Consider the following 114,192-nt stretch of genomic DNA (forward strand, 5'->3'; position numbering starts at 1 on the left):
GGCGTCGAGCAGTTCGGACATCTTGTCGTAGTACTTGGGGTTCATTGCGCGCTCATCGATAATCACCTTGCGCATGTTGTTGGTGATCGTCTCCGCTACCGCTTCAGGGTCCTTCTTGATTCCTGCGGGAAGCCTGTCGAGCGCACCGGCACCCATCTGCACAATCAGCTGAATAAGCCCGGCGTCCTGGAAGTCGGACACCACCTCGGAGGGTATTGCGTTGATGTAGGTGTCAAGCAGGTGGCGCATGCCAGCCTCGTACTGCTTGAAGTCGACGTTCTCGCCGGCGCCCAGCTTGACCTCGTCGCGCACGTTGGCATAGTGGGTGATCTCGTCCTTGATCGCTGCGGCTTCGGCATCGCTGTAGCCAGCGGCGTTCATCTCGTTGGCGAGGTTGCCGTACGCGCGAGTCACGGCGGCCACAGCCTTATATAGCGCCACACGCTTGGGCTCGTTGGCCTTAAGCTGCTCGGCGTTGCCCTGCTCGCGGGCACAGAAGTACTGCTGATACTGCAAGGTGTTCTTCGGCGGCTCGACCAGCTCACACAGCGCCCGGATCTTCTCCAGAGCTTCGTCGAGGTCTTCGCGGGCCTTCTCGATCCGGTCGGACAGCAGGCCCTCGATGTCCGTCTTCTCGTAACCTTCCAGAGCGCTACCCGTGTAGTCGGTAATCGCGGACTCAAGCGAGTTGAACAGGTCCCGATAATCGACGATGTAGCCGTAGTCCTTGTCATCGCCGTCGAGGCGGTTGACTCGGCAGATGGCTTGGAACAGCCCGTGGTCCTGCATCTTTTTGTCGATGTACAGGTAGGTGGTGCTCGGGGCGTCGAAGCCGGTCAGGAGCTTGTCTACGACAATGAGCAACCGCATCTGACCGGGATGATTGATAAAGCGGTCCTTGACGTCCTTCTCGAACTGCTCGACCTTGGCCATCGCCTTGTCGGCAGGCTCGTTGAAGTGGTCGGCGAGCATCTGCCGGTAGATCTCGTACTGGCGCAGTCGCTCGGTAGCGCCATGTCCGGAGTCTTCCTTGGCGATGTCCCCCGCCTGCGGCGCGTACGACGTGACGATGGCGCACTTGCCCCTGAACCCGGCCTGCGTGAACAGCTCGTAAAACTTGCACGCCTGATAGATGCTGGAACTGACCAGGATCGCGTTACCACGGCCATCCGACAGGCGCGGCTTGATCTCCATATCGAGCAGGATGTCGTTGACGATCTGCCGGGCACGCGGCTCCGAGCTGACAACCTTCTGTATGGTGCCCCAGCGCTTCTTGAGCTCAGCCCGGGATAGGTCCGTCATGCCCTTTGTCTTGGCTTCGAACCACTTGTCAACCTTCTCGGGTGAGGTCAACTCTTGGTCGATGTTGCGCGCCTCGTAGCGCAGGTCGAGCACAACACCGTCGGCCACACCCTCATCGAACTTGTAGGTGTGGATGAAGCTGCCGAACTTTTCGATCGTGGTGGCCTTGTCGGCCTTGAGCAGCGGCGTGCCGGTGAAGCCGATGAACATGGCACCCGGCATGAGCGCCTTCATGGCGTCGTGCATCTTGCCCGACTGGCTGCGGTGAGCCTCGTCGACGAAGACGAAGAGGTTGCCCTTGGCGCGGAAGTCCTTGGGGACGGTCGCATTCAGCTCGCGGATGAACCCGCTCTCGGCCTGGTCGCGGGCCGACTCGTCCTCCGAGCCGCGGAACTTGTGGACCAGCGAGCAGACGAGCCACTCCTCGCTCGTGTTAAGGGTGGTCAGCAGGTCGGCGCCGCTCTTGGTTCGATAGATCGACTCGTTGACACCACGGAAGACCTTCTCGATCTGCTCGTCCAGCTCGGTGCGGTCGGTGATGAGTAGCACGCGGCCATCCGGCTGGTTCTCGCGAATCCATTTGGCCAGCCACACCATGGTCAGCGACTTGCCGGACCCCTGCGTGTGCCAGATGATGCCACCCTCGCGCTTGGCGATGCGCTCCTGCGCCGCCTTGACGCCGAAATACTGGTTGTGCCGGCAGGTCTTCTTCTGGCCCGCGTCGAACACCACGAAGTCGTGGACCAGCTCAAGCAGACGCTCTTTCGAGCAGAGCTGGGTCAGGGAGCGATCGAGCGGGTCGSCGATGTCAGACGGCTCACGCCACGCCAGCCAGTACTTCTCCGGCGTGTCGATGACGCTGTAGCGCAGCCCTTCCACGTCGTTGCCAGCCATCACGAGCTGCACCGTCGTGAAGAACGACCGGATGAACTCGGGTCGCTGGTTCCCGTAGCTTTGCCGGATGCCCTCGGAAACCGCGACCTTCGAGCGCTTCAGCTCAAGCGTCCCGAAGGCGATGCCGTTGACATACAGCACGATGTCAGGGCGCTTGGTGTGCTGCCCGAACACCGTCACTTCCTCGGCCAGGGCGAAGTGGTTGGCCTCCGGGCGTGCCCAGTCGATGAGCCACACCGTCTCCGTCTGCTCGCCCACACCGGGCTTGACCTTCACCCCATAGCGCAGCAGGCCATAGACGTCACGGTTCGCTTCGTACAGGTCACGGCCACCACCGAGCGAGGCGTCGCTCTTCAGTTTGTCGACCGCCTTGTTGATGAGGTTGTCGCTGTAGCCGCGAGCACGGAGGTATTGCGCAAGCAGTTCGACCTCGACGTTCGAGTTCCCGTCGCGGTACTCCCAGTTGCCGAGGTACTCGTAAGCCAACGAATCCCGAAACAACTCAATGACGCGGTCTTGAGCCTTGCGTTCAGGCTGCCCGACGTTACTCATGACGCAGCCTCCACTGGCAAACGAGTAGAGCCAGTCAGGAGCTCCTGCATCATTCCAGCCTTTATCGCACGAGCCTTAGCGATGCGAACCTCCAGTGCGTTGACCTCTGCGCCTGCGTCATCGATGACCGACGCAATCGCACGCTGCTCGGCGTCGTCGGGAACTTCGACCTCGATCTTGCTGTACTCCGCGATCCATCGTCGCTTGTGGTCGACTACTGGGTAGTCGATCAACTGCATCCGTTCATACATGTAGTGAAGATTCACACCCGAGCGAGCGCTCAAGATCTTCATTGCCGAAGACTTCGCCTTGAACGGAAAGGTGACGAACTTTGATGCCGTAGTAAAGTCATCGAAGATGATTACCGGCACCGAGTAGTAGATGCCGTGCCTCTCCGTTGTGCGGCCAAGGACGAAGGTCTTACCGGCAGTCAGAACTGGCGTACCGACATCACCGTACTCGGTGCTCGACACCAAATAACGGCCAGGCTGCTCGTACGCCAGTAGATCACCAAGTCGCCTCAGCTCCCAACGTTCCGTGAAACCAGGGAGGCGGGTCGTGCCGGTCAGGAGCTGCTGCATCACGCCATGCTTGATTGCCTGCTTCTTGGCAATCATCCGCTCCAGCGCGGCAATCAAGTCGTCTACGTCATCTAGCGCGCGACCGATCGCCCTCTGCTCACGCGAGGGTGGGACGGTCAGCCGGTACTCGGACAGCTCTGCACGGTTAATCTTCGGGATCCCGCTCCTCGCAGACACACTCGTTGCGAAGTTCGTGAAGTCGCTACCAAGAATCGTGTGCAGAACAAAGGAGGCGTCGACGCCTGGCCGCGGGGTGAACGGATACATGTCTGCGCTGCAGAGTGCGTCGAAGTCGCACTTGTATGCCTTCTGCAGGTATGGGCGAATCTTGCTGTAGATGACGTCTCCGGGCTTCACAAGGTACTTGCCGCTGATGGCACCTTGCGCCGCCGCCGACTCCTTCTTCAGCAAGCGTCCCGTCTGAGAAGCCAAGTGGTCCGGTGCGATAAGCGGAAGGTTCCGATACGCAGGTGCCCGGGGATCGACTTGGCCGCTCTTGATCGTCACCAAGTCGAGCAACGCCATCTCGTTCCACGTTGACAAGATGGTCGACGAGGTCATGACTCGACCCCCATGTCTGCCAGGTGAGTGGCGACCTTCGCTTCGAGCCTCTCTAGTTTGGCATCGAGCGTACTAACGGTCAGGGCGTACCGTTCACCAAGTACCTGGATCCGCGCAACCAGGGCAAGCGTCAGCGAGCTGCCCACGCGGGCAATACGATCCGCGACCGTGGCGTGCCACTTGTCGTCGAGCACAAGCTGCTTGATCTCGGGCAGCGTGAGGTCGCCGTACTTCTTGAGGGTCGCCAGATCGAGCGCGGCCTGGGCCTCCTTGGTAGCCTTTTTGGCGATGGCTTCATCGTTGTACAGCTTGATTAGGTGTTGGAGAGCCTTGATCTCTTCTGAGTCAGCTCCTTCGTGCCGGGCTACCTTGAGCCGCGTCGAAGCGAGCACCTTTGAGATCTTGCCGTCGTCCATCGCCTCGGCGAGCAAGCCGTCTTCGACAGCGTGCTCCTCGACGTACTCCTCGACGGCGCGGCCGGCTTCCTCGGCCGCCGCGTTCAGCGTGTCGACCTCGGCCTGCTCGTTTGCAAAGTAGCAGGCGACGACGAGCGCAGGCGGGATGAGGTCCATCTTGTACTTCGTGGCACTACGCCCTGAGCCAACGACTAGGTCCGGGGTTTCGGAAAGCTTGCGCTCCTTGTCCTCGATGGTCTTGCGAGGTTTTGCCGCGTCGAGCCACCCATCGTTCATGATGAGGAAGACATCGTCGTGCATGACGCCGTGCCAGTACGTCATAAGCTGCTCGTAGACGTCGTACTCGTCGAGCAGTGGGGTGTCCTTGAACCGGGCCAGTAGATCGTCGCTGATGTGGGCGATCAGGTCCTTCGGAACGGTGTTGGCGTCGATCGCTTGCAGGATGGGCCGGTGGGCTGCGAACCAGTCGTCAACCTGGCCACGCACATCGGTAGCGAACTTCTGGAACTCGTCGGAGTCCAGGATGGTCTGCTGCACCTCGGTTACGCCGACCGCAAGGTCGCTGTAGCCGGGGCGGTTTGGCTCGAAGAGCATGGCGCGAAGGCTCGGGAACGCCTCCCAGTACCCGCTCAGCGCGTCCAGGTCGCGGTCCGGGATGCCGCCGTGCAGGTGGGCGTGGAGGTCCTGGATGTCCTCCGGTTCGGAGGAATCGATGTAGCGCGGGATGTTGAGGTTGTAGTCGTTCTTCGGATCGGCGATCTCGTGGAGCGGAATCATGCGCGAGTAGCGCTCGATCTCAATCTGCCGATTGAAGACATCGACGATCTTGTGTATATCTTGGCTTCGGAGGCGGTTCTTGTTGCCGTCCTTGATGAATCCCTTGGATGCATCGATCATGAAGACGCCGGTCCGCGCCTGGGCATCCTCCTTGTCGAGGACGACTATGCAAGCCGGGATGCCGGTGCCGTAGAAGAGGTTGGCGGGCAGGCCGATGACGGCCTTAATGTAGCCACGGCGCAACAGTTCCTTACGAATGCCGGCCTCAGCGTTACTACGGAAGAGCACACCGTGCGGCAGGATGACTGCGGCCTTGCCGTTGCTCTTGAGGGACTTGAGGATGTGGAGCAGGAAGGCGTAGTCGCCGTTCTTCTCCGGCGGCCGGCCGAGCTCGAAGCGGCCGTACTCATTCTCTAGGCCGTTGCTCCACGACTTGATCGAGAACGGCGGATTGGCGACGGCGAAGTCGAATGTCCGCAGCTGTACGCCCGTGATCAACTGCGGGTTGGTGATCGTGTCGCCCTTGCGGATGTCGGCGTCTTCGTTGCCATGGAGGATCATGTTCATCTTGGCTAGCGCCCAGGTCGCGTTGTCCTTCTCCTGGCCGTAGATCGTGATGCCCCGTGGCGCCTCGTCAGCCACCTTGAGGAGCAACGAGCCCGACCCGCACGTGGGGTCGTAGACCGTGTGGTCCTGCCGGGTGTCCGGTCCGATGCCGACGACCTTGGCGAGGACGCGCGAGACCTCGGCCGGGGTGTAGAACTGCCCCTTCGACTTGCCCGACTCCGTGGCGAAGTGCCGCATCAGGTACTCGTAGGCGTCGCCGAGCAGGTCATCGCCCTCGGCGCGGCTCCCTCGGAAGTCCAGGTCAGCGAAGATCGTTACCAGCTTGGAGAGCCGGTCCTGCATCTCCTTGCCCTTGCCGAGCTTCTCCTCGTCGTTGAAGTCGGCCAGGTCGATGACCTTCTCGAGCCCGTTGGCCTCGGCGAGCCTGCCGATAATCTTGTTGATCTTGTCGCCGATCTCCTTGTCGCCCTTGAGGGCGACCATGTCATCGAACGACCCTCCTGCGGGGACCTCGATCAGCGAACTTCGGTCAGACTTGGCCTTGTCCGTTACGTACTTCACGAACAGCAGCGTGAGGATGTAGTCCTTGTACTGGCTGGCGTCCATGCCGCCGCGGAGCTCGTCGCAGCTTCGCCAGAGTGAGCTATACAGGTCCGACTTTTTGAGAGCCAACGTCACGTCACCCCCTTGTCCACGTCGAGAGCAGAGCCTGCCCGGGAGCCGCGATGGGGCAAAAGTGCGACTTGTCCATGCCGAGGCGTCCATCCTTCACATGCCGCTGAGCGACAGATTCATCACAGTGAGCAACGCCCAAACTGCGTTCCCCAACGATAGCGTCGGGCACTGACGAGGGCTCACCCCGATGCCGGCCAGTCTGGCCCTGTTCCTTTGGCTTGGAGTGCGGCCAGCGGGCGGCACTGCCGGCTGACGCAACATTACTGGCGATGTGTGAGCAGCCCCTCGGACTACGCCGGCTTGGTCGTGCCACGACGCCGAGGGACGACGGCGACGGTGGATTCGGCGTCGGCGTGGGATAGCTCGGGAGGACATCGCCAGCCGCAGATGCCCCGGACGTAGTTCCGTCTGGGAGCAACTGGCGAACTGCAGGGATTCCGTAGGACGTGCGGATTATAGGGCTACGAGGAACGGCCGCTGACCGGCGGGGCTCGGTCGTGTCGACGCGCGTCTACCTGGGCGCGCTCGGCTGCGCCTCTTGGGCCTCGTTGATCTCGCGATATACCAGCTTGTCGAGGGCGCTCCGGAAGCCGGGGAAGTCAGGGATCGGTTCGGTGGGCTCGTCGTCAAGGGTGAAGTCTCGGCGTACGCCGCGGATCTGGCTTTTCAGATCCTCGGCGTCGACGGAGCTGTCGAGCCCGGTCTCGATATCGTCGAGCAGCAGGAGGGCGGCCTCGCGGCTGGCCCAGGTGGGGTGATCAAGCAGGAAGGAGCGCTTGACCCGCTTGATCTTCGCGCTGGTCTTCTCTGTGGCGGCCTCCCGCGGTGCGCGCCGCTGGAGCTGTCGAAGTTCTCGGAAGAGGACACGAAAGTTGGCGTCCATACTCTCTGCCGCCTGGGTGAGGTCGCTCTCGTAGCGGACGACGTCGAGCATGCTTCGGGCGAAGCCGACCTTGTCGAGGTGGAAACCGTCGACCAGCCTTGCTGCCGCGCCTTCGAGCGCGTCTTGGGTGCCTGCGCAGTCACCGAGCCCTTTTCATGCTGCGTAGGGTTGGCTTCGACGTGGTGCAGAACGAGGATGGCCTGGACGATCGGGGTCGCTCGTCGTGGGCAGCAGCGCAGCTTGTTCAGGATCTTCCAGGTTTTGAGGGTGGCGATCGCGCGTTCGCCGCGGGCGCGGATTTTCGCGTGGGCGCGGTTCACGGCCTTCTGCCGGCGTGACAGCTTCGGGCGGAAGCGGCGCCGTTTGAACGGTGTGTGCACGCTGCCACGGGCTCCTTGGTAGCCCTAATGGGTGCAGAGCGGGTCGGGCTCTTGCCGCGACTCCTTTCGTATCCCCGGCGTTCGACGCCTCACGATAAGGCGGGAGCTGCTGCGTGGCTCGGCCGCTCTTATCGGCGAAGGTCATCACGTCTGCCCTGCTCAGCGCGTCGATGATGCCGTGGGCTCGGGCTGCGGTCAGGTCGTGGACGCAACCGGGCAGCGCTGGTGAAGCCCAGACGAGCCGGCCAGCGGCATCGGCGATGACCTGCACGTTTACGCCGTGGTGCTTGTGTTTCCCGGAGAGTAGTACGGTCGCTGGTCGGCGACCCGGTCGATCGGAATCAGGGTGCCGTCCAGGATTGCGTACGCCAGTCGGCGGATCCGTTCCATGGCGGTGTCCAGGTCATCGGCGGCCGCCGCGAGCAGGGCTATCGCTTCCTGTACATACCGCCAGGAGGTGGCCACGCCGATGGCGAAGCCGGCCGCGAGCCGGGCGTAGGTGTCGCCGTTACGCAGGTGGGCCAGAGCCAGCAGCGCCTGCCGGCCGGGTTCGAGGCGCCGCCACCGGGACCGGCGCTGTTGACGGTGGCCGCGGATGCGTTCGGCCAGGTGGTTCAGGGTGCGGCTGGACAACGGAATCGTGGCGGGTAGGACAGCATGGCGAGGCTCCCGGTCGGGGCTTCGAGTCTTGGTCGACAGCTGTCCCACCTGAAGCCTCGCACCCATCGATCACCGGGCCTACCGCACCCCTCCTGAGCTGCAAAATCAGCTTGGAAAAGGCTCACCGAAGGTGATGTCCTTCGGCTTGAGCGCCTGGAGCTTCTGTGCCTGCTGCGGGTCGAGGAACTCGGCGGCGTAGCGCTTGACTGCGGCGATGCCGATAGGGACGGGAACAAGGTCTTCGATGGCGGTGACGCCGGTCGGGTTCGAACTGGTGACGGTGTCGGCAGGGAAGTCGCCCAGTTGCAGGATGAACTCCAGGTCGATGACAGGCTTGCCGGTCGGGCTCTTCTTGAGGGACTTGACCGCTTGGTTTCCGGCGGTGTCACTGTCGAGCAGGACGATGACTGCCGGGCGGTCGACATCGCGGCCTCGGGCCAGGTACGGATGTGTTGGGCTGACCCGGCGGGCACCAGGGCAAGTGTGTTGAGGTCGAGGTTGTCCATGTCGCCGGTCTTCTGCCGCCGAAGCCGGGCGGACATACCGGCGAGCAGGACCTGGTCGGAGGTTCCTTCCAGCATCAGGTTGCAGTTGCTGATGAACGTGGTCTCGGCGACGAAGCTCCCGAACGCCGAGCGCAGCGGCTCGTAGTGGTTGCGGGCGGCGTTCCGGTGGCCGTTCCGCAGGGCGGTCAGCGCGCTGCGGTAGCGGCTGCTGTGCAGGATGCCCTCCAGCACCACGTGATAGCCGTGGTCCAGCGCGAACCGAACGGTCTGCGCGATCAACGCCGGTGCGGCACCGCCGGGCAGATCCCGCTCGCGCAGCAGGATGCGGCGTAGTAGTCCTAGCGCAGCCCCGGCCGTGCCGGCGCCCCAGCTCCCGAGCGATGCTGCTCTTGCCCGAGCCGGAGTTGCCCCGGATGCAGACGAGGATCGTGTCCGGGCTGCCGGTCGATTCAGCGACCACGACGTCTCCTCGGATTCAGTCGTTGCGCACGGTGAGGTCGAGGGCGGCGACGGTCAGGTAGGTGAGGTCAGGAATTTGGTCTTCGCCAAGGGTGACGCCGCGCAGGTTGTCCAGCGGCGTTTTGAGCCCGTGGAGGCGACTGCCCCGCAGGTCGGCACCGTCGAGGTGACAAGAGTCCAATTCCAGGCCGGCGAGGTCACATGACCGCAGCGCGATGCGCGGTAGTCGGCAGGACGACCACGCGCCGTTCGTGAGAGTGCAGTCGGTGAAGGCGACCGAGCCGGCGGCGGCGACGCGCTGGAGGGTGGCGTAGTCGAAGCGGCAGCCGTCGAACAGGACGTCCTTGAGGCGTACGTCGGTGAGTCTGGTGCCGGTGAACCGGGAGCCGGTGATCGCGCAGCGTTCGATGGTGATGCCGGTCAGGGTCGCTCCGGAGAAGTCGGTGCGGGTGATCTCGCAGCCGTAGAGGCTGCCGGCTTCCCAGGTGCTCTCGCTCAGGTCCGCACCGGTGATCATGCTGCTGCGGATGCTGGCGTCCTCAAGGTGCGAGCCGCGCCACGCCGAGCCCTCGACGAGGGCCTCGGTGAGGCCGTTCACCAGGTCCGTCGTGGTGTCGAGGTCGTCCGGTTCGAGGTCCGGCAGCAGGACCTTCACGTCGCCGATCGTGGTGGTGCGCATGTGTCCTCAACCTCTGCGGGCGCGGGGTGGGCACGTCACCCCGCGCGCCCCATGGCGGGGGCTACTTCTTCTTGTTCCAGTTATCCCAGCCGGGTCGACTGTCGAACCTACCCTTGTTGGCCCAGGTGGGGCGGTTGTCGAACTTCGCCGCGTCGATCGACGCTACCGACCGCTGCGGGTCGACGCCGAGGCGGGCGAGTTGCTCGGGTGCGGCGTGAACGAGGACCGCGAGAGCGTTGATCATGGTGCTCCTCCTTGAGGGGTGAGGTAGTCCGCGGCGGCGCGGACGAGGGCCTGTCGGGTGGTTCAGCAATAGGTGGTCTCGCGGGCGGTGAACGTGGCGTGCTCGAAGTAGCGGTTGCCGGCCTGGGCGCCCCGGCAGAAGTCGTAGAAGGCGCAGTGGTCGGCGCAGTCGTTGAGGGCCGTGACGAACTCGGCGACGTAGTCCAGTTCGCCGGCGCCGGCAAGCATGGCGGTGATCGGCTGTTGGAGGACGTTGCCGGCAATGAAATCGCCGTATCGCGGCTCGGTGATGCCGAGCAGCTCCGGTGACAGCAGCACCACTTGCCCATCCCAGGAGACGGTCGGGATCGGCTCGTACGGGGCGTGGTCGACGTGGCCGGAACGGGTGGCGGCGAGATAGTCGGCCAGCCGGTCCACGTCGCGGATCCGCAGCGGGCTGCCGCCGACGCGACGTGCGATGAGGCGCTGCCAGAACCGGTACGCGTCATCCTCCGGGACCGGTGCGCGGTCAGCGCCCTCCTGCTCTTCGATGTTGAAGCCCACCGACTCGCAACCAGGCAGGCCGGTGAAGAAGTCGACGAGGGCTCCCGCGTGGTCGATGGTTTCCGGGGTGACCACACAGATCACCGAGTACCTCAGCCCCATGTCGGCCAGCATGTGCATGCCGCGCAGGGTGCGAGCGTCCGTCGGGTTGCCGGCCCGATCGAGGCGGTTACGGTTCAACGCGCCCGGTCCGTCGATGCTGACCCCGACCTCGAACCCGTAAGCGGTGAACAGCTCGCACCACTGGCGGTTGATCAGCGTCGCATTCGTCTGGATCTCGTGACGCACCATCCCCGCACGCCGCAGCTCCTCGAACGGGGCCAACAGGTCCCGGAACAGCCCGGTGGGTGTGGCGGTGGGTTCACCCCCGTGCCACACGACGCTCACCGGATGACTGCTGTTCTGCTGGGCTATCGACTCGGCGCAGGCCTGCGCGACCACGCCGCTCATCAGGCGCAGGGATCTCCGGTCGGGCAGGTAGCAGTAGGTGCAGTCGAGGTTGCAGAAGCTCGTCGGCTGCACGACCAGGGTGTGGAAGCTGCCGGAGACCGCCGGTTGGCCGGTGGCGTTGATGAGGCCGAGGCCGTTCACGAGGTGGCCTCCTCGTCGATGCTGGCCGTGGTGGTGCTGACCCGATAGGCGGGAGCGTGGCGGGCCGGCCAGCCGAGGAACCGGTCGAACATGTCGGCGGCGCTGCCCGTGACGCTCGGGTTGAGCCGGTGCAGGTCGTCGATCGCGTCGTGCAGGCAGCCGGCCAGGTAGAGGAACAGGCTCACCGGCACTTCTCGGTACTCGGCCAGGAGCGCGAGCTTCGCTGCGCCGCAGGGCCACGGCTGCCCGCATCGGCGGCACAGCCACAGCGGGCGCATCGGCAGATGTTCCACCTCGGCGGGTACGAGCCGGTTCACCGCGGGACGACGCTGCGGCCCGGTCACGGGCGACCGCCCTCGCGGGCCTGCTGCTCGAACAGCCGACGCCACACGAAGGTGAGCAGCGGCGGATCAGCGGGCCACACCTGCCCCGGCGAGGCCGTCCACCTGGGCTCGGGGCGCCGCGCCTGGCTGGCCATGGCGTTACGCGAGACGTAGACCGTCATGTCGCCACCCCCGTCAGGGACGATGAGCGGCGGGCTCGCCGGGGGAAGGGCGAGCCCGCCGCCGCATCACGGCGGCTGGAAGCAGACCGCCGATCACCCACCCACGCAGCCCTCATGGCGGTACGCAGGCGGGGAAAGCGCCGAGACAGTTCGCTCCCGGACGGGCCGAGCCAGCGGCCCAAGCCGTGGTGTGGTGCGCCGCTCATCGATCCCTCCATCTGCAGCTCCCTGTCAGTCATCCCTGACATCGGCATCGACACGCGCCGGTGATCTGGGGTGAACTGAACGTAGGGGCGGTCCGTCCGGAGGACCGGGAAAATCCGTACCGGGTCCGGCGGCCTTCAGCAGGCAGGGTGACGGTGTGCGAGGAATGACGGACGACATGACGATCGGCCAGCGCGTCGCCTTCTACCGGCGTCGACGCGGGCTCTCCCAGGAGGTGCTGGCCGGTCTGGTCGGCAAGACGCAGGAGTGGTTACGCAAGGTCGAGACCAACCGGGCCGACCTCGACCGGCTGTCGGTCATCCGCGCGATCGCCAAGGCCCTCGACGTGTCCCTCGGCGACCTGATCGGTGCGCCGAGCCTGTTCGAGTGGTCGGATGACTCCGGGCGCGAGACGATCCCGGCCTTGCGGGCCGCGCTCCACGACTACCGTCACCTCGCGCCGGCGCTTGCCAGCACGGTGGACGTCGAGGCACCCGCCCTGCGCGAGATCGAGAACGACGTCGCCGAGATCTGGACCGCCTACCAGCACTCGCGGTACGGCACCCTCGCCCGCCGACTGCCCTACCTCATCCACGACTGCCTCACCGCCACCGAGGCGTACGACGGCGACGACGGCCAGCGCGCGCATGCGATGACCGCCTACGCGCACCAGCTCGCCGCGTTGTTCCTTACCAAGCTCGGCGAGGGCGACCTCGCGTGGACCGCTGCCAGCCGAGGGCTGGCCGCCGCCAACGTTAGCCAGGATCACGTCGTCATCGGCTCACTCAGCCGCTCCGCCGCACACTCGCTGGCATCCATCGGGGAGTACGCCCAAGCCCTGGGCCTCGCCGCCACGGCGGCGCGGTTCCTGGAACCCCGGCTCGCCAAGCCGACTCCGCAGCTGCTGTCGGTCTACGGCAGCCTGCACCTCGTCTGCGCGCTGGCCGCCGCCCGAGACGACGATCGCGCCTCGGCCGACACCCACATCACCGAGGCCGACGCCGCCGCAAGACGGCTCGGCGCCGACGGCAACCACGTGTGGACCGCGTTCGGCCCGACCAACGTGTCGATCCACAAAACGACCGTGGCGATGGAACTCGGCGACGTGCAACGCGCCATCGCCATCGGCGCCCCACTCGACACCAGCACCGTGCCCGTCGAGCGACAGGTTCGGCACGCCATCGAAACCGCCCGAGCCCTTGCCCGGTGGAACCGCATCGACGACGCGCTCGCCGCGCTCCTGGACGCCGAGGTCATCGGCCCCGACCAGGTGCGCTACCACTCGCTCTCCCGCGACCTTGTCCGGGACATCCTCACCCGCCCCCGGCCACCTCGACTGGCCGTCGAACTCAGCGACCGGATGGGCGTCCGGTCGGGAGGACCGCGCTGGTAGCTGGGCTCAGATCAGCCGGCTCGTGTAGCCAGCCGCTACCAGGCGCCCGAAGGCCTCCCGTACCTCGTCCGGCATCTCCTGGGGGATCGCGAACCCGCGCTCGGCGTACACCTCGATCCGCTGCGTGTCGCCGACCAGCATGTCCACCACCCGCCGCGGGTCGCCGATGCTGCGCACGTAGTCGTCCAGGTCAAGCGGGTTCGACGCGCACACCACATCGACCTCGGGCCACATCAGCCTGCAGGTGGCGTAGGCCCGACGCTGCTGGTACGGCCGAGACATGATCAGCACCGACTTCACCGGAATCTGGCGTTCGGCCAGAAGCGCGCGGGAGAACTGGAGATTCTCGGCGGTGTTCGTGGCACTCGGCTCCACAAGAATCGCTTCCGGGGGCACACCCTGATCGACGGCGTACTCGCGGTAGTGCACCGCCTCTCCCCGCGGGAACCGCTCGACAGTAGTTGGGGCGTTCGCACCGGTGAAAACGATCCATGGGAACAGGCCCGCCTGAAACAGCCGCGTTGCGACCACGGCAACGCCGAGATCATGGCTGCCCAACCCAATGCCGACGTCGCATGGGCGCAGCTCGTGATGCATGTCGTGGTAGCGCCACAACGTCCGCACGTCAGCCCGGACCTCGTCTGGGAGCACGTGAGTCGGCGCCGCCGCCTGCCGGTCCATCAGCGCCCACCAGGTAGGGCAAGCACCGGAGTTTGATTCACGCCCCATTCCCTCATGGCGTCAGCGTAGGCCGGGCCGGATCAGATCAGCTACGGCTCCTCTGTCCACCGGGTCACATTCAGGCCGGGCCGGCACCATCGGCGCGCCATCGGCAGCCACTCGCTCCGTCGCCGCCAGCCCGCCTACCTGAATCCACGACACGATTTCGCCGGCCTCGCGGAAGGCTGTACTGAGCACGGAGTGAGCCGCGCGATCTGCGGCAGGTCTTGACCTGTCGCTCGGTGTGCCATAACGCCTCAGCCTTCGAGGAACTCCCGGGATGTCACTTGTTCCACAAACCAGTACATGGTGCCGGCGTCATCTGGACCGATGCAAAGCATGGGGATGGGGGTTTCGCCGAGCCGGGGCGACGGAACGGTCAGCTCCAGCGGGGTCGGTTCCTCCACTCCGCTCCGGTGGTACGACACTACGGTCAGGTACATTCCGGCGTCGCTGCGGAGCGGGCCCAGCCGGGCGTTGTCCTCAAGCGACTTTTCGCCCTCCAGCCAGTGCTCCTTATCGTAGGAGATCACCACGTCTAGGTCGGCCGCCTCGCCGACGTCGAGAGATCTCTGCAATACCCGACCGGCCCGGGTGTCGGTAAGTTTCGGCAACGCCCCGCGGTAAGCGGCATATTCTGTAAATGGCTCGTCCTGCAGCTCCCGCTGCCAGCGGATTCGCGCAACGCGGAACACTCCCGGGGCCAGTTCTTCACCGGTCACCGGATGCCCCGCATCCGGCACGCTGTGCACCAGGAAGTCGCCCGACCGCTCGCGTCTGGTCACGGCTGCTTGGTCCACCTTGAGGTGGAAGCGGTGGCCGCTGGGATGCTGCTGGTTTGGCCCGTGGGCAGACAGGTGGAACAGGGAGTTCCGCCGCCCGACGGCCTTCAGGTAGAAGTCGGTCCCTTGGGCGGTGAACCGCCAGATGTTCCCAACCGGGTGCCGTCCGTGTGGCGCGAAGGCGACTACGATCTCTTCCTTAGCCATCCGACCACGATAGGCGTTGGGTGAGACGTTTCCGTCAGCCGCGCAGGACGGGCGAGAAGAATCGGAAGCGGCAGATTATTCCGTTGCGGCCCACAGACACGACGAATTGCCCGTCGGTCGGCTCAGTCGGGAGTTCTCTCGCAAAAGAGGGCCGCCCCACGAGCCAACGGGCCGGCCACATCGTGCTCGTTGGGCATCTCGGGCCAGCTGACCTTGAAGTTCGCCGCGCGGAGAGTTCTGACGATGCAGTTCGCCAGTGCATGACGGTGGACTTCGCCTGCGTTTCCGTCTGAGTTCAGCGAAAGCCGCAGCCTGTTGTCGCTGCCTACAATCAGCCTTGGAAACCATGGTCCTTCCTCCGTCGAGATCCCTCCAGCGGTCAGGGCATTCTTGACGTCGGCGCCCAAATCGACCGCGGCCGCCCGACCATCCCGCGCCGCAGCCACCGACCGGCGTCCCGGAGCACCCCGCCGTGTCCCACCGACGCCAGCCCGGTCCAACGGCTCCCGAGCACCCGCCGGGCAACCGCCCGGCAACCACGTACGCGAAAACGGCCCCGACCCGGTGCGTGACACCAGGTTGGGGCTTTGATCGTTGGTGCGCCGCCAGGGACTCGAACCCCGAACCCGCGGATTAAGAGTCCGCTGCTCTGCCAGTTGAGCTAGCGGCGCTCGCTGACAACGGGACGAGACGTTAGCACGCCCGCCCAGCACCCCCGAAATCCAGGGTCGGCCTCACCGCACCGCCAGCGTGACCTGCCCGGTCGCGGCCCCCGACGGGTCCACCACCAGGGTGTACGCCCCGGAGGCCGGCAACACGGTCGGCCCGAGTTCACCGGCCCCGTTGATCACGCAGCCGCTGCCGACGGTGCTGCCGTCGGGCGCGCGCAGCGCCAGCACGCCGCACTGGTCCGGCAGGTCGGAGGCGGTCGCGCTCACCGTCACCGACGTGCCGGCTGAGGCGGTGAACCGGTAGCCGATGACCGCGCCGGGCCGTTCCACGACGGCGACGACAGGTGGCCCGCCGGGCGTGATCGCCGCCTCGCGGTCCCGGCTGGTGACCAGCCGCAGCGTGGTCGTGCCGGTGCCGCGTTCGGTCGGGTCGACCACCACCGTGTACGTCCCGTCGGCGGGCAGCACCGTGCCGTCGACCTCGCCGGTCCCGTTGATCACGCAGCCGCTGCGCAGCAGCCGCCCCTCGGCGTCCCGCAGCTCCAGCGGCGAGCACTGGTCGGTGAGCGTGCTCGTCGGCACCTCCACGTAGACGCGCTCGCCGGCGCGCCCGGTGAACCGGTAGCGTGCCCGCGCGCCGGGTTGCTCGACGGTCGCGGTGACCACCGGGCCGTTCGGTTGCAGCGTGCCGTCGCTGTCCCGCGCCGCGTACACCCGCACGGCGGCTCGGCCGGTGTCGCCGGGCGCCGCGACGACCCGCAGCGCGTACGTGCCGGTGGCGGTGAGGTCGACGCGGTCGACGTACCCGTTGCCCTTGATGTTGCAGCCACTGGCGATCTCCCGGCCGCCCGGCTCGGTGAGCACGTACGGCGAGCAGCGGTCGCCGATGCCGGGCGCGGTGGCGTCGACGAAGACGGCGTCCCCGGCGCGGGCGGTGAACGTCAGCGGCGCGCCGCCGGGGGCGAGCGTGGCGGTGGCGACGGGTACGGCGGTGATCGGGGTGGCCGCCGGTGGGGCGACCCGCTCCGTGCTCGCGCCGGCGACGGCGAACTCGGGGCGCCCGCTGACCGCGACGTCGAAGACGCACTCGGCGAGCTGGGCGGGCGCGGTGACGCCGGCCCAGCGGCAGACCTGCTCGGCGGCGGCGCGCCGGGCCGGGTCGAGGTCGGCGACGGTGACCTCCCGTTCCGGGAACGCGCGGTCGGTGAACGTGCCGGTGTCCTGCCCGTCGTCGTAGTGCAGCAGCGAGCGGTCCGCGGCGATCCGCCAGCTGTCCGCGTACGCGGGATAGAGCTTGCCGAAAGGCACCGGCTGGGCCAACGGCGCCCCGGAGGCGGGCGCGATGTCGTCGGCCGGGTCGCCGTCGAAGTCGCCGAGCAGTCCGCGTACCTTTCCGGCCCGGGTCTCGGCCAGCCGCACCAGGATCCGGTAGCCGTACCGGCCGATCTGGTCCACCGCCGCCGCGGAGCCGTCCGGCCACGTCACGTCGTACCCGTCGGTGGGGCCGGTGTCCGACGGGCGGCGGGTGAGCGTGCCGCCGCCGGCCAGGTCGGTGCGGTCCGGTGGTACGGCGAGCGGCGCGCCGTCGACGTGTACCCGCGTGCCGCCGTCGGTGAGGGTCAGCGCGACGCGGTGCGCGCCGACCCGGAACGCGACAGCCGAGTTGACCGAGGCGGTCCGCGTGCCCGCCATCGGGGCCTGCCGCACCTGCACCTCCAGCGGGTCGCCACCGGTGGAGGCGACCAGCGTGAACTCGCCGACTGCCTGGAAGTCGTAGGCGACCCGGTCGAACGTGACCAGGTGCGGGTCGCCGTTGCTGCCGCCGCAGTCGGCGCCGTCCTCGCAGAGCTTCACCGGCCCCTTCGGCGGCGGCGTCTTCTTGGCCGGCTTCTTGCACTCGTCGAGGCTCTTCGGCAGCGTCTTCCCCTTGTACTCGGTGCGCGGCGGCAGCCCCTTCGCCGCCCGGTAGCGGTTCTCCGCGAGCGTCGCCTTCACCTCGGCGGTAGGGATGCCGGTGCCGCCGCACGCGCCCTGCGGGACCGCGTTCCGAGAGATGTCGTCAGCGTGGTTCAGCTCGTGGTAGAGCGCGGCGCAGGGGTCACGGGCCACCCCGTCGTCGTACGGGTCGGTGGAGGTCGGGTTCCACGTGACGGTCGAGGAGCCCTTGCCGTCGGCGCTGTCCGGCGTCTCGAACGCGCCGGAGCCACCAGTGGTCGGGATGATCCGCACCCGGGGGCTCTTCTTGTCGCGCAGCCTCGGCAGCAGGCCGGACGGGTCGCCGCCGGGTAGCGCGAACCCGGCCAGGCAGCCGTCGACAGCCGCCTGGAAGTCGACGCCGCTGACCGGCACCCCGGCGGTCGGGTCGACGCCGTAGTCGGCGCGCGCCGGCCGGGCACCACCACCGACGTACGCGCCGACGGCGACCAGCAGCAGCGCCACGACGGCGGCGGTCGGCCGGCGGCGTACCAGCAGCAGCACGACCAGCGCGACGACGAGCAGCGCGAGGACTCCCCCACCGACGAGCCAGAGCCAGCGTCGGCCGGGACCGCCGTCGTCGGACACGGTGAACGTGCTGGTCCGCAGCACCGTCGCGCCCGCGCACAGGTCCGCCGCGCCGGTCACCGGCAGCGTCACGTAGCCCGCTGTCACCTCGTACCGGCCGGGTGCGCCGACCGGCCAGAGCGTGTCCAGCCCGCCGCCGTCCGGCGTGGCGGCCACCGAGCGGAGGACCACCTCGCCGTCACGCAGCCGTACCCCGGTCGAGGTCACTGTGGCGGTCGCGCCCGGCTCGACGGTGGTCAGTCCGGCGGTGGCGGCGGCGCCGATCCCGTCGTCGTGGAAGCTGCGGGCGAGCGTCGGCGTGACGTCGCGCCCGTCCCGGCGTACCCCGGTGATCTGCACGGTGCCGACGGCGCTGGTGGCGAGCGCGCAGGCCGCGCCGGTGGCGTTCGTGACGGTGAGGTCGAGGCGGACCTGGTCCCCGGCGCGGTAGTCGGCCTGACCGGGCCGCAGCGCCAGGCCGAGGCCGCCGTCGGCGGGCGCCGCGGCGGCGCTCGCCGCCCCGGTCGGCAGAGCGGTCACGAGTACGCCGAGCGCCGCAGCCAGCCGCAGGGTCCACCTCATGGTGCGGACTGTAGAAGCGGGTGGGCCGGTTTCCGCGCGGTCTGTCGGGGACCGGTCGGAGCCGTATCCTGCTGGTGATGAAGCTCTTCGGTACGGTCGCCGACCTGTACGAGCGCGCGCGGCCCGGTTATCCGCCGGAGATCGCCGAGTCGATCCTCGCCTACCACGGCGGTACCCCGGCCTCAGTGGTCGAGGTCGGCGCGGGCACCGGGAAGGGCACCGACGTGCTGGCCCGCCTCGGCGCGCCGCTGACCTGCTTGGAGCCGGACGCGCGGATGGCGGCCCGGCTGGCCGAGCGGTTCCCGGACGCCCGCGTCGAGGCAACGACGTTCGAGCGGTGGTCGCCGCCGGCCGGCGGGGTGGACGTGCTCGCCTGCGCGATGGCCTGGCACTGGCTGGACGCCGCCACCCGCAACGCCCTGGCCCGGCGCGCCCTGGCACCCGGCGGCACGCTCGCCGTCTTCGGGCACCGCTACGACTACGCCGACGCCGGCCAGCAGGCCGCCGTCCGGGCCGCACTGCGATCCGTCGACCCCACCGTCCGGAAGCGGCCCGTCGACTGGTTCCACCGGGACATCCTCGACAGCGGGCAGTTCGACGACGTACGCCGCGAGGTGTTCCGGCGGGAACTGCCGCTGGACAAGGAGCGGTACCTGGCGCTGATGCGCACGTTCGGGCCGTACCTGTCCCGCACCCCCGAGCAGCAGCAGCGCGGAATCGCCGCCCTGGACCGGCTGGTGGACGACTTCGGCGGCACCGTCGTGCTCGACCTGCGGACCACGCTCGTGCTGGGCCGCGCCGATGCTCAGTGACCTGGTGATGACCCGCCGATAGTTGCTGAACCTCAAGCGGCTCGCCGAGTCCGCAGCTCATTCGGTCACGCCGGGCGTCGCTCGACCGGCGCGCTGCTGAGCACGCCTTCGGGGCGGACCTCCTGACGCAGCCGCGCCAGGTTGACGAACCGGTCGCCGTCGGGCGGTACGGCGTCGAGCAGGCGCAGGACCACAGTGCAGTACTTGGCCATGGTGTTGCGGCCCGGCATGAAGATGGACAACTCGTCGTGGGCCTCGGGCGTCTGCACCATCAGGCCGGCGGGCAGGGACGGCAGCGTCTCCGGGGTGCCCGCCACCGCGACCTTGACCGTCCAGAACGGCCCGGCGCCGTCGAGTACGCGCCGGTCCTGTTCCGGCGTCTCCAGCGCCAGCGTCCGCCACGGCTCACCCAGGCAGGTGAGGCCCGCCCGCCGCACGGCGGTGACCAGTTCGGCCGCCGCCGCTTGGATGATCTCCTCGGCCCGGTCCCACTCCTGCGCGTCCCGGCCCAGCGGTGTGCCCGGCACGAGCCGCGCCACCACAGTCGTCGCCGGCACGTGCCGCAACCGCGGTGCGGGCTGCGCCTCGAAGACGGCGCGGGCGGCAGCGATCGCGTCCGCCTGAGCCTGACGTTCCCGGCGGACCTCGTCGCTGTGCCGGTCGAGCAGGGCGAGCGCCTGGTCCGGTTCGTCGAGGGCACGCCGGACGAGCTTCACGCTCATTCCGGTGTCCCGCAGCAGCGTGATCAGCATTGCGCGTTCCACCTGCTCGAAGGCGTACGAGCGGTGGCCGGTCCGGTCGTCGACCTCGGCGGGCACGAGCAGCCCTTCGGCGTGGTAGAAGCGCAGCGCCTGCGGCGACAGGTGACACATCTGGCTGAACTCGCTGATCGACAACATGATCCCAGCCTGCCCCCTTCAGTAACCGCAAGGGCAAGCGCCGCCGCCTAACGCTGGGGCAGCCCGGCGGCGGCCGCGATCGTCTCGACCGCCTGCTCCAAGCCGGTGCTCTCCGGGAGGACGAGTTCGCCGGGCCAGCCCAGGATGTCGTGCGCGGCGTACCAGCCGCTCATCTGCTCGGCGGTGAACTCACCGGCCTGCGGGCGGGTCAGATGCCGGCGCAGCGTCTCGGCCAGCGACACGTCGAGGTAGCAGAACAGCGACCGCCCCCGGTGGCCGTCCCGCAGCGAGGTCAGCATGTCGCGGTAGCGGCCGGTGTACAGGATGCCCTCCAGGACCACGTGGTAGCCGTGGTCGAGCGCGAACCGGACGGTCTGCTCGATCAGGGCGGGCGCGACGCCGCCGGGCTTGTCCCGTTCGCGCAGGACGATGCGGCGCAGGTAGTCCTGTTCGACGAGGGCGCATCCCCGGCCGTGCCGGTGTCGTAGCTCACGGGCGATGCTGCTCTTGCCCGAGCCGGAGTTGCCCCTGATGCAGACGAGGACCGTGTCCGGGCTCCCGGTGGTCTCAGCGGGCACGGCGCCTCCCTGGCTTCGGCTGCCGCGGTCGGATGCCGACGGCGGCGGTCGCCCGCCGGCGCTGCCCCTGGCAGTCCGACGGGCGACCCGGCCCGGGCGCTCCGGGCTACTAGGCCCGGGTGATCACCAGGAACGCGTACCCGATCACCTTCGTGCCGTCCCAGTTGTACATGGGGCGGCACGCCTGCGGCTTCGTCCACGACGACTGGTACTTGGGCCGGGCTTCGTTGCAGGCCTTCAGGGTCGGGTAGGTCGGGCTCGAGTAGTCCGCGTACGCGGGCACGCCCAGACCGAGCACCAGGGCGCCCGCGACCGAGGTGGCGGCGACGAGGCTGCGGATCCGCGGCCGTCGGAAGGCTTTCACGTCTTCTCCCATTCTCATCATCGTCGCCCGACCGTCCATCGTGGTCGCACGACCATGATCAGCTTAGGGCGGCGGCACAAGGCGCCCCCACGGGCCGGTTCCACCCCGCCACCAGGCTGGCCGCGCTCGGTGGAACGTCATGGGTGCCTCCCGGCCCGTTTGACACCGATGGTGTTTCACCTGCGGACGATCGCCCCGCGGCCCCGGCGGGCGGCGTACGCGAAAAAGGCCCCGACCGGCGTGGAACGCCTGCTCAGGGCCTTGCTCGTTGGTGCGCCGCCAGGGACTCGAACCCCGAACCCGCGGATTAAGAGTCCGCTGCTCTGCCAGTTGAGCTAGCGGCGCTCGCTGACAACGGGAAGAAGATTAGCACGCCCGCGGAGCCGGGTTCCAATCCGATACCGGGGTCCCCCCTTCGGACGAGCTTAACCGGCGAAAGCGACCAAAACGGTCAAAGACTTGGGCGCGGGGGCGGGTCAGATGGCGTCGATACGGCACGATGTCCGCCAGGCATGTGAGGACAGGGGTGGGCATGGGCAGGTTCTCGCGGGCCGGGGCGACGGTGGGCGCCCTGGTCCTCACGGCGTCGCTGGCACTGACCGGGTGCGGCGGCGGCGACGAGGGGAAGAAGCCGGCCTTCGAGCCCGGCCAGCAGCAGGTCGGCGGCGTCTCGGCCTCGGCGCCCGCCGACCCGAGCGCCGCCCCGACCGGCGGCGCCCCCGCGGCGGCGCTGACTGTCAGCCCGGCCGACGGCGCGGCGAGCCGGCCGGTCAGCACCGAGATCAGCGCCCGCATCCCGGGCGGCGGCACCGTGTCGAAGGTGGTGCTCGCCACCGCCGACGGCACCGCCGTCGCCGGACGGATGCGACGGGACGGGTCCAGCTGGGTGCCGTCGGCCGCGCTGAAGTACGGCACGAAGTACACCGTCACCGTCACCGGCGCCGGCAAGGACGGCCAGACGTACGAGGGCACCAGCACGTTCACCACGATGGCCAAGCCGAAGTCGATGATCGGCTCCGGGCTCTACCTGTTCAGCGACAAGACGTACGGCGTGGCCATGCCGGTGGTCGCCGAGTTCTCCCCGGGCATCCCGAAGAAGGACCGGGCCGCGGTGCAGAAGCGGATGTTCGTGCAGACGGACCCGCCGCAGCCCGGCGCCTGGCACTGGGTCGACAACGGCACCCAGGCGTACTACCGCGCCCCGGAGTACTGGAAGACCGGCACCACGATCACCGTACGGCTGGCGCTGGCCGGGATCCCGCTGAGCAACGGCCGCTACGGCAACATCGACCGGAGCGCCACCGCGAAGATCGGCCGCGCGTTCGAGATGACCGTCGACAACGCGACGAAGCGGATGACGGTCTCCGAGAACGGCACGGTGATCCGTACGCTGCCGGTGAGCCTGGGCAAGAAGAGCACCCCCTCCTCCAGCGGCACGATGGTGGTGATGGAGAAGAAGGAGTCCACCGTCTTCGACACCCGCAGCGAGCCGGACCCGGCCAACCGGTACGTCACCGAGATCGACTTCGCCCAGCGGATCACCTGGGGCGGCGAATACATCCACGCCGCGCCCTGGTCCGAGGGCGTGCAGGGGCGCCGGAACGTCTCGCACGGCTGCGTCAACGTGTCGATGGCCGACGGGCGGTGGCTGTTCGGCAAGACGCTCGTCGGTGATCCGATCACGGTGAAGGGCACCGAGCGGCGCCTCGCCCCGGGCAACGGCTGGACTGCCTGGAGCTTGAGCTGGTCGGAGTTCGTCGCCGGCAGCGCGCTGCCGGTGCCGGAGGGCGGGCAGCCCGCCCCGTTCTGACCGGCGTACCGTGGTCGGACACGCCACCTCCGACGAAGCGCCGGGCGGCCGTGGAATCGTTACATCCCGGCGGGGTGTTCCGGTTCACGCCCGGCAACGCGTAAGCGCTCCGGCGCGTCTGACCTGAGACGACGCCGAACGGCATCACTTGTGAGGGAATCATGCGAGCTGGCCAGGACGAACCGATCAGGGGCGGGAGCGCCCCGCGCGTCGGCCGCCGCCGCGCGCTGGCGGCCGGGGTGCTCGCCGCCGCGTTGGCCCTGACCTCCGCCTGCACCGGCGGCGGTGGCGGCAAGCCGTCGAGCTGGCAGGGCGGCGGCGACGGTGGCGAGAAGGCCCCGAAGGCCGCCGCCACGATCAGCGAGCCCGCCGCCGACGCCAAGGACGTGCCCGCCTCCACCGCCATCGTCTTCACCACGACCGAGGCGCAGGAGACAACGGTCGAGGTGAAGGACTCCACCGGCAAGGCCGTCGACGGCGCGGTCGCCGCGGACGGCAAGAGCTGGCTGCCGGCCGGCGCCCTGGAGTACGGGCAGACGTACACCGCGACCGTGACGGCGACCGGCGACGACGGCAAGCCCGCGACCGCCACCAGCACGTTCACCACCATGGCGAAGCCGGCCAAGCAGGTCCGGGTCACCAGCTTCCTCGGCGACAACCAGGTCGTCGGCGTGGCCATGCCGCTGATCGTGAAGTTCGGCCGGGCCATCCCGGAGGACTACCGCGACGACGTGCAGCGCCGGATGATCGTCACCGCCAAGCCGGCCCAGGAGGGCATCTGGCACTGGGTGAGCCCGACCGAGGTGCGCTACCGGCCCAAGACGTTCTGGAAGCCGAACAGCACCGTCAGCTACAAGGTGCAGGCGGGCGGGCTGCCGCTCGGCGGCGGCTGGTACGGCCGGTCCGACCTCACCGTCGACGTCAAGATCGGTCCGTCGTTCGTGATGACGGTCGACAACCGCACCAAGCGGATGACAGTCACCCGCGACGGCAAGGTGGTCAAGACCATCCCGGTGAGCCTCGGCAAGAAGAGCACCCCCTCGTCCAGCGGCACGATGGTGGTGATGGAGAAGCTCCGGCACACGGTCTTCGACACCATGGAGGAGCTGGGCCCGGAGGAGGGCTACCGCACCGAGATCGACTACGCCCAGCGGCTCACCTGGGGCGGCGAGTTCATCCACGCCGCGCCCTGGTCCGAGGGCGTGCAGGGCCGGTCGAACGTGTCGCACGGCTGCGTCAACGTCTCGATGAAGGAAGGCAACTGGCTGTTCGCCAACACCCGCATCGGTGACCCGATCACGGTGAAGGGCACCGAGCGCAAGCTCCAGAACGGCAACGGCTGGACCGACTGGAACATGAGCTGGGAGGAGTACGTCAAGGGCAGCGCCCTGCCGTACGAGCCGCCGGCCGCCGACACCCCGGACCCCGACACCACGCCGGACGCCGGTACGCCGAGCGTCGAGCCGACCCCCTGAACCCCGCTCACGACGAAGCCCCCTCCGGAAGGAGGGGGCTTCGTCGTGAGGAGACACACAGGCCATGTCTTGTCGGGACCGCGCTCGTTCCCCTCATGGCCGGGCGCGCCATGGACCTTCCGTCAGCCGGTCGTTGAGGTGGTCAGATGAGCAGCGCGGCCTGGCTCGACGAGTCGATGCGTCAGCGGCCCGACCGCAGCGGCATCTACGTGCTCGCAGCGGCGGTGATACAGACCGGCGAGGTCGAGATGGTCAGGTTCGACGCTGCCAGGCTGGCTCCGACGCCCCGGGCCCGCGTTCACTACCGGGACGCGACCGACGGCGAACGGCGCAAGATGGTCCAGGCCGTGGCGTCCATGACTGCAGCGGTCCAGCTGCTCGCTCCGCTGACGCCCACACTGAGGATGTCCGAGATCGAGCTGCACTGACTGTGAACATGCGCGGGGCCGAGGTCCCGGTCTGCCCCGGGAGTCCTCGGCCCGACTTCCGACCACATCCGCGGACTGATCGGCTCTATGTACCACCCCAGTGTAGGCGTGCTTCTCCGGGCAGGAAGCACATCGCGTCGATTTCCAGCCGGAGTTCGAACGCCTTCCGCAGGGGAGACGCGCACTGGCGGGGCCACGACTCCCCTGCGGTGCCCCTGAAACGACTCACGCCCCCTCGGAGGAGGGGGCGTGATCAGGCAGTGGAGCAGATCCACTATCGGGGTGACTGATGGGAATTGAACCCACGACAACCGGGACCACAACCCGGTGCTCTGCCAACTGAGCTACAGCCACCATGCTCGCCGCTTGCGGTTGCCCGGGCGGTGCGCGGACTAATAATAGCCACACTCCGGCCGACCCCGTCCACCGGGTTCGGCGCGGGCGTCAGAGCTGGGCGGCGATCGCCTTCGCGGCCTCGACGTCCGGGCCCGGCAGCGGCACGAACACGGTCCGCCGGTAGTACTCCAGCTCGCGGATGCTCTCCCGGATGTCGGCGAGCGCCCGGTGGGCCAGACCCTTCTGCGGCTGCCCGAAGTACACCCGCGGGTACCAGCGCCGGCACAGCTCCTTGATCGACGAAACGTCGATCATCCGGTAGTGCAGGTGGGCGTCGAGCCGGGTCATGTCGCGGGCCAGGAAGCCCCGGTCGGTGGCGATCGAGTTGCCGCACAGCGGCGCGGTACGCGGGTCCTTCACGTAGCTGGTCACGTAGTCGAGCACCATGTCCTCGGCCTCGGCCAGGGTGACCGTGGAGCGGCGTACCTCCTCGGTGAGCCCGGACTTGGCGTGCATGCTGCGCACGATCTCCGGCATGCCGTCGAGCACCTCGTCGTCGGCGTGGATCACCACGTCGACGCCGTCACCGAGCACGTTGAGATCGGGATCGGTGACCAGCGCCGCGACCTCGATCAGCGCGTCCCGCCGCAGGTCCAGCCCGGTCATCTCACAGTCGATCCAGACGAGAAGATCAGCCACCGGAACAGACTACGCGCCGCCGACCCGCCCGCGCCTCGGCACGGTGGCCGACGTGGACCGCTAGGGTTTCCTGCGTGCCAGCCGAACCCGCCGCCCCACCCGCCGTCGCCCGCGGCGACGTGGGCGCGCGTACGGTCCGGCGGGTCGTAGCGGTGCTGGCGCTGGTCGCGATCCTGCCGGCGCTCTACCTGCCCAACCTGCGCCACGACTACTACGACCAGAAGATCTACATGTCGGCGATGGACTGGTGGGCGGCCGGGCATCCGCTCTACGACTACGTCCAGCCGGACCGGGTGCAGGGCGCGCTCTACTTCACCTATCCGCCGTTCGCGGCGCTGCTGCTGCTGCCGTTCGGCTATCTGCGGCTCGGCGTCGCGGTCGCCACGTTCGTGGTGCTGACCGTGGCCGCCGTGGTGGTGACGACCCGCTGGCTGGTGCTGCCGGTGCTGCGGCGGCACGACCTGCCGCGCGGGTTCGGGCTGACGGTCGCCGTGCTGCTGGTGCTGGCGGTGGAGAGCACCCGGGAGACGCTCACGCTCGGGCAGATCAACATGCTGCTGGTGGTGCTGATCCTGGCCGACCTGCTGTTCGCCGTACCCCAGGGGCGACGCTGGGCCGGCGTGGGCGTGGGACTGGCCGCGGCGCTCAAGCTCTTCCCCGGCATCTTCGTCCTCTACCTGCTCGTCGCCCGCAAGTGGCGGGCGGCGGCGGTGGCGGCGGCGACCGCGGCGGCGGCCACGTTGCTGGCGGCGGCGGTCGCGCCCGGCGACTCGTGGCGGTTCTGGACCCACGAGCTGTGGGCCACCGACCGGGTGGGCCGCACCGACTACACCGGCAACCAGTCGCTGTTCGGGCTGCTCAGCCGCCTGTCCACGTCGGCCGAGGCGGACCGGCTGCTGTGGCTGCTGCTCGCGCTGGCGGTGGCCGCGTTCGGCCTGTGGCGCGCGGCGCGGGCGGCGCGCGCCGGGGACGCGCTGGTGGGGCTCACAGTGACCGGCCTGGTGGGCGGCCTGGTCAGCCCGATCACCTGGATCCACCACCTCTACTGGTTCATCCCCGCCGTGGTGGTGCTCGTCGACGCGGCGCTGGACGCCGATCCGGCGACGCCCGCCGGGGCGCGCCGCCGCGGCGGGCTGTTCGCGCTGGCCGCCGTGGTAGGCCTGCCGATCGTGTACGGCCTGGTGACGTTCCAGGACTGGGGCACCGCCATCGTGCACACGGACGATCCGGTCGACTTCGTCGTGCGCAACGTGTACGTGCTGCTCAGCCTGCTGTTGCTGGTGGTGCTCCCGATCCGCCACCACCGGGACGAACCTCGGATAACACGGACTGAACGGACACACCTCGCAACAAATGGCGATAAGCGCTAATCTGGTCTCAACTACCTCAGATTTCTCCCAGGTAGCACCGATCCCCCGGTGAGGACGGCCCTCCGCGTCGGCAGCGCGGAGGGCCGTTCGGTTCTGCTGGTCAGTCCTGGTCGTCCGGGCACCGGCCGGGCGGCGGGGCGATCGCCGCGCGGGTCCGCCCGTGGGCGCCCGAGCCCACCGCCACCAGATGCCGTTCGGGCCGCGACGCCGGACCCGGCTGCCGGCCCAGCCCGCTCAGCGAGGTGACGCCGAGGCGCCCGGCCAGCACCGGCACCTGGTCCGGCTCGACCACGAAGACCACCTCACGCGGCCGCAGCGGCCGCAGCAGCACCACCACGGCAAGGACCACCAGCAGCGTTCCGCCGGTCAGCAGCGCCCACGCCAGCCCGGGGAACCAGCCGGCCCGCAGCTCGCCCCGCATCCGCAGGTCGAGCCCGTCGGCGCCGTCCACGCGCATCACGACCAGGCTCAACGACCGGCCACCCAGCTCGGGCGGGCTCCACTCCAGCGAGCCGATGCCCTCGCGTACCCAGAAGGGCTGGGCCAGCGGCACGGCGACGCCGTCGCCGGCGGTGGCCGGGTCGAGATCGACCGGAAGCGGGCCCCGGGTGACGGCGACGCGGCGCACGGTGCTGTGCGGGACGTCGGCCAGCCACCGCCGCACCTCGTCGGCCGGGGCGAGGCCGAGGAAGACCGGGCCGTGGTCGTCCCGCGCGGTGAGGTGCAGCCGGGCCTGCCCGGTGCGCGCCACCGGCAGGTCGGTGCGCAGCAGCGCGTCCACGTCGGTCACCAGCACCGCGCGGGCGGGCGTGCGGACCGGCTCGAACCGGGCGCCGAAACCGCCGTCCGGGTCGGCATGCCCGGCCGCGAGCCAGAGGCCGGCGCCGGCCAGCAGGGCCGGAACCCCCAGCGCCAGCAGCACCATGCCGGCGATCGTGCGTGCGAAACGCATTCGCGTCGTCCCTCTCGGTAGCCAACTACCCGCCAGACCTTACCGACGCGGGTCGGCCGATCGCCGGATATCGGCGGCACCCGGCCGGGACGGCGACCGGCCCGGCGGATCGTTCCGCCGGGCCGGTGCGTCGCTCGCGTTCAGGACTTCGCCGCGGGCTCCCGCCGGGTACGCGCGAACGCCAGACCGCCGAGGACCAGGCCGGCCAGGCCGGCGACCAGACCGGCCACCCCGAGGGCGGTCGCCGCGCCGGAGCCGGCGTCGTCGTCATCGTCGTCGGCCGCCGCGGCGGCCGGCGCGCTCGCGCCCGGCGAGGCGGGCGCGTTCTCGGCGGCGGCCAGCTTGAGCACCGGCGCCGGGTTCTCCGGCTCCTCCGCGCCCGGCGTCGGCTCCTCGATCCACCGGGAGACGTTGCCGTCGGAGTACGTCTGGAGAACCTTGAACACCATCGTGTCGACCTGCGGCAGCGGGCCCATCGACACCGGGAACTCCTGGAACTCGCCCGGCTTCACGCCGCCGTTCGGCGCCGCGGTGAAGGTGAGCTTCGACACCGCCTCGGTGAGCTGGCTGCCGTGCACCTCGATCGGCGGGTCGACCTTGCGCTTCTCCACCGCCACCGTCCAGCCCGGCACCGGCATCGTGGACACCGAACCGACGGGTGCGTTCTCCGGCAGGTTCACCTCGACCTTGACCGTCGACGCCGTGTCGCTCTCGTTCGGCACCCGGAAGGCGAACCGGCCGTAGCCGCCCTGCTTGCCCTCGGCCGGGTTGATCGTGACGTGCGCCGAGGCCGGCCCGGCCAGGCCGAGCACGGTCGTGGCGACGGCGGTCAGGGTCAGCGCGGCGACGGTCGCGGAGCGCCGGAGACGGATCATCAGTGGGACCTTCCCGTTACTTGATCGGCACGGTGGCGGTCACCGTGGCCTGGTCGATGTCGGACGTGCGGACGGTGATGCGCAACTGCCAGTCACCACGGGCCGGCAGGTTGACCTCCCCGGTGGCGTGGTTGTCGCTCAACGGCAGCAGCGGGACCGTGATCGGCTCGATCCCGGCCGACGGCAGGGCGGCGGTGACCTTCCACTCCTGCACCGGCTGCGGCCGGTTGTCCGGGGTGTAGGCGTACAGGTGCATCGAGTTGTTGCCGGTCTCGGCCGGGTCCAGCTCGACCTGCAGCGAGTAGATCGGGCTGCTCAGCGTGGTGGAGAAGTAGCCGGGCGAGGCGCCCGGCGCGTCCGCGACGGCGGTCCGCGCCGGTGTGGTCTGCACGAGCGTCGCCGACACGCCCAGCACCACCGCCGTGATCACCAGCTCGGCCACCACCGCCCGCCGCATCGAGCCCGGCCGTCCGGCGGCGACGCGCCGCCGCACCAGCGCCCGGGAGTACGCGGCCACGCCGATCACCAGCGCGAACAGCGCGATCTTGGCGAGCAGCAGCTGCCCGTACGTGGTGTCGATCAGGGCCTGGAGGCTGGCCACCTCGATCAGCCCCTGCACGGTGCCGGCCAGCAGCAGCGCGGCCACCGCGAGCGCCGCCCAGCGGGACCAGATCGGCAGGATCGCGTCCAGCTCGCGCTCGTCGGCCCGGCGCAGCAGGAACACCGCGAGCATCACCAGGCCGCCGAGCCAGACCGCCATGGCGCCCAGGTGCACCGCGTCCACCACCACCGACACGGCCGGGGCCGGCGAGGCCGCCGCGTGCCCGGCGAGCGGCCAGGTGAACAGCGCGGCGCCGCCGAGAACGGCGAGGATGATCCCGTCGGTGCGGCCGACCGGGCCGGCGAACAGCGGCCGGAGCAGGAACGCCGCCGCGGCGATCAGGCCCAGCCGGACCAGGTGGGTCGTGCCGTACGCGCTGCCGAGCACGTCGCCGAGCCCGGAGCCGGTCACGTCGAACAGGCCGCCGCCGTTGACGTAGGGCACCTGGAGCCAGATCTCGGCCAGCGTCGCCACCGCCAGCACGCCCAGCCCGGTCCAGGCCAGCCGGGCCGGGCCGCGGCGGGACAGCCGGCGCGGCCAGAGCGCGGCCAGCACCAGCGCCGGGCCGACGAGCAGCAGCAACCCGGCGTAGCCGGCGTACTTCGCCACCTTCACCGCGGTCTCGGTCACCGGGTTCGCCCGGTTGTCGGTGCCGCTGTCCGTCGGCGGCTCGGACGGCGCGCCGACGGAGTAGGTGAAGGCGCCGGAGACCGGGTGACTGTCCGCCGAGATGACCCGGTAACTCACCAGATAGGTGCCGCGCCCCGCGCCGGGGTCCACCGGGATGGTGACCTCGGCGCCCTGGAACGTCGGCTCGCCCCGGTCGGCCCGCGAGCCGTCGGGGGCGATCACGCGGACCTTCCCGGGCACCTTGCGGACGCTCTCGCTGAAGGTGATCACCACCTGCGCGGGCGCGTCGGGCACCACGGCGGAGGCGGCCGGGCTGCTGCTCACCAGCACCGCGTGGGCGCTGGCCGGGGTGGCCGGGACGAGCAGCAGGGCGACCAGCAGGAGCAGCAGCCCGGCGACGGCCCCGGATCGGGCGGCGACGGCCCGGGACGGGCGGCGTACGGCAGCAGTCATGACCGCCATGGTTCCCGAACCGGAGCCGATCCGGCGAGCCGGTCCCGGGCGGGCGTGACCGAGCGCCCACCCGGCGCGGCGGCGCGCGCCACGCCGGGCCTGCTCGGAGGTCATGGGAGGGTAGTCGGACGGCGGCGGGAAAAAGTTCCCGGCGTGTGCGGGACCACGGAATGGGCCGAAGGACCCTGTCCCCTCCAGGTACGCCGCGTAACCTCGGGTGACGTGATCCCCGGCTCGCGTGACACCGCCGACGACCGCCCCGAGGCGGCCGCCGAGGCTGTCCGGGACACGGCCACCGGCTGGGCGCTCGCCGCCCGCGACGGGGACCGCGACGCGCAGGCCGCCCTCGTCCGGGCCACCCAGGCCGAGGTGTGGCGCTTCGCCGCCGCGCTCGTCGACCCGGACAGCGCGGACGACCTGACCCAGGAGACGTACCTGCGGGCGTTCCGGGCGCTGCCCGGCTTCGAGGGGCGCTCCAGCGTGCGTACCTGGTTGCTCGGCATCGCCCGCCGGGCCTGCGCCGACCACCTGCGCACGGTGGTACGCCGCCGGCGGCTCGACGCGCGACTCGCCGCCCAGGCCGCCACCGACCGCCCCTACCCGGACCCGGCCGGTCAGCTCGGCGCCACCGACCTGGTCCGCCGGCTACCGGCCGAGCGGCGCTCCGCGTTCGTGCTCACCCAGTTGCTCGGCCTGTCCTACGCCGAGGCCGCCGACGTGGAGAGGGTGCCGGTGGGCACCATCCGCTCCCGGGTGGCCCGCGCCCGGGACGAACTGGTCGGCGCCGTCGGCGACACGATGACCGGATAGCGGGAACCTTTCGTGACGCTCGGACGACGAATGACTGTGACCCCCTCCCCCTCCCCGGCCGGCCGCTGGCAGACCCTGCGCCCCTGGCTCGGCGTCGCCGCCCGCCTCGGACTGGCCGCCGTCTGGCTGATCGCCGGCGGCACCAAGGTCGGCGATCTCGCCGCCTCCGGCCGGGCCGTCAACGCCTACCAGGTGATGCCGTACGAGCTGGCCACCGTGATCGGCGCGGCGCTGCCCTTCGTCGAGCTGGCCCTGGGTCTGCTGCTTCTCGCCGGGCTGGCCACCCGGGTCAGCGCCGGGATCTCGGCGGTGCTGCTCGTGGTCTTCATCGCCGGCATCGCCTCGGCCTGGGCGCGCGGCCTGGCCATCGACTGCGGGTGCTTCGGCAGCGGCGGCCAGCTCGCCGCCGGCGAGACACCCAGTTACCTCCCGGAGATCCTCCGGGACCTGGGGTTCCTGGCGCTCGCCGGGTTCCTGCTGATCTGGCCCCGCACGCCGTTCTCGGTGGACGGCTGGCTGGCCGGCGACGACACCGTGGAGGACACCGATGAGTAGCCGCAAGGGCCGCAGGGACGCGGCGCGGGTGGTACGCGAGCAGATCGCCCGGGAGAAGCGCCGCAAGCGCACGCTCTGGACCACGATCGCCGCCGTGCTGGTGCTGGTCATCGCCGGTGGCATCGGCTGGGCCGTCTACTCCAGCCAGAAGTCGGACGACTTCACCGCGCCGCCCGGCGCGAACGACGCCGGCACCGGCATCGTCCAGGGCACCGGGCCGGTCACCATCGACCTGTACGAGGACTACCTCTGCCCGGCCTGCAAGCAGTTCCAGCAGATCAACGGCGAGACGCTCAACCAGCTCGTCACCGAGGGCAAGGCCAAGCTGGTGTTCCACCCGGTCGCCTTCCTCAACCGCTTCTCCACCACCGAGTACTCCACCCGCTCCTCGGCCGCCTCCGGCTGCGCGGCGCAGGGCGGCAAGTTCCGCGAGTTCACCGACCAGCTCTTCGCCAAGCAGCCGCCGGAGGGCGGCGCCGGGCTCAGCAACGACGAGCTGGTCGACATCGGCGCGGGCGTCGGGCTGAACCGGGACGAGTTCGCGTCCTGCGTCTCCGACGGCACGTACCGGTCGTGGACCGAGCACGTCACCGACGAGGCGAGCAAGGCCGGCGTGACCGGGACCCCGACCATCAAGATCAACGGAAGTGAGCTGCGGGACCGCAGCCCCGAGGGGATCAGGGCAGCGGTGGAGGCGGCCGGGAAGTGATCCCCGCACCCCTGCGCCGGGCCGCGCTGGTGTTCACCGGCGCGGCCGTCGCCCTGCTCACGTTCGCCGCGCCGGCCGCCGCGCACGGCGCGGACGCGCCCGACGGCACCGACTACCGCGCCACGATCACCGGCGTCGAGCCCGACCGCCCCGGGCTCAGCGCCCGCATGGTGGAGGCCGGCGCACGGCTGGAGCTGACGAACGACACCGGCGCCGACGTCACGGTGATGGGCTACTCCGGCGAGCCGTACCTGCGCGTCGGCCCGGGCGGCGTGTACGAGAACGTCCACTCCCCCGCCACGTACCTGAACCGGACGCTGGCCGGCGAGACCCGGCTGCCGGCCGAGGCGAACCCGGCCGCCGCGCCGGACTGGCGGCGGATCGACGACGGGCCCACCGCCCGCTGGCACGACCAGCGCACGCTGTGGCGGGAGGACGCGCCGCCGGCCGCCGTCGCCGCCGACCCGGACCGGGAACACCGGGTACGCGACTGGGCGGTGCCGCTGCGCGCCGGTGACACCACCGGAGCCGTACGCGGCACACTGGACTGGGTGCCGCCGCCCGACCCGTACCCCTGGTGGGTGGCCGCCACGCTCGGCTTCCTGGTGATCGGCGCGGCCGGGCTCGCGCCGGGCGGCACGACCGCCGGGGTACGCGCGCTGCGCGGCGTGGGCGCACTGCTCGCCCTGGGCGGCGCGGCGACAGTGGCGCTCACCGTCGCCCGGGCGTTCGACACCGGCACCCCGGGCCTCGGCGGAATGCTCGCCGAACTGTTCACCGGGCAGGTGTGGACGCTGCTCACCGGCCTCGGCGCGCTCGCCGCGGGCGGGTACGCGCTGGCCCGCCGCCCGGCCGCCGACTTCGTGCTGGCGCTGGCCGGCGCGTGCCTGACGGTGTTCGCCGGGGTGACGAACCTCGCCGCGCTGTCCCGCGCGATCCCCCCGGCCGCCGGCCCGCCGGTCCTGGTGCGGGTGCTGGTGGTGGTCGGCCTGGCGACGGGAGCCGGCGCGGTCGCGGCGGGCCTGTTGCGCCTGCGCACCGCAGCAAGAGCAGCCCGCCCCACCCCCCACCCAACCCCCACGCCCTGACCATCTGCGAGCGCCGGGCAGCCCGAGTGGAACACCACGGGTGTCAAACCCCCCTCGACACACCCATCACGCTCCACTCCCGCCGCACTCACCCCCCCGGGCGGCGCGATCTTGCAGTTGCCGCCCCGGGCGTGCGGCTTTTGCCCGGAATGCCCGGGCGGAAAGTGCAAGATCGCGGCGGAGGGGGAGTGGGAGGGAGGGAGGGAGGGAGGGGCCAGGGCGGGGTCAGGACGGGCGGGGGGCGAAGCCGTAGGGGAGTTCCAGGCGGTGGGCCGTCAGCAGCGCCTCGTCGGACAGGAGGTCCGCGGTCGGGGCGTCGGCGACGATCCGGCCGCCGTCCAGGATCACCGAGCGGGGACACAGCTCGGCCGCGTACGGCAGGTCGTGCGTGACCATGAGCAGCGTCACCGGCAGGGCGCGCAGGATCTCCGCCAGCTCCCGGCGGGCGGCCGGGTCGAGGTTCGACGACGGCTCGTCCAGCACCAGGATCTCCGGGCGCATGGCCAGCACAGTGGCCACCGCCACCCGGCGCCGCTGCCCGAACGACAGGTGGTGCGGGGCCCGGTCCCGGTGCTCGCTCATCCCGACCGCCGCGAGCGCCTCGTCGACCCGGGCGGCCAGCTCGGCGCCGCGCAGGCCCAGGTTGGCCGGGCCGAACGCCACGTCCTCGGCGACCGTGGGCAGGAACAGCTGGTCGTCCGGGTCCTGGAAGACGATGCCGACGCGGCGGCGTACCTCGGCCAGCGTGTCCCGGTCCCCGGTGACGGTGAGGCCGCCGACGCTCACCGTGCCCTCGGTCGGGGTGAGGATGCCGTTGAGGTGCAGCACGAGCGTGGTCTTGCCGGCGCCGTTGGGCCCGAGCAGCGCCACCCGATCGCCGCGCGGCACGGTCAGGTCCACGCCGTGCAGGGCGACGTGACCGTCCGGGTACGCGTACCGGACGCCGTCGACGTCGAGGGAGGGCGGCTGCTGCACGTACCCGATCATTGCAGGACGAGCGCGACGGCGGCGATGGTGGCCGCGATCGCCGGCACCGTCGCGGCGACCGCCCACTGGCCGGCGGTGGCCGCGCCGGCCCCCTGCCACACCGCCGGCATCCGGCCGGTGTAGCCGCGGGAGAGCATCGCCAGGTAGACCCGCTCGCCGCGCTCGAACGCGCGCAGGAACAGCGCGCCGACCCCGGCCGCGAAGCCGCGCAACTGCCACAGGAACCGCGGGTCGTCGCCGCGCGACACCCGCGCCACGCGCATCCGGCGGGCCTCGCCGACCAGCACCTCCAGGTAGCGCAGCATGAACGTGGCGATCTGGGTGAGGATCTGCGGGCACCGCAGCCGGTCCAGGCCGAGCAGCAGGTCCCGCGTCGTCGTGGTCGCCGCCAGCAGAAGCGATGCGAGTACGCCGAGCGTGCCCTTGGCGAGGATGTTGAACGCGCCGTGCAGCCCGTCCACGGACAGGGCGAGCCCCGCCACCTCGACCCGCTCCCCCGCCCCGAGGAACGGCAGCGCGAACGCGAACAGCACGAACGGCAGCTCGATCAGCGCCCGGCTGAGCAGCCAGCGCGGGCCGACCCGGGCCAGCGCGGCCACCACGGCGACCAGGAGCGCGTACCCGCCGAAGGCCCAGTACGCCTCCCGGGGCGTGGCCACCACCGCGACGGTGAACAGCACCATCGCGGCGATCTTCACCTCCGGCGGGAGGCGGTGCACCGGCGAGCCGGACTCGCGGTAGAGGACGTGCGCGTGCCCGGCGCCCATGGTCAGCGGCTGCCGGTGGACGGGGTCGCTGCGTCGTCCGCCGGGTCGGCGCTCGCGGTGGTCGGGGCGGGCGTGGCGGGCGCGGCGGGGCCGGCGGACGTGGCGGGCGTGGCGGGGCCGCGGCGGCGGGCCAGCCAGAACAGGCCGGCGCCGAACGCGAAGGTGAGCAGCACGCCGAGCACGCCGGACAGGCCGGTGGAGACGAAGTCGTTTCCGATTCCGCGTACGCCGTAGTCGGCCAGCGGGCTGTCCGCCAGCTCGTGGTCCTTCGCCTCCTGGGCCGGGCAGCTGCCGCCGGTGATCTCGTCGTCGGCGTTCACCGTGCAGCCCTTGAGCAGCGAAGAGTCGAGCCCGTCCGGGTGCGAGGAGGCGTAGTTGCTGACCACGCCCGCCAGCAGCAGCGCCACCAGCAGGCCGCCGAGAAGGAACGGCCACTGACGCTTGCTCATCGGGCACCTCCGGCGACCGGGACGGCGGGAGCCGGCGTGGCCGGCTTGAGGGCGCGCAGCGCGTACACCAGGTCGGGCCGGACCTTCGCCACGGTGACCACGGTGGTCGCGGTGATCAGGCCCTCGCCGATGCCGATCAGCAGGTGGGCGAAGGCCATGGTGCCGGCCAGGCCGGTGAGGTTGCCGCCGAGGTCGGTGGTGCCGCCCAGCCAGTACTGCAGGACGAAGCCCTGGGACGCGACCACCACGCTGACCAGCGCGGACACGAACGCGGTGACCGCCAGGCCGGCCGGGGTACGCGGCAGCACACGCAGCAGGAGCGCGATCAGCAGGTACGCGGCGGCGGTGCCGAGCAGCGCCATGTTGGTGATGTTGAGGCCGAGCATCGCCACGCCGCCGTCGCCGAAGACCAGCGCCTGCACGATGAGCACCACGGCCACGCAGAGCGCGCCGACCCAGGGGCCGACGAGCATCGCCGCGAGCGCGCCCCCGAGCAGGTGGCCGCTGACCCCGGCGGTGAAGATCGGGAAGTTGAGCATCTGCACGGCGAAGATGAACGCCGCCACCAGCCCGGCCATCGGGGCCAGCCGGTCGTCGAGGTCGGCTCGGCCCCGCATCACGCAGAACGCGAGCGCGGCGAGGGCGAGAGCCGCGAAGATCGCGGCGACCGGACCGTTGATGATCCCGTTGGAGATGTGCATCGCCAGGGTGTCCACGCGCTCAGCGTATTTCCAGGAAGGCACTGTTGCCAATATCTGGCAACAACCTCATGATGGCCGTCACCGCGTCCGCGCGTCGCCGTCCGCCGACCGCACCGGCCCGGCGGTATCGTCACCGCCATGACCGACCGCCTCAAGCCCGGCGACCCCGCCCCCGAATTCACCCTCCCCACCGACGACGGCGGGACACTCTCCCTGGCCGACCTGCGCGGCCGCAAGGTCATCCTGTACGCGTACCCGGCCGCCATGACGCCCGGCTGCACCAAGCAGGCATGTGACTTCCGGGACTCCCTCGCCTCCCTGCAGGCCGCCGGCTACGAGGTGGTGGGCATCTCGCCGGACAAGCCGGCCAAGCTGGCAAAGTTCCGCGAGCGCGACGCGATCACGTTCCCGCTGGTCTCCGACGCGGACAAGGCGGTGCTGACCGCGTACGGCGCGTTCGGCGAGAAGCAGATGTACGGCCGCACGGTCACCGGCGTGATCCGCTCGACGTTCGTCGTGGACGAGGACGGCAAGATCGAGCAGGCGTTCTACAACGTGCGGGCCACCGGCCACGTCGCCAAGCTGCGCCGGGATCTCGGGCTCGACTGAGGTCGGCGCGCGGTCCGGCTCGTGACGGCCGCGCCGCAGTGGTGACCCCGAATGTGGTCTACGATCCGGAGGCTGTGACACCGGTCCGCGGGCGGTGGTCACGATGAAGGGGCCGTAGCCCAACGGCAGAGGCATGCGGTTTAGGTCCGCACCAGTGCGGGTTCGAATCCCGCCGGCCCTACCAGTCGCCGGTGCCACGCGCACCGGCGACTGTCGGGAAGGTCACGAACGCGGGTCCGCACCGCGTCGCCACGAGCAGGATTACGGCGTGGACCTGCGTTTCTCCCTCGACCCCGACCTGACCCCCGAGCTGCGCGAACAGATCATCGCGCTCTGGGTGGACGTGACGAACGCCGGCGGCGCCGTCGGCTTCGTCGCCCCCGTGACCGCCGACGAGGTACGCCCGCTCGCCACCTCCACGCTCGACGAGGTCGCGGACGGGCCGGACCGGCTACTCGTCGGCCACGAGGGCGAAAAGCTGGTCGCGGTGCTGGTCATCGCCGACAACCGGTTCCACCTCAAGACGCACTGGCGGGTGCTCAAGCGCGTCATGGTGCACCCCGACACGCAGGGGCGCGGCCACGGCGCGGCGCTGATGCGCGAGGCCGAGCGGATCGCCCGAGGGCTGGGCCTGGCGGCGCTGCACGTGACGGTCCGCGACGGGCTGGGGCTGGACCGCTTCTACAAGCGCCTCGGCTACCGCGAGATCGGCCGCCTCCCCGCCGCGCTGCGCCTGTCCGCCACCGACGCCCGCGACGAGATCCTCATGTGGCTGGACCTCCCCACCCCAACCTGACCCCCTCCCCACCTCGCCCCGCCCCGCCTCCCCCCGCCCCCGCCTCGCTGATCTTGCACTCATGGCCCCGGCAGATCGGGCATTCACGACACGCACGGGTCCCCAAGTGCAAGATCAGCGAGGGCGGGGGCGGGGGCGAGGGCTAGGCGCAGCTTGTGGGGGTGGGTGGGGTGGCGGCTGCCTGCACGACGGGGTCGGCGAGGGCTGACGTGGGGGCCGCGGGGGTGGGGGTGGATGCGGTCGGGGTCGGGGTGGACGGGGGCGGGGAGGTGGGGCGGGGCTTCTTCGGGGTGGGCGTGGTGGCGGCGGGCTTCGCGCCGTACATCCGGACCGCGCTGCGCTGCACCTGGCCCGGGAGCATCCGGACGCCGGTGGCGGTCGCGCGGTTGCCGTACACGTCGGTGACCCGGATCGTGTACGGGCCGGGGCCGGCGCCGGAATCGATCAGCCAGTAGTTGTAGTCCTGCCGCTGGGCCGCCCGCCACGATCCGTTCTGCCGGACCTCGACCGAGCGCAGCGGGTTGCCGTGGTCACCGACCAGGACGGCGAACCACCACTGCGACGAGCCCTCCTTCATGCGGAAGGTGAGCGGCCCGGACAGCGGCGGGTTCACCACGGCCCGGTAGCTGACCTTCACCACGCCCTGCACCGGGTCGGCGATCCGGGCGAACGCTTCCGCGGACAGGTCGAGGTGGCCGGGGGCGCACTCCGGGCACTGGTCCATGACGAGCACCCGGACCGTGCCGCGCGGACCGGTGACGTCGAGGAACCCGCCGCAGGAGGCGCCGGCCGCGTACTCGCCCGGGCCGAGCGCGACGTACATCCGGTTGGCCGGGGCGGCGGGGCGGGAGCAGTTGCCGCCGGCGCCCGCGGAGTCGTAGAAGGTGGCCTTGCCGCTGCGGGTCGTCCCACCGACGGGCGGAGCGGCGCCGAGTGGACCCGCCGCCAGGACCGGGACGCCGGCGGGTGGAGGCGGGGCCGCGCAGGCGGGGGCGGCGCCGCCGCGTACCGCGAGGGCGACAGCGACCGCCGCCGCGACGGTGACCAGACCGGCGGCGGCGAGCCGGCGACGGCGCGTGGCCGCACGGCTGGCGGGCGCGCGGTCGTCGGTCGGCGGGTGGGGTACGGTGCCGTCGGTCACGCCGGTCGATGCTGCCGGACCGGCGTGCCGCCGGACAAGCGAGCTAAGCGAAAGCTAAACCGGCGCGGCGGCTAGTACGGCCGGACCGCGCGGGCGGTGGCGACGATGCCGGCCAGCTCGTCGGCGAGGTCGGGGCGTCCGCGCAGCGAGTCCTCCAGGCGGACGCGCCACACTCCGGTCTCGACCGGGATCCGTTCGTCGCCCGACCAACGGACCCGGTCGCGGGTCTCGTCGAGGGCCGCCCATGTGGCGGGGCCGAGCAGATCGCCGAGTACACGGTAGAGCCAGCGGAACAGTTCCTCGTCGTGGATCGACGCGCCGATGACGCGGGCCGCGTCCCACGCCACCCGGGGCTGGTGGATAACCTGCATCTCGACTCCTCGGTCGACCTGGCTGCCCCACCATCATCGAYCCGTGACGCTCCTCACGGCAAGGCCCGGCACGCCGGTCGTGCGGCTCGCCGACCGGTGCCGAGGCCCACCGCCTGCCGTCCGAGGGTCCCCCCGCGGCGCAGCGCGAATCAGTAGCATCGCAGCATGTCAGATCGCCATCAGCTCGCCGATTCCGACGCCCGCTCCGGGGTCTCCGATGTGGAGGCGGGCGAGCCGGTGCGGGAGAAGGCGCCGCGCCGTCGCCGGGGCCGCCGGATCGCCCTGATCGTGCTGCTCGTGATGGTGCTGCTCGCCGGCGGGGGCGCGCTGGCCGGCGGCCTGTACTACCGCTCCGTCGACAAGTCGATCGAACGGGTCGACGCCTTCGAGGGCGTACCGGAGGAGTCGCGCCCGCAGGTCGAGGTCAAGGGCGCCATGAACATCATGATCCTGGGCAGCGACTCCCGCGACCCGGAGAGCACCGGCGGTTCGCGCAGCGACACGATCATCCTGGCCCACCTGCCGAAGGACCGGTCGAGCGSCCAGCTCATCTCGATCCCGCGGGACACCTGGACGGYCGTCCCGAAGTCGAAGGAGGGTCGCGGCGGTCGCGACGCGAAGATCAATGCCGCGTACGCCTGGGGCGGTGTGCCGCTGATGGTGCAGACGGTGGAGAAGTTCAGCGGCGTACGGGTGGACAACGTGGCGATGGTGGACTTCGCCGGCTTCAAGGAGATCATCGACGCGCTGGGCGGTGTCGAGATCGACGTGGAGAAGGGGTTCACCACGAACTACTCGCTGATCGGCACGCGGACGTTCAAGAAGGGCCGCCAGACCATGGACGGCGCCGCCGCGCTCGACTACGCGCGGGAACGGCACGCCTTCCCCGACGGCGACTTCGCCCGCATCCGGCACCAGCAGCAGGTCATCAAGGCCATTCTGGACAAGGCCGCCTCGGGCGGGGTGATGACCAACCCGGCGAAGCTCAACTCGTTCGTCCGCGCCACGTCGAACTCGGTGGCCGTCGACAAATCACTGTCTCTGGTGGACCTCGCGATGGAGATGCGTGGCCTGCGCAGCGGCAATCTGACGTTCTTCACCTGCCCGGTGAAGGGGACCGGCCGGGTCGGCAGCGAGAGCGTCGTGTTCCCGGATCCGGCGCGCGCGAAGACGCTGTTCGACGCGGTCCGCCGCGACTCGGTCCCGGAGATTCTCGCCGTCAGCGGAAAGTAGGACGTCGATCTGCCATGCCGGTGGTGGCGGCGCGGCGGGGCCGCTCGTATCCTGCGATCGTCGTCGGTCTCCGCATCCGGGCCGGCGGCGTCACGGGGGAGGATCGACAATGCCACGCCTTCCGGCGTTCGAGCATCCGGCCGCGCCGTCGAGCGATCCGCCGATGAACAGCGGCCTGGACACGACAACGGTCCTGCCCTACGCCGGGTCGCGGGCGTCGACGCGTACCCGATGGGTGCGCGCGTGGATGGTGACCGCGCCCATCGACGTGGCGGCGCTGCTCGCGCCGCTGCTGCTGACCCAGAACTACTGGCGCGGCACGCTGGCCAACGCGGCCCTGACGGTGGGCTTCTTCGCGGCGGGCGGACTGTACCGGCCGCGCCGGCACATCAGCATTCTGGACGAGCTGCCGAGCCTCGGCGGGCGGCTGCTGGCCTCCGGCGCGGTGGTGGCGATCATCGCGGCGCTGCGGCACGACTCGGTGCCGCACGTGAGCGGCTTCGTCCAGGGCGTCGCGTTCTCCGCCGGCCTGGTGATCGTCGGGCGTGCGCTGAACAGCCGGCTCGTCCTGCTGGCCCGTAAGCGCCGGTGGGTGGAGCGCAACACCATCGTCATCGGCGGCGGTCCGATCGGCGGGGAGCTGGCCCGGCTGCTGCGCCGCCACCCGCAGTACGGGCTGCGGTTCGTCGGCGCGGTGGACGCCCCGTCGAGGCCCCGCATGGGGGCGTTGCCGCTGATCGGCACGATCGACGACCTGGAGAAGCTCACCGACATGCTGGAGTGCGAGGTCCTGGTCATCGCCGACCCGGACTGCTCCGAGTCGGAGCTGATGGAGTCGCTGCTGCGTCCGGCCAGCTCGCGGTGTGACCTGTGGGCGGTGCCCCGGCTGTGGGGCTCGCGGTCGCAGGGCGGCTACCCCGACCACATCGGCGCCATTCCGATCGTCAAGATCGGCGACACCACGCTCACCGGCCCCCGGTGGCGGCTCAAGCGGGCCTCGGACGTGGTCTTCGCGGTGACCGCGCTGGTGGTGCTGAGCCCGCTGCTGCTGCTCTGCGCCCTCGCCACGTTCCTCGACGGCGGCCGGGGCGTGTTCTTCCGGCAGGAGCGCATCGGCCGGTTCGGCAAGCCGTTCCACGTCATCAAGTTCCGGTCGATGCGCCCGGAGGACGAACACGAGTCGCAGACGACCTGGTCCATCGCCCACGATCAGCGGGTCGGACCGATCGGGCGGTTCATGCGGCGCACCTCGCTGGACGAGCTGCCGCAACTGTGGAACATCCTGCGCGGTGAGATGAGCGTGGTGGGGCCCCGCCCGGAGCGGCCGTACTTCGTGGAGAAGTTCTCGGTGGAGTACCCGACCTACGCGATGCGGCACCGCGTACCGGTCGGGCTCACCGGGCTGGCGCAGGTCAGCGGCCTGCGCGGGGACACGCCGATCTCGGACCGGGCGCGGTTCGACAACTACTACGTCGAGAACTGGTCGCTCTGGCTCGACATCAAGATCGTGCTGCGTACCGTCAGCGAGGTGTTCCGGGGCGGTGGAGGCTGAGCGCCTCGGCCAGGTCGGCGTACCAGTCCCCCGGCGGCGGCAGCTTCGCCGCGGCCCACCGGCCGTGCGCGAGCACGCTGTAGCGGGGACGCCGCGCCGGGCGCGGGAAACTGTCGCTCGTGGTGGGCCGGATCCGGTCCGGGTCCAGGCCGCGCAGGGCGAACACGGCGCGGGCCAGGCCGTACCAGGTGGTCTCGCCGGCGGCGGTGCCGTGGTACGTCCCGGGCGCCGCGTCGCCGGCCAGCGCCGCGTCGGCGAGCGCCACGAGCCGCTCCGCGAGACGGTACGACCAGCTGGGCTGCCCGCGTTGGTCGTCCACCACGTCGAGCCGGTCGCGTTCGGCGGCCAGCCGCAGCATCGTGGTGACGAAGTTGCGGCCGTGGGTGGCGTAGAGCCAGGCGGTACGCACCACGTACCCGGTCTCGGGCAGCAGCCGGGCCACCGCAAGCTCCCCGGCGAGCTTGCCGCGCCCGTACGCGTTGACCGGGCCGGTCGGGGCGTCCTCCGGGTACGGCTCGACCGCGTCCCCGGCGAACACGTAGTCGGTGGAGACGTGCACCAGGCGCGCGCCGGACCCGGCGCAGGCGTGGGCCAGGTGGGCGACCGCGTCGCCGTTGACAGCCGTGGCGTCCGCCTCGCGGGTCTCCGCGCCGTCCACGTCGGTCCACGCTGCGGCGTTGAGCACCACGTCGTGCCCGCTCACCGCGTCCCGGACGGCGTGGGCGTCGGTGACGTCGAGGCCGGCGCGGGTGGCGGCGGTGACCGACAGGTCCGGCCGGGTCCGCAGCACGGCGAGCAGGTCCCGCCCCAGCATGCCGCCCGCGCCGGTGACGAGCACCCGGGTCACCGGTGGCCGGCCGTCTTCAGCGGTTCCCACCAGGCCCGGTTGTCCCGGTACCAGCGCACGGTCTCGGCCAGCCCCCGGTCGAGGTCGATGGTCGGGGCGTACCCCAGCTCGTCGCTGATCTTGCTGATGTCCAGCGAGTAGCGGCGGTCGTGGCCCTTGCGGTCGGTGACCGGGACGACCCGGTCCCAGCCGGCGTCGCAGGCGGCCAGGAGCCGCTCGGTGAGCTGCCGGTTGGTCAGCTCGGTGCCGCCGCCGATGTGGTAGACCTCGCCGGCCCGCCCCTTCTCCTGGACCATCGCCACGCCCCGGCAGTGGTCGTGCACGTGCAGCCAGTCCCGCACGTTGCCGCCGTCGCCGTAGAGCGGCACGGTGCCGCCGTCGAGCAGGTTCGTCACGAACAGCGGGACGACCTTCTCCGGGTACTGGTACGGCCCGTAGTTGTTGGAGCAGCGCGTCACCACCACGTCCAGGCCGTGGGTGCGGTGGTAGGCCAGCGCCAGCAGGTCGGACCCGGCCTTCGAGGCGGAGTACGGCGAGTTCGGTGACAGCGGCCAGTCCTCCGTCCAGGAGCCGGAGTCGATCGAGCCGTACACCTCGTCGGTGGAGACGTGCACGAACCGGCCGGCGCCGTGGCGCAGCGCGGCGTCCAGCAGCGTCTGGGTGCCGAGCACGTTCGTGGTGACGAACGGCGCCGCGCCGGTGATCGAGCGGTCCACGTGCGACTCGGCGGCGAAGTGGACGATCACGTCGTGGCGGGGCACCACCTCGTCGACGAGCGCCGCGTCGCAGATGTCGCCGTGCACGAAGCGCAGGCGCGGGTCGTCGCGTACCGGGGCCAGGTTCGCCAGGTTGCCGGAGTAGGTGAGTTTGTCCAGCACGGTGAGCGCCGTGGGCGCCGTCGCGGGCACCCCGGCCGCGTCGCCGCCGGGCACGCCCAGCAGCATCCGCACGTACTCCGACCCGATGAAGCCGGCGCCGCCGGTGACGAGGATCCTCACGGGTGGAGGAGTCTACGCCGTACCCGCAGCGCAGGCGGGACGTCGACGGGCCACGGTGGTGACGGCGTCACGGGTAGTCTCCGCGAGTGCGTGGAATCCTTCTCGCCGGCGGCACCGGGTCCCGGTTGTGGCCGATCACCCGGGCCGTCTCCAAGCAGCTGATGCCGGTGTTCGACAAGCCGATGGTCTACTACCCGCTCTCCACTCTGGTGATGGCCGGCGTGCGGGAGATCCTGGTGGTGACCACTCCGGAGGACCGCGCCCAGTTCGAGCGGCTGCTCGGCGACGGCAGCCAGTGGGGGCTGCGGCTGGCGTACGCCGAACAGCCTCGTCCGGAGGGCATCGCGCAGGCGCTGGTGCTCGGCGCGGACTTCATCGGCGACGAGTCGGTGGCGCTGATCCTCGGCGACAACATCTTCCACGGCGTCGGGCTCGGCCGGCAGCTCGCCCAGCACGGCGAACCGGCGGGCGGCCGGGTCTTCGCGTACCCGGTGGCGAACCCGCAGGCGTACGGCGTGGTCGAGTTCGACGCCGACGGCCGGGTGCTCTCGATCGAGGAGAAGCCGGCCCGTCCCCGGTCCCGGTACGCGGTGCCCGGCCTCTACTTCTACGACAACCGGGCGGTCGACATCGCCCGCAAGCTGACGCCGAGCGCGCGCGGCGAGCTGGAGATCACGGCGGTCAACGAGACGTACCGGGCGTGGGGCGAGCTGACCGTGACGGTCCTCGACCGGGGCACGGCATGGCTGGACACCGGCACGTTCACCTCGATGATGCAGGCCGCGGAGTTCGTCCGGGTGATCGAGGAGCGCCAGGGCATGAAGATCGGCTGCGTCGAGGAGGTGGTCTGGCGGTCCGGGCTGATCGACGACGAGCGGCTGCGCGTGCTCGCCCATCCGCTGACCCGCAGCGGCTACGGCGAATACCTGCTGGGCCTGCTGGCCGAGCGGAGCGGGACCGAAGGATGAAGATCCGGCCGCTGAGCATCGAGGGGGCGTGGGAGATCACGCCCCGGCAGCACGGCGACTCCCGCGGGTTGTTCATGGAGTGGTACCGGTTCGACCGGCTCGCCGAGGTGGTCGGGCGTCCGCTGCGGCTGGCCCAGGGCAACCTGTCCGTCTCCGCGCGGGGCGTGGTCCGCGGCATCCACTTCGCCGACGTCCCGCCCGGCCAGGCCAAGTACGTGACCTGCGTACGCGGGGCCGTGGTCGACCTGGTGGTGGACATCCGGGTGGGCTCGCCGACGTTCGGCCGGTGGGAGGCGGTGCGGCTGGACGACGTCGACCGGCGAGCCGTCTATCTCAGCGAGGGTCTGGGGCACGGTTTCTGCGCGCTGACCGACGACGCCACGCTGAGCTATCTCTGCTCCACCACCTACAACCCGGGCGCCGAGCACACGGTGCACCCTCTCGACCCGGACCTGGCGATCGACTGGCCGGCCGAGGCGCCGGTGCTGTCGGCCCGGGACGCCGCCGCGCCGAGCCTGGCCCACGCGCGTACGGCCGGGCTCCTGCCCGACTACCGCAGTACCCGCACCTGTGCCGCACCGTTCGGGGGCGACGAGTGACAGGCGGTTCGCTGGTCGACGCCGCGCAGTCCTCGTCGGACCCCGGCACGACGCCTCCGTCCGGGCGCCGGGCGGCCGGTCTGCTGCGGCGGCTCGTCGCGCCCGAGCGCCTCTATCTCGGCGCGCTGGGACTGACCGGCCTGGCGGCGGTCATGTCGGTGGCGCTGCCCGCGGCGGAGCGCGGCGAACTGTCGGCAAACATGGTGAGCGCGACGCTCGGCGCGGCCGTCGGCGGGCTGTCGCTCGACACCTTCCTCATCTCGCGTCCGGCCGGCTGGGTGCAGTCCCGGGGACGGGCGTACGTGATCGCGATCCTCGGCGTCGCCGTACTCCTCTCCGGTGTCGCCGCCGCGCTGCTCACCGCGGCGGCGGGCGTCGGCGCCTATCTGGTCGGCGTCGGGTCCGCGGTGGGTCTGACCGTGTTCAACACGGTCTCGTCGCTCGCCCTGCGGCAGCGCAGCTTCCGGCTGGTCTACGCGATGCGCGCGGCGAGCGGCGCGGTCCTGGTCGCCGGGTACGCCGCCCTCTACGCCGCCGGCCGGCTCGACGGCGGCGTGTGGAGCATGGTGTGGCTCGCGGTGCAGTGGCTCAGCGCCTTCGCCGTGTGCGGCCTGGTCCTGGTCCGGCTGCGGCGGGCCGGCGCGGCCCCGGCGCCCACCTCGACCGGCGCGGACCTCCGGGCCGACCTGCTCGCGGCCGGGAGCCTGCACCTGGGCATCTTCGCGCAGATGATGACGTTGCGGTTCAACCAGGTCCTGGTGGCCCGGTTCGCCGGGGCCGGTCCGCTCGGCGTCTACGCGCTGGCGGTCGCCGCCCTGGAGTTCGCGCAGGCCGGAGCCGTGGTGCGGGCACAGCGCATCCTCGCCGACCGGGACGGTGGGAACGGCCCGGACCCGACGCGGGCGGTGGTGACGGCGGCCCTGCCGATCGCCCTGGCCGCGATCGTCGGGCTCGGCGTGCTGGGCTTCCTGGCGCCGGAGTACCGGCACGCCTGGCTCCTCGGGCTGCTGCTCCTGCCGGGCTCGCTGGCCACGGCGGCCGGAAAGAGCTGGAGCGCCCTGCTGCTGAAGCGGCGGGGTGAGAGGGCGACCACTGTGGTCGCCGTGGTCACGTCGGCGGTCGCGGTTCCGGCATACCTCGGCGTCATCCCGTGGGCCGGTGTGGTCGGGGCGGCGGTCGCCTCCTCGCTCGCCTACGCCGTACACGCGTTCGCGTCGAGAGCGAGCCTGCGCCGGGCGCAGCCGCCGAATCCTGGGATGGTGTGAGTTGGACGTCTCGATCGTGGTTCTCGCCTGGGAGGACTTCCACCGCACCCGCGACTGCGTGCTGTCCCTGCCCGCCGAGGCCGAGATCGTCGTGGTGGACAACGGCAGCTCGGCGGAGATCCGCGAGGCGCTGAGCGGGTTCTGCGCCCAGCAGGGCGTCACCTACGTCCAGTCCGGCTCGAACCTGGGGTACGCCCGCGGCATGAACCTCGGCGTACGGCACACCAGCAGGGCGAACGTCATCCTCTCCAACAACGACATCGTCGTGCACGGTGACGCCGTGGCCCGGCTGCTGACAGCTCTGGAGGACCCGGAGGTGGGCRCCGCCTTCCCCGCTGTGGTGACGCCGGAGGGCGTGCCGCAGACCGAGGGCGGCCGGTTCCTGACCATGGGGGTCGGGCTGGGCCACGCCACCGGGCTGAGCCTCGTGGTGCCGCGCCTGCGGATCGTCGCGCCCCCGGAGCAGGCGGACTGGCTGACCGGGCCGTTCGTCGCGCTGCGGCGCAGCACCTTCGACGCCATCGGCGGAGTCGACGAGACGTCGTTCTTCTACTCCGAGGACATGCGGCTGTGCTGGGCGGTACGCCGGCAGGGCAAACGGCTGGCGTACGTGGCCGACGCCGTGATCATGCACGAGGACGACGCGACCGCCAAGCGGCGCTGGTCGGCGGAGGAGATCTCCGAGCGGCGTACCCGGGAGTTCATCCGGGCCAGCCGGGACCTGGGCGGCCGCCGTGGTCGCGTGGCGGCCACCGCGTACGTCTGCGGCATCCTGCTGCGGGCGGCGGTGGGCCGCGACTCCGTGCGCCGCGCGATCGCGCGCGGGGCCGTCGCGGGGCTGCGTGCGTCGTGAAGGTGCTCTTCGTCTGCACGACGGGTGGCTCCGGGCGGCGGCAGCTGGGCGGCGCGGAACGGATGCTCGCCGAGCTGGTGCCGGCGCACGCCCGTACCGGTGTCGACGTGGTGGCCGCCACCTCGGACGACGAGGTGGGCCGGTCGCTGCGCGAGGCCGGGGTGCCGTGGGTCGGGCTCGGCGCGACCAGCCGGATCGACCTCGGCTACGCGCGTCAGATCCGCCGTCTCGTCCGCGAGGTGAAGCCGGACGTGGTCTGCGCCCACCTGCTGTCCGCCGCGATGCACGCGCGGGCCGCGCTCAGCCTGGACCGCACCCCGCTCGTGGTCACCCTGCACAACAGCCTCTGGCAGTACCGGGACACCGCCGGGTCGTGGCAGCAGAAGGCCGCCACCCAGTCCAACATCGCGCTGGACCTGGCGATGCGCCGCCTCCGGCCGCACGCGACGGTGGCGGTGTCCGAGTTCGAGGCCACCGAGCTGCGTGAGCGGGGCCGCGTCCGCAACGTCCACCTGATCCCCAACCCGCTGCCGGCCGACTGGCCCGCCCCGAAACCCGCCGACGCGCCGGCGTCCGACCGGCGTCCAGTGGTCGGCTACCTGGGCCGGCTGGAACGGGAGAAGGGCGCGGACCTGCTGGCCGAGACCGCCGCGCACCTGCCGGAGATGGACGTCCGGGTCGCCGGGGCCGGCTCGCTGCCGATCGCGGCCCGGCCGAACCTGGAACTCGTCGGCCGGGTCGTCGCGGCGGACTTCCTCCGCGGGATCGACTGCCTCCTGGTGCCGTCCCGGGTCGAGTCGTTCGGGCTCAGCGCGCTGGAGGCGCTGTCCCTGGGCGTACCGGTGGTGCACACCGGGGCCGGCGGGCTGGCCGAGGTCACCCGGCACGCCACCGGCACGCTCGCCGTCCGGGCCGACCCCAGCCCCGCCGCGCTGGCCGGCGCCGTCCGCCGGGCGCTGGCCCAGGCCGGGCCCGCCGAGGAGCGGCGGGGTATGGCCGAGTGGTACGCCCAGGAGTACGCCTTCGACCGGTGCGTGACGCGCTGGCAGAGTCTGTACCGGTCGCTGCGGTGACCGCCGTGGAACTGACTGTCGTCACGGTGCTCTACCGGTCCGCCGGCATGCTCGCCGAGACGCTGCCCACCTGGGTACGCAGCGCCGAAGGGCTGCCGGTGCGGTTCGTCTTCGCCGACAACTGGCCCGAGGACGGCTGCGCGGAGATCATCGCCGGTTGCCTCGACCAGGACCGGTACCGGTACCTTCCCGACTCGTCCAACCCGGGCTTCGCGGCCGGCTGCAACCGGGCCGTCGCGGCCACCACCACCGGCCACGTGCTGCTGCTGAATCCGGACGTCTGGCTGCCCGATGGCGCGCTGGCCTGCATCTGCGCCGCCGTCGCGGAGGACCCCGGCACCCCGGTCGCGGTCGGCCTGGCCATGCACGGCGGCGAGTACGTGGGCATCGACCTGAATCCGGTCTCGCTGTTCATCGACCGGTCCGCCACGACGGCACGGGCGCCACTGGGCCCGTCCGGCGGCGCGGCGGTCTTCCCCACCGAGCTGTACCGCAGGTTCGGCGGGTTCTACGAGCACCTGTTCGCCTGGGGTGAGGACGCCGACCTCGCCCTGCGGCTCCACGCCTCGGGGGTTCGTACCCGGGCGCTGGATCTGATGCTGCCGCACGCCGGTGGGCACAGCGTCGACGGCGACGACCGGCTGCAGGGATTCCGGGCGTTCCTCCTGGCCCGCAACCGGCTCCTGGTCGCGGCGCGCACCCTCACCTGGCCGCTGCTGCTCGTCGCGCTGCCGGTCCTCGCGCTGGCGCACGTCGCGCTCGCCGCCCGGCGGGCCCGCCAGGGCCTGCTGCGGCCGTTCCTGCGCGGCGTGGGACACGGCCTGCGGCAGGGGCCGGCCGCCCGCCGGCAGTGGACCGGCAAGCGGTTCGGCTTCGCGACCCTGCTCAGCTATCTGACAGTTCGGAGAGCGTGATGACGGGACACCCGTGGAGTGTCGTGACTGTCACCTACAACTCGGCCGACACGCTGCGCCGCTGCTGGCGCGGCGAGAAGCCGTACGAGTGGATCGTGGTGGACAACGCGTCGTCCGACGACTCGGCGGCGGTGGCCCGGGAGCTGGGCGCGCGGGTCGTCCGGCTGCCGGAGAACGTGGGCTTCTCCCGGGCCAACAACGTCGCGCTGCACGAGGCCGCCGGCAGGTACGTCCTCTTCGCGAACCCGGACCTGGAGGTCCGCCCGGACGGGCTGGAGGCGCTCGCGCGGCACCTGGACGCGCACGGCGGACTGGTGGCGCCCCAACTGCTCTCCACCGACGGGACCCCGCAACCAAACGGGCGTGGCTTCCCGTACGCCACCGCGAAGCTCGGCAACCGGAAGCTGTGGCCGCTGTCCCGCCTGCACGAGTCGTACCGGATGGTGGCCGAGCCGGGCGAGGTCCGCTACGTCGCCTGGCTGATGGGGGCGGCGGTCGCCGGACGCACCGGTGACCTCGTCGAGCTGGGCGGATGGAACGAGCGTTTCTTCCTCTACTACGAGGACCACGAGCTGGGCCTGCGGGCGTGGCAGCGCGGTTTCCCGGTCGCCCTGCTCGGTGACGTGCGGTGGACCCACCACTGGGCGCGGGCGACGAACTCGGTGCGGTGGTCACCGGCGCACACGCTGGAGTTGCGCAGCGCCCGGATCTTCTTCGGCATGTTCCCCGAGTTCCTGGTCGGCCTGCCGCCGGCTGCCCGCCGGCACCACCGGGCGGCCGGGCTGATCGGTTCACGGGTGCCCGCGCCCCGCCCGCCGGTGGCCGGCTGAGCCGGGACGGTCCGCGTGTCTCCCCTCCTGAAGGCCGCCGTCCGGCGTGCGCTCGTGTCGCAGCCGCTGGCGAGCGCGTACCACGGGCGGGCCAACGGTTTCGGCGCGCTGCGGCTCGTCTTCGCGCTGGCCGTCGTGCTGTCCCACACCGCCGCCCTCGGGTTCGGGCGTCCGCTGCTGCACCGGGTCGACCTGGGCGCCCTGGCGGTGGCGGGCTTCTTCACGATCTCCGGTTTCCTCGTCGTCGGCTCGGCGCGACGCAACTCGGTGCCCCGCTTCCTGTGGCACCGGGCGCTGCGGATCTGGCCCGGGCTGTGGGTCTGCCTGCTGTTCACCGGCCTGGTCGTGGCGCCCCTGCTGTACCTCGACCGGCACGGCACGCTCGACGGGCTGTGGCGCAGCCCGGGCGGCGTGCTCGACTACCTGCGGCTGAACTGGTGGGGCGGGCTGCGGCAGTTCGGCATCGCCGACCTGCTGCGCGGTGACACGCCGTACTGGCACTGGCAGGGCGGGAACACGATCAACGGGTCGTTGTGGACGCTCGCCTACGAGATCTACTGCTATCTGGCGGTGGCCGTCCTGGCCGCGCTGACCGTCCTGCGCCGGCAGCTCCGCTGGGTCACGCTGCTCGCCGTGGTCGCGGTGTTCGGCGTCCTCTGCTGGAACCACCTCCAGCCCGGTGCGGCACTCTGGACCAGCGGGGCGGTCGGTCCGCTGCCGATGCTCGGCGCGCTGCAGAAGACCTACCTGCTCTGGTTCGGGTTCATGTTCCTGGCCGGCGGGGCCGCCGAGCTGTACCGCGACCGGCTGCCGATGAACGACCTGCTCGGCGTGCTCGCGCTCGGCACGGTCGGCTGGCTCGCCGTGCGGGGCGACTTCGTCGGCCCGGGGGTGTACGCCGTCGACGGCTCGTTCTTCGCACCGGCGCTGCTCGCCTACGCGTACGCCGTCCTCTGGCTCGCCGTACGGCTGCCACGCGTGCTGCACCGCGTCGGCCGCGACAACGACTACTCGTACGGTGTCTACATCTACTCGTTCGTGGTGCAGCAGGTACTCGCCAAGTTCGGCCTGCCGGCTCTCGGCGTGGCCGGGTTCTTCCTGGTCAGCGCCGTGCTCAGCCTCGGGCTGGCGATGCTCTCCTGGCATCTGGTGGAGAAGCCGGCGCTGCGGGGAAAGGACTGGGCGCCGCCCGCGCTGCGCGAGCCGCCGGACGATCGGCCGGGTCAGGACGGTCCCGACGCGCCTGCGCTGCCCGGGCGCGCGGCGGGCGCCGAGCCGGATCCGGCCGCCGCGCCGGCCGCTGGCTGACGGGGGCCGGCGGCGGCTTGCGCGCCAGGTTGCCGGCGACGCGGCACCGGCAGCGCCCGCGCCGACAGGGACGGGTTGTCGGCGGCGCCCAGCGCGACCGCCAGGAGCAGCACGGCCACGGCGCCCAGCCACAGCCACACGTCGAAGAAGAAGATCTGGGCCGCGAACCCGACCAGCAGGAGGCGGGCCGGCAGCGACCGGAGGCGCCGGTAGAGCAGCACCAGGAGCGCCAGCAGGCAGGCCAGTCCGATCAGGCCGAAGTTGTACCAGAACGTCAGGTAGGTGTTGTCGAAGACCTGGGCCTGGCCGTCGCCGATGCCGACGTTCTCCAGGAACCGCACGTTGGCCTCCGGCCCGTTGCCGAAGACGACTGTGGACCAGTCGCTGGTGATGCCGTCCCAGACCACGCTCATGCGCGTGAAGCGGGCGTCGGCGCTGGCCGGGTCGGAGATCCGTGATCCCGCCACGTCGACGGAGTCCACGGCGCTCGTGGTGGGCGCCGCCGGGACCGGCGCGCCGGGCTCCGGCGGCAGGGAACTCGCCGCCGGAGGCGCCGGAGCGGCAGGGCTCGGCGTGGCTGGGCTCGGCGCGGCAGGGCTCAGCGTGGCAGCGGGCGATTCGGGGGCCGGCGCCGCCGAACTCGCTGCCGGAGCGGCCGGGCTCGGCGTGGGTGCGGCGGTGGTGGTGTCGGGCCGCAGGGCCGGCGGGTTGACCGCCACGAGCGTGAAGGTGACCGCGGCGACGGCGGCAGTGGCGCCCAGGCCGCGCCAGCTGACCTTCCGCCACTGGAGGAACAGCCAGAGCCCGAGCGCGAGAACCGTGCCCACCCAGGCGCTGCGGGTGCCGGAGAGCACCAGGCCGACGAGGTTGGCGGTGACCGGCACGTACCAGAACCGGCCCCGGAGCGTCAGCGCGACGAGCACCATGGCCATGGCGAACGTGCCGTAGATGATGGGGTGCCCGGACAGGCCCACCGCCCGGGTCGCGTCGAACGCCGAGGTGTAGGTCCAGTCGTACGCGAACTGGTCGAAGATCGGCCAGCTCCGGGAAGCGGTCTGGTACTTGGCGAACACGGCCACGGCGACGCTGAACCAGGTGAGCGCCTCCGCGATCCGCCGGACGGTCCGCCGGTCGTGCCGTGCCTCCTCGGCGAGGTGCCAGGCCAGCACGCCGAAGCACAGCAGGGGCGCGACGCCGACCGCGATCGGCTTCACCCCGTGCCAGTGGACCAGCCCCGCGAGCACCGCGCACGCCGGGAGCAGGAGCGCCGCCGCGAGCGCCTTCGGCGGCCACCCGTCGCGTTCGGCGCGCAGCACCCGCCCCCAGGCGGCGAGGAGGAACAGGACCAGCAGCAGCGTGTACGAGGGATTCGTCGGATAGCCGACGTCGATGGTCACCGGGACGGCGAACGCGATGACGAAGACCGCCCAGGTGATCCGGACCGGGTCCGTCAGCACCCAGCCGAGCAGGGCGCCGACGGCGACCCCGAGCGCGAGCTGCCACCTGCCCGTCAGCAGGAACCCGGCCGCCAGAACGACGAGGCCGAGGCCGAGGTAGCGGACCCTGCGCTCCACGCCCCTGATCCGGTCAGCCAACACGCGCACCGCACGATCGTACGGATCAGCAGTGGCCGATCGGCACCAGCCCCGGGGACGGGGACGCGGACCCGCAGTTCCGGGCCTGTCGACGCACCTGAGTGGTGGGTTAGGGTGACGGCCGGTCGGCAGGCGGGGATAGGGATCTACGTGGTGACACGGGTGGAACCAGCCGATGTGGACAGAACCGGCGCGGCGGCGGGCCGACCGCCGGGGCCCCGCCCGATCCTGTGGGACAGCACCGCCGTCCTCGCGCTGCTGTGCCTGCTGCCGATCCTGCACGACGTCAAGACCATGCTCGGCGCGCCGTACTGGCTCGACGAGGCGTGGGTCGCGCTGTCCGTCCGGTTCCCGCTGGGCGACCTGCCGGTCACCACGTCGTCCAGCCCGCTCGGCTGGAGCTTCCTGCTGCGGCTGGTGCCCGACCCGGACGACCTGCGGCTGGTCACGCTGGCGTTCCAGGGGCTCGCGGTCGTGGCGGCGTACGGGCTCGGCAGGTCGCTGCGGTGGTCGACGCCCGGCCGGGGCGTGGTGGCCGGCGCGGCCTGCGCGGCGGCGGTCCTGCTGCTCCCCGCCCAGCAGGTGCGCCACGACCTCAAGCAGTACACCGCCGACGCCGCCGTGGCCGTGGGCGTGCTCGCCCTGGTCGCCTGGGTCGAGCAACGGTGGTCGCGGCGGCGGCTCAACGTGCTGACCGCCGCCGTCGCCGCGGGCATGCTGTTCAGCCACGTCACCGCGATCGTGGCGCCGTGCGCGTTCGGCGGGCTGCTGCTGGTCACCACGGTGCGGCGGCAGTGGCTACGCCTGGTCGAGGTGGCGGTGGCCGGGCTCAACGCCGGGCTGGTCCTCACCGGCGTCTACTTCGGCATCTCGATGCAGGGCCGCAACGTACCCATGCAGCAGTTCTGGGCCGGCAACTTCCCCGGCGTCACCGAGCTGCCCGGCTACCTGGCGCGGCAGGTCGACACGCTGATGCCGGTGGTCGGCGCGCCCGGGCTGGTGGTGGTCGCCCTGCTCGTGGCCGGCACGCTGACGCTCCGCCGGCACGGCCGGCCCGCCGCCGCGGTCGCCGTGATGCTCCTGCCCGTGGTGGCGACGATCGTCGGCGTCGCGAAGGTCTATCCGCTGCTGGAACTGCGTACCTCGCACTTCCTGCTCGTCACCGCCGCCGCGGTGGCCGGGCTCGGGGTCGCCGGGTCGGCGAGCCGCGCGGCCGGCCTGGCCTGCCGCCGGCTCCCCCGGGTGCGGCCCGCCGTCCTGGCCGCGGCCGCCTGCGCGGTAGTGCTCGGGGGGTACGCGGCCGGCAACAGCCACTGGTACCGGTTCGACGGGAACGAGCCGGGGCTCTACTACACGGCGATCGCCGTCACCGACGTGCGTTCGGCGACCGAGTACGTGGCCCGGCACCGGCTCCCGAACGACGTCGTGGTCATGAACAACGCGGCCTGGTACGGGTTCGCGTTCTACTCCCGGCACGAGCGGCTGAGACTGGTGGTGCCGCACGGCAACACGGTGGGCTGGTGGGTCGACATGCCCGACCGGCCCGACGTCGTGGTGGTGCCCGGCCACGACACCACTGCGGTGCAGGCCGGTCTCCGGCACGCGGTCGAGCTGGCGGCCGAACGCGGCGACGGGGCGCGCGTCTGGCTGATCCGCTCGCACGTCGTCGGCGACGAGGTGGACGTCTGGCGGCAGGCGCTCGCCGCCTACCGCGTCGAGCAGGTCACCGGCGGGGTCGAGCCGGTCGCGCGGATCAGCGCCGCATGACGCGGCGCGGCGGTCAGCTGCCGCGCTGCCACAGGTCGCGCAGGGCGTCCCAGTCGCCGTCCACACCGTCCTTGCAGAGCGTCTCGATGTAGAAGGCCCCCTGCATGTCGTCGGGGTCCCACCAGACGCCGCAGATCGCCCGGCCGTCCTCGCCCTCGAAGGCGTACTCGACGTAGCTGCCGGGCTTGCCGGTCACCCCGCCCTTCGTGGTGCTCGCCTCGCGCAGCCCCGGCGCCAGCGAGCCGCCGGCCAGGTTGAGCTGCTGGCGGTACGCCCGCGCGGTGTCCTTCTGCTTCTGTCCCGGGTAGAGCGTGAAGTGCAGCCACGCGCCGCCGTAGTGGCAGAACACGTGCCCCTTCTCGTCCGCCGGCAGCTTCGGTGCGCCGGGCTGGTCGTAGACGGTGCAGCCGCCGATCCGGGTCAGCCAGGGCTCGACCAGCGGGGCCAGCTCACCCTCGAACTTGGCCTTGTTGATGGCGAGCTGCGTGGCCTCGTAGGGCGGCAGCGACGGGCTGGCCGACGGCGTGGGCGTCGCGGCCTCCTTCTCGCGCCCTGCGCCCAGGAAGAACCCGGCGGTGCCGGCGACCAGGGTGAGCACCAGGGCGCCGACGATCGAGATCCAGTCGCGCCGCTTCGGCGCCGGCTGCACCGGGGCGATCCGGCGTCCGCCGGACGGGTCCAGCGGGTCGGTGGCCACCGGCGCCGAGCCGACGGCGGGTGGCGCGGAGACGGCGGACTGCGCGGGGACCCCGGAGGTCGCGGAGACGGCGGCCGGGGACATCGGCGCGCCGGAGATCGGCTGAGCCGCCATCGCCCAGGGCTGCGGAACCCACGGCAACTGGGACGGCGGGGAGACCGGGGCGGCGGCCGGGGGCGGTGGGAGCATCTCGGCCGTCGGGGTGCGCTGGTAGTCCATGCCGAGGCTGCGGAACAGCCGCTCGGCCGCACCTTCCTCTTCGGACGGGTACGCGATCCAGGGCTCGGCGGCGGCGAAGTCGGCGTTGACGTACCGGTGGCCGCCGGGGGTCTGGGCCAGCACGTTCGCCGCGTTGGCGAACGCCTCCCGCCAGCGCTGGTCGGCGGCGGCGGCGCCTTCGAGGACGGCGACGGTGACCGGGCGGTCCTGCCCGTCGAGAGCCGCCCACGCCCGGCCGACCTGGCACTCGCCCAACGTCTCGGTGAACCTGTACGGCCCCTCCGGCTGCATGCCCCACTCCTCTGTTCACCCGCCGTGCGGATAGTACAGAGAGCACGCTCATCGGACCTCCCTGCGGTCGCGCGACGCTTGCGCTCTGAAAGTTTTCATGCATAGAGTCGGCTCGTGAATGAAAGCGGTGCGGCCTCCCCTGACCGCCTGCTCGACCTCTTCCACGGCGTACGGCTCACCCCGACGCAGCGCCGCATCGCGCACTGCCTGGTGCGGCACGCGGGCGCGGCGGCGTACCTGTCCGCCGCCGAGGTGGCCGAGCTCGCAGGCGTCAGCCAGCCGTCGGTGACCCGGTTCGCCATGGCGCTCGGCCACGACGGCTACCCCGCGCTGCGCCGCCGGCTGCGCGAACTGGGCGCGCGCGACGCCGCCGACCAGGACCGCGCCGGGAACGCCCTGCAGCGGGCGGTGCACGCCGAACGGGACAACCTCGACCGGCTCGCCGCGCAGCTCGCCGACGCCGACCGGGTCGCCGAGGTGGGCCGCCTGCTCGCCGCCAGCCGCCCGCTGCCGGTGCTCGGGCTGCGGGCCGCCGCGCCGCTGGCCGCCTACTTCGCCTACTTCGCGGCGAAGGTGCACCCGGACGTACGGGTGTTCGACGACGGCGGCAGCATGCTCGTGGACCGCCTGGACCAGGCGGTGGCGGCCGGCGCGACGGCGATGCTCGCGTTCGTGCTGCCCCGCTACCCCCGGGAGACCCTGGAGGCGCTGCGCGAGGCCCGGGACGCCGGCCTGACCGTCGTGGCGATCACCGACTCGCCGGTCAGCCCGGCCACCCAGCACGCCCAGGTGGTGCTGCCCGCCGCCGTCGGCGCCGACCTCGTCTTCGACCTGCACACCGCACCGATGACCCTGGCCATGGTGGTGCTCCAGGCGATCTGCGACGCCGCACCGGCCGAGACCCAGGACCGGCTCGAGGCGTTCGAGTCGTCCGCCGCCCGCCGCCAGTTGTTCCTCGGCTGAGAGGAGTACGAGATGCACCAGCCCGTCCGCGCCGCCCGCGGCGTCACCCGCACCGCGAAGGGGTGGCCGCAGGAGGCCGCCCTGCGGATGCTGATGAACAATCTCGACCCGGAGGTGGCCGAGCGCCCCGACGACCTGGTGGTCTACGGCGGCACCGGCAAGGCGGCCCGGGACTGGCCGTCGTACCACGCGCTCGTGCGCACGCTCACCGAGCTGCGCGACGACGAGACGATGCTGGTGCAGTCCGGCCGGCCGGTCGGCGTGATGCGGACCCACGAGTGGGCGCCGCGCGTGCTGCTGGCCAACTCCAACCTGGTCGGCGACTGGGCCACCTGGCCGGAGTTCCGCCGCCTGGAGTCGCTGGGCCTGACCATGTACGGGCAGATGACCGCCGGTTCGTGGATCTACATCGGCACCCAGGGCATCCTCCAGGGCACGTACGAGACGTTCGCCGCCGTCGCCGCCAAGCGCTTCGGGGGCACGCTCGCCGGCACGCTGACGCTCACCGCCGGCTGCGGCGGGATGGGCGGGGCGCAGCCGCTCGCCGTCACCATGAACGGCGGCGCCTGCCTGATCGTGGACGTGGACCGGTCGCGGCTGGACCGCCGGGTGCACGACCGCTACCTCGACGAGGTGGCCGACTCGCTCGACGACGCCATCGAGCGGGCGCTCGCGGCCAGGCGGGACCGGCGGGCGCTCAGCGTCGGCGTGGTCGGCAACGCCGCCACCGTCTTCCCCGAGCTGCTGCGCCGGGGCGTAGCCATCGACATCGTGACCGACCAGACCAGCGCGCACGACCCGCTGTCGTACGTGCCGGAGGGCGTGGACCCGGGCGACGCGCGGGACTACGCGGCGGCCAAGCCGGCCGAGTTCACCGACCGGGCCCGCGCGTCGATGGCGAAGCACGTGGAGGCGATGGTCGGCTTCCTGGACGCGGGCGCGGAGGTCTTCGACTACGGCAACTCGATCCGGGGCGAGGCCAAGCTCGGCGGATACGAGCGGGCGTTCGACTTCCCCGGGTTCGTGCCCGCGTACATCAGGCCGTTGTTCTGCGAGGGCAAGGGCCCGTTCCGCTGGGCCGCGCTCTCCGGCGACCCGAAGGACATCGCCGCCACCGACCGGGCGATCCTCGACCTGTTCCCGGAGAACGAGTCCCTCGCCCGGTGGATCCGGATGGCCGGCGAGCGGGTCGCGTTCCAGGGTCTGCCGGCGCGGATCTGCTGGCTCGGCTACGGCGAGCGGGACCGGGCCGGGGTGCGGTTCAACGAGATGGTCGCGTCCGGCGAGCTGAGCGCGCCGGTGGTGATCGGCCGGGACCACCTGGACTGCGGCAGCGTGGCCAGCCCCTACCGGGAGACCGAGGCGATGGCCGACGGCTCCGACGCGATCGCCGACTGGCCGCTGCTGAACGCGCTCGTGAACACCGCCAGCGGCGCGTCGTGGGTGTCGATCCACCACGGCGGCGGCGTCGGCATCGGCCGGTCCATCCACGCCGGGCAGGTCTGCGTGGCCGACGGCAGCGAGCTGGCCGGCCAGAAGATCGAGCGGGTGCTGACGAACGACCCGGCGATGGGCGTCATCCGGCACGTCGACGCCGGCTACGACGACGCCCGCGCGGTGGCCGAGCGCACCGGCGTCCGCATCCCGATGGCCGAGTAAGGAAGGGCCCCTTGTTAACGCATTCTGCATGGGAAGGGTCCCTTCCTAACCGGTTCCGGGAGCTGTGGGACGAGATCGCGCCGATCGGGCGCGACGAGGGCAGCGGCGGCTACCTGCGCTACGCGCTGACCGAAGCGGAGCTGCGGCTGCGGGAGTGGTTCCACAACCAGGCCGACGCCCGCGGGATGCCAGTTCAGCAGGACGGCAACGGCAACCTGTTCGCCTGGTGGGGCGACCCGGAGGCCGGCGACGCGGTGCTCACCGGCAGCCACTTCGACTCGGTGCCGCACGGCGGCGCGTACGACGGTCCGCTCGGCATCGTCAGCGCGTTCCTCGCCGTGGACGAGCTGCGGGCCGCGGGCATCACCCCGGAACGGCCGGTGGTGGTGGCCGCGTTCGTGGAGGAGGAGGGCGCGCGGTTCGGCGTACCCTGCCTGGGGTCGAGGCTGCTCACCGGCGAGATCGACGTCGACCGCGCGGCCGGGCTGCGCGACCAGGCCGGGACGACCTTCGCGCAGGCGCTCGGCGAGCGGCCGGCGGGCGCCGACCCGGCGCTGCTCGGCCGCTTCGCGGCCTTCGTGGAGCTGCACGTCGAGCAGGGCCGCGCGCTGGTCGACCAGGACGCGCCGGTCGCGGTGGCCTCCGCGATCTGGCCGCACGGCCGGTGGCGGTTCGACTTCACCGGCGAGGGCAACCACGCGGGTACGACAGCGATGGCCGACCGCCGCGACCCGATGCTCACCTACGCGTTCACCGTGCTGGCGGCGAACAAGGAGGCCCGGCTGCGCGACGCGCACGCCACAGTGGGCCGGGTGTCGGTCGAGCCGAACGCCACGAACGCGATCCCGTCCCGGGTCACCGGCTGGCTGGACGCGCGGGCGGCCGAGGCGGAGACGCTGTACGGTCTGGTCGAGGCGGTACGCGCCAAGGCCGCCGACCGGGCCGGCCGCGACGGCACCGCGCTGACCTGCACCCAGGAGTCGGCGACCCCGCTCGTCGCGTTCGACCGCGGGCTGGCCGACCGGCTGGTCACGCTGCTCGGCGCGCCGGTGCTGCCCACCGGCGCCGGGCACGACGCGGGGGTGCTGGCGGCGCACCTGCCCACCGCGATGCTGTTCGTGCGCAACCCGACCGGGGTGTCGCACTCCCCCGCCGAGGCGGCCACCGACGCCGACTGCGCCGCCGGGGTGACCGCCCTGGCCCGGGTCCTGGAGGAGCTGGCATGCCGCTGACCCGCTGGCTGGCCGAGTACGCCTGGCTGCCCGACCGCGCCGAGCCCACCCGGGACGTGCTGATCGAGGCGACCGACGGGCGGCTCACCGCTGTCACCCCGCTGACCGGGGACGGTCCGCCGACCGCCGGGGTGGAGGTGCTCGACGACGCGGTACGGCTGCCCGGCCTGACGGTGCCCGGCCTGGCCAACGCGCACTCGCACGCGTTCCACCGCGCGCTGCGCGGGCGCACCCACGACGGGCGCGGCGACTTCTGGTCCTGGCGCAGCCTGATGTACGCGATCGCGACCCGGCTCGACCCGGACACCTACCTGGCGCTGGCCCGCGCCGTGTACGCCGAGATGGCGCTGTCCGGGATCACCTGCGTGGGCGAGTTCCACTATCTGCACCACGGTCCCGGCGGCACCCCGTACGACGACCCGAACGCGATGTCCGCAGCGCTCGTGGAGGCCGCCGCGCACGCCGGGATCCGGCTCACGCTGCTGGACACCGCGTACCTGGCCGGGGGCGTGGACGGCGCGCCGCTGACCGGGCCGCAACGCCGGTTCGGTGACGGCGACGCGCTGCGCTGGGCGGCGCGGGTGGACGCGTTCGGGCCGGCCGACGACCACGTCCGGCTCGGCGCGGCCATCCACTCGGTGCGCGCGGTCCCGGCCGAGCAGCTCGCCACCGTGGCCGGCTGGGCCGACCGCAACGGGCTGCCGCTGCACGTGCACCTGTCCGAGCAGCCGGCCGAGAACGACGCCTGCCGGGCGGTGCACGGCTGCACCCCGACGCGGCTGCTGGCCGACCACGGCGTGCTCGGCCCGCACACCACAGCGGTGCACGCCACCCACCCGACCGCCGCCGACGTGGCGCTGCTCGGCGACAGCCGTACCCGGGTCTGCGTCTGCCCCACCACCGAGCGCGACCTGGCCGACGGGGTCGGCCCGGTGCGGCGGATGGCCGACGCGGGCAGCCCGCTGAGCCTGGGCAGCGACAGCAACGCCGTGGTGGACCTGTTCGAGGAGGCCCGCGCGCTGGAGATGGACGAGCGGCTGCGTACCCGCCGGCGGGGGCACTTCACGCCGGCCGAGCTGCTCGGCGCCGCCACCGTCGGCGGGCACGCCGCGCTGGGCTGGGGCGACGCCGGCCGGTTCGCCGTCGGGCAGCGGGCCGACCTGGTCACGGTACGGCTGGACAGCGCCCGCACCGCCGGGGTGCCGCCGGCCGGCGCGTTCTTCGCCGCCACCGCCGCCGACGTGACGAGCGTGATCGTGGACGGGAGGCCGGTGGTGGACGGCGGCCGGCACCTGACCGTGGACGTGCCCACCGAGCTGCGGGACGCGATCGCGGCGGTGACCGCGAAGGAGGACTCGTGACGCGCGGCAGCCTGCTCGTCGACCACATCGGCGAGCTGGTCACGAACGACGGCCGCGACGGCGACCCGCTGGGCATCAGGCGCGACGCCGCGCTGCTGGTCGAGGACGGCCAGGTGGCCTGGATCGGGTCGGCCCGCTACGCGCCCGCCGCCGACCGGCGGATCGACGCCGGTGGCGCGGCGGTACTGCCCGGCTTCGTGGACAGCCACGCCCACCTGGTCTTCGCCGGGGACCGGGCCGCCGAGTTCGCCGCCCGGATGGCCGGCGAGCCCTACACCGGCGGCGGCATCCGCACCACAGTCGGCGCCACCCGCGCGGCCTCCGACGGCGACCTGCGCGCCACTGTGGGCCGGCTACGCGCGGAGATGCTGCGGCAGGGCACCACCACCGTCGAGATCAAGAGCGGGTACGGCCTCACCGTCGCCGACGAGGCCCGCTCGCTGCGCATCGCCGCCGAGTTCACCGAGGACACCACGTTCCTCGGCGCGCACGTGGTCCCCGCCGAGTACGCCGACCGCCCGGACGACTACGTCGGCATGGTCTGCGGGCCGATGCTCGCCGCCGCCGCGCCGTACGCCCGCTGGATCGACGTGTTCTGCGAGCGGGGCGCGTTCGACGCCGACCACGCGCGGGCGATCCTCGCCTGCGGGCAGGCCGCCGGTCTGGGCGTACGGCTGCACGCCAACCAGCTCGGCCCGGGGCCGGGCGTACGGCTCGGCGTTGAGCTGGGCGCGGCCAGCGTCGACCACTGCACCCACCTGACCGACGCCGACGTCGACGCGCTGGCCGGCTCGGAGACGGTCGCCACGCTGCTGCCCGGCGCCGAGTTCTCCACCCGGTCGCCGTACCCGGACGCCCGGCGGCTGCTCGACGCGGGCGTGACAGTCGCGCTCGCCACCGACTGCAACCCCGGCTCGTCGTACACGTCGTCGATGCCGTTCTGCGTCGCGCTCGCCGTACGCGAGATGCGGATGACCCCGGCGGAGGCGGTGTGGGCCGCTACCGCCGGCGGGGCGGCGGCGCTGCGCCGCACCGACGTGGGGCGGCTGACCCCCGGGGCGCGGGCCGACCTGATCATCCTCGACGCCCCGTCCCACCTGCACCTGGCCTACCGGCCGGGGGTGCCACTGATCCGCCAGGTTCTGCACAACGGAGTGCCGCGATGACCACAGTGACCATCCTGTCCACCGGGGTCACCCCCGCCGACGTGCTCGCGGTGGCCCGCGGCACCGCCAAGGTCGTGCTCGACCCGGCCGCCACCGAGGCGATGGCGACCTCCCGGTCCATCGTGGACCGGATCGAGGCGGCCGGGCGGCCGGTGTACGGCGTCTCCACCGGGTTCGGCGCGCTCGCCAACACGTTCGTCGCACCGGAGCGCCGGGCCGAGCTGCAGCACGCGCTGATCCGCTCGCACGCCGCCGGGGTGGGCGCGCCGATGCCGCGCGAGGTGGTACGCGCCATGATGCTGCTGCGGGTCCGCTCGCTGGCGCTCGGCCGCTCCGGGGTACGCCCGCTGGTCGCCGAGGCGCTCGTGGACCTGCTCAACCACGACGTCACCCCGTGGGTGCCGGAGCACGGCTCGCTCGGCGCGTCCGGCGACCTGGCGCCGCTGGCGCACTGCGCGCTGGTGCTGCTCGGTGAGGGCTGGGTGCTCGGCCCGTCCGGGGAGCGCGTCCCGGCCGCCGACGCGCTGCACCAGGTCGGGCTGAAGCCGGTGTCGCTGGCCGCCAAGGAGGGGCTGGCGCTGATCAACGGCACCGACGGCATGCTCGGCATGCTGCTGCTGGCCGTCTCCGACGCCCGGCACCTGTTCGCCATGGCGGACGTGACAGCGGCGCTCGCCATCGAGGCGATGCTCGGCTCGGAGCGGCCCTTCCTGCCCGAGCTGCACGCGATCCGCCCGCATCCCGGCCAGGCCGCCTCGGCGGCGAACATCCACCGGCTGCTGCAGGGCTCGGCGGTGATGGACTCGCACCGCGACGACCTGGCGCACGCGGTGCAGGACGCGTACTCCATGCGCTGTGCCCCGCAGGTCGCCGGCGCGGCCCGGGATACGCTCGACTTCGTCGAGGTGGTCGCGGGCCGGGAACTGCTGTCCGTGGTGGACAACCCGGTGGTGCTGCCGGACGGGCGGGTCGAGTCGACCGGCAACTTCCACGGCGCGCCGCTCGGCTTCGCCGCCGACTACCTGGCCATCGCCGCCGCCGAGGTGGGCGCGATCGCCGAACGCCGGGTGGACCGGCTGCTGGACGTCACCCGCTCCCGGGAGCTGCCCGCGTTCCTGTCCCCCGACGCCGGGGTGAACTCCGGGCTGATGATCGCCCAGTACACCGCCGCCGGGATCGTGGCGGAGAACCGCCGGCTCGCCGCGCCCGCCTCGGTCGACTCGCTGCCCACCAGCGGCATGCAGGAGGACCACGTCTCGATGGGCTGGGCGGCCACCAAGAAGCTGCGCACCGTGCTGGACAACCTGACCAGCCTGCTCGCGGTGGAGCTGCTGGCGGCCGTACGCGGGCTCCAGCTCCGCGCCCCGCTGACGCCGTCACCGGCCGGGCGGGCGGCGCTCGACGTGCTCGGCCGCACGATCGGCGAGCCGGGACCGGACGTGTTCCTCGCGCCGCTGATGGAGGCGGCGCGCGACGTGGTACGCGGCCCGGAGCTGCGCGCGGCGATCGAACGGGAGATCGGCCCGCTCGGCTGAGCGGGCCGATCCGGCGCTTGCGGCCGGGCGCCCGCGGCGTCCGGCAGCGGCTCAGGTGGCGGGCGGGAGCACCTTCGCGACCAGCTTGGCCAGCTCCCGCAGCGCCTTGCCGCGGTGGCTGACCGCGTCCTTCTCCTCGGGCGTCAGCTCCGCGTTGGTGCGCTCCTGCCCGTCGCCCAGGAAGATCGGGTCGTAGCCGAAGCCGCCCTCGCCGCGCGGCGCGCGCAGCAGCCGGCCGGACTGGCGGCCGTCGACCAGGTGCTCCTTGCCGCCCGGCAGCACCAGCGCGACGGTGCAGACGAACGCCGCGCCCCGGTGCTCGTCCGGCACGTCGCCGACCTGGTCCAGCACGAGCTGGAGGTTGGCGTGGTCGTCGCCGTGCCGGCCGGACCAGCGGGCGCTGAACACACCCGGCATGCCGTTGAGCGCGTCCACCGCCAGCCCCGAGTCGTCGGCGATGGTCGGCAGGCCGGTACGCCGGCAGCCCTCCCGCGCCTTGATCAGCGCGTTCTCGCCGAACGTGAGGCCGGTCTCCGGCAGCTCCGGGTACTCCTCGACGTCGTCGAGGCCGAGCAGCGCGATCCGGTGCGCGCCGAGCGCGCCGTCCAGGATCCGCTGCAGCTCGACGAGCTTCTTCCGGTTCCGGGTGGCCAGCAGGACCTTGTTCATGACGAGAGCGCCTTCCGCTGCGCGTCGGCCAGTTCCAGGCAGCCCGCCACGCCCAGGTCGAGCAGCGCGTCGAGCTGGTCGCGGGCGAAGACACCCGCCTCGCCGGTGCCCTGCACCTCGACGAAGTCGCCGGCGCCGGTGCACACCACGTTCATGTCGACCTCGGCGGTGACGTCCTCGGCGTAGCAGAGGTCGAGCATCGGCTCGCCGCCGATCACCCCGACGCTCACCGCCGCCACCGAACGGTGCATCACCTTCTCCACCTTGCCGGCCAGCGCCTTGCGCTCGGCCAGCCAGGTCACCGCGTCGTGCAGCGCGACGTACGCGCCGGTGATCGCCGCGGTCCGGGTGCCGCCGTCGGCCTGGAGCACGTCGCAGTCGAGCACGATCGAGTTCTCGCCGAGCGCCTTGAGGTCCACGCAGGCACGCAGGCTGCGGCCGATCAGACGGGAGATCTCATGGGTACGTCCGCCGACCTTGCCGCGCACGCTCTCCCGGTCCGAGCGTGTGTTGGTGGCCCGGGGCAGCATCGCGTACTCGGCTGTCACCCAGCCCAGCCCGGAGCCCTTGCGCCAGCGGGGCACACCCTCGGTGACGCTCGCCGTGCAGAGCACCCGGGTCGCGCCGAACTCGACGAGCACCGAACCCTCCGGATGGGTGCTCCAGCTCCGGGTCAGGGTCACCGGTCGGAGTTGGTCGGGCCGCCGCCCGTCAGGTCGCGCCATGCCTGCACCCTATGCGGTGCGGTGATCGGATCGTCCGCGGGTGCCGCCGACACGAGCGGGCCGCCGCCGGGTCACACGTCGTAGCAGGCGCCGGGCCGCACCACGTCCAGCGGCCCGGCGTACGCCCCGGCCGCCGCCTCCACGGTCTGCGACTCGCTGCCCCAGGCCGGTACGAGATGGGTGAGCAGCAGCCGTCCCACGCCCGCCTTGGTGGCCGCCTCGCCCGCCTCCCGGCCGGTCAGGTGCAGGTCCGGCGGGTTCTCCACGCCGTCCATGTAGCTCGCCTCGCAGAGGAACACGTCGGCGTCCTGGGCCAGGCGCAGCAACGCCTCGCAGGGCGCGGTGTCGGCGGAGTAGCAGAACACCCGCCCGCCGTGCTCCAGCCGCACCCCGTACGTCTCGACCGGGTGGTTCATCCGGTCGACGGTGACGCTGAACGGGCCGATCGGGAACGTGCCCGGCTGGAGACCGTAGAACTGGTAGACGTCCTCCACCGAGCCCTCCTCCTGCCCGTACGCGGCGGCGAGCCGGTCGGGCGCGCCGGAGGGGGCGTACATCGGCAGGGGCGGGTACGGACCGTCCGGCGCGTACCGGCGCACCACCACGTAGGACACCGCGTCGAACATGTGGTCGCAATGCAGGTGGGTGAGGAGGACCGCGTCGGGGGCGTGCAGCCCGACGTAGCGCTGGAGCGTGGAGAGCGAACCCACGCCGAAGTCGATCAGGAGCCGGAAGCCCTCGGCTTCCATGAGATAGGCCGAGCAGGGCGATTCGGGGCCCGGGAAGCTGCCCGCGCAGCCGAGGACGGTCAGTCTCATCCGGTGGCCTCGATCTCACCATGAGTAGTCGATGCGCCGGCGGCGACGCCGCCGATGATCTCTACCGACGCGCTCGCCACGCTGCGCAGCCTACGCGCCGCCCCGGTCGGGCAAGAATCATCTGCCGGAAGTTGTCATCAACGTGACACCCATACACGTCCGCTCCGGGCAGGCGCGGCGGTCCGGCCGGCGGGGACACCACCGGCCGGACCGCCGCCGGACCGTCAGGCCCAGAGCTGCCCCTCCAGCGACTCCTCGGCGTCGGCGAGCGTGCCGCCGTACGCGCCGGTCGACAGGTATTTCCAGCCGCCGTCGCAGACCACGAACGCCACGTCGGCGCGGCGGCCGTCGCGGACCGCCTCGTGCGCCACCGCGAGCGCGGCGTGCAGGATGGCGCCGGTGGAGAACCCGGCGAAGATGCCCTCCACCTCGACGAGCTGCCGGGTCCGCAGCACGGCGTCCCGGGTGCCCACGGAGAAGCGGCGGGACAGCACACCCGCGTCGTACAGCTCGGGCACGTAGCCCTCGTCGATGTTGCGCAGACCGTAGACCAGCTCGCCGTACCGCGGCTCGGCCGCCACGATCTGGATCCCGTCGACCTTCTCCCGCAGGAAGCGGCCGGTGCCCATGAGCGTGCCGGTGGTGCCCAGCCCGGCCACGAAGTGGGTGATGCCCGGCAGGTCCTGCAGCAGCTCCGGTCCGGTCGTCTCGTAGTGCGCCCGGGCGTTCGCCTCGTTGCCGTACTGGTAGAGCATCACCCAGTCCGGGTGCTCGGCGGAGATCTGCTTCGCGGTCGCGACGGCCTGGTTCGAACCACCGGCGGCCGGCGAGAAGATGATCTCCGCGCCGTACATCCGGAGCAGCTGCACCCGCTCGGTGGAGACGTTCTCCGGCATCACGCAGACCAGCCGGTAGCCCCGCAGCTTCGCCACCATGGCCAGCGAGATGCCGGTGTTGCCGCTGGTCGGCTCCAGGATCGTGTCACCGGGACGGAGCCGGCCGGCCTCCTCGGCCGCGCGCACCATGTACAGCGCCGCGCGGTCCTTGATGCTGCCGGTCGGGTTCCGGTCCTCCAGCTTGGCCCAGAGCCGCACCGGCGGCGCCCCGGCGGGGGCCGTCGGCGAGAGGCGGGGCAACCCGACCAGCGGGGTGCCACCGCACGCGTCGAGCAGGCTGTCGTACCGCGCCATCGCGGGCCCCCTCAGCGGGCGGCGCGCGTGGAGACCGCGTGCGAGGCGATCGCCGCGGCGGCCGCGAAGCCGAACGCGCCACCGGCCACGGCCGGCAGGATGGTCACGCTGTCGCCGTCGTTGAGCTTGGCGTCGAGCGCGCCCAGGAAACGGACGTCCTCGTCGTTGACGTAGACGTTGACGAACCGGTGCAGCACGCCCGCGTCGGTGACCAGGCGGGCCTTCAGGCCGCCGTGCCGCGAATCCAGGTCGGCGATCAGGTCGGCGAGCGTGTCGCCGCTGCCCTCGACGACCTTCGCGCCGCCGGTGTAGCTGCGCAGGATGGTGGGGATGCGAACCTCGATGGCCATGATGTCTCGTGCTCCTCGTTCGGGATGGTGCCAGGTGACGGGAAAAGGAAGGTGCCGGCGCTGAAGGTCAGCGGTCGGAACACTCGTAGTCGACCGTCGCCGGGCTCTGCCCGAACATGTAGGACTGGACGGCGTTCGGGTCCACGGCGGCATCCACGATCTTCACCGGTTCCTCGGTGATCACGCCGTCGACGATCCGGAAGGAGCGGATCTCCTCGGTGTCGGGCTCGCGGGTCGAGACGAGCAGGTAGTGCGCGCCCGGCTCGCCGGCGAAGGAGACGTCCGTGCGGGACGGGTAGGCCTCGGTCGCGGTGTGCGAGTGGTAGATCACCACCGGCTCCTCGTCGCGGTCGTCCATCTCCCGCCACACCCGCAACTGCTCCATCGAGTCGAACTCGTAGAAGGTCATGGAGCGGGCCGCGTTGTCCATCGGGATGTGCCGGGTCGGGGTGTCGCTGCCGACGGGGCCGGCGACCACGCCGCACGCCTCGTCCGGGTGGTCCCGACGCGCGTGGGCGACGATCGCGTCGATGATCGACCGGTCGATGCTCAGCACGCCACCAGCCTAGCCCCTGGCCGGGCCGGGCGGCGAGGTGGCAACCGTCACCACTCAGTCGATGAGCGCGTTGAGCAGGGACTCCTGCAGATAACCGAGGTAGGCGTAGACCGACAGTTGGAACACCCGGGACGAACCGGGGTCCTCGGCGACCGCGTCGTCGAGCTCCTCACCCAGGTCGGTGCCGTCCTTGATCTCCAGGCGTACGCCCATCGCCAGCCGGGCGTCGTTGAGCGCGCGCAGCCACGCCTCGGCCGCCTCCGCGTCGAGTCGCACCTCGCCGCCGGAGTCGCCGTCGGGCAGGGCGGCGAGGATCGCGCCCGCCTGGTCGATCTTCCCGGTCTTCAGATCGCCCTCGGTGTAGCGGCGGAACTCGGCGGTGCCGGCGTCGTCGTCCGGGTAGACGTCGGGGAAGAGCCGGCCGACCACCGGGTCACCGTGGTCGAAGCCGTCGGTCAGCAGCCCGACCACCTCGGCGGCGACCTTGCGCAGCACCCGGACCTCGTCGACGGCGAACGTCGCCACGTAGTGGTCGCCCCGGCGGCGGAACATGCTCATGACCTCTCCACCGTCGCCCAGAGACCGTACGCGTGCAGCTGCGCCGCGTCGTGCTCCATCCGTTCCCGGGCGCCGGTGGACACCACGGCCTTGCCCTTGTGGTGCACGTCCAGCATGAGCCGCTCCGCCTTCTCCCGGCTGTATCCGAAGAGCTTCTGGAACACCCAGGTCACATACGTCATCAGGTTGACCGGATCGTCCCAGACGATGGTCACCCACGGCCGGTCGGAGACCGGCACCTCTTCGGTGTCCGGCGTCTCGACCGGCGCAACCTGTGGAGCCGCCATGCCCCCCATCGTGCCACCGGATCCGGGGAACCGATGAACCGGAACACCGCGGCGGCCGTCGTCACCCGCCCGGGCCGCGTACGCGAGCCCGGGTCGCGGTGTGCCCGCGCCGTGGTCAGGCAAGCAGGATGCCGTGGTCGACAGCATCGGCGAGCACCCCGGTCAGCGAGAGACGGATCACCTCGAAGCGGCGGGACACCTCGCGGGACAGTTCGAGTTCGACCTCGCGCAGCGCGCGCTGGGCCCAGGACCGGGCGGCGTTCGGGTCGTTGTTGTCGGTCGCCCGCCAGTGCTGCCAGCAGCCGCCGTTGAGGGCGACGCCCACGGGCGGGAGCATCTCGTCCCGCTGCCCGCCGGGCAGCCCGGCCAGGGCGTCGAGAGCGCCTTCGCCGGTCAGCGCGGCGACCCCGGCCGTGCTGGTGACCAGGAGGACCCGGTCCAGCTCCCGGCCGTCCGGATGGTCGGCCAGGCTACAGCGCACCGCGTGCGCGATCCGCCCGCGTACGCCCTCTGCCAGCGGCGCGCCGAAGACCCGGGCGGCGGCGGCGTCGACGAGACCGCGGACGGCCTCGTCGCACTGCGCGGTGGCGAGCAGCGACAGCGCCTCCAGTTCGCGGTCGAGCATCTGTGGCAGGCCGACGCAGCCGACCCCGAAGACGATCTCCTGCACCACCCGCAGGTGGATGTTCGCCAACTCCAGGGCGAGGTGCTGACGGATCCGGCGGGCGCAGGCTCGTGACCCCCTGTCGATCCGGTCGGCCAGCTCGCCGGGCTCGACGCCGGCCAGCACCGGCACCCGGCCGTGCGCGCCGGGCGGCACCGGCGGGCTTGCGCTGCCGCGGCGCAGTCCCTCGTCGGCGGCCCAGCCGACCAGGGCACGCCGCAGGTGCGGCAGCTCGGCCCGGCGGGCCGGGAACCACCGGGCCGGGGTGAGCGCCGGCACCGCGGCCAGCAGCGCCGCGCGGTGCGCCTCGATGGAGACCGACACCGGGTCGAGCCGGCGGGCGGACGGACCGGTGGCCTCCGCCGCCGGGCCGTCGGCCGACGCGGTCCAGCCGGTCGTGCCGGGGGTGACGGCGAAGAACACCTCGACCCGGGCGCGCGCCATCTCGGCGAGCAGGTGCAGCTCGGCCGCGCTGAACGCCTGGTCGGCGGAGATCACGAAGAGCAGCGCGCCGGCCCGGCCGACGGCGTCGCGCAGCACCCGGCCGCCGGCCACGCCGAGCGTGCCGGTGTCCGGCGTGTCGACCACGGCGAAGTGCCGCAGCAGCGGGTCGGGCAGGCTCAGCTCGACCCGGCGTGGCGGCCGGGCCAGCGCCGGGCCGGTCGCCATCGGGTCGGCGCCGTAGGCGTGCGGCTGGCGGTAGCCCGGGACGTACGCGGCGCGGGTCGCCTTCTCGGCGTGCTGGACCAGCAGGTTGCTTCCCGCGGGCACGGCGAGCGTCGCGGAGTCGATCCCGAGCAGGCCGGCGATCACCTCGCGCCGGCCGGCGCCGGCCGGGCCGGCGACGACCACGGCCATCGGATCGTCCGGTCCGGGCGTGGCCGCCCCGAGCCGGGTCGGCAGCGGGGCGCACCCGGGCGGGCCGGCCTGACGGCGCGGGTCGGGCACGTCGACCGAGGGGAGTGGACCCGGCGTCATCAGGTGGCCTCCCGGTCAGGCGACCGGGGTGCCGGTCGCGGCTTTTCCCTGGTTGCAGGGGCTGTCGGAAGAGTACGGCTGTCGGCCATCCGACAACGAACACCTCCGATACTCATGGGTAACGGCCAGATTACTCAACTTCACTGCGTAACGGCCCGCACGCGGACGGAACACGGTCGATATGCTGCTCCGATGAGTAGGTGGGAGTTCGTCGGCCGTAGGGATGAACTCAACCGTCTGTTGTCGACGATCGGCCGACCCGGAGGGCGCGGGTTGCTCTTCAGCGGCGACGCCGGGGTCGGCAAGAGCCGGCTGCTGCGCGAGGGCGTCTCCGAGCTCTCCCCCGAGCGGTACGCGATCTGGTCCATCGCGGCCAGCGCCACCACCGCCGCGCTCCCCTTCGGCGGGCTCGTCCAGGTGCTGCCCGCCACCCAGCCGCAGGGGCTCTCCCCCGCCGGAATCCTGCGCTGGGCCGTCGACGTGCTGCAGGAACAGGCCGCCGGCCGGCCCATCGTCCTCGCCATCGACGACGCGCACCTGCTCGACCCACCCTCGGCCGCGCTGGTGCACCTGGTCGCCCGCTCCGAGAACGCCACAGTCATCGGGACGCTGCGCAACGGCGAGCAGATCCCGCTGCCGATCCGCGCGCTCTGGACCGACGACCTGGTCGAACTGGTCGAACTGGGCCCGCTCGGCCGCAGCGAGACCACCGGTCTGCTCGCCGCCATCCTGGGTGGACCGGTCGACGCCGGCTCCTCCGACCGGCTCTTCCAGCTCTGCGCCGGCAACCCGCTGCTGCTGCGCGAGCTGGTCCTGGCCGCCGACGACGAGCTGCGCCGCACGTACGGGATCTGGACCTGGACCGGGCGGCTGGAGCTGGCGCCCAGCCTCACCGACCTGATCGACACCCGGATCGGGCAGCTCACCCCCGGCGTCCGGGCGGTGGTCGAGCTGGTCGCCTTCGGCGAGCCGCTGGGCCTGCAACTGCTGGAACGGGCGGTCGACCCGGCGGACGTGGAGACGGCCGAGGAGCGCGGGCTCATCACCCTGATCCACGACGACCGGCGGCTCAACGTCCGCCTGGCGCACCCGCTCTACGGCGAGGTGATGCGCCGGCACTGCCCGGTCAGCCGCACCCGCCGGCTCCAGGCCACCCTCGCCGGGCTGCTGGAGCAGGTCGGCACGCGCCGCCGCGACGACCTGCTGCGGGTCGCGGTGTGGCGGCTCGACTCGGGCACGGCGCAGGACGTCGCCCTGCTGCTCGACGCGGCGGTCCAGGCGTTCGGCCGGTACGACGTGCCGCTGGCCACCCGGCTGGCCCGCGCCGCGCTGGAGGCCGGCGGCGGCACCGACGCGGCCGAACTGCTGGCCACCATCCTGATGTTCGGCGACCGGCCGGACGAGGCGATCAGCGTGCTCGACCAGGTCGCCGGGGAGATCCACGACGACCGCCGGCGCAGCCGGTGGCTGACGGTCCGGGGCATGGTCAGCTACTGGGGACTCAACCGGGAGTCCACGGTGGAGGAGATCGCCGCGCGCGGCGAGGAGCTGCGCGACCCCGCCGACCGGACTCGCGTACGCGCGTTCGAGGCCATCATGCGACTGCACCGGCTCGACGTCGACGTCGCGGTACGGCTGGCCCAGGAGGTGCTCGACCGCCCGGCCGCCCCGATGGCCGCCCGGGAGCTGGCCCGCTGCACGCTGGCCCACCTCCAGGCCGCGCAGGGGCAGTATCAGCGCAGCGCCACCGCGATCGCCCGGGTCCAGGCCGAGGCGGCGTGCTGGCGGGCCGACATGCCATACCTCCAGCTCGCCATGGAGCTGGCCCGGGGCACCCGGCTGACGCTCTCCGGCGACCTGCCCGGCATCGACGCGATAGTCGCCGACGAGTTCGCCGACCTGGCCGGGGCCGGTGACTTCCGGCTCGGCACCGGCTACCTGGCCATCCTCCAGGCGTACGCGGCGCGGCTGCGCGGGCGCGGCGACGAGGCGCTGCGGACCAGCCTGGAGGCGTGCGCGGTGCTCGCCACCAGCCGCGTGTACGCCGGGCTGGCGCACGCCGAGCGCGCCCAGGCCGCCGCGCTGCGCGGGGACGTGACGCACGCGGCCGACGCGATGGCCGAGGCGGACCGGACGCACGCACCCGGCATGGCCGTGCTCTATCCCTGGCTGGAGCAGGCCCGGGGCGCGGTCCAGGCCGCGACGGGTGACCTGCCGGCGGCCACCAAGCACCTGTGCGCGCTCGCCGACCGGCTGCGCGAGGACGGCCTGGCCGGGCACGAGCTGCTCGTCCTGCTCGACCTGGTCCGGTTCGACCAGGCCGCCGCGCCGGTCGGCCCGACCTGCACCGACGGCGGCCGGCGCACCGTGGCGCAACGCCTGGCCGAGCTCTCCGAGAAGGTCGACGGCGTGCTGCCGCCGCTCGTCGCCCGGTTCGGCCGGGCCGCCGCCGACGGCGCCCCGGACGCCCTGCTGGCCGTCGCCGACGGTTTCGCCGACCGCGAGCTGACCGTGTACGCCGCCGAGGCGACCGCCATGGCGCTGCACCGGACGCGGAACGCCCGCGCCGGCGCCACCGGGCCGGTCCGGGAACGCCTCGCCGACCTGCTGCGCCGCTGCGACGAGATCTCCACCCCGGCGCTGCGGCGGCTCCGCCCGACGCTCAGCGACCGGGAGTGGGAGGTCGCCCGCCTGGCCGCCGACGGGGTGACCAGCCGGGCCATCGCGGAGCGGCTGTTCCTGTCCACGCGAACGGTGGAGAACCACCTCCAGCGCGTCTACAGCAAGCTCGGCGTCGCCGGGCGCGGCGAGTTGCGGGCCGCGCTGCGGTCGATGCCGGGGCACGACGGCACGGAGCCGGACTGAACTCTAGGCTGGAGCGGTGAGCACCCTTCGCCCCGCGCTGCTGACCGACCACTACGAGCTGACCATGGTCAGCGCCGCGCTGCGTGACGGCACGGCCGACCGAAGCTGCGTCTTCGAGGTGTTCAGCCGGCGGCTGCCGGCCGGGCGCCGGTACGGGGTGGTCGCCGGCACCGGCCGGTTGATCGAGATGATCCGCGACTTCCGGTTCGACCCGGCCGAGATCGACTTCCTGCGCCGTACCGGTGTGGTGGACGACCGGGCCGCGCAGTGGCTGGCCGACTACCGCTTCACCGGCGACATCGACGGCTACGCCGAGGGCGAGCTGTTCTTCCCCGGCTCCCCGATCCTCACCGTGTCCGGCACGTTCGCCGAGTGCGTGGTGCTGGAGACGCTCGTGCTGTCGGTGCTCAACCACGACTGCGCGGTCGCCGCCGCCGCGGCCCGGATGGTCACCGCCGCACGGGGGCGGGCGCTGATCGAGATGGGCTCCCGCCGCGCGCACGAGGAGGCCGCCGTCGCCGCGGCGCGGGCCGCGTACCTGGCCGGGTTCCGGTTCACCTCCAACCTGGCCGCCGGGCAGCGCTACGGCATCCCCACCGCGGGCACCGCCGCGCACGCCTTCACGCTGCTGCACGACGACGAGCGGGCCGCGTTCGCGTCCCAGGTCGCCACGCTGGGCAAGGACACCACGCTGCTGGTCGACACGTACGACATCGCCCAGGGCATCCGCAACGCGATCGCGGTGGCCGGGCCGGAGCTGCGGGCGGTCCGGATCGACTCCGGCGACCTCGCGGTGATCGCCCAGCAGTCCCGCGAGCTGCTCGACTCGCTGGGCGCCACCGAGACGAAGATCATCGTCTCCGGTGACCTCGACGAGTACGCGATCGCCGCGCTCGCCGCCGAACCGGTGGACATGTACGGCGCCGGCACCGCAGTGGTGACCGGCTCCGGCGCGCCCACCGCCGGCCTGGTCTACAAGCTGGTCGAGGTGGAGGGACGGCCGGTGGTCAAACGCTCCGAGCACAAGGCCACCATCGGCGGCCGGAAGGTCGCGGTCCGCCGGCACAAGCCGACCGGGACCGCCACCGAGGAGGTCATCGTCCCGCAGGGCGTGCCGGACCGGCAGCCCAACGACCGGTTGCTCCAGCGCTCGTACGTGGTGTCGGGCGAGCCGGAGACACTGCCCACGCTGGAGGAGTCGCGGGACCACCTGCGCCAGTGCCTGATCTCCATCCCGTGGGAGGGGCTCAAGCTCTCCGCCGGCGACCCGGCCGTCCCCGTCACCGTCGTACCCGCGAGCTGAGGAGGAACCCGATGGCGAACGCCCTGATCATCGTGGACGTGCAGAACGACTTCTGCGAGGGCGGCTCCCTCGCGGTCGGCGGCGGGGCGGGAGTGGCCGCCGGGATCTCCCGGCTGCTCGCCGCCGAGCCGGACCGGTGGGACCACGTGGTCGCGACGAAGGACTACCACATCGACCCGGGCGCGCACTTCGGCGACCCGCCGGACTACGTCGACTCCTGGCCCCGGCACTGCGTGGTCGGCACCTCCGGCTCCGAGTTCCACCCCGAGCTGGCGACCGACCGGGTGGAGGCGATCTTCCACAAGGGCGAGCACGCGGCCGCGTACTCCGGTTTCGAAGGCCATGCGCCCGACGGCGAGTGCCTGGCCGACTGGCTGCGCCGGCACGACGTGGACCGGGTCGACGTGGTCGGCATCGCCACCGACCACTGCGTGCGCGCGACCGCGCTGGACGCCGCCCGGGAGGGCTTCCGGACCACTGTGCTGCTCGACCTGACCGCCGCCGTCGCGCCGGACACGCTCGACGTGGCGCTGCGGGCCCTCGACGGCGCCGGGGTGACAATGGTGGGCGAGCCTGTGATCGCCACCGCTTGACCCGGTAATCGCTTGCGGGTGTCGTACCCCGGCCCCAGGATGACGCCGGAGGTACGGACCGTCGTGAACCTGAAGCCTTACCGGGAGGCGCTCGCCCTACCCGGTGTCCGATCGTTGCTGCTGGTGTCGGTGCTGGCCCGCGTGCCGCTCACCGCCACCGGGGTGACGCTCACCTTCTACGTGGTGCTCGACCTGGGCCGCGGCTACGGCGCCGCCGGCCTGGTCGGCGCCGCGTCGACCATCGGCGCGGCGGTCGGCGCCCCGCTGCTCGGGCGGCTCATCGACCGCCGGGGACTGCGGCCGGTGCTGGTGCTCACCACCGTCGCCGAGGCGCTGTTCTGGTCCGCCGCGCCCACACTGCCGTACCCGGTGCTGCTGCCGGCCGCGTTCCTCGCCGGGCTGCTCGCGCTGCCGATCTTCTCGATGATCCGCCAGTCGATCGCCGCGCTCGTGCCGGCCGAGAAGCGCCGCCCCGCGTACGCGCTGGACTCGATGGCGATGGAGCTGTCGTTCATGGTCGGCCCGGCGCTCGCCGTCGCCCTGGCCACCGCCGTCACGCCGCGCCTGACGCTGTGGGCGGTCGGCGCCGGGATCGTCGGCTCCGGCATCTGCTTCTGGCTGCTCAACCCGCCGGTGCGGGCCGCCGACGAGCAGACCGGGCCGCAGCGCCCGGTACACCGCCGCGAGTGGCTCACCCCGCGCCTGCTCGCCGTGCTGGCGGTCAGCCTCGCCGCCACCCTCGTGCTCGGCGGCACCGACGTCGCAGTGGTCGCCGTGCTCCGCTCCGGCGGCGAGGTCGGCTGGACCGGCGTCGTGCTCGCCGCCTGGGCGGTCGCCTCGCTGGTGGGTGGCTTCGCATACGGCGCGGTACGCCGCTCGTTCTCCCCGCTGGCGCTGGTGGCGGTGCTGAGCCTCGCCACCATCCCGGTCGGGCTGGGCGGATCGCACTGGTGGCTGCTCTGTCTCGCGCTGATCCCGGCCGGTGCGCTCTGCGCGCCCACCCTCGCGTCCACCTCCGACGCGGTCAGCCGGCTGGCCCCGCCCTCCGTACGCGGTGTGGCGATGGGGCTGCACGGCTCCGCCGTGACGGTGGGCATCGCGCTCGGCGCGCCGCTGGCCGGCGCGGTGATCGACGCCTCCGCGCCCGCGTGGGGCTTCGCGGTCACCGGCGCGATCGGGGCGCTGGTGGCGCTGGTGGTGCTCCCGATCGAGCTGCGCCACCGCCGCACCCCGATCCCGGACCCCGACCTGGCCCTCGCCTCCCGCTAATCCCCTCGGCCGGCGGGATCAGGAGTTCGTGTCCTCCCGCGTGGCGGAGGGCGAGGCCAGAACGGGGAAGTGGCTGGGTCCACGTGCCCTGGACACCGCCACTCCCCCGAACTGGTGCCGCGGGGCAGGCGGGCGGGGACGGGAAAGGGCGGGAAAGGGCGGGCGCCGCACCCCCGGTTGGGGAGTGCGGCGCCCGGCTCGACGTGACGGCGCGAAACTCAGCGCTGGTCGAGGTTACCTGCGGTGTCCTCCTGGTAGCTGGCGCCACCGTTGACCTCGCTGGTCAGCGGCTTGGCACCACCCTCGGGCGGTCCGGCCAGGCTCTGCCCGGCGGCCAGCTCGGGGAACTTCGCGTCGAAGGCCGGCCGCTCGGAGCGGATGCGCGGCATGCGGTCGAAGTTGCGCAGCGGCGGCGGGGAGCTGGTGGCCCACTCGAGCGAGTTGCCGTAGCCCCACGGGTCGTCGACCTCGACGACCGGGCCGGTCTTGTACGACTTCCAGCAGTTCCAGATGAAGGGCAGCGTCGAGATACCGGTGATGAACGCGCCGATCGTGGAGATCGTGTTCAGCGTGGTGAAGCCGTCGATGGCCTGGTAGTCGGCGTACCGGCGCGGCATGCCCTCGTTGCCCAGCCAGTGCTGCACCAGGAACGTGGTGTGGAAGCCGATCATGGTCAGCCAGAAGTGGATCTTACCGAGGCGCTCGTCCAGCATCCGGCCGAACATCTTCGGGAACCAGAAGTAGATGCCGGCGAAGACGGCGAACACGATGGTGCCGAAGAGCACGTAGTGGAAGTGCGCCACCACGAAGTACGAGTCGTGCAGGTGGAAGTCGAGCGGCGGGCTGGCCAGCAGCACACCGGTGAGACCACCGAAGAGGAAGGTCACCAGGAAGCCGATCGAGAACAGCATCGGCGTCTCGAAGGTGATCTGGCCCCGCCACATGGTGCCGATCCAGTTGAAGAACTTCATACCGGTGGGCACCGCGATCAGGTAGCTCAGGAAACTGAAGAACGGCAGCAGCACCTGGCCGGTGGCGAACATGTGGTGCGCCCAGACGCTCATCGACAGCGCGGCGATGGCGATGGTGGCGGCCACCAGGCCCTTGTAGCCGAAGATCGGCTTCCGGGAGAACACCGGAATGATCTCGCTGATGATGCCGAAGAACGGCAGCGCGATGATGTACACCTCGGGGTGGCCGAAGAACCAGAACAGGTGCTGCCACAGCATCGGCCCGCCGGTCGCCGGGTCGTACACGTGGGCGCCCATCAGGCGGTCCGCGGCGAGCGCGAACAGCGCGGCGGCCAGCAGCGGGAAGACCAGGATCGCCAGCAGGCTGGTGACCAGCATGTTCCAGGTGAAGATCGGCATCCGGAACATGGTCATGCCGGGCGCGCGCAGGGTCAGGATCGTGGTGATCAGGTTGACCGCGCCGAGGATCGTGCCCAGACCGGAGATGGCCAGGCCGACGACCCACATGTTCGCGCCGACGCCCGGGGCGTGGTCGGCGGTGCTCAGCGGCGTGTACGCGGTCCAGCCGAAGTCGGCCGCGCCGCCCGGGGCGATGAAGCCCGCCGTGGCGAGCGTGCCGCCGAACAGGTAGAGCCAGTACGCGAAGGCGTTGAGCCGCGGGAACGACACGTCCGGCGCGCCGATCTGCAGCGGCACCACGTAGTTCGCGAAGGCGAACACGATCGGCGTCGCGAAGAACAGCAGCATGATCGTGCCGTGCATCGTGAAGAGCTGGTTGTACTGCTCGGGCGACAGGAACTGCAGGCCCGGCCGCGCCAGTTCGGCACGCATGATCAGGGCCATCAGGCCACCGATCATGAAGAACACGAACGCGGTGACCATGTACATGATCCCGATCTGCTTCGCGTCCGTGGTGCGCAACAGCCGCGCGAGGGCCGACCCCTTGACCGGCTCCCGGACCGGCCAGGGCCGGGTCACGACCGGCTTGGGTGCGACGGTGGTCACGAGTGGCCTCCGGTTCTGGTTGTCCCGCTCGGCGCGCTGGTCATCGGCGCAGCCGTCATCCGCAAGGAGGATAGTCCCCGGTAGGTGGCCCCGCCGCGTGGGGTGGGCGGCTACGATCTCCGGCCGCCTAGAGCGGGCCGGTCAGGAGCCGGTAGTGCTCCCGGAAGATCCGTCCGCCGCGTCCGCGCAGCAACGGGTCGCGCAGCGCCGGCGGCACGTCGCGGGTGCGGTTGCGGTCCCGGGTCCGGTCCCGCACCCAGCGGGTACGCGGGCGGCGGCGACTCTCGTACGCCAGCAGCGCGGCGTCGACGCTGCCGGCGGCGCGCAGCGACTCGGCGAGCACGACGGCGTCCTCCAGCGCCATGGCCGCGCCCTGGGAGAGCGTCGGCGCGGTGGCGTGAGCGGCGTCACCGACGAGCAGCACCCGGCCGTGGAACCACCGCCCCAGCTCGACCTCCTCGGTGCGCTCGACGCACACCGTCTCCAGCGCGTCCAGCACCTCCGGGACGGGGCCGCCGTACGAGCCGAACAGCTCGCGCAGCCGGGCGAGCGGGTCGGCGGGCAGGTCGGTGCCGGCCTCGTCGGCGTAGCAGTAGAGCCGCCCGGCGCCGAGCGGCACCACCAGGAACCCGGCCCGCTGGCCGAGCAGGGCGGTCCAGTCGGCGATCCGCGGGCCGCCGCGCACGAGGGCCCGGTAGACCACGTGACCGGCGGGGCGGGGCGGCCCGCCGAGCGCGGCGAGCGTGCGTACCGCCGAGCGTGGCCCGTCCGCGCCGACGACCAGGTCGTACTCCGCGCTGGTGCCGTCGGTGAAGCCGACCGCCACGCCTCCGGGCAGCGGGTCGACGGTGCTGACCTCGGCGCCGTGGCGGACCGCGCCGCCGGCGCCGGTGAGCAGCACCCGGTGCAGCTCGGCCCGGGGCAGCGCCCGGCATTCCCCCACTCCGGTCCAGAGCGCGTCGAGGTCGACCTCGCACAGCGGCGCACCGGCGGCGTCGAGGAAGCGCTGCCGGTGGATCACCTGGCCGAGCGGGCGCAGCGGGCCGTCGAGGTCGAGCCGGCGCATCGCCCGGGCCGCGTTGCCCGGCAGGTAGAGGCCGGTGTCTGTCGACTCCGCGGGTGGCAGCCGCTCGGTGACGTCGGGCCGGAATCCCGCCAGGCGAAGCGCCCGGGCGACGGCGAGTCCGGCGATGCCCGCGCCGACGACGAGGACGCGCAGGGGTGAACCACCCATGGTGGGTTACGCCTCCGGAGGGGAACGGCACGCGTTGGAGGCAAGACATTACTCGCCGCAACCAGGCGGCGGAAGTGCCCGCTCGCCCCGGTGCGGGCCGCCGGTCGGCGGCACACCCCGTCCCACCGGCAGGAATCCCGCCTCCATCTGGGGGAAGGGGTCGGCCGCGGCACTCGGTCGCACCACCGGCCGTACGCGGAGCGTTAACGAGCCCGGCGCATTTGCGCAATGATTTGAGACATGTAAATGTATTCCCTGCACCGTGGGAGCGCTCCCGTCCGTAACACCGACCGAACCGGCGCCGTCCCCGCGCCGAGCCAAGGAGCATCATGAAGCGTCCACTCAGGGCTCTCGCCGCAGCCGGCCTGCTGGCCGCCGGCACCATCGTCGCCGTAGCGCTCGGCGGCACCGCCTCCGCCGACACGCAGATCTGCGAGCAGTACGGCTCGACCACCATCGGCGGCAAGTACGTGGTGCAGAACAACCGCTGGGGCACCAGCGCCCAGCAGTGCATCAACGTCACCTCGACCGGCTTCTCGATCACCCGGGCGGACGGCTCCGCGCCGACAAACGGGGCGCCGGTCGCCTACCCGTCGATCTTCGTGGGCTGCCACTACACCAACTGCTCGCCCGGCACGAACCTGCCGGTGCAGGTGAAGAACATCAGCAGCGCACCGTCCAGCATCAGCTACAACTACGTCAGCGGCGCGATCTTCAACGCCTCGTACGACATCTGGCTCGACCCGTCGCCGAAGCGGGACGGGGTGAACCAGATGGAGATCATGATCTGGCTCAACCGGCAGGGCTCGATCCAGCCCATCGGCTCCCCGGTCGGCACCGCCAACATCGCGGGCCGGACCTGGGAGGTGTGGCGCGGCAGCAACGGCTCGAACAACGTCATCTCGTACCTGTCGCCGTCGGCCATCCCCAGCTTCAGCTTCGACGCGCTGGCGTTCATCAACGACACCCGCAACCGGGGCGCGATCACGAACGACTGGTACCTGACCAGCATCCAGGCCGGCTTCGAGCCGTGGCAGGGCGGCGTCGGGCTGGCGGTCAACTCGTTCTCGCAGAACGTCAACACCGGCGGCTCCAACCCGCCGCCGACCACGTCGGCGCCGACCACGCCCCCGCCCTCGGGCGGCGCGTCCTGCACCGTCACCTACAAGGCGGCGAACGTGTGGAACAACGGCTTCACCGCCGAGGTGACGGTCAAGAACACCGGCTCCGGCACGATCAACGGCTGGACGCTCAACTACAACCTGCCCTCCGGGCAGACCGTCACCAACGCGTGGAACGCCACCGTCAGCCAGAGCGGCTCCGCGGTGACCGCTCGCGACGCCGGCTACAACGGCACCCTGTCGCCCGGCGCGTCGACCACCTTCGGCTACCAGGCGACGCTCAACGGCAGCTACTCGGCACCGAGCAGCTTCACGCTCAACGGCTCCACCTGCGCCCGGGGCTGACCACCGCACACGGGGAGGGGGCGCGGTCCGTCGCGGACCGCGCCCCCTCCCCCCGGGTACGCCTCAGCCGGCGAGCGCGTCGATGTCGCGCATCTCCTCGGCGGTGAGCGAGAACCCGAACACGTCGACGTTGGCCCGGATCCGCTCCGGCGTGACCGACTTCGGGATGACCACGATCTCGTGGTCGATGTGCCAGCGCAGCACCACCTGGGCCGGCGACACGTCGTGCGCCTGGGCGATGCGGACCAGCACCGGGTCGGACAGGTCGCTGGTCTTGAACGGGCTGTACCCCTCCAGCGCCACGCCCCGGTCCCGGTGGGCGGCGTGCGTGTGCCGCTCGTACAGCGAGGGGCTCCAGCGGATCTGGTTGACCGCCGGGGTCTCCTCGGTGGCCTGGATCAGCTCGTCGATCTGCCCGATCGAGTAGTTGTAGTTGCTCACCCCGACCGTGCGCGCCATGTTCTCGTCCCGCGCGGCGAGCATCTCCCGCCACACCGGGATGCTGTCGCCGGGCGCGGACGGCGGCCAGTGCACCAGCCACAGGTCCACGTAGTCGGTGTCCAGGGCGGCCAGGCTCGCCTCGATGGTCTCCCGCTCCCGGCCCACCCGGTCCGGCGGCAGCTTGGTGGTGATGAAGACGTCCTCGCGGCGCAGTCCGCTCTCCTTGACCGCCCGCCCGACCTCCTTCTCGTTGCCGTACATGGTGGCCGTGTCGATGTGCCGGTAGCCGGCGTCGAGCGCGGCGAGCACGGCCTGGAAACCGGCCTCGCCGGTGGCCTGCCACGTCCCGAAGCCGAGCAGCGGGATCCGGACGTCACCGGCGAGCGGAAGGGTGGGCTGGTCGCTGTCCATGTCCCCCGTTCTACCCCGGTTCGCCGCACACACACCGGCATCCCGGCGCGCACGGCGCGTCTGGGGGAGGATGCGGGGATGGCGGACCGGCTGGACGAGTACCGGCGCAAACGGGACGCCGCGCGTACCCCGGAACCGGTGCCCGAGCGGGTGCCCGGCCGGAAGCGGTCCGCGCGGCGCGCGCCCCGTTTCGTCATCCAGCAGCACCACGCCCGGAGCCTGCACTGGGACCTGCGGCTGGAGCACGACGGCGTACTCGCCTCCTGGGCGGTGCCGCGCGGCCTGCCCCGCGACCCGGGCCGCAACCACCTCGCCGTGCACACCGAGGACCACCCGATGGAGTACCTGACGTTCCACGGGGAGATTCCCGCCGGGGAGTACGGCGGCGGCCGGATGACAGTGCACGACACCGGCACCTACCGGGCCGAGAAGTGGCGCGACGACGAGGTGATCGTGGTGCTCGACGGCGAGCGCACGAAGGGGCGGTACGTGCTGTTCGCCACCGGCGGGCGGGGCCGGGACTGGATGATCAGGCGCACCGACCCGGCGCCGGAGGGCTGGACGCCGATGCCCGAACTGGTCCGCCCGATGCGGCCCGCCGAGGGTGGGCGGCTGCCGCGCGACGCCGACGCCTGGGGGTACGAGCTGCGCTGGGCGGGCGTACGCGCGATGGCGTACGTCTCGGGCGGCCGGCTGCGGCTGCTCGACGGCGACGACAACGAGGTCACCGGGTCGTACCCCTGGCTGCGGGCGATGGCCGAGGCGCTGGCCCCGGCCGAGGCGGTGCTGGACGGCGTGCTGGTCCGGATCGACCCGGCCGGGCGGGTCCGGCCGCCGACCCGGCGCGACGGGCAGTTCCTCGCCGTCGACCTGCTCTGGCTGGAGGGCGTGCCGAGCCTCGACGTGCCGTACGCGCAACGCCGTGACCTGCTCGACGGTCTGGCGCTCGCCGGTCCGCACTGGCAGACTCCGCCGTGGTTCCCGGGAGTCGGTGCGGACGCCCTGCGGGCCGCCCGTGAGCAGGGGCTCCCGGGAGTGGTGGCGAAACGCCTCGACTCCCCGTACGAGCCGGGCCGGCGCAGCCGGCACTGGCTGAGCATCGACGCGAGCTGAGGACCACCGTGCACCTGACGCACCTGGAGTGCCCGCGCTGCGGTCGTGACCATCCGGCCGACGTGTTGCAGAACCTGTGCGGCTGCGGCTCGCCGCTGCTGGCCCGCTACGACCTCGCCGAGGTGGCCGCCACCGTGGCCCCGGAGCAGTTCGGGCTGCGCCCGGCCGACCTGTGGCGCTACCGGGAGCTGCTGCCGGTGGCCGATCCCCGGTGCGTCACCACGCTCGGCGAGGGCTGGACGCCGATGTGGCGTGCGCCCGCGTACGGCCACGAGATCGGCATCGCGGATCTGCTCGTCAAGGACGAGGGGCTGACCCCGACCGGGTCGTTCAAGGCGCGGGGCGCGTCGGTGGGTGTGAGCCGAGCCCGGGAACTGGGCGTGGAGCACATCGCGATGCCGACGAACGGCAACGCCGGGGCGGCCTGGGCCACGTACGCGGCGCGGGCCGGGATGGGCGCGACGATCGCCATGCCGCTGGCCGCGCCGACCATCTGCCGGGAGGAGTGCCTCGCCGCCGGCGCGGATCTGCGGCTGATCGACGGCCTGATCAACGACGCCGGCCGGGACATCGCCGAGCTGATCGCCGGGTCGGACGGGCGGATCTTCGACGCGGGCACGCTGCGCGAGCCGTACCGCCTCGAAGGCAAGAAGACCATGGGGTACGAGATCGTCGAGCAGCTCGGCTGGCAGGTGCCCGACGTGATCGTCTACCCGACCGGCGGGGGCGTCGGGCTGATCGGCATCCACAAGGCGCTGCACGAGCTGCGCGAGCTGGGCTGGGTCGAGGACCGGCTGCCCCGGCTGGTAGCGGTGCAGTCCACCGGATGCGCGCCGATCGTGCGGGCGTTCGCGGCCGGCGAGGACCGCGTCACCCCGTGGGAGGACGCGCGCACCGTCGCGTTCGGCATCACCGTGCCCGCCCCGCTCGGCGACGAGCTGATCCTGTCCGCGCTGCGGGAGAGCGCCGGCACCGCGATCGCCGTGGACGACGCGGAGATCCTCACCGACCTGCGCGACTTCGCCACCCGCGAGGGGCTGCTGCTCTGCCCGGAGGGCGCGGCCTGCCTGACCGCCGCCCGGCACCTGCGGGCCGGTGGCTGGATCCGTCCCGGCGAGCGCGTGGTGGTGCTGAACACCGGCGCCGGCCTGAAATACCCCGGCCTGGTGCAAGGAGGGGCCCCTTCTTAACGTCTCCGGTATAGCAGGGGCCCCCGCTTAACACGTGCGCACCGGGCGTCAGGACGTCGGCGGCTCGTCCTCGCCGGCCTCCTCGGCGGCGTCCGCCTCCTCCTTCGTCTTGTGCACCGCGCCGTCGGCGTGCTCCGGCGGGCCGTAGACGGTGTAGAGCACCAGCGGGTTCGGCCCGGTGTTGACGAAGTTGTGCTTCGTGCCGGCCGGGACGACCACGAGGTCGCCGGAGACGACCTCCTTCTTCTCGCCGGCCACCCGGGCCTCGCCGGTGCCGCTGACGAACGTGAGGATCTGGTCGATGCCCTCGTGGACCTCCTCGCCGATCTCGCCGCCCGGCGGAATGGTCATGATGACCAGCTGGGTGTGCTCCCCGGTCCAGAGCACGCGGCGGAAGTCGGGACTCTTCTCGGCGACTGTCGCGATAGTGAAATGCTCCATGGCCCGCTCATACCCCGATCACGCGCCCGCCACGCCGGGAGTCGCAGATGGTGGAATTCCCCACGCCGATCCGGTTTGGATCCCCGGAGAAGGGGCATGTGCTGCCGACAAGACCGGTGCGGGACGGGCCGGTCGAGCCAAGTCCCCGCTGGCGTACCGCCTGTACGGCTGCGGCGGTGGGAGACGGCCGGAGCGCGGCGACGTTACGACCGGAGGTCGTGCGGCGCCGTGCGCTCGTCTGCGCGTCCGGTCAGGCCAGCACGGCCAGGTGGAACGGACGGTCCACGTGCCCGCTCGTGCCGTGCGTCTCGACGAACACGGCGTTCGCGATACCCGAGCGCGGCGCCACGGTGATGACACCCTGCGGGACCAGCCCGTTCGCCGTCGCGGGGCCCACCGATCCGACGTACGCCGCTCCGGCCACGTCCTGGTCGAACGCGACCTGGTACATCCCGGCGGCGAGCCGGGTGGCCGAGGTGGCGCCGAGGCCGCGGACGAGTTTTCCGTCGGCGTCGACCACGGCGAACAGCATCCGTGCGGTGGCCGGCAGCCCGACCGGCGAACACGAGTTGATCTCGGTGTCGGCGCGTGCGGCCTCCCGCATGCTCGGGATCGGCTGGCCGGTGGTTTCCCTCCTACCTCTGCGGCTGGGCATGGTGATCCTCTCTCCCGCCGGTACGCCGGCCGGAGGCGTTCGTGCGCGTTCGGGCGATCGTCGGCGGTCACCCTCGATGATTCCGACGCTATGTCGGCGCACCGCCCGGCAACCAGCCGATGAAGTGTCCAATCACTGACAGCGAACGGCTCTGACCTGCGAAAACGTTCACGACGTGACGCAGAGCGATCGGCTGGCTACATTTAAGTATGGTGCAGTCGCCCCGAGGCCCGGTCTACCGCCCGGTGCTGGCCGCGCGGCGCGGTGAGCTGGAGGCGCTGTCCCATCTCGACGGAGGCTCCACCCCGCTGCTCGCACCGGTTCTCGACGTCGCGGCGGACGCGCCGTCCATCAAGGACTCGCTGGCTCGACTGCCGGACGGGCTGCTGCCCGCCGTCGACGTGTCGGCGCTTCCGGACACCCCGGAACACGATCCGGTCCGGTGGGGCGTACCGCTGGCACCGGTCATCGGCCTGACGGACAGCGACCGGCGGCTGGCCGCGCACGGCGCGGCGGCACGGGCCTGGGCGCACCACGCGGTCGTCCGGTTGCGCACCGGCCCGGACCGAAGCGGGCCGGACGCCGCGACGGCCGCCGCGGAGCGGGTGTGGCGGCTGACCGGCCTGATGCCGGAGCAGTGCGACCTGCTGCTCGACGCGGAGGACGTGTGCTGCACCGCGGACGTCCGGCTGGCCGAGCCACGGGTGCGGCGCRCGGCGGAATGGGCCCGGCGGCACGCCTGGCGCTCGGTGACGGTGGCGGCCGGCGGGATGCCGCCGGCCCTGTCCCGGCTTCCGGTGGACGAGCCRGTCCGGCTGGACCGGTACGACTGGTCGCTCTGGCAGCGCCTGGCCGACCTGGACCTCGGGTACGGCGACTACGGCGTGAGCTGCGCGGTACGCGGCGCGGACGAGCCGGTCGACCGGGTTCCCACGCTGCGCTGGGCAACCGACGACGCGTGGTGGGTCTACCGCTGGTCGCGGCGCGGCGGGCGGGGCGACGAGCGCTTCGCCGACCTGTGCCGCACGGTGACCGCCGCCGCGCACTGGCCGGCAGCCGGGGCCGGCTTCTCCTGGGGCGACCACGAGATCGTCCGGCGGGCCCGGCGCGGCGCGGGCGCAGGTTCCCCGGCCAACTGGATCGCGTGGAGCACCTCGCACCACCTGGCGCAGGTGCTGGCCGCACTGGTCCGACCGGAACGGGACCAGCGCGGCCGGGCGTGGTGGGCCGACCCGGACGTCCCGGAACGGGGACGTACCGGCCGCTCGCCGCGCGGCGGGGAGTCCCGCCGCGCCGGCTGAACTCACTCCTTCTCGGTGAACCCGAACTGCACCACGCCCTCGTCGTCGACGACCGCGTCCACCGAGGTGTCGTTCAGCAGTTCGGCGGCGTCGGAGTCGAGGAAGATGCGCGCCCCCTCGGTGTCCACCACCTGGTCGCCCCGCACCGGCTCCGGCACCAGTTCGATGGAGAGCGAACCGGCCTCGGTGTCGGCGGCGATGCGCAGCCCACCGGCGTCGGCCACGTCCTGCTGGGCGGCGAGGTCACGGATCACCAGGACGGCGTTGTCGGTCATGGTCAGCATCGCTGAACTCCTCATGGCTGGATGTCGGGATTCGCGCGGGCGACAAGGCCCACGTACAGGTCTTTTCCCTCCCTCGGCCCGGCGAATCCCTAGGCTGGGGGCAGAGACGGCGCGGTGCGCGCCACGTCTCCTGGCGATAACCTTTCACACCGGAGTCTTTCCCGCAGGAAATCTCCATGGCAGCATCGGCACATGCATCGTCGCCTATTCCCCCGGGCGCTCGCGGTGCTGGTGCTGGTCGCCACCGCGGCCACCGCCGGCGCCACCACCGCCACTGCCGAAGCGCCCACCCCCGCGCAGACCCGGCTGCACGCCACCATCGACGCCGTCCTCGCCGACAGCCGGCTCGACGGCGCGCAGGCGGGCGTGGTCGTCGTCGACACCACCACCGGCCGCACGCTGTACGACCGCAACGGGACGCGACGGCTCATCCCGGCCTCCAACACCAAGCTGTTCACCTCCGCGGCGGCGATGGAACTGCTCGGACCGGGCCACCGGTTCACCACCGACGTGAGCGCCGACGGGCCGCGCCACGCCGGCATGCTCTCCGGCGACCTCTACCTGCGCGGCGGAGGCGACCCCACCATCCTCGCCGCCGACTACGACCGGCTCGCCGCGCAGGTCGCCGCGACCGGCGTACGGGTCGTCGCGGGCAACCTGGTCGCCGACGACACCCGGTACGACCGCGACCGGCTCGGCCCGGACTGGACCTGGGACGACGAGCCCTACTACTACGCCGCCCAGGTGTCCGCGCTCACCGTGGCCCCGGACACCGACTACGACGCCGGCACGGTGATCGTCCACGCCGCGCCGGGAACGCGGGCGGGTGCCCGACCGAAGATCACCATGACTCCGGACAACGGCTGGCTGCGCATCGAGAACCGGGCCGAGACGGTGACCGAGGGCGAGACCACCATCTCGTTCGAGCGCGAGCACGGCGGCAACACAGTGGTGGTCACCGGCCAGATCGCGCTCGGCCAGGCCACCGAGAGCGACTGGGTGACGGTCTGGGAACCGACCGGGTACGCGGCCGACGTGTTCCGGTCCGCGCTGCGCCGTCACGGCGTACGGGTGCTCGGGCGGACCGTGCTCGGCGCCGCCACCCCGGACACGGCCAAGCCGCTGGCCCGGCACGACTCGATGCCGCTGACCGACCTCATGGTGCCGTTCCTCAAGCTCTCCAACAACGGCCACGCCGAAGTGCTCACCAAGGAACTCGGCCGGCAGCTCTCCGGCTCCGGCACCTGGGCCGCCGGGCTCTCCGCGATCAGCGGGTACGTGGGCGACACCGGGGTGGACACCGGCACGCTGCGCCAACGTGACGGCTCCGGCCTGTCCCGGCGCAACCTCGTCCCGCCGGGACAGTTCGTCACGCTGCTCTCGGCGGTCCGCGCCGAACCGTGGTTCGACACCTGGTACGCCGCGCTGCCGGTGGCCGGCAACCCGAACCGGCTCGTCGGCGGGACGCTGCGCAGCCGGATGAGCGGCACCGCCGCCGCGAACAACGTGCACGCCAAGACCGGCAGCCTGACCGGCGCGTCAGCGCTCTCCGGCTACGTTACGAGTGCGGACGGCCGGCTGCTGGCGTTCTCGATCGTGCTGAACAACTACCTGACCTCGTCGGTGAAAGGGCTGGAGGATCAGATCGCGATCGCCCTGGCCGCGTACACCGAGAGGGAGACGGCCACCGCCCGGCGTACCGTGCCGGCCGCGCCGGAGTCACCGCGCGTACCGGAGGGACGGGAGTGCTCCTGGGTCAAACCGGCGCTCTGCTGACCGGCGCCGTACCGCCCCGGTGCTAGGCGCCGGGGCGGCGCGGCTGCGGGCCGGCGGCGGGGTCACCCCGCTCGACGAGCGCGTCGATCTCGGCCGGTGGGAGCCCGCGCAGGGTGAGCACCCGGCGACCCCACCGGTGCAGCCGGCACGGGTGGGGGCTGGCGTCGTTGCGGCAGATGGTCCCGCCCGACCACGTCCGCGGCGCGTGCACCACCACCGCGCGCACCGCGAACTGGACGTCCTCGACCGTCACGTACGGCGGCATCGGGATCTCGCGCAGCACGTCACCGTCGGCGCGGGGGCGGGCGGGGACGACGGGAGCAGGGCCGGTCATCGATCGTGCCTCCACAGGGGATGGTCGGACGGGAACAACGGAAACCTACGACGCCGTGCCGGGTACGCGACGGACAAACTGTCCCCGCTCAGCGCAGCGCCACCGCCTGGAGGCTGACGTTGCCGCAGTCGCCGAGCGACTCCTCCACCGTCCAGTTCAGCAGCAGCCGCGCGCCACGCTGGGCGCGGAACTTGATCGTGAACTCGGTGGTGAGCGCGGTGTGCGGGTCCTCCATCCGGAGCGTGGTCACCGGTCCGCCGGTGGAGACACGCACGTCGAGGCGGCCGCGGGCCATCCAGAGCCCGGCGTACAGACGCACCGTGCGCTGCTGCCCGTCGGCGGCCACCGCCAGGTTGAACCCGCTGCCCCGGTGGCAGGCGTACACGCCGGACATGGTGCCGCTCGCCGACGCGACCGGGTTGCCGTCGCGCCAGGCGTACGCCTCGGGGTTGTTGCTGAAGCTCTGCCGCCGCCCCCGGCCGCCCTCGTCGCGGATCTCGCCGGAGCCGCCCCGCTTGCGGACCGTCCGGTCGGCGCCGGTGAGCCCCCAGTGGACCCAGTCGGTGGTGCCCACGGCGGTGAGGTCGACGGTGGCGGGCACCTCGGCGCGGGTCACGGTGACTGTCGGCGGGAGCGCGCTCGTCGGCGACGGCGACGGCGACGGCGTGGACGGCGTCGGGCTCGGCGACGGTGGCCGCTGCCGGGGACGCAGTCCCGGATTGGCCACCGTGTCGTCGGCCTCGTTCGGCAGCCCGACCCGGCCGGGCGGCGCCGCCGGCAGCCGGGCGTGCTCCTCGCGTGGCGCGTCGTGCCGCTCGACGCCGAGGTAGAGCGCCAGTGCCGCCAGGCAGAGGAACGCGGCCAGCCCTTCCAGCATCAGCCGACGCCGACGGCGCAGCCGCCGCAGCGCGGAGCGGGTACGCGGAAGGCCGTGCCGATGCGAGCCGGGGCCGGTACGCGGACGGTCCTCCTGGCCCACCACACCCTCCACTTCGGTCACGACACCGCCGGATACGACTGGTGCGCGACGGGCTTCACGGTGTCACCGGACGGCTCTTTGCGCCATATGTCGAGTGACGGGCGTTTCCAGTTCGTTACCTGGCGGCCGCTCGCCGGACCGGCCGCTCAGCTTACCGTGACCGCCTGCAGGGCCACCCCGTCGTTCTGCGCGCCGGTGACCGTCAGGGCCTGCCATTTGATCAGCAGCCGCTCCCCCGGGGCCGCCCGGAAGCGGATGACGTACTGGTAGAAGCGGTCGCCCGCGGCGAGGGCGACCTCACGGACGACGGGATCGCCGCCGCTGGACAGCGTCAGGTCGAGCCGCGCGCCGGCCGAGAACGTGCCGACGAACAGCCGGACCGTGCGCAGGTCCCCGCTCCCGGCCACCCCGAGCGTGAAGCTCTTCCCGGCGCCGCGCTGGAAGACACCCGCCCGGGTGCCCTCCTGGCGCGCTGTCGGCGTACCGTCGGTCCACCGGAGATCACAGGCGCCCGCGTTGTGCTCCAGCCGCTCGCCACCCGGATCCTGGATCTCGCCGGTGCCGCCCGCCTTGCGATGGAAGCTGTCCGCGCCGGTACCGCCCCAGTGCCGCCAGTCCCGCGTACCGAGCGCGGTGAGCGACAACGCCCCCGGCAGCGGCGCCAGGTCCACGTCGAGCAGCGGACCGCCGGGTGACACCGGGTCGGCCGGCGCCTGATCGGGCGCCTGGTCGCCGGGCGCCTGATCGCTCGGCGCCGCCACGGGCGACGTCTCCCGGTTCGACGGTGGCGCGGGTGACCGGCCCGCGTACGCCAGCGCCGCCACCAGCCCGGTCACGGTCACCGCCGCCAGCACGGCGCGCCGGCGCCGACGCCGGGCCCGGGCCACAGCGACCCGGGTGGCCGGGGCGTCGGCCGGGGGCCGGGTCGGGCCGAGTGTCAGCCTGGTTCGCGCCGCGTCGCGCAGCCGGACGCCGATCCCGCCCGCCAGATCGCCGATCCGGCCGGCCAGGTCGCCGATCCCGCTGGTCAGGTGGCCGATCCCGCTGGTCATATCGGCGAGGCGCGCCGGGATGCTCTCCCGGGCGGAGTGCCGGCCCGGTCTCGCTCCCGTTTCCGCCACCTGCGGCGGGCCGGGTTCGGCCGGATCGGGCGCGGGCCGGACCGGCGACGGAGCGGACAGGTGCAGTCCGATCGGCACCGGCCCGACCAGCGGAACCCGGCCGCCGGGCGGGTTCGGACGCGACTCGGGGCCGGCCGACGCAGCCGCCCCGGAGACGAGTGGCCTCGGGCCGAGCGAACCCGGAGCGGGCGTGCCGGAGCCGGGCGGACCCGGAGCAGGCGCACCCGGGCTGAGCGGACCCGAAGCGAGCGGACCCGGAGCGAGCGAGCCCGAAGCGAGCGGCGCCGAAGCGAGCGCGCCCGAAGCAAGCGGACCCGAAGCAAGCGGGGCCGGGGCAAGCGGGCCCGGGGCAAGCGCGCCCGGGGCGGGCGTGTCGGCCGGGAGCGGGCCGGCGGCCGGAAGGTCGAGAGCCGGCGGTCCGCCGGCGCGCGGAGGCGGCCACACAGCGGTACCGGGCGGATCCAGGTCGACCGGCGGCACCGGATCGTCCGCGCCGGAAGGTGAGCGTTCGGCGTCCGGGGGCGTCACCGGCCGGGACACGCCGGGGTCGGTGTTCCCGGGCAGGCGGCGTGGACCGGTGGGCCGCGCCGGCGCGTCTGCCGATTCGTCCGGCGCGGGCAGCCAACCCCCGACCCGGATTCCGGTCCGCGCGATGTCGTCCTCAGCCACCGACCCTCCTCGGCCACCGGCGGCGAGCGGCCCGGCCCCGTGGCTCGCCGTAGGGAGGATGACACAGAACGCGATCTTGCAGAAGGCATCCGCCCTCGCAATTCCCACGCGCCCCACGCCGCCAACCCGCCCCACGGACCAGATCTTGGAAGATTCAGGTCCCCATAGGAGCCATTTCCTTCCAAGATCTCCCCCGGCCCGGCGCGCCCACCCTCGTCAACCTGTTGATCATGAGGTTGGCGGGGACATTTCGGGCGCGGAATGCCGTCAACTTCATGATCGACGGGAGCGGGGCGGGGGTGGGGGTGGGGGTGGGGCGCCCCGGGGGCGGGATGGTGGGTGGCGTCAGTGGCGGGTGCGGCGGTGCAGGCCCCGGGTGGGGTGCCAGCTCTCGATCAGCAGGTGGTCGGGCGGGTCGCCGACCCGGGTGAGCACCACCTCGGTCAGCTCGATCCGGAAGCTGTGCGAGCCGTCCTCGGCGGGCTGCTCCTCGTGCGCCCGGCCGGCGATCTTCGCGTCCCCGTCCCAGGTGGACGGGTCGTCCGGCGGGGCGTCCTCGGTCGGGCTGTGCAGCGCCACCCGAGGATCGCGGCGCAGGTCGAGCGCCTTGACCGCGCCGGCCATGCTGCCCAGCCGCAGCTGCCCGTCGTCACCGAAGTCGAACTCGGTGCCGCTGATCCGCGGCGAACCGTCCCGCCGCAGTGTCGCCATCGTGCCGTGCTTGCGGACCGCGAAGCGGGCGCGTACCCGCGCCGCGAACTCGGGTTCGGCCGCCACCAGATTGGACCACCATGTCATGCGCCCGATTCTGGCCGGGAAACCTGACAACCCGCGGCAGCTTTCAGCCGACCTGGAAACCGAGCGCCTGGGCCAGCATCACCGCCTGCTCGGCGTCGATCCGCGCGCCGGAACGCTGCACCGCCGTCGGGTCGAGCGCGGACAGGTCGCTGCCGCGCAGGTCGGCCCGGATCAGCTTGGCGGCGTGCAACTGGGCGCCGGAGAGGTCCACGCCGGTCAGCGTCGCGCCGGTGAGGTCGGCACCGGTCAGGTCGACCTCCCGCATCCGTACGTCGGTGATCCGCGCCCCGCGCAGGTCGGCGCCGGCGAGCGTGACGAAGGACCAGTCGCCCCGGTCGACCCGCAGCGGGCGCAGGTCGCAGCGGTCGAACGTGCTGCCGACCAGCTTGCAGCCGGTGAACTCGGCCTCGAAGAGGTTGCACTTGCTGAACGAGCACCTGGTGAACGCCGAGTCGGTGTGCCGGGAGGCGTTGAACGCCACGTTGCCGAACACGCAGTCGGTGAAGACCGCGCCCCGGCTGACCGCCTCGGTCAGGTCGACGTGGAAGAACTCGCACCGTACGAAGTGCCTGTCGGCCAACTCCTCGGCGTACCAGTCCTGCTGGCGGTAGGTGACGTCCTCGACCGGCTCCGGCATGCCACCGACACTAGTGACACTTCCCGGCCGCGATACCTGCGGGTAGGTTCGCGGTCGTGAGTGTCACCGTGAGCACCGACCCCGGACGTGTCGGCCTCGATCCCGCCCGGCTGGCGCGGATCGACGAGCACTTCGCCCGGTACGTCGACGACGGCCGGCTCGCCGGCTGGCAGATCGTCGTCACCCGCCGGGGCGAGATCGCCCACTCCTCGACGTACGGGCTGCGCGACCGGGAGGCCGGTACGCCGGTCGAGGCGGACACGCTCTGGCGCATCTACTCGATGACCAAGCCGATCACCTCGGTCGCCGCGATGATGCTCTGGGAGGAGGGCCGGCTCGAGCTGAACGACCCGGTCAGCCGCTGGCTGCCGGAGTTCGCCGACGTACGGGTCTACGACCGGGGTTCGGTGCTGAAGCCGTACACGGTGCCGGCGACCGAGCCGATCCGGATCTGGCACCTGCTCACCCACACCGCCGGCCTGACGTACGGCTTCGCCCAGGTGTCAGTGGTCGACGGCCTGTACCGGGCGGCGGGCTTCGACCTGGGAGTGCCGCCGGGCGCGGACCTGGCGGCGGCCTCGGCCGGGCTGGCCCGGCTGCCGCTGCTGTTCCAGCCCGGCACGAGCTGGAACTACGGCGTCTCCACCGACGTCCTGGGCCGCCTGGTCGAGGTGATCTCCGGGCAGTCGCTCGACGCGTTCTTCGCCGAGCGGATCCTGGGCCCGCTGGGCATGACCGACACCCGCTGGTGGGTGGACGCGGCGGACGCGAAACGCCTGGCCGCGCTCTACGCCCCGCACCCGGCGACCGGTCAGGCGGTACGCGCCGACGGGGTGGGCCGGGCCGCGCTGGCGGAGCCGACGTGGCACTCCGGCGGCGGCGGGCTGCTCTCCACGGCGGCCGACTACCACCGGTTCACCCAGTTCCTGCTGCGTGGCGGCGAGCTGGACGGGGTGCGCCTGCTCGGGCCGCGCACGGTGCGCTTCATGACCCGCAACCACCTGCCCGGCAACCGGGACCTGGCCTCGTTCTCGCCGGAGGGCTTCGCCGAGACGATCCTCGACGGGGTCGGCTTCGGGCTGGGCTTCGCGGTCGTGCTGGACCCGGTGCCGTCGCGGGTGCCGAGCAGCGTCGGCGAGTTCTACTGGGGCGGCCTGGCCAGCACCGCGTTCTGGGTGGACCCGGTGGAGGAGGTCACCGCGCTGCTGTTCACCCAGTTGATGCCGTCCAGCACGTACCCGCTGCGCAGCCAGTTGCGCCAGCTCGTCTACTCGGCGATCGTCGACTGAGCCGGTTCGGCGGAACTCCCGCCGTCCGCCGGCAGGCTGCCTAGCCTGTGAGGCATGAGCGACATCGTCGTGTTCGGCGCCGGCGGGACGGCGGGCTCGCGGATCGCCGCGGAGGCGGTCGAGCGGGGGCACCGGGTGACAGCGGCGGTGCGGCGTCCGGAGGCGGTCGGCTACCTACCCCCAGGCGTACGCACGGTGACCGGCGACGCCACGTCGGCGCGGAGCGTACGCGAACTGGCCGAGGACGCGGATGTGCTGGTGGTGGCCATCGGCGGCGGCGAGCGGGCCCTGTGGCGCGACGCCGCGCGAACGCTGGTCGACACGCTGCGTGAGTTGCCGGACCCACCTCGGGTGATCCACGTCGGCGGTGGCTCGACGCTGCTCACGCCGAAGGGGACCCGGTATCTGGACGAGCCGGACTTCCCGGAGGAGTACCGGGACTCGGCGCACGGTCAGGCCGACGCGCTGGAGTTCTACAGGTCCAGCGCCGACGGGGTGACCTGGACGTACGTCTCCCCGCCGCCGCTGGAGTTCCACCCGGGCGAGCGGACCGGGCACTACCGCACCGGCACCGACCACCCGGTGACCGACGCGCAGGGCCGTTCGGTGCTCACCTACGAGGACCTGGCGGTGGCGATCGTCGACGAGATCGAGGATCCGCGCTTCGGCAACGCCCGGTTCACGGTCGCGTACTGATTCAGTCGGCCAGCCGGGCCGGGAAGCCGCCGGTGGCGATCGGGCCCCAGGACTCGATCGTGACCCGGATCAGCGACTTGCCCTGCGCGACCATGGCCGACCGGTACTCGTCCCAGTCCGGGTGCTCGCCGGAGATGCTGCGGAAGTACTCGACCAGCGGTTCCAGCGCCTCGGGCAGGTCGAGCACCTCGGCCACGCCGTCGACCTGCACCCACGGGCCGTTCCAGTCGTCGGAGAGCACGCACGCGGAGACGCGCGGGTCGCGGCGGATGTTGGCGACCTTGGCACGCTCGGGATAGGTGGAGATCACCAGCCGGCCCTCGGCATCCACCCCGCAGGCCACCGGGGAGGACTGCGGGCGCCCGTCGGAGCGGGTGGTCATGAGCACGACGTGGTGGCGGGGGCGGAGGAACTCGATCAGGGCGTCCCGGTCGACCCGGGTGTTCTTCGCGATGCTGCGTGCCATGCCTCGGTTCTACCAGGCATGTCCGTCGTTCTCAGCGCGGGCGGCCGGCGGACCGCTGCGCGGTGACCTGCTCCGGCACGCGCGGGCGGGCCGAGGGCCGCCAGGCGCGGCCGTTGGCGTAGATCACCCGGAAACCGAGGTACGCGGCGAGCGGCGCCCAGTGCGCCGAGCGCATCCGCAGCTCGGCGGCGTTGTGCCGCTGCCCGTTGGCGAGCACGTCGAGCAGCACCGTCTCGAAGGCGGCCGACTCGACCCAGTCCACCTCGCGGGTGAAGCCGCAGATCAGCGCCGCGCCGGTGACGTCGAGGAACTCGCGCAGCGTGGCGTCGGAGGCGCGCAGCACCGAGCAGCTGCCGAAGTAGAGGCGGCGGCCCTCGCAGCGGCCGRCCATCCGCTCGGCCACGTCCGACAGCTCGACCGAGTCCCAGTCGGTGAGGCAGAGCCGGCTCGGCTCGCCGTGCATGGCGAAGAAGCCCACGCGGTGGTCGGCGTACTGCTTGAGCAGCCAGCGGTCGACGAAGTAGAACAGCTCGTCGCGGGTGGCCGCGTCCTTGTGGATGTAGCGGATGCGGCCGAGCCGCTCCAGCAGGTCGAGCGTGGGCAGGACGGACCCGCGTTCGTTGAGGTCGCGGTGCCACTGCCCCTCGACGCAGAACACGCCGCCACGCGCCAACGCCCACCTCCCCGCCCGTCGAGGTCGCCGCCCGGTCCGGGAGCAGACGTTACCGGTCACGTCCGACGGGCGACACCCGGCAGCGCGTACGCAAACAGGCAGTATTCACAGCCAATACCCAGCAACCGGGCGATGTGAGAACAATTTCCGCTAATCACCACGAAGAATCCTCGTACCTGTCACGGTGAGAGGGACGGGACGTACCGGTCGATGTGCCCGTCGGATCCCAGTTCCGCTCTGACATCGGGAGGACTCTGTGCGCGTCAACACCCTGAAGCGGGCGGCGGTCGCGTTCGCGCTGGCCCTGCCCGGGGCCGTCGTGGCGACAGTCGTGGCCGCGCCACCGGCGCACGCCGACGGCTGCTACACCTGGAACCGGACGCTGTCCCAGGGAAGCTCCGGCGACGACGTCCGGCAGCTCCAGATCCGGGTGGCCGGCTGGGCGGCGTACGGCGGCATCGTCCGGGTCGACGGCGTGTACGGCCCGGAGACGGCCGCCGCGGTCAAGCGCTTCCAGACCGCGTACGGGCTGCGCGCCGACGGCGTGGCCGGGCCGCAGACGTTCGCCAGGATCTACGACCTGCAGAAGGACAGCGACTGCACGCCGAAGCACTTCAGCTACGCCGAGCTGGACAACGGCTGCGGCAAGGGCGGGTGGGCCGGTGGCCCGCTCTCCGCGTCGGCCACCCGGGAGAACGCGCTGCGCACCATGTGGAAGCTGGAGGCGCTGCGGCGCAGCCTCGGCGACAAGCCGCTCTACGTGACCAGCGGGTTCCGCAGCATCGCCTGCAACCGGCAGGTCGGCGGCGCCGCGGACAGCCAGCACCTCTACGGCAACGCGGCCGACCTGATCGCCAAGCACCGCAGCCTCTGCGACATCGCCCGCTCGGCCCGCAGCCGGGGCTTCAGCGGCATCTACGGCCCCGGCTACCCGGACCACGACGACCACACGCACGTCGACTCGCGGCGGGAGAACAACCGGGACAAGTCGTCGAACACGAAGGGCTGGTCCGCACCGGACTGCGGAGTCAAGTGATGCGGTGACGGCGGCCCGGACCGGGGGTGGGGGCTCCCCGTCCGGGCCGCCGTCGGCATGCTCCGGCGCGACCGACGCCACTCCGCGACGGGGCGTCGGCGCGACCGGAACCGGGCGCCGGGCGTCAGCTCGCCCGGGGCCAGCGGGGCCGGGCGGTGGGAGCCGACCGCCCGGCGACCGGCCGCAGACCGGGCCGCACCGGCGGCGCGGCGGCCCGCGGAACCGCACCGCGCGCCGCCTGCGCCGCGGCGGGGCGGGCGGCCTGACCCGGCACCGCCCGGGCCGGCTGTCCGGGCACAGGGCGGCCGGCCTGACCGGGTACGCCGGGCCGCGCCACCTGACCGGGTACGCCCGGTCGCGCCGTCTGACCGCGGGCGGCCTGCCCGGGGGCGGGACGGGCGCCGGACGGTCCGGTCAGCACGAACGGGAAGGGCACGTGCACGAACGGGTTGCCGTGCCGGATCAGCGCGTCGATCTGGCGGTCGTTGAGACCGTGTGTCTCCAGCACGCGCCGGCCCCAGCGATGCAACCGGCAGGGAAACGACGAACCGTCGTTGCGGCACTTCGGCCCCGCGGGCCACTCCTCGGCGGCGTGCACCACCACCGCCCGGACCGCGAGGCGGACGTCCTCGGGGGTCAACGGCGCCGGTACCGGCACCTCGCCCAGAATCTGGTCGATGGGATCCGTCGACTGCTCACCAACTCGCACGGCAGGCCTCCCGCAGTTCGGCAGCGGTGCGGCGGAACGGCCGCACCACATCCTCGACCACTGGTACGGCCGGATGACGGCAGCAGTTCAATCCCGCCACGCGGCGAGCAGTTCGGCCGGCCCGAGCGCGGTGACTCCGTCGACCGCACGGCCACTGCGCACCACCGCGACGACCGGTGTGTGGTCGTCGGCACCCGGTAGCTGGGCGCGGTGGTGAAGCAGCCGGGCCAGGTCGTGACCGTCGAACGCGCCGTTCTCCAGCCACTTGACCGAGCCCACGAACGTGATCCGCTTGGCCACCGGGCTCCGATCGCCGCCGACCAGGTCGATCTCGGGATCGTTGGTACGCGTCCAGTACCCGCCCACCTCCGCCGTCCCGGACGGCAGGCTCCCCGGCGGCAGCCGCCGCAGGGACTCCCGGATCACCGGCTCGACCGCACGCCCTCGCCATGAGGTCCAGGACGAATGGATGCGGGCGAGCGTCAGATCCCCTCTGCCGCGCTCGATCTCGGCGAGGTAGGGGTCGAGGAAGGCGAGCCAGAAGCGGAGATACGGATCGGCGACCACGTAGCGGGTCTCGCGCGACGGACGGGTGGACAGCGGGAGGGCGGCCTCCACGACCCGCTTGTCGGTCAGCAGTCGGAGCGCGCGGTGCAGCGACGCCTGCGGGATTCCGCCGGCCGCCCGCGCGATGGAGGAGGAGGTGCGCTCCCCGGAGCCGATGGCGCGCAGCACCACGCCCGGCTGGGACTGCGGCGGAAACTCGGCAGCGAGGGCCCGTTCCCCGCTGACGAGCAGCGCGGAAGTGGGGTCCGGGACGGCCTGGGCGAGGTAGTCGCGCACGGTCTCGCCGGGGGCCCAGTCGTCGAGGACGAGCGGCAGGCCACCGGTGACGAGGTACGCGTCGATGGCATCCGCCGGCGGCAACTGGAGCATCTCGGCCACGTCGCCGGGGCTCAGGGGCGGCACGACCATCTCGGTCGCGCGCTGGTGGAACGGGCGGCCGTAGTCGTTGAGCGCCTCCATCATCGCCAGGTCCGAGCCGACGCAGATCAGCAGGACCGGCCGACGGGACAGCTCCCGGTCGAAGACCTTCTGGAGGGTGCCCTCGAAGCCGGGATCGGTGGCGATGAGGTAGGGCATCTCGTCGAGCACGACGACGCTGGGCTGATCCGTGGGCAGCGCGGCGGCGAGGAGGGTGAGAGCCGCGTCCCAGGTGGCCGGCGCCTGTCCGGCGAACAGACCCGCTCCAGGGAGCGTCGAGCCGGCCGCCGCTTCGACGAAGAGCCGCAGGTCGGCGGCGGGGGTGGGTTGCGCCGAGGCGGTGAAGAAGAGGTGGGGTACGCCCGCGCGCTCGACGAACTCCTCAACGAGGCGGGACTTACCCACCCGTCGGCGTCCGCGCATGAGCAGCGCACGTCCCGGGCGCCCCGCCCGGCCGCCGCGTTCGACGCGCGCCAACATGCCGTCGAGCCGGGCCAGCTCCCTCGTCCTGCCGACGAAACCGGCCACGTCGTCACCTCATACTCTCAGGACGGATACTCTCATCTCTGATAGTATCCCGAATGAGAGTGTCTGTGCCTCAGACCAGGCCGGCGTCCTGGACCAGCAGGGCCACCTGCACACGGTTGTTAAGGTCGAGCTTCGTCAGCAGCCGCGACACGTACGCCTTCACCGTCGCCACGCTCATGAACAACTCGGCGGAGATCTCCGCGTTGGTGCGGCCCCGGCCGAGCAGCACCGCGACCTCCCGTTCCCGTTCGGAGAGCCCGTCGAGCAGCCGTACCGCCCGTTCCCGCTTCGGGTCCGGGCCGGGCGCCGGCGCGGCGCCGGTGACGTGCGCGATGAGTTTGCGGGTCACCGCCGGGGACAGCATCGCCTCCCCCGCCGCGACCCGGCGTACCGCCGCCACGATCTCGGCCGGCGGGGTGTCCTTGAGCAGGAAGCCGCTCGCCCCGGCCCGCAGCGCCCGCAGCACCTGCTCGTCCGCGTCGAACGTGGTGAGCACCAGCACCTCGGGCGGTTCCGCTGTGGCACGCAGCGCCTCGGTGGCGGCCAGGCCGTCGACCCGGGGCATGCGGATGTCCATCAGCACCACGTCCGGGGCGTGGGCGGCGACGGCCTGGGGCACCTCGGCGCCGTCGGTGGCCTCGCCGACCACCGCGAGGTCGGGTACGCCGCCGAGGATCATCGACAGCGCGCCGCGGACCAGCGGGTCGTCGTCGACGATCAGCACCCGTACCGGGGCGCTCACTGCGCCGCCCAGGGCAGCCAGGCGGTCAGCCGGAACGTGCCGTCGGCGTCCCGCCCGTGTTCCAGGCGGCCACCGGCGAGCGTGACCCGCTCGGCGATGCCGACCAGGCCGGTGCCGGTGCCCGGGATCGCGGTGGCCGGGCTGCCCACCGGCCACGGGTTGCTGATCTCCACCACCAGCCCGTCACCCGGGCCACCGGCCAGCCGGACGGTCACCACCGCGCCGGGCGCGTGCTTGCGGGCGTTTGTCAGCCCCTCCTGCACGATCCGGTACGCGCTGCGCCCGATCGCCGCGGGCACCGCCTCCGGCTCGGTCACCTCGTCGACGACGGCGACCCGTACCCCGGCGTCGCGGCTCTCGGCGACCAGCGCGGGCACGTCGGCCAGCGTGGGCTGCGGCCGTTCCGGCGTGGCCTCGGAGCCGACCTCGGCCCGCAACACGCCGATCACCTCGCGCAGGTCCTGGAGCGCGGCGTGCGCGCTGGCCCGGATCACCCCGGCCGCCCGCGCCACCTCCTCCGGCGGCGCGTCCGGCCGGAACTCCAGCGCGCCCGCGTGCAGGCTGAGCAGGGAGATCCGGTGGGCGAGCACGTCGTGCATCTCCCGGGCGATCCGGCCGCGTTCGAGCTGCCGGGCCTGGTCGAGCCGGAGCTGCTGCTCGGCCTCGGCCCGCTCGGCGCGGTCGCGCAGGGACAGCACCAGCTGGCGGCGGGCCCGGACGAACAGCGCCCACGCCACCACCACGCCGATGAACAGCGCGGTCCAGATCACCGAACCCCAGAACGGCATCGTCGGGTCGGGCCGGACGGCGAGGTAGACCGGCAGGCTGAGCACGTTCCAGGCCGCCAGGGCCAGGCCCACCGGCAGTGGCCGGTGCACCAGCACGGTGAACGTGATGACGAGCAACGCGACGCCGGAGGTGACCGAGAAGAACACCAGCGGCGCGGTGGCCAGTGCCAGCCCGACCGGCCAGCGCCGGCGCAGCCAGAGCGCCCCGCTGATCCACAGGCCGATCAGCAGGTCGACCTCCTCCAGCCAGGCCGGACCGGCGTTGAGCCCGAACTCCGGGCTCGCGCTGGTGACGTCGCCGTGGGCGATGAGCACCCAGAGCAGTGAGGCCACGAACAGCGCGCCGTCGACGAACCAGTCCCGCGGGGTCCGCCGGGCGGTCCGGGCGGGCACCAGGGAGCCCGGCAGGAGCCAGGGATGATCGGGTACGACAGCGCTGCTCACCCACCCATGCTAGGAAGCCGTCCGGACCGGCTACCAGCTACCAAAGTCGACGACTGCGGTGAACCGAGGTCGACGGCGACGCCGACCGCCGGCCGCAGCGCGTGACCGGGTGGCCCCGGCAGGCTCGACGGCATGATCGAAGTCGACCAGCTCACCAAGCGGTACGGCCCGCACACCGCCGTCGCGGACGTCACGTTCCGGTGCGAACCGGGCACAGTGACCGGTTTCCTCGGGCCGAACGGCGCCGGGAAGTCCACCACGATGCGGATGATCTGCGGGATGACGCCGCCCAGCTCCGGCGGTGCCACGGTCGCTGGCCGCCCCTACCGCGACCTGCCCAATCCGGGGCGGGAGATCGGCGTGCTGCTCGACGCCTCGGCGCAGCACGCCGGACGCACCGGACGGGAGGCGCTCACGCTCGCCGCCCGCACCATGGGCGTGGACCGGGCGCGGGTGGCGGCGGCACTGGACCGGGTCGGGCTGAACGAGACCGCCGCCCGGCGCCGCGTCGGGGCGTACTCCCTGGGCATGCGGCAGCGGCTCGGCCTGGCGCTGGCGCTGCTGGGTGACCCCCGGGTGCTGATCCTGGACGAGCCGGCCAACGGCCTCGACCCGGAGGGGATCTTCTGGATGCGCGGCCTGCTGCGCGACTTCGCCGACCGGGGCGGCACGGTGCTGCTCTCCTCGCACCTGCTGCGCGAGGTGGAGGCGGTGGCCGACCGGCTGGTGGTGATCGGCGGGGGCCGGGTGGTCGCCCAGGGCGGCAAGGACGAGCTGCTGGCCGGCGCCGGCACGCTGGTGCGCGCCCGCGACGCGCACGCCCTGCGCCTGACGCTGGAGCGGGCCGCGCTGCCCGCCACGGCCGGCACCGACGGCGGCTACGTGGTCCGGGCCGAGCCGGGTCAGGTCGGCCAGGCCGCGGCGGACGCCGGACTGGTCCTCACCGAGCTGCGCCCGGCCGGCAGCGGCGGCCTCGAACAGCTCTTCCTCACCCTCACCGCCGGCGCGTCGACCAAGGAGGCCGTCCGATGACCACCGCCACCCGTACCCCAGCGCCGCCGCGTCCCGAGGCCGCCGTCGCCGGACCGACGCTGGCCCGGCTGACCGCCGTGGAGCTGCGCAAGCTCGCCGACACCCGGGCCGGACGGTGGCTGCTGATCACGATCGGGCTGATCGCGGCCGTGATCGTGGTGGTGCAGCTCTTCGTCGTCGAGGCGCCGGACCAGACGTTCACTGCCTTCTTCACCCCGTCGCTGCTGCCGGTCGGCCTGCTGCTGCCGGTGCTCGGCATCCTCTCCATCACCGGCGAGTGGTCGCAGCGCACCGCGCTCACCACGTTCGCGCTGGTGCCCCGCCGGGAACGGGTGATCGTCGCCAAGCTCGCCGCCGTGGTGCTGGCCGCGCTCGCGTCGGTGCTGGTCAGCCTCGCGGTCGCCGCGGTCGGCACGCTCGCCGCCGGCGCCACCGGCGGGGCGGGCGCCTGGACGTTCGACTGGCAACTGCTGCCGCACGCGGCCGTGTTCCAGGTGGTGAACGTGCTGATGGGCGCCGCCTTCGGGCTGCTGCTGCTGAACACGCCGCTGGCGATCGTCACCTATCTGCTGCTGCCCACGGTGTGGAGCCTGCTCGCCGCGATGATCTCCGCGCTGCGGGAGCCGGCCCGCTGGCTCGACACCTCGTACACGATGGAGCCGCTGCTCGGCGCCGAGATGACCGGCGGGCAGTGGGGCCGGCTCGGCGTCTCGCTCGCCGTCTGGGTGCTCCTGCCGCTGGTCGCCGGTCTGGTCCGCACGCTGCGCCGGGAGGTGTCGTGACCGTGGCGGCCCGGCACACCGGCGAGGACGTCGTGGTCGACGGCGGGCGCGGCGAGCTGGTGCTGTTCTGGGCGGGGTTCCCGCTGCTCGGGGCGGGACTGGGCGCCGGGCTGACCACGCTGTCAGGCTGGATCGCCGGGCTGCCCTGGTTCCCGTTCCAGGGCCTGTTCGAGCTGCTCGACAGGTGGCCGGACGAGCGGGCGTACCCGATCGGGGCCGGGCTGGGTCTGCTCGGCGGCCTGGCCCTGGCGGTGGTGGCGGTACGCGACCGGCTGACCGTCACGGTCGGGCACCACACGGTACGGCTGCACCGCGACGGGCACGGCCGGGACGTGGCCCGCGCCGACGTCGCCGGGGTGTTCGTCGACGGTGAGGCGCTGGTGCTGCTGGACACCGCCGGCGGCGAGCTGGCCCGGGAGAAGTCCGACCTGGACACCGAGCGGCTGCGGGAGGCGTTCACCCGGCAGGGCTGGCCGTGGACCGGGCAGGACCCGCACCGGGACGCGTACCGCAGGTGGGTCGAAGGGCTGCCCGACCTGCCGCCGGGCGCGGACGCCCTGCTGCGCGCCCGGCAGCGGGCGCTCGACAGCGGCCACGACGCCGAGACCCGGGAGCTGCACGGGGAGCTGGCCCGGCTCGGCGTCGTGGTCCGCGACGAGGGCAAACGGCAGTACTGGCGGCTGGTCCCCGGACCGCCGCCGCGCTGACGGCCTCCGCTCCGGCGCCTGATCCCGCGCGGCGCCCGCCGCGACGCCGGTGGACGTGACAAGTCACATCGCTGGCGCGTTTCCGGCATCAGAACGAACTGTTCGGGCATGTTCTCCGTACACAGGTGTGGTACGTGACGTCTACCTCGGAGGCATGGTGTCCGCAGTTCGAACTGATCCATTCGCGGGGGCGATACTCCAGGTCGGCGTACTGGCGGCCCTGGCCGGCACGGTCGGCCTGAGCGCGTACGGCTGGCTGGCCGGTCTGCTCTTCGGGGTGGTCATGGTCGCGGCGCTCGGATACGGGCTGCGCCGCTCGGGCGCGGACCGGCTCGGCCCGGCCGACTGGGTGACGCTCACCCGGGCCACGCTCGCCGGCGGGGTGGCCGCGTTGACAGTCGAGGCGTTCCGCGGCCCGATCGCGGTGCCGGTGCTGGTCGCGCTGGCCGCCGTGGCCCTCTCCCTGGACTGGGTCGACGGCCAGGTGGCCCGGCGCACCGGCACGACCAGCGCGCTCGGCGCCCGGTTCGACATGGAGGTCGACTCCTTCCTCGTCCTGGTCCTCTGCGGGTACGTCGCCGACCAGGTGGGCTCCTGGGTGCTGGTGATCGGCGCGATGCGGTACGTCTTCGTCGCCGCCGGCTGGGTGCTGCCGTGGATGCGCGGCTCGCTGCCGCCGCGCTACTGGCGCAAGGTGGTCGCCGCCACGCAGGGCATCGCGCTGACGGTGGTGGCGGCCGGTGTGCTGCCCCGGCCGCTGGCCCTCGCGGTGGTGCTCGGCGCGCTCGCGCTGCTGGTCGAGTCGTTCGGACGCGACGTCGGCTGGCTGTGGCGGCACCGCGTGCGGCCGGCGCTCCCGGCGGCGCCGGTCTCCCCCGCGCCGGCGGGCCACGGGTCCGAGTGGACGCCGGGCACGCGGATCGTGCGCCAGCCCGTCGAGGTCGGCGGGCGGCGCCGGTGACCGACCTGTCCCGGCCGGCCGACGGCGACGACGTCTCGACCGGCGCCACGTCCACGGAAGACAGCACGCCGGACAGCGCCGGCGCCTCGGCCGAGAGCGGCGACCGCACCCCGAACGACAGGGAGACGAGCGACCCGGGCAACGACGCGGTCGGCGCGTGGAGCGCCCGGCGGCTGCTCGGCGCGGCGGTCACCGCGCTGGCCGGAGCGCTCGTGCTGGTGGCCCTGGTCGCGCCGAGCGAGGTCAAACTGCTGTCCCTCGGGGCGTTGCTCCGCATCCCGGTGGAAGGGCTGCTCGCCGTCGCCCTGCTGCTGGTCCCGCCGGCCCGCCCGCGCCGCGTGGTGGCCACGCTGCTCGGCGCGCTGCTCGGCCTGATCCTGGTGCTCAAGGTCACCGATCTCGGGTTCTCGATGGTGCTCGACCGGCGCTTCGACCTGATCGCCGACTGGACGTTCCTCGGCGCGGGCGCGGAGTTCCTGTCCGAGTCGTACGGCGGGGCCGCCGAGGTGGGCGCGATCGCCCTGGCCGTGGTCGCGGCGCTCGCCGTACCGGTGCTGGTGACGCTCTCGGCGCGGCGGCTGGCCCGCGCCGCGGCGGCCCACCGCCGGGTGACCACGCGCGCCGTCACCGCGCTCGCCGCCGCCTGGGTGGTCTGCGCCGTGCTCGGCGCGCAGATCGTGCCCGGCCTCCCGGTCGCCGCGGACACCGTCGCCGCCGACGTCTTCGACCGTGCCCGGCAGGTGCGGGCGGGCCTGAACGACAAGGAGACGCTCAACACGCAGCTCGCCGGCGACCCGTTCCGGGACGTGCCGGGTGAGCAGATGCTCACCGCGCTGCGCGGCAAGGACGTGCTGTTCACGTTCGTGGAGAGCTACGGCCGGGTCGCGCTGGAGGACCCGGAACTGGCCCCGGAGGTGGACGCCGTCCTCGACGAGGGGACCCGGCAGTTGCGCGCGGCCGGTTACGGCAGCCGCAGCGCGTTCCTCACCTCGTCCACCACCGGCGGTGGAAGCTGGCTCGCGCACGCCACGCTGATGAGCGGCATCCGCACCGACAACCAGTTGCGCTACACCAACCTGGTACGCAGCGACCACCTGACCCTCAACGGCGCGTTCAAGCGCGCCGGCTGGCGGACCGCGCTCGTCATGCCGGCGCTGAACCGGGCGTGGCCGGAGGCGGCATTCTTCGAACCCGACACGCTGTACGGGGCAAAGGAACTCGGCTACAAGGGGCCGCTGTTCAGCTTTTCCTCGCCACCGGACCAGTACACGCTGGCGGAGTTCCAACGCCGCGAGCGCGGCCCCGGGCGCACGCCCGTGATGGCCGAGATCCCGCTGCTCTCCAGTCACCTGCCGTGGACGCCGGTCCCGCCCCTCGTCGRCTGGGACGACATCGGCGACGGCTCGGTCTACAAGGGAACGGCGCGCGCCGACCGCTCGGCGGAGGGCACCCGGGAGGCGTACCGGCAGGCCGTCGTGTACTCGCTGCGCACGCTCATCTCCTACGTGCAGCGGTACGGTGACGAGAACCTGGTGCTGGTGTTCCTCGGCGACCACCAGCCCGCCCGCACGATCACCGGCGACGACGCCGGCAAGGACGTGCCGATCACCGTCGTCGCGAAGGACCCGGCAGTGCTCGACCGCATCGCCGGATGGGGCTGGCAGGACGGGCTCAACCCGGACCCGCAGGCCCCGGTCTGGCCGATGGAGTCGTTCCGGGACCGCTTCCTGCGGGCGTTCGGACCGCAGTCCACCACTCACAGTTAGGGATGTCGTGACGATGCTCGCGCGGGCCTGGGGGATCACCCGTTCCCTGGCCGTCTACCACGGTCAGCCGGCCAAGCACCGGCGTGCCCGGCAGCTCTACGGGCAGTTCCTCTCCCCCGGCGACCTCGCCTTCGACATCGGCGCCCACGTCGGCGGCCGGGTGCGCACCTGGCGGCGGCTGGGCGCGCGGGTGGTCGCGGTGGAGCCGCAGCCCGACTGCCTGCGGGTGCTGCGCCTGGGCTTCGGGCGGGACRCCGACGTGGTGATCGAGCCGACGGCGGTCGGTGCGCGGTCCGGGAGCGCGCGGCTGGAGCTGTCGTCGGCGACGCCGACGGTGTCCACCATGTCGTCGTCCTGGATCGAGTCGGTCACCGCCGATCCGAGCTTCGCCGGGGTCCGCTGGGACCGGTCGGTCGAGGTGCCGGTGGTGACGCTCGACGACCTGGTGGCGCGGCACGGCGTACCGGCGTTCTGCAAGGTCGACGTCGAGGGCTTCGAGGTCGACGTGCTGTCCGGGCTCAGCCACCCGGTGCGCGGGCTGTCCTTCGAGTACCTGCCACCGGCGCACGACGCCGCGCTCGCGTCGCTGGACCTCGTGGAACAGCTGGGCGCGTACCGCTACAACTACTCGCCGGTGGAGACCATGCGGTTCGCGAGCGAGAGCTGGCTGGACGCGGCCGGGCTGGTGCGGCTGCTGGAGACGTACCGCCCGGCCGGTCGCTCCGGCGACGTCTACGCCCGGCTGTCGGACTCCTGACGTAGGGTCGGCCCCGGGCACGAGTCGAGGAGGGCCGATGGCCAGGTACGCCGCTCTGCTGCGGGCCGTCAACGTCGGGGTCAACAAGCTGGCCATGGCCGACCTGCGCCGCGTGGTCACCGACCTCGGTCACACCGACGTCAAGACGTACCTGCAGAGCGGCAACGTGGTCTTCACCAGCCCGCCGGCCCGGCCGGAGACGCTGGCCGAGGGCATCGCGAACCGGCTCGGCGACGAACTGGGCCTGCGGGTGCCGGTGCTGGTCCGCGACGGGGACGAGCTGGCCGCGGTGGCCGCCGCCAGCCCGTACGCGGGCCGGCAGGACGACCACACGCGGGTGCTCGTGGTGTTCCTGTCGGCCGCGCCCGCCGCCGCGCGGGTGCGCGAGCTGGCCGTGCCGCCGGGCGAGACGATGGAGTACGAGGTGATCGGCCGGGAGGCGCACCTGCACTTCCCGGCCGGCGGCTACGGGCGGACGAAGTTCACCGCCGCGTACCTGGAGAAGAAGCTGGGTGTGGTGGCGACGGCCCGCAACTGGCGGTCGGTGCTGGCCCTGCGCGACCTCACCGCCGCCTGAGCCTCTCCTCAAACCGGCCCGCGGCACCTAGCATTGCTGCTCATGAATATGAAGCGCGTCACCCGCTCGCGATCCGGGCGGATGTTCGCGGCGGTCGTGCTCGCCGTCGCGGTCGCGATCCCGCTCGGCGTGACCGGCGCCGCCTCGGCCGCGACCACACTGACCGTGGCGCAGGCCCTCGCCGCGCAGGACGGCCGGACCGCCACCGTGACCGGCTACGTCATCGGCCAGCCCACAGCCACCAACACGGTGCTCACCTCCGGCTTCACCGCCGACACCGCGATCGCCATCGCCGACCAGGCTGGCGAGACCGGCACCTCCCGGATGCTGTACGTGCAGGTCACGGCCGCCTGGCGGAGCACCTTCGGGCTGCTCGGCAACCCGTCGCTGCGCGGGCGGCAGGTGACCGCGACCGGCGCGCTGACCGCGTACTTCAGTCACGGCGGGCTGAAGAACCCGAGCGCGATGAGCCTCGGCGGCGGCGCCACGCCGAGCCCTTCCCCGACCCCGACCCGCACGTCCGACGCCTACTACGCGGCCGCGGCCGGCAAGACCGGGCCGGCGCTGCGTACCGCGCTGCACGGCATCATCCGGGTGCAGACGAAGCTCAGCTACGACCAGGTGTGGGACGCGCTCAAGGACACCGACCAGGACCCGGCCAACCCGGCGAACGTGATCCTGCTCTACAGCGGACGCTCGCAGAGCAAGACCAGCAACGGCGGCGGTGCGAACGACTGGAACCGGGAGCACGTCTGGGCCAAGTCGCACGGCGACTTCGGCACCGCCACCGGCCCCGGCACCGACGTGCACCACCTGCGGCCGGAGGACGTGTCGGTCAACTCGCTGCGCGGCAACAAGGACTTCGACGCCGGCGGCGGCGCGGTCGCCGAGGCGCCCGGCTGCTACACCGACGCCGACTCGTTCGAGCCGCGCGACGCGGTGAAGGGCGACGTGGCCCGGATGATCCTGTACATGGCGATCCGGTACGAGGGCGGCGACGGCTGGCCGGACCTGGAACCGAACGACTCGGTGTCGAACGGCTCCGCGCCCCGGCTCGGGCGGCTGTCGAAGCTGCTGGCCTGGAACGACCAGGACCCGCCGGACGCCTTCGAGCAGCGACGCAACCAGCGGATCTACGAACGCTGGCAGGGCAACCGCAACCCGTTCGTCGACCACCCGGAGTGGGCCCGGTCGATCTGGGGTTGACGCTCGTCCCCGATGTGAGGAAGCGTGGCGAGCGGGTAGAGACATCCGGTTGGCACGGCCGGGGCGGGCGGCACGGACGCGCCCCGGCACCGCACGATCGGAGATGAGACTCTTCATGGCCCCCAACAGCGTTCCGGACATCGCGCTCAACGACGGAAACTCCATCCCACAGCTCGGTTTCGGCGTGTTCCAGATCGAACCGAAGGACACCGCCCGGGCGGTCGGCACCGCGCTGGAGATCGGCTACCGGCACATCGACACCGCCCAGATGTACGGCAACGAGGCCGAGGTGGGTCAGGCGCTGCGCGCCTCCGGGCTGGACCGCGGCGAGGTCTTCGTGACCAGCAAGCTGAACAACGGCTTCCACCGCCCGGACGACGCCCGCAAGGCGTTCGAGCAGACGCTGCGGGAACTCAAGTTCGACTACCTCGACCTGTTCCTGATCCACTGGCCGCTGCCCACCCGCTACGACGGCGACTTCGTCTCCACCTGGAAGGTGCTGGAGGAGCTGCGTGACGCGGGCACGGTCCGGTCGATCGGCGTGTCCAACTTCCAGGTCGCGCACCTGGAGCGGCTGGCCGCCGAGGCGGACGTGGTGCCGGCGGTCAACCAGATCGAGGCGCACCCCTACCTCGGCAACGAGGAGGTGCGGGCGTACGACAAGGCGCACGGCATCCTCACCGAGGCGTGGTCGCCGATCGCTCAGGGCAAGGTGCTCGGCGACCCGACGGTCGTCGACGTGGCCGAGCAGGTCGGCCGGACCCCGGCCCAGGTGGTGCTGCGCTGGCACGTGCAGCGCGGCGACATCGTCTTCCCGAAGTCGACCACCCCGAAGCGGATCGAGGAGAACTTCGCGATCTTCGACTTCACGCTCGACGACACCGCGATGGAGCGGCTCACCTCGCTGGACCGGGGCGAGGACGGCCGGACGGGCCCGAACCCGGACGAGTTCGACTACATCCCGAGCTGAACCGCCGCACACCGAAGGGCCCCGGGGAACCGGGGCCCTTCGACGTTTGACTTCGCGCGCACTCGAAGGGGCAGGGTGACCGGCAAAGCTCCGACGGGGAGGAAATCCATGCGCTACCGCACCATCGGCACCGACCCTGCGACGCGCCGCAAGGTCAGCGTGCTCAGCCTCGGCGCGATGCTCTTCGGCACCGCCACCGACGAGGCCACCTCGTTCGCCATCCTCGACCGCTACGTGGAGGCCGGCGGCACGTTCATCGACACCTCGGACAACTATGCCTTCTGGCAGAACGGGGGCCAGGGTGGCGAGAGCGAGGAACTGCTCGGCCGCTGGCGGCGCAGCCGCGGGGTCGGCGACGAGGTGGTCATCGCCACGAAGCTCGGTGCCCGGCCACTCGCCCCGGGCACCAGCTACGTGGACAACCCCGAAGGGCTGTCGGCGAAGGTGATCCGCGAGTCCGCCGAACGCAGCCGGGAGCGGCTCGGGCTCGACCGGCTCGACCTGCTCTACGCCCACATCGAGGACCACACGGTTGCGCTGCGGGAGACCGTGGAGGGCTTCGCCGAGCTGGTCGCGGAGGGCACCGTCGGGCTGCTGGGCGCCAGCAACCACCGCGCCTGGCGGGTGGAGCGGGCGCGGGCGCTCGCCGCCGCGGGCGGGTTGCCCGGGTACGAGGTGCTGCAGTACCACCGCAGCTACCTGCCCCGGCGTCTCGACGTGCCGAGCGAGCTGGACCGGGACGGGGACGTCGGCTGGGTCGGCCCGGACCTGCTCAGCTACCTGCGGGCCGAGCCGCAGCTCACGCTGGTCGCGTACTCGCCGCTGCTCAAGGGCGCGTACGTCCGGCCGGAACGGCTCGGCGAGGAGTACGCGGTGCCCGCCACCCCGGCCCGCCTGGAGGCGTTGCGGGCGGTGGCCGCCGAGACCGGGGCCACCGTCAACCAGGTGGTGCTGGCCTGGCTGATGGGCGGCGACATCCCGTCGATCCCGCTCGTCGGCTTCTCCTCGGTGGCGCAGCTGGAGGAGAGCCTGGGCGCTGTCGACCTGGAGCTGACCGCCGAGCAGCGGACCCGGCTGGACTCGGCGCGCTGACCGGCGCCGGGCCGGGTGGCTCACACGCCACCCGGCCCGTGCCGATCGACCGCTCGTGCCGTTCGACCGGATCGTGTCGCTCAGCCGGCCGGGTACCGGTCGACAGCGACGTCCAGCCGCAGGGTGCCGGTGCCCGGCAGGGTCACCTCGGTGGCGTCGGCCGGGCGGGCCGCGCCGTCGTACCAGCCGGCGTAGCTGACGAACGGCGGCGTCCACAGCCACGCGACGGTGACCGGCTGGGGGCCGAGCACGCGCAGCGCGTACTCGCCGTCGCGGTCGGCCGTCCGGCCGATGACCTCACGGGTACGCGCGTTGCGCACCGTCAGCTCGGCGACCACCGGGCGGCCCTCCGGATCGACGAGCCGGCCGGTGACCAGGACGCCTCGCCGTGCAGCGAGGTCGTAGACGGTGGTGGCGCCGGCCCGGACCGTGACCGGCACGGCCTTGCCCCGCAGGGCGAACCCACCGGACCACTGGGGGGCGTTGTCGGCGGTGGTGAACAGCAGCGGCCACCCGTACGGGCCGAGCCAGTCGATGCGGTAGCGGCCCTGCGCGTCCAGCTCCACTCCCCAATCCGGGAAGTCGCCTGTCTCGGGCGCGAGCGTCACGGTGCCGGAGGTCGCCGGCTTGCCGGTGGCCGCGCTGGTCACGGTGCCGGTGACGACACCGGCGCGGTCGAGCCGGATCGGGGGCACGGTGACCGTCTGCCCGGCGCGGAGCGTGACCATCCGGGCCTGCTTCACGTCACCGGTGCCGCCGGTCGCGCCGACCCACTGCGCGCCGTACGCCGATCCGCCGGCGGGGCGGGCGAACAGGTTCCAGGAGCCGGCCGCGACCAGGCCGACGCGGACGTTCCCGGAGGCGTCGGAGCAGTACCGTCCCGGGTTGGCGGGCAGCTCGCCGGTACCGGCGGGCGCCGGCGTCACGCAGGCCCCGGCGACTGGTGCGCCGGTCACCGCGTCGACCACCCGGGAGACCACGTTCGCGGCCGGGGTCAGGACGACCACGGCGGTGCCGCTGCCGTCGGCCAGGACGTTCACCGTGGCGTAGCGGGGCAGGTGGGTGTCGTCCCGGGTGTAGACCCACACCTCCTGCGGGCCGGGGATCAGCGGCGGGACGGTCACCCGGGTGTCGCCGCACGGATTGCGCCGGGGGTCGAGGAACACGCATACCCCGTCGACCGCGGCGCCGGTGACCGCGTCGCGCGCCCGCAGGGTCGACCCGCTGGGCGTGACCAGGCGCTCGGAGACCTCCGTCGTGTCCCCCGCGGAC

General features: G+C 72.3%; 106 protein-coding genes, 4 tRNA genes and 3 pseudogenes (1 of these 113 only partly in view). 52 read left to right on the plus strand and 61 right to left on the minus strand.

Translation table 11 applies throughout. From position 1 onward, the window contains the following. The 11 genes and pseudogenes from A8711_RS04090 to amcA (A8711_RS32340) form a co-directional block, all read right to left on the minus strand. Positions 1–2,748 (minus strand): type I restriction endonuclease subunit R (locus A8711_RS04090; RefSeq protein WP_069087490.1); only part of this gene is annotated, 2,748 nt, incomplete at its 3' end. Continuing rightward, entirely contained in the window at positions 2,745–3,890 is a 1,146-nt protein-coding gene (locus A8711_RS04095) for a restriction endonuclease subunit S (RefSeq protein WP_083296922.1), read from the minus strand. The genes A8711_RS04095 and A8711_RS04090, both read right to left, overlap by 4 nt. Continuing rightward, positions 3,887–6,301 carry a type I restriction-modification system subunit M gene (locus A8711_RS04100; RefSeq protein WP_255365593.1) on the minus strand — a complete coding sequence of 805 codons (2,415 nt, stop codon included), beginning with the start codon at positions 6,299–6,301 and terminating at the stop codon, positions 3,887–3,889. The genes A8711_RS04095 and A8711_RS04100 overlap by 4 nt, the downstream gene beginning before the upstream one ends. A 535-nt stretch (positions 6,302–6,836) precedes the next feature. Continuing rightward, entirely contained in the window at positions 6,837–7,259 is a 423-nt protein-coding gene (locus A8711_RS31910) for a hypothetical protein (protein WP_069087491.1), read from the minus strand. 105 nt (positions 7,260–7,364) lie between these two features. After that, a pseudogene (locus A8711_RS33100) lies at positions 7,365–8,287 on the minus strand (transposase family protein); the annotation flags it as partial. Between the two features lie 632 nt (positions 8,288–8,919). After that, positions 8,920–9,214, minus strand: a pseudogene (locus tag A8711_RS31315) (kinase); the annotation flags it as partial. 15 nt (positions 9,215–9,229) lie between these two features. After that, positions 9,230–9,892, minus strand: coding sequence for a pentapeptide repeat-containing protein (locus A8711_RS04125; protein WP_069087494.1), 663 nt, complete (start codon positions 9,890–9,892; stop codon positions 9,230–9,232). Between the two features lie 61 nt (positions 9,893–9,953). Continuing rightward, the gene (gene amcA, locus A8711_RS04130) at positions 9,954–10,136 is read right to left on the minus strand and encodes a multiple cyclophane-containing RiPP AmcA (protein WP_069087495.1); all 183 of its coding nucleotides are present in this window, start codon (positions 10,134–10,136) and stop codon (positions 9,954–9,956) included. Next, a pseudogene (gene amcB / locus A8711_RS04135) lies at positions 10,133–11,269 on the minus strand (cyclophane-forming radical SAM peptide maturase AmcB). The gene amcA (A8711_RS04130) and the pseudogene amcB overlap by 4 nt, the downstream one beginning before the upstream one ends. After that, positions 11,266–11,613: a hypothetical protein gene (locus tag A8711_RS04140; protein WP_064446953.1), complete on the minus strand. Its 348-nt coding sequence runs from the start codon at positions 11,611–11,613 to the stop codon at positions 11,266–11,268. Before A8711_RS04140 ends, amcB begins: the two are co-directional and overlap by 4 nt. Then, positions 11,610–11,774 carry a multiple cyclophane-containing RiPP AmcA gene (gene amcA / locus A8711_RS32340; protein ID WP_176722748.1) on the minus strand — a complete coding sequence of 55 codons (165 nt, stop codon included), beginning with the start codon at positions 11,772–11,774 and terminating at the stop codon, positions 11,610–11,612. The genes A8711_RS04140 and amcA (A8711_RS32340) overlap by 4 nt, the downstream gene beginning before the upstream one ends. Before the next feature lie 370 nt (positions 11,775–12,144). On the opposite strand from amcA (A8711_RS32340), the gene A8711_RS04145 reads away from it, so the two are divergent. Then, positions 12,145–13,371, plus strand: a complete 1,227-nt coding sequence (locus A8711_RS04145) for a helix-turn-helix domain-containing protein (protein ID WP_176722749.1) — start codon at positions 12,145–12,147, stop codon at positions 13,369–13,371. A gap of 6 nt (positions 13,372–13,377) precedes the next feature. On the opposite strand, the gene A8711_RS04150 is transcribed toward A8711_RS04145, so the two are convergent. The 4 genes from A8711_RS04150 to A8711_RS04165 all read right to left on the minus strand — a co-directional run bounded on the left by A8711_RS04150 (position 13,378) and on the right by A8711_RS04165 (position 18,874). Next, a complete protein-coding gene (locus A8711_RS04150) occupies positions 13,378–14,052 on the minus strand; it encodes a YdcF family protein (protein ID WP_069087497.1) in 675 nt (224 codons plus the stop codon). 296 nt (positions 14,053–14,348) lie between these two features. Beyond that, positions 14,349–15,080 (minus strand): hypothetical protein, encoded by a 732-nt coding sequence (locus tag A8711_RS04155; RefSeq protein ID WP_069087498.1) that lies wholly within the window; start codon positions 15,078–15,080, stop codon positions 14,349–14,351. Between the two features lie 595 nt (positions 15,081–15,675). After that, positions 15,676–15,751: transfer RNA gene (locus tag A8711_RS04160), tRNA-Lys, on the minus strand. Between the two features lie 63 nt (positions 15,752–15,814). Then, positions 15,815–18,874 carry a VWD domain-containing protein gene (locus A8711_RS04165; protein WP_069087499.1) on the minus strand — a complete coding sequence of 1,020 codons (3,060 nt, stop codon included), beginning with the start codon at positions 18,872–18,874 and terminating at the stop codon, positions 15,815–15,817. Between the two features lie 77 nt (positions 18,875–18,951). Between A8711_RS04165 and A8711_RS04170 the strand changes: the two genes are divergently transcribed. Continuing rightward, positions 18,952–19,686 (plus strand): trans-aconitate 2-methyltransferase, encoded by a 735-nt coding sequence (locus tag A8711_RS04170; protein ID WP_069087500.1) that lies wholly within the window; start codon positions 18,952–18,954, stop codon positions 19,684–19,686. 65 nt (positions 19,687–19,751) lie between these two features. On the opposite strand, the gene A8711_RS04175 is transcribed toward A8711_RS04170, so the two are convergent. The 4 genes from A8711_RS04175 to A8711_RS04190 form a co-directional block, all read right to left on the minus strand. Next, on the minus strand, positions 19,752–20,585 hold the full coding sequence (locus A8711_RS04175; RefSeq protein ID WP_069087501.1) for a MerR family transcriptional regulator: 834 nt from the start codon (positions 20,583–20,585) through the stop codon (positions 19,752–19,754). Positions 20,586–20,632: 47 nt separating this feature from the next. Next, entirely contained in the window at positions 20,633–21,163 is a 531-nt protein-coding gene (locus A8711_RS04180; RefSeq protein WP_069087502.1) for a kinase, read from the minus strand. Between the two features lie 109 nt (positions 21,164–21,272). Next, positions 21,273–21,527 carry a hypothetical protein gene (locus tag A8711_RS04185; protein ID WP_043326130.1) on the minus strand — a complete coding sequence of 85 codons (255 nt, stop codon included), beginning with the start codon at positions 21,525–21,527 and terminating at the stop codon, positions 21,273–21,275. A gap of 269 nt (positions 21,528–21,796) precedes the next feature. Then, a tRNA-Lys gene (locus A8711_RS04190) sits at positions 21,797–21,872 on the minus strand. Positions 21,873–22,059: 187 nt separating this feature from the next. Here A8711_RS04190 and A8711_RS04195 point away from each other — a divergent pair. The 3 genes from A8711_RS04195 to A8711_RS04205 all read left to right on the plus strand — a co-directional run bounded on the left by A8711_RS04195 (position 22,060) and on the right by A8711_RS04205 (position 25,240). Then, positions 22,060–23,337, plus strand: coding sequence for an Ig-like domain-containing protein (locus tag A8711_RS04195; protein WP_069087503.1), 1,278 nt, complete (start codon positions 22,060–22,062; stop codon positions 23,335–23,337). A gap of 161 nt (positions 23,338–23,498) precedes the next feature. Beyond that, complete coding sequence (locus A8711_RS04200) at positions 23,499–24,812, plus strand: Ig-like domain-containing protein (protein ID WP_064446945.1); 1,314 nt, start codon at positions 23,499–23,501, stop codon at positions 24,810–24,812. Between the two features lie 146 nt (positions 24,813–24,958). Continuing rightward, positions 24,959–25,240 carry a hypothetical protein gene (locus A8711_RS04205; protein ID WP_069087504.1) on the plus strand — a complete coding sequence of 94 codons (282 nt, stop codon included), beginning with the start codon at positions 24,959–24,961 and terminating at the stop codon, positions 25,238–25,240. Positions 25,241–25,521: 281 nt separating this feature from the next. On the opposite strand, the gene A8711_RS04210 is transcribed toward A8711_RS04205, so the two are convergent. Beyond that, positions 25,522–25,594 (minus strand) — tRNA-His (locus A8711_RS04210). A 90-nt stretch (positions 25,595–25,684) separates the two neighbouring features. Then, positions 25,685–26,275: an oligoribonuclease gene (gene orn / locus A8711_RS04215; RefSeq protein WP_082931010.1), complete on the minus strand. Its 591-nt coding sequence runs from the start codon at positions 26,273–26,275 to the stop codon at positions 25,685–25,687. A 74-nt stretch (positions 26,276–26,349) separates the two neighbouring features. Between orn and A8711_RS04220 the strand changes: the two genes are divergently transcribed. After that, positions 26,350–27,645 (plus strand): glycosyltransferase 87 family protein, encoded by a 1,296-nt coding sequence (locus tag A8711_RS04220; protein ID WP_069087505.1) that lies wholly within the window; start codon positions 26,350–26,352, stop codon positions 27,643–27,645. 100 nt (positions 27,646–27,745) lie between these two features. Here A8711_RS04220 and A8711_RS04225 read toward each other — a convergent pair whose 3' ends face one another. From A8711_RS04225 to A8711_RS04235, 3 genes are all read right to left on the minus strand, one after another. After that, complete coding sequence (locus A8711_RS04225) at positions 27,746–28,597, minus strand: hypothetical protein (protein ID WP_043326139.1); 852 nt, start codon at positions 28,595–28,597, stop codon at positions 27,746–27,748. Between the two features lie 140 nt (positions 28,598–28,737). Further along, positions 28,738–29,472, minus strand: coding sequence for a YcnI family protein (locus A8711_RS04230; RefSeq protein WP_043326141.1), 735 nt, complete (start codon positions 29,470–29,472; stop codon positions 28,738–28,740). A gap of 16 nt (positions 29,473–29,488) precedes the next feature. Continuing rightward, positions 29,489–31,156 carry a copper resistance CopC/CopD family protein gene (locus tag A8711_RS04235; RefSeq protein WP_064447247.1) on the minus strand — a complete coding sequence of 556 codons (1,668 nt, stop codon included), beginning with the start codon at positions 31,154–31,156 and terminating at the stop codon, positions 29,489–29,491. 222 nt (positions 31,157–31,378) lie between these two features. Between A8711_RS04235 and A8711_RS04240 the strand changes: the two genes are divergently transcribed. From A8711_RS04240 to A8711_RS04255, 4 genes are read left to right on the plus strand one after another with little or no spacing between them, the layout of a single operon-like run. Beyond that, on the plus strand, positions 31,379–31,966 hold the full coding sequence (locus A8711_RS04240; RefSeq protein ID WP_069087506.1) for a sigma-70 family RNA polymerase sigma factor: 588 nt from the start codon (positions 31,379–31,381) through the stop codon (positions 31,964–31,966). 30 nt (positions 31,967–31,996) lie between these two features. Beyond that, on the plus strand, positions 31,997–32,521 hold the full coding sequence (locus tag A8711_RS04245) for a MauE/DoxX family redox-associated membrane protein (protein ID WP_043326143.1): 525 nt from the start codon (positions 31,997–31,999) through the stop codon (positions 32,519–32,521). After that, a complete protein-coding gene (locus A8711_RS04250) occupies positions 32,514–33,230 on the plus strand; it encodes a thioredoxin domain-containing protein (protein ID WP_043326145.1) in 717 nt (238 codons plus the stop codon). The genes A8711_RS04245 and A8711_RS04250 overlap by 8 nt, the downstream gene beginning before the upstream one ends. Then, positions 33,227–34,318, plus strand: coding sequence for a hypothetical protein (locus A8711_RS04255; RefSeq protein ID WP_231915520.1), 1,092 nt, complete (start codon positions 33,227–33,229; stop codon positions 34,316–34,318). Before A8711_RS04250 ends, A8711_RS04255 begins: the two co-directional genes overlap by 4 nt. Positions 34,319–34,543: 225 nt before the next feature. Here A8711_RS04255 and A8711_RS04260 read toward each other — a convergent pair whose 3' ends face one another. The 4 genes from A8711_RS04260 to A8711_RS04275 are packed head-to-tail and all read right to left on the minus strand — an operon-like array spanning position 34,544 to position 37,237. Continuing rightward, positions 34,544–35,305 (minus strand): energy-coupling factor ABC transporter ATP-binding protein, encoded by a 762-nt coding sequence (locus tag A8711_RS04260; protein ID WP_069087507.1) that lies wholly within the window; start codon positions 35,303–35,305, stop codon positions 34,544–34,546. Further along, on the minus strand, positions 35,302–36,072 hold the full coding sequence (cbiQ, locus tag A8711_RS04265; RefSeq protein WP_043326150.1) for a cobalt ECF transporter T component CbiQ: 771 nt from the start codon (positions 36,070–36,072) through the stop codon (positions 35,302–35,304). Before cbiQ ends, A8711_RS04260 begins: the two co-directional genes overlap by 4 nt. Positions 36,073–36,074: 2 nt before the next feature. Further along, positions 36,075–36,521, minus strand: coding sequence for a PDGLE domain-containing protein (locus A8711_RS04270; protein WP_069087508.1), 447 nt, complete (start codon positions 36,519–36,521; stop codon positions 36,075–36,077). Next, positions 36,518–37,237 (minus strand): energy-coupling factor ABC transporter permease, encoded by a 720-nt coding sequence (locus A8711_RS04275; protein ID WP_069087509.1) that lies wholly within the window; start codon positions 37,235–37,237, stop codon positions 36,518–36,520. Before A8711_RS04275 ends, A8711_RS04270 begins: the two co-directional genes overlap by 4 nt. Before the next feature lie 123 nt (positions 37,238–37,360). Between A8711_RS04275 and bcp the strand changes: the two genes are divergently transcribed. From bcp to A8711_RS04290, 3 genes are all read left to right on the plus strand, one after another. Next, complete coding sequence (gene bcp, locus A8711_RS04280; protein ID WP_043326156.1) at positions 37,361–37,831, plus strand: thioredoxin-dependent thiol peroxidase; 471 nt, start codon at positions 37,361–37,363, stop codon at positions 37,829–37,831. Between the two features lie 108 nt (positions 37,832–37,939). After that, positions 37,940–38,015, plus strand: a tRNA-Leu gene (locus A8711_RS04285). Between the two features lie 84 nt (positions 38,016–38,099). Beyond that, positions 38,100–38,627: a GNAT family N-acetyltransferase gene (locus tag A8711_RS04290; RefSeq protein ID WP_064446937.1), complete on the plus strand. Its 528-nt coding sequence runs from the start codon at positions 38,100–38,102 to the stop codon at positions 38,625–38,627. A 142-nt stretch (positions 38,628–38,769) separates the two neighbouring features. Here A8711_RS04290 and A8711_RS33045 read toward each other — a convergent pair whose 3' ends face one another. Then, positions 38,770–39,768, minus strand: a complete 999-nt coding sequence (locus tag A8711_RS33045; RefSeq protein WP_069087510.1) for an expansin EXLX1 family cellulose-binding protein — start codon at positions 39,766–39,768, stop codon at positions 38,770–38,772. A 71-nt stretch (positions 39,769–39,839) separates the two neighbouring features. Further along, on the minus strand, positions 39,840–40,139 hold the full coding sequence (locus A8711_RS04300; RefSeq protein WP_043326160.1) for a hypothetical protein: 300 nt from the start codon (positions 40,137–40,139) through the stop codon (positions 39,840–39,842). 165 nt (positions 40,140–40,304) lie between these two features. Between A8711_RS04300 and A8711_RS04305 the strand changes: the two genes are divergently transcribed. Further along, on the plus strand, positions 40,305–41,372 hold the full coding sequence (locus tag A8711_RS04305; RefSeq protein WP_069087511.1) for an LCP family protein: 1,068 nt from the start codon (positions 40,305–40,307) through the stop codon (positions 41,370–41,372). Positions 41,373–41,481: 109 nt separating this feature from the next. Then, a complete protein-coding gene (locus A8711_RS04310; protein ID WP_069087512.1) occupies positions 41,482–42,924 on the plus strand; it encodes a sugar transferase in 1,443 nt (480 codons plus the stop codon). On the opposite strand, the gene rfbD is transcribed toward A8711_RS04310, so the two are convergent. After that, positions 42,893–43,771: a dTDP-4-dehydrorhamnose reductase gene (rfbD, locus tag A8711_RS04315; RefSeq protein WP_069087513.1), complete on the minus strand. Its 879-nt coding sequence runs from the start codon at positions 43,769–43,771 to the stop codon at positions 42,893–42,895. The genes A8711_RS04310 and rfbD overlap by 32 nt on opposite strands. Continuing rightward, positions 43,768–44,769: a dTDP-glucose 4,6-dehydratase gene (rfbB, locus tag A8711_RS04320; protein ID WP_069087514.1), complete on the minus strand. Its 1,002-nt coding sequence runs from the start codon at positions 44,767–44,769 to the stop codon at positions 43,768–43,770. Before rfbB ends, rfbD begins: the two co-directional genes overlap by 4 nt. 86 nt (positions 44,770–44,855) lie before the next feature. On the opposite strand from rfbB, the gene rfbA reads away from it, so the two are divergent. Genes rfbA through A8711_RS04360 form a run of 8 tightly spaced genes read left to right on the plus strand, consistent with a single transcriptional unit; the run spans position 44,856 to position 52,579 of the window. Further along, a complete protein-coding gene (rfbA, locus tag A8711_RS04325; RefSeq protein ID WP_043326169.1) occupies positions 44,856–45,737 on the plus strand; it encodes a glucose-1-phosphate thymidylyltransferase RfbA in 882 nt (293 codons plus the stop codon). Then, complete coding sequence (locus tag A8711_RS04330) at positions 45,734–46,336, plus strand: dTDP-4-dehydrorhamnose 3,5-epimerase family protein (protein ID WP_064446934.1); 603 nt, start codon at positions 45,734–45,736, stop codon at positions 46,334–46,336. Before rfbA ends, A8711_RS04330 begins: the two co-directional genes overlap by 4 nt. After that, the gene (locus A8711_RS04335) at positions 46,333–47,601 is read left to right on the plus strand and encodes a hypothetical protein (protein WP_233607867.1); all 1,269 of its coding nucleotides are present in this window, start codon (positions 46,333–46,335) and stop codon (positions 47,599–47,601) included. The genes A8711_RS04330 and A8711_RS04335 overlap by 4 nt, the downstream gene beginning before the upstream one ends. Position 47,602: 1 nt before the next feature. Beyond that, positions 47,603–48,454 carry a glycosyltransferase gene (locus tag A8711_RS04340; protein ID WP_069087515.1) on the plus strand — a complete coding sequence of 284 codons (852 nt, stop codon included), beginning with the start codon at positions 47,603–47,605 and terminating at the stop codon, positions 48,452–48,454. Continuing rightward, entirely contained in the window at positions 48,451–49,527 is a 1,077-nt protein-coding gene (locus A8711_RS04345) for a glycosyltransferase family 4 protein (protein ID WP_069087516.1), read from the plus strand. Before A8711_RS04340 ends, A8711_RS04345 begins: the two co-directional genes overlap by 4 nt. Further along, positions 49,524–50,441 carry a glycosyltransferase family 2 protein gene (locus A8711_RS04350; RefSeq protein ID WP_069087517.1) on the plus strand — a complete coding sequence of 306 codons (918 nt, stop codon included), beginning with the start codon at positions 49,524–49,526 and terminating at the stop codon, positions 50,439–50,441. The genes A8711_RS04345 and A8711_RS04350 overlap by 4 nt, the downstream gene beginning before the upstream one ends. Before the next feature lie 23 nt (positions 50,442–50,464). Next, positions 50,465–51,271, plus strand: a complete 807-nt coding sequence (locus A8711_RS04355; RefSeq protein ID WP_231915517.1) for a glycosyltransferase family 2 protein — start codon at positions 50,465–50,467, stop codon at positions 51,269–51,271. A 15-nt stretch (positions 51,272–51,286) separates the two neighbouring features. Beyond that, positions 51,287–52,579: an acyltransferase gene (locus A8711_RS04360; protein WP_083296923.1), complete on the plus strand. Its 1,293-nt coding sequence runs from the start codon at positions 51,287–51,289 to the stop codon at positions 52,577–52,579. Here the strand turns inward: A8711_RS04360 and A8711_RS04365 are convergent. Continuing rightward, positions 52,495–54,183, minus strand: a complete 1,689-nt coding sequence (locus A8711_RS04365) for an O-antigen ligase family protein (RefSeq protein ID WP_124779010.1) — start codon at positions 54,181–54,183, stop codon at positions 52,495–52,497. The genes A8711_RS04360 and A8711_RS04365 overlap by 85 nt on opposite strands. A 153-nt stretch (positions 54,184–54,336) precedes the next feature. Between A8711_RS04365 and A8711_RS04370 the strand changes: the two genes are divergently transcribed. Next, positions 54,337–55,941: a hypothetical protein gene (locus tag A8711_RS04370; RefSeq protein ID WP_124779009.1), complete on the plus strand. Its 1,605-nt coding sequence runs from the start codon at positions 54,337–54,339 to the stop codon at positions 55,939–55,941. Positions 55,942–55,954: 13 nt separating this feature from the next. On the opposite strand, the gene A8711_RS04375 is transcribed toward A8711_RS04370, so the two are convergent. Then, on the minus strand, positions 55,955–57,148 hold the full coding sequence (locus A8711_RS04375; RefSeq protein ID WP_069087521.1) for a hypothetical protein: 1,194 nt from the start codon (positions 57,146–57,148) through the stop codon (positions 55,955–55,957). A 114-nt stretch (positions 57,149–57,262) separates the two neighbouring features. On the opposite strand from A8711_RS04375, the gene A8711_RS04380 reads away from it, so the two are divergent. The 6 genes from A8711_RS04380 to hutH are packed head-to-tail and all read left to right on the plus strand — an operon-like array spanning position 57,263 to position 65,064. Next, a complete protein-coding gene (locus A8711_RS04380; protein ID WP_069087522.1) occupies positions 57,263–58,111 on the plus strand; it encodes a MurR/RpiR family transcriptional regulator in 849 nt (282 codons plus the stop codon). 12 nt (positions 58,112–58,123) lie between these two features. Further along, the gene (gene hutU / locus A8711_RS04385) at positions 58,124–59,770 is read left to right on the plus strand and encodes a urocanate hydratase (protein ID WP_069087523.1); all 1,647 of its coding nucleotides are present in this window, start codon (positions 58,124–58,126) and stop codon (positions 59,768–59,770) included. Positions 59,771–59,781: 11 nt separating this feature from the next. Continuing rightward, positions 59,782–61,002 carry an allantoate amidohydrolase gene (locus A8711_RS04390; protein ID WP_069087524.1) on the plus strand — a complete coding sequence of 407 codons (1,221 nt, stop codon included), beginning with the start codon at positions 59,782–59,784 and terminating at the stop codon, positions 61,000–61,002. Further along, the gene (locus A8711_RS04395; RefSeq protein WP_069087576.1) at positions 60,999–62,363 is read left to right on the plus strand and encodes a formimidoylglutamate deiminase; all 1,365 of its coding nucleotides are present in this window, start codon (positions 60,999–61,001) and stop codon (positions 62,361–62,363) included. Before A8711_RS04390 ends, A8711_RS04395 begins: the two co-directional genes overlap by 4 nt. Continuing rightward, positions 62,360–63,529: an imidazolonepropionase gene (gene hutI, locus A8711_RS04400; RefSeq protein ID WP_064446923.1), complete on the plus strand. Its 1,170-nt coding sequence runs from the start codon at positions 62,360–62,362 to the stop codon at positions 63,527–63,529. Before A8711_RS04395 ends, hutI begins: the two co-directional genes overlap by 4 nt. Further along, positions 63,526–65,064 carry a histidine ammonia-lyase gene (gene hutH / locus A8711_RS04405; RefSeq protein WP_069087525.1) on the plus strand — a complete coding sequence of 513 codons (1,539 nt, stop codon included), beginning with the start codon at positions 63,526–63,528 and terminating at the stop codon, positions 65,062–65,064. The genes hutI and hutH overlap by 4 nt, the downstream gene beginning before the upstream one ends. A 51-nt stretch (positions 65,065–65,115) precedes the next feature. Here hutH and rdgB read toward each other — a convergent pair whose 3' ends face one another. The 9 genes from rdgB to A8711_RS04450 form a co-directional block, all read right to left on the minus strand. Continuing rightward, positions 65,116–65,733 (minus strand): RdgB/HAM1 family non-canonical purine NTP pyrophosphatase, encoded by a 618-nt coding sequence (rdgB, locus tag A8711_RS04410; protein WP_043326198.1) that lies wholly within the window; start codon positions 65,731–65,733, stop codon positions 65,116–65,118. Continuing rightward, positions 65,730–66,458 carry a ribonuclease PH gene (gene rph / locus A8711_RS04415; protein ID WP_069087526.1) on the minus strand — a complete coding sequence of 243 codons (729 nt, stop codon included), beginning with the start codon at positions 66,456–66,458 and terminating at the stop codon, positions 65,730–65,732. The genes rdgB and rph overlap by 4 nt, the downstream gene beginning before the upstream one ends. A 71-nt stretch (positions 66,459–66,529) precedes the next feature. After that, a complete protein-coding gene (locus tag A8711_RS04420) occupies positions 66,530–67,276 on the minus strand; it encodes an MBL fold metallo-hydrolase (RefSeq protein ID WP_043326202.1) in 747 nt (248 codons plus the stop codon). A 224-nt stretch (positions 67,277–67,500) separates the two neighbouring features. Further along, a complete protein-coding gene (locus A8711_RS04425; RefSeq protein WP_069087527.1) occupies positions 67,501–68,466 on the minus strand; it encodes a PLP-dependent cysteine synthase family protein in 966 nt (321 codons plus the stop codon). An 11-nt stretch (positions 68,467–68,477) separates the two neighbouring features. Beyond that, the gene (locus tag A8711_RS04430) at positions 68,478–68,816 is read right to left on the minus strand and encodes a MoaD family protein (RefSeq protein ID WP_030501846.1); all 339 of its coding nucleotides are present in this window, start codon (positions 68,814–68,816) and stop codon (positions 68,478–68,480) included. A gap of 67 nt (positions 68,817–68,883) precedes the next feature. After that, positions 68,884–69,372 carry a Mov34/MPN/PAD-1 family protein gene (locus A8711_RS04435; protein WP_030501847.1) on the minus strand — a complete coding sequence of 163 codons (489 nt, stop codon included), beginning with the start codon at positions 69,370–69,372 and terminating at the stop codon, positions 68,884–68,886. A 54-nt stretch (positions 69,373–69,426) separates the two neighbouring features. Next, on the minus strand, positions 69,427–69,930 hold the full coding sequence (locus tag A8711_RS04440) for a DUF2017 domain-containing protein (protein ID WP_030501848.1): 504 nt from the start codon (positions 69,928–69,930) through the stop codon (positions 69,427–69,429). Next, positions 69,927–70,217: an ATP-dependent Clp protease adapter ClpS gene (gene clpS / locus A8711_RS04445; RefSeq protein ID WP_030501849.1), complete on the minus strand. Its 291-nt coding sequence runs from the start codon at positions 70,215–70,217 to the stop codon at positions 69,927–69,929. The genes A8711_RS04440 and clpS overlap by 4 nt, the downstream gene beginning before the upstream one ends. Before the next feature lie 115 nt (positions 70,218–70,332). Beyond that, positions 70,333–71,859: a hypothetical protein gene (locus tag A8711_RS04450; RefSeq protein ID WP_069087528.1), complete on the minus strand. Its 1,527-nt coding sequence runs from the start codon at positions 71,857–71,859 to the stop codon at positions 70,333–70,335. Positions 71,860–72,051: 192 nt separating this feature from the next. Between A8711_RS04450 and A8711_RS04455 the strand changes: the two genes are divergently transcribed. The 4 genes from A8711_RS04455 to A8711_RS04470 are packed head-to-tail and all read left to right on the plus strand — an operon-like array spanning position 72,052 to position 77,889. Beyond that, positions 72,052–74,724: a LuxR C-terminal-related transcriptional regulator gene (locus A8711_RS04455; protein ID WP_064446921.1), complete on the plus strand. Its 2,673-nt coding sequence runs from the start codon at positions 72,052–72,054 to the stop codon at positions 74,722–74,724. 16 nt (positions 74,725–74,740) lie between these two features. Next, positions 74,741–76,027, plus strand: a complete 1,287-nt coding sequence (locus A8711_RS04460; protein WP_043326210.1) for a nicotinate phosphoribosyltransferase — start codon at positions 74,741–74,743, stop codon at positions 76,025–76,027. Between the two features lie 11 nt (positions 76,028–76,038). After that, a complete protein-coding gene (locus A8711_RS04465) occupies positions 76,039–76,620 on the plus strand; it encodes an isochorismatase family protein (RefSeq protein WP_043326212.1) in 582 nt (193 codons plus the stop codon). Between the two features lie 39 nt (positions 76,621–76,659). Continuing rightward, positions 76,660–77,889 carry an MFS transporter gene (locus tag A8711_RS04470; protein WP_069087529.1) on the plus strand — a complete coding sequence of 410 codons (1,230 nt, stop codon included), beginning with the start codon at positions 76,660–76,662 and terminating at the stop codon, positions 77,887–77,889. A gap of 218 nt (positions 77,890–78,107) precedes the next feature. On the opposite strand, the gene ctaD is transcribed toward A8711_RS04470, so the two are convergent. Further along, positions 78,108–79,865, minus strand: a complete 1,758-nt coding sequence (gene ctaD, locus A8711_RS04475; RefSeq protein ID WP_043326216.1) for a cytochrome c oxidase subunit I — start codon at positions 79,863–79,865, stop codon at positions 78,108–78,110. A 127-nt stretch (positions 79,866–79,992) separates the two neighbouring features. After that, complete coding sequence (locus A8711_RS04480; protein WP_043326218.1) at positions 79,993–81,099, minus strand: FAD-dependent monooxygenase; 1,107 nt, start codon at positions 81,097–81,099, stop codon at positions 79,993–79,995. Between the two features lie 329 nt (positions 81,100–81,428). Between A8711_RS04480 and A8711_RS04485 the strand changes: the two genes are divergently transcribed. Next, positions 81,429–82,565: a cellulose binding domain-containing protein gene (locus A8711_RS04485; RefSeq protein WP_043326220.1), complete on the plus strand. Its 1,137-nt coding sequence runs from the start codon at positions 81,429–81,431 to the stop codon at positions 82,563–82,565. Positions 82,566–82,628: 63 nt separating this feature from the next. On the opposite strand, the gene A8711_RS04490 is transcribed toward A8711_RS04485, so the two are convergent. Then, complete coding sequence (locus A8711_RS04490; RefSeq protein ID WP_069087530.1) at positions 82,629–83,417, minus strand: aldo/keto reductase; 789 nt, start codon at positions 83,415–83,417, stop codon at positions 82,629–82,631. A 78-nt stretch (positions 83,418–83,495) separates the two neighbouring features. Between A8711_RS04490 and A8711_RS04495 the strand changes: the two genes are divergently transcribed. Further along, a complete protein-coding gene (locus A8711_RS04495) occupies positions 83,496–84,530 on the plus strand; it encodes a DNA polymerase ligase N-terminal domain-containing protein (protein WP_043326224.1) in 1,035 nt (344 codons plus the stop codon). An 8-nt stretch (positions 84,531–84,538) separates the two neighbouring features. Then, a complete protein-coding gene (locus tag A8711_RS04500) occupies positions 84,539–85,720 on the plus strand; it encodes a threonine synthase (RefSeq protein ID WP_043326226.1) in 1,182 nt (393 codons plus the stop codon). A gap of 48 nt (positions 85,721–85,768) precedes the next feature. Here the strand turns inward: A8711_RS04500 and A8711_RS04505 are convergent, their stop codons facing one another. Next, positions 85,769–86,161 carry a cupin domain-containing protein gene (locus A8711_RS04505; RefSeq protein ID WP_013284343.1) on the minus strand — a complete coding sequence of 131 codons (393 nt, stop codon included), beginning with the start codon at positions 86,159–86,161 and terminating at the stop codon, positions 85,769–85,771. 250 nt (positions 86,162–86,411) lie between these two features. Beyond that, complete coding sequence (locus A8711_RS04510) at positions 86,412–86,816, minus strand: hypothetical protein (RefSeq protein ID WP_043326228.1); 405 nt, start codon at positions 86,814–86,816, stop codon at positions 86,412–86,414. A 209-nt stretch (positions 86,817–87,025) separates the two neighbouring features. Between A8711_RS04510 and A8711_RS04515 the strand changes: the two genes are divergently transcribed. Beyond that, positions 87,026–88,117 (plus strand): hypothetical protein, encoded by a 1,092-nt coding sequence (locus tag A8711_RS04515; RefSeq protein ID WP_069087531.1) that lies wholly within the window; start codon positions 87,026–87,028, stop codon positions 88,115–88,117. A 2-nt stretch (positions 88,118–88,119) separates the two neighbouring features. Here the strand turns inward: A8711_RS04515 and A8711_RS04520 are convergent, their stop codons facing one another. Beyond that, positions 88,120–88,401 carry an iron-sulfur cluster biosynthesis family protein gene (locus A8711_RS04520; protein WP_030501863.1) on the minus strand — a complete coding sequence of 94 codons (282 nt, stop codon included), beginning with the start codon at positions 88,399–88,401 and terminating at the stop codon, positions 88,120–88,122. Between the two features lie 192 nt (positions 88,402–88,593). Between A8711_RS04520 and dacB the strand changes: the two genes are divergently transcribed. Then, positions 88,594–90,177, plus strand: coding sequence for a D-alanyl-D-alanine carboxypeptidase/D-alanyl-D-alanine-endopeptidase (gene dacB / locus A8711_RS04525; protein ID WP_043326229.1), 1,584 nt, complete (start codon positions 88,594–88,596; stop codon positions 90,175–90,177). Positions 90,178–90,199: 22 nt separating this feature from the next. Here dacB and A8711_RS04530 read toward each other — a convergent pair whose 3' ends face one another. From A8711_RS04530 to A8711_RS04550, 5 genes are all read right to left on the minus strand, one after another. Beyond that, positions 90,200–90,511 (minus strand): hypothetical protein, encoded by a 312-nt coding sequence (locus A8711_RS04530; protein ID WP_043326231.1) that lies wholly within the window; start codon positions 90,509–90,511, stop codon positions 90,200–90,202. 88 nt (positions 90,512–90,599) lie between these two features. Continuing rightward, positions 90,600–91,511, minus strand: a complete 912-nt coding sequence (locus A8711_RS04535) for a hypothetical protein (RefSeq protein WP_233607903.1) — start codon at positions 91,509–91,511, stop codon at positions 90,600–90,602. Positions 91,512–91,636: 125 nt separating this feature from the next. Beyond that, positions 91,637–92,689 (minus strand): hypothetical protein, encoded by a 1,053-nt coding sequence (locus A8711_RS32695; protein ID WP_233607902.1) that lies wholly within the window; start codon positions 92,687–92,689, stop codon positions 91,637–91,639. Between the two features lie 936 nt (positions 92,690–93,625). Continuing rightward, positions 93,626–94,078, minus strand: a complete 453-nt coding sequence (locus A8711_RS04545; RefSeq protein WP_069087533.1) for a pyridoxamine 5'-phosphate oxidase family protein — start codon at positions 94,076–94,078, stop codon at positions 93,626–93,628. Between the two features lie 43 nt (positions 94,079–94,121). Continuing rightward, positions 94,122–94,715 carry a pentapeptide repeat-containing protein gene (locus tag A8711_RS04550; protein WP_013284334.1) on the minus strand — a complete coding sequence of 198 codons (594 nt, stop codon included), beginning with the start codon at positions 94,713–94,715 and terminating at the stop codon, positions 94,122–94,124. Positions 94,716–94,771: 56 nt separating this feature from the next. Between A8711_RS04550 and A8711_RS04555 the strand changes: the two genes are divergently transcribed. Both A8711_RS04555 and A8711_RS04560 read left to right on the plus strand, forming a co-directional pair. Beyond that, a complete protein-coding gene (locus A8711_RS04555) occupies positions 94,772–96,004 on the plus strand; it encodes a serine hydrolase (protein ID WP_069087534.1) in 1,233 nt (410 codons plus the stop codon). A gap of 54 nt (positions 96,005–96,058) precedes the next feature. Next, positions 96,059–96,700, plus strand: a complete 642-nt coding sequence (locus A8711_RS04560; protein ID WP_043326240.1) for an NAD(P)-dependent oxidoreductase — start codon at positions 96,059–96,061, stop codon at positions 96,698–96,700. A gap of 1 nt (position 96,701) precedes the next feature. On the opposite strand, the gene A8711_RS04565 is transcribed toward A8711_RS04560, so the two are convergent. Both A8711_RS04565 and A8711_RS32345 read right to left on the minus strand, forming a co-directional pair. Further along, a complete protein-coding gene (locus tag A8711_RS04565; protein WP_030272926.1) occupies positions 96,702–97,166 on the minus strand; it encodes a PPOX class F420-dependent oxidoreductase in 465 nt (154 codons plus the stop codon). Between the two features lie 31 nt (positions 97,167–97,197). Continuing rightward, positions 97,198–97,839, minus strand: a complete 642-nt coding sequence (locus tag A8711_RS32345) for a hypothetical protein (protein WP_069087535.1) — start codon at positions 97,837–97,839, stop codon at positions 97,198–97,200. Between the two features lie 256 nt (positions 97,840–98,095). Here A8711_RS32345 and A8711_RS04575 point away from each other — a divergent pair, with 256 nt between their 5' ends. Continuing rightward, positions 98,096–98,875 (plus strand): D-Ala-D-Ala carboxypeptidase family metallohydrolase, encoded by a 780-nt coding sequence (locus A8711_RS04575; protein ID WP_069087536.1) that lies wholly within the window; start codon positions 98,096–98,098, stop codon positions 98,873–98,875. Between the two features lie 124 nt (positions 98,876–98,999). Here the strand turns inward: A8711_RS04575 and A8711_RS04580 are convergent, their stop codons facing one another. The 4 genes from A8711_RS04580 to A8711_RS04595 all read right to left on the minus strand — a co-directional run bounded on the left by A8711_RS04580 (position 99,000) and on the right by A8711_RS04595 (position 103,070). Further along, complete coding sequence (locus tag A8711_RS04580; protein WP_064446910.1) at positions 99,000–99,584, minus strand: hypothetical protein; 585 nt, start codon at positions 99,582–99,584, stop codon at positions 99,000–99,002. Between the two features lie 87 nt (positions 99,585–99,671). Further along, the gene (locus tag A8711_RS04585) at positions 99,672–101,096 is read right to left on the minus strand and encodes a DUF234 domain-containing protein (RefSeq protein ID WP_176722750.1); all 1,425 of its coding nucleotides are present in this window, start codon (positions 101,094–101,096) and stop codon (positions 99,672–99,674) included. A gap of 70 nt (positions 101,097–101,166) precedes the next feature. Beyond that, positions 101,167–101,859, minus strand: a complete 693-nt coding sequence (locus A8711_RS04590; RefSeq protein WP_369830100.1) for a response regulator — start codon at positions 101,857–101,859, stop codon at positions 101,167–101,169. Next, positions 101,835–103,070, minus strand: coding sequence for a sensor histidine kinase (locus tag A8711_RS04595; RefSeq protein ID WP_069087538.1), 1,236 nt, complete (start codon positions 103,068–103,070; stop codon positions 101,835–101,837). Before A8711_RS04595 ends, A8711_RS04590 begins: the two co-directional genes overlap by 25 nt. A 132-nt stretch (positions 103,071–103,202) precedes the next feature. On the opposite strand from A8711_RS04595, the gene A8711_RS04600 reads away from it, so the two are divergent. The 10 genes from A8711_RS04600 to A8711_RS04645 all read left to right on the plus strand — a co-directional run bounded on the left by A8711_RS04600 (position 103,203) and on the right by A8711_RS04645 (position 112,920). Then, positions 103,203–104,102: an ABC transporter ATP-binding protein gene (locus tag A8711_RS04600; RefSeq protein WP_069087539.1), complete on the plus strand. Its 900-nt coding sequence runs from the start codon at positions 103,203–103,205 to the stop codon at positions 104,100–104,102. Continuing rightward, positions 104,099–104,884: a hypothetical protein gene (locus A8711_RS04605; RefSeq protein WP_069087540.1), complete on the plus strand. Its 786-nt coding sequence runs from the start codon at positions 104,099–104,101 to the stop codon at positions 104,882–104,884. Before A8711_RS04600 ends, A8711_RS04605 begins: the two co-directional genes overlap by 4 nt. Further along, positions 104,881–105,591, plus strand: a complete 711-nt coding sequence (locus tag A8711_RS04610) for a hypothetical protein (protein WP_233607842.1) — start codon at positions 104,881–104,883, stop codon at positions 105,589–105,591. The genes A8711_RS04605 and A8711_RS04610 overlap by 4 nt, the downstream gene beginning before the upstream one ends. Positions 105,592–105,745: 154 nt before the next feature. After that, entirely contained in the window at positions 105,746–106,552 is an 807-nt protein-coding gene (locus A8711_RS04615) for a CDP-alcohol phosphatidyltransferase family protein (RefSeq protein WP_233607843.1), read from the plus strand. Beyond that, complete coding sequence (locus A8711_RS32350; RefSeq protein WP_255365589.1) at positions 106,549–108,318, plus strand: sulfatase; 1,770 nt, start codon at positions 106,549–106,551, stop codon at positions 108,316–108,318. Before A8711_RS04615 ends, A8711_RS32350 begins: the two co-directional genes overlap by 4 nt. A 13-nt stretch (positions 108,319–108,331) precedes the next feature. After that, positions 108,332–109,075 (plus strand): FkbM family methyltransferase, encoded by a 744-nt coding sequence (locus A8711_RS04625; RefSeq protein WP_069087580.1) that lies wholly within the window; start codon positions 108,332–108,334, stop codon positions 109,073–109,075. Between the two features lie 37 nt (positions 109,076–109,112). Further along, positions 109,113–109,652, plus strand: coding sequence for a DUF1697 domain-containing protein (locus A8711_RS04630; protein WP_043326260.1), 540 nt, complete (start codon positions 109,113–109,115; stop codon positions 109,650–109,652). 42 nt (positions 109,653–109,694) lie between these two features. Next, positions 109,695–110,858, plus strand: a complete 1,164-nt coding sequence (locus tag A8711_RS04635; protein ID WP_069087581.1) for an endonuclease — start codon at positions 109,695–109,697, stop codon at positions 110,856–110,858. 115 nt (positions 110,859–110,973) lie between these two features. Further along, entirely contained in the window at positions 110,974–111,828 is an 855-nt protein-coding gene (locus tag A8711_RS04640) for an aldo/keto reductase (protein ID WP_069087542.1), read from the plus strand. Positions 111,829–111,936: 108 nt separating this feature from the next. Then, a complete protein-coding gene (locus tag A8711_RS04645) occupies positions 111,937–112,920 on the plus strand; it encodes an aldo/keto reductase (RefSeq protein WP_069087543.1) in 984 nt (327 codons plus the stop codon). A gap of 80 nt (positions 112,921–113,000) precedes the next feature. On the opposite strand, the gene A8711_RS04650 is transcribed toward A8711_RS04645, so the two are convergent. Next, positions 113,001–114,192, minus strand: partial view of a collagen binding domain-containing protein gene (locus A8711_RS04650; protein WP_141707644.1) — the 3' portion only. It continues 350 nt past the right edge of the window; 1,192 of the gene's 1,542 nt are visible here — the last part of the coding sequence; the start codon falls outside the window, past its right edge; the stop codon is at positions 113,001–113,003.

It is taken from the genome of Micromonospora sp. II, assembly GCF_001709195.1.
In the GTDB taxonomy this organism is placed as follows: Bacteria; Actinomycetota; Actinomycetes; order Mycobacteriales; family Micromonosporaceae; genus Micromonospora; species Micromonospora chalcea.

What these genes read in the sequence shown, in the direction of transcription:
- A8711_RS04095 (WP_083296922.1), bottom strand. Translation starts at nt 3,890, where the DNA reads ATGACCTCGTCGACCATCTTGTCAACGTGGAACGAGATGGCGTTGCTC.
- A8711_RS31910 (WP_069087491.1), bottom strand. Translation starts at nt 7,259, where the DNA reads ATGCTCGACGTCGTCCGCTACGAGAGCGACCTCACCCAGGCGGCAGAG.
- A8711_RS04125 (WP_069087494.1), bottom strand. Translation starts at nt 9,892, where the DNA reads ATGCGCACCACCACGATCGGCGACGTGAAGGTCCTGCTGCCGGACCTC.
- amcA (WP_069087495.1), bottom strand. Translation starts at nt 10,136, where the DNA reads ATGATCAACGCTCTCGCGGTCCTCGTTCACGCCGCACCCGAGCAACTC.
- amcA (WP_176722748.1), bottom strand. Translation starts at nt 11,774, where the DNA reads ATGACGGTCTACGTCTCGCGTAACGCCATGGCCAGCCAGGCGCGGCGC.
- A8711_RS04145 (WP_176722749.1), top strand. Translation starts at nt 12,145, where the DNA reads ATGACGGACGACATGACGATCGGCCAGCGCGTCGCCTTCTACCGGCGT.
- A8711_RS04150 (WP_069087497.1), bottom strand. Translation starts at nt 14,052, where the DNA reads ATGGACCGGCAGGCGGCGGCGCCGACTCACGTGCTCCCAGACGAGGTC.
- A8711_RS04155 (WP_069087498.1), bottom strand. Translation starts at nt 15,080, where the DNA reads ATGGCTAAGGAAGAGATCGTAGTCGCCTTCGCGCCACACGGACGGCAC.
- A8711_RS04165 (WP_069087499.1), bottom strand. Translation starts at nt 18,874, where the DNA reads ATGAGGTGGACCCTGCGGCTGGCTGCGGCGCTCGGCGTACTCGTGACC.
- A8711_RS04170 (WP_069087500.1), top strand. Translation starts at nt 18,952, where the DNA reads ATGAAGCTCTTCGGTACGGTCGCCGACCTGTACGAGCGCGCGCGGCCC.
- A8711_RS04175 (WP_069087501.1), bottom strand. Translation starts at nt 20,585, where the DNA reads ATGTTGTCGATCAGCGAGTTCAGCCAGATGTGTCACCTGTCGCCGCAG.
- A8711_RS04195 (WP_069087503.1), top strand. Translation starts at nt 22,060, where the DNA reads ATGGGCAGGTTCTCGCGGGCCGGGGCGACGGTGGGCGCCCTGGTCCTC.
- A8711_RS04200 (WP_064446945.1), top strand. Translation starts at nt 23,499, where the DNA reads ATGCGAGCTGGCCAGGACGAACCGATCAGGGGCGGGAGCGCCCCGCGC.
- A8711_RS04205 (WP_069087504.1), top strand. Translation starts at nt 24,959, where the DNA reads ATGAGCAGCGCGGCCTGGCTCGACGAGTCGATGCGTCAGCGGCCCGAC.
- A8711_RS04225 (WP_043326139.1), bottom strand. Translation starts at nt 28,597, where the DNA reads ATGCGTTTCGCACGCACGATCGCCGGCATGGTGCTGCTGGCGCTGGGG.
- A8711_RS04230 (WP_043326141.1), bottom strand. Translation starts at nt 29,472, where the DNA reads ATGATCCGTCTCCGGCGCTCCGCGACCGTCGCCGCGCTGACCCTGACC.
- A8711_RS04235 (WP_064447247.1), bottom strand. Translation starts at nt 31,156, where the DNA reads ATGACTGCTGCCGTACGCCGCCCGTCCCGGGCCGTCGCCGCCCGATCC.
- A8711_RS04245 (WP_043326143.1), top strand. Translation starts at nt 31,997, where the DNA reads ATGACTGTGACCCCCTCCCCCTCCCCGGCCGGCCGCTGGCAGACCCTG.
- A8711_RS04250 (WP_043326145.1), top strand. Translation starts at nt 32,514, where the DNA reads ATGAGTAGCCGCAAGGGCCGCAGGGACGCGGCGCGGGTGGTACGCGAG.
- A8711_RS04260 (WP_069087507.1), bottom strand. Translation starts at nt 35,305, where the DNA reads ATGATCGGGTACGTGCAGCAGCCGCCCTCCCTCGACGTCGACGGCGTC.
- cbiQ (WP_043326150.1), bottom strand. Translation starts at nt 36,072, where the DNA reads ATGGGCGCCGGGCACGCGCACGTCCTCTACCGCGAGTCCGGCTCGCCG.
- A8711_RS04270 (WP_069087508.1), bottom strand. Translation starts at nt 36,521, where the DNA reads ATGAGCAAGCGTCAGTGGCCGTTCCTTCTCGGCGGCCTGCTGGTGGCG.
- bcp (WP_043326156.1), top strand. Translation starts at nt 37,361, where the DNA reads ATGACCGACCGCCTCAAGCCCGGCGACCCCGCCCCCGAATTCACCCTC.
- A8711_RS04300 (WP_043326160.1), bottom strand. Translation starts at nt 40,139, where the DNA reads ATGCAGGTTATCCACCAGCCCCGGGTGGCGTGGGACGCGGCCCGCGTC.
- A8711_RS04310 (WP_069087512.1), top strand. Translation starts at nt 41,482, where the DNA reads ATGCCACGCCTTCCGGCGTTCGAGCATCCGGCCGCGCCGTCGAGCGAT.
- A8711_RS04330 (WP_064446934.1), top strand. Translation starts at nt 45,734, where the DNA reads ATGAAGATCCGGCCGCTGAGCATCGAGGGGGCGTGGGAGATCACGCCC.
- A8711_RS04375 (WP_069087521.1), bottom strand. Translation starts at nt 57,148, where the DNA reads ATGCAGCCGGAGGGGCCGTACAGGTTCACCGAGACGTTGGGCGAGTGC.
- hutU (WP_069087523.1), top strand. Translation starts at nt 58,124, where the DNA reads ATGCACCAGCCCGTCCGCGCCGCCCGCGGCGTCACCCGCACCGCGAAG.
- hutH (WP_069087525.1), top strand. Translation starts at nt 63,526, where the DNA reads ATGACCACAGTGACCATCCTGTCCACCGGGGTCACCCCCGCCGACGTG.
- rdgB (WP_043326198.1), bottom strand. Translation starts at nt 65,733, where the DNA reads ATGAACAAGGTCCTGCTGGCCACCCGGAACCGGAAGAAGCTCGTCGAG.
- rph (WP_069087526.1), bottom strand. Translation starts at nt 66,458, where the DNA reads ATGGCGCGACCTGACGGGCGGCGGCCCGACCAACTCCGACCGGTGACC.
- A8711_RS04420 (WP_043326202.1), bottom strand. Translation starts at nt 67,276, where the DNA reads ATGAGACTGACCGTCCTCGGCTGCGCGGGCAGCTTCCCGGGCCCCGAA.
- A8711_RS04425 (WP_069087527.1), bottom strand. Translation starts at nt 68,466, where the DNA reads ATGGCGCGGTACGACAGCCTGCTCGACGCGTGCGGTGGCACCCCGCTG.
- A8711_RS04430 (WP_030501846.1), bottom strand. Translation starts at nt 68,816, where the DNA reads ATGGCCATCGAGGTTCGCATCCCCACCATCCTGCGCAGCTACACCGGC.
- A8711_RS04440 (WP_030501848.1), bottom strand. Translation starts at nt 69,930, where the DNA reads ATGAGCATGTTCCGCCGCCGGGGCGACCACTACGTGGCGACGTTCGCC.
- clpS (WP_030501849.1), bottom strand. Translation starts at nt 70,217, where the DNA reads ATGGCGGCTCCACAGGTTGCGCCGGTCGAGACGCCGGACACCGAAGAG.
- A8711_RS04450 (WP_069087528.1), bottom strand. Translation starts at nt 71,859, where the DNA reads ATGACGCCGGGTCCACTCCCCTCGGTCGACGTGCCCGACCCGCGCCGT.
- A8711_RS04455 (WP_064446921.1), top strand. Translation starts at nt 72,052, where the DNA reads ATGAGTAGGTGGGAGTTCGTCGGCCGTAGGGATGAACTCAACCGTCTG.
- A8711_RS04465 (WP_043326212.1), top strand. Translation starts at nt 76,039, where the DNA reads ATGGCGAACGCCCTGATCATCGTGGACGTGCAGAACGACTTCTGCGAG.
- A8711_RS04470 (WP_069087529.1), top strand. Translation starts at nt 76,660, where the DNA reads ATGACGCCGGAGGTACGGACCGTCGTGAACCTGAAGCCTTACCGGGAG.
- A8711_RS04480 (WP_043326218.1), bottom strand. Translation starts at nt 81,099, where the DNA reads ATGGGTGGTTCACCCCTGCGCGTCCTCGTCGTCGGCGCGGGCATCGCC.
- A8711_RS04485 (WP_043326220.1), top strand. Translation starts at nt 81,429, where the DNA reads ATGAAGCGTCCACTCAGGGCTCTCGCCGCAGCCGGCCTGCTGGCCGCC.
- A8711_RS04490 (WP_069087530.1), bottom strand. Translation starts at nt 83,417, where the DNA reads ATGGACAGCGACCAGCCCACCCTTCCGCTCGCCGGTGACGTCCGGATC.
- A8711_RS04495 (WP_043326224.1), top strand. Translation starts at nt 83,496, where the DNA reads ATGGCGGACCGGCTGGACGAGTACCGGCGCAAACGGGACGCCGCGCGT.
- A8711_RS04505 (WP_013284343.1), bottom strand. Translation starts at nt 86,161, where the DNA reads ATGGAGCATTTCACTATCGCGACAGTCGCCGAGAAGAGTCCCGACTTC.
- A8711_RS04510 (WP_043326228.1), bottom strand. Translation starts at nt 86,816, where the DNA reads ATGCCCAGCCGCAGAGGTAGGAGGGAAACCACCGGCCAGCCGATCCCG.
- A8711_RS04520 (WP_030501863.1), bottom strand. Translation starts at nt 88,401, where the DNA reads ATGCTGACCATGACCGACAACGCCGTCCTGGTGATCCGTGACCTCGCC.
- dacB (WP_043326229.1), top strand. Translation starts at nt 88,594, where the DNA reads ATGCATCGTCGCCTATTCCCCCGGGCGCTCGCGGTGCTGGTGCTGGTC.
- A8711_RS04530 (WP_043326231.1), bottom strand. Translation starts at nt 90,511, where the DNA reads ATGACCGGCCCTGCTCCCGTCGTCCCCGCCCGCCCCCGCGCCGACGGT.
- A8711_RS04545 (WP_069087533.1), bottom strand. Translation starts at nt 94,078, where the DNA reads ATGACATGGTGGTCCAATCTGGTGGCGGCCGAACCCGAGTTCGCGGCG.
- A8711_RS04550 (WP_013284334.1), bottom strand. Translation starts at nt 94,715, where the DNA reads ATGCCGGAGCCGGTCGAGGACGTCACCTACCGCCAGCAGGACTGGTAC.
- A8711_RS04560 (WP_043326240.1), top strand. Translation starts at nt 96,059, where the DNA reads ATGAGCGACATCGTCGTGTTCGGCGCCGGCGGGACGGCGGGCTCGCGG.
- A8711_RS04565 (WP_030272926.1), bottom strand. Translation starts at nt 97,166, where the DNA reads ATGGCACGCAGCATCGCGAAGAACACCCGGGTCGACCGGGACGCCCTG.
- A8711_RS04600 (WP_069087539.1), top strand. Translation starts at nt 103,203, where the DNA reads ATGATCGAAGTCGACCAGCTCACCAAGCGGTACGGCCCGCACACCGCC.
- A8711_RS04605 (WP_069087540.1), top strand. Translation starts at nt 104,099, where the DNA reads ATGACCACCGCCACCCGTACCCCAGCGCCGCCGCGTCCCGAGGCCGCC.
- A8711_RS04615 (WP_233607843.1), top strand. Translation starts at nt 105,746, where the DNA reads ATGGTGTCCGCAGTTCGAACTGATCCATTCGCGGGGGCGATACTCCAG.
- A8711_RS04630 (WP_043326260.1), top strand. Translation starts at nt 109,113, where the DNA reads ATGGCCAGGTACGCCGCTCTGCTGCGGGCCGTCAACGTCGGGGTCAAC.
- A8711_RS04635 (WP_069087581.1), top strand. Translation starts at nt 109,695, where the DNA reads ATGAATATGAAGCGCGTCACCCGCTCGCGATCCGGGCGGATGTTCGCG.
- A8711_RS04640 (WP_069087542.1), top strand. Translation starts at nt 110,974, where the DNA reads ATGGCCCCCAACAGCGTTCCGGACATCGCGCTCAACGACGGAAACTCC.
- A8711_RS04645 (WP_069087543.1), top strand. Translation starts at nt 111,937, where the DNA reads ATGCGCTACCGCACCATCGGCACCGACCCTGCGACGCGCCGCAAGGTC.